Genomic DNA, 115,343 nt, shown 5'->3' with positions numbered 1-115,343 from the left:
GCCCCTTGCTGCTCTGGCTGGTGCCGCGCCTGAAGACGCGCGCGGCGCCGCCTGGCACGCAGGCGGCTGAATCTGCGCGCGCGGCGAGTGCGCTGCGTTCGCCGCAGGCCACGCGACGCCTGCTCGCGTGCGGCGCGCTGGCGCTGATCGCGGCGGTGATCGTCGCGGCAGCGTTCGGGCGCGGCCTGGACGGCTGGCACTGGGCGAGCGCCGACGAATGGCGCGGCTTGTGGCGATGGCGCGCGCCGCGCATCGAGAGCGCGCTCGCGGCGGGCATGCTGCTCGCGCTGGCGGGCACGCTGCTGCAACGACTCTCCGGCAATCCGATGGCGAGTCCCGAGGTACTCGGCATCAGCGGCGGCGGCATGCTCGGCATGATTCTGCTGCTGTTCGCCGTGCGAGCGCCGGGCGCGCCGCTGATGTTCGCCGCCTGCGGGGCGGGCGCGCTGACGACCTTGCTGGCGATGCTCGCGCTCGCGCGCCGCAGCGGCTTCGCGACCGGGCAACTGCTGCTCGCGGGCATTGCGGTGGGCGCGCTGTCGCAAGCGGTGTTCGGGCTCGTGATCGCGGGCAGCGGCCCGTATGCGCCGCTGCTGCGCAATCTGCTGATGGGCTCGACCTATCTGATCGACGCGTCGCTCGCGTCGGGCGCGCTCGTGCTCGCGGTGGCGCTGCTGGCGCTGACCTTGCTGTGCGCGCGCTGGCTGGACATCTTTCCGCTGGGCACGCCGGCGGCGGCGTCGCTGGGCGTGCCGGTGCGACGCGCGCGGCTCCTGATTCTGCTGCTGGCGGCGCTGCTGAGCGCGGCGGCCGCGATGATCGTCGGACCGCTCTCGTTCATCGGCTTGATGGCGCCGCACGTGGTACGGCGCATGGGCGTTCGGCGCGCGGTGGTCGAACTGCTGGCTTCCGGGCTGCTCGGCGCGCTGCTGATGGTGCTGTCCGACTGGCTGAGCCGCAACGTGCTGTTCCCGCAGCAAATGCCCGCCGGGTTGCTGGCGATGATTGCGGGTGGCGCGTATCTGATGGTGTCGTTGGCGCGCTGAAGCGGCGGCGCGCCAATCGACGCCGCGCTCAGGCGTGGCACATGCACAGTTCGAATTCGTGTCCGTCGGGGCCGCTCAGGACGACGCTTTTCATCGCCTCGATTTTCAGTCCGTCCATGACGACGGACGCGCCGTTCTCAATCGCACGCTTCATGAAGTCGAGCAGCATGGCTTCTTCGAACTCGAAAACGGGCACGGCGCTGCTGCCTTTCAATTCGTCGCCGAAGTCGTTCAGCAGCAAGCCCAAACGGTTCGCGCCGATCATGAATTCGGTCCACTTTGCGGATTGCTTGTGCGGTTCCTGATCGAGAAGCCGTTGCCAGAAAGCGGTCGATATCTGCATGTCGTTGACTTTCAGGTACACCGTACGAAGTTGCATGGCGGGTCTCCGGGTGGGATTGGGGGGATTCTGGCAGAGGCAAAAATACGGCACGACGCTTTCGAAAACCTGACCGCCTGCACGAAACATGGCAACGACTATTCTGGCTTGATAAGCTCGACGACGCGTCGATCGATTCGAACGAATCCGCGCGATGGATCTTCTCCTTGAAACTTCAATTGAAAGGATCGCAAGCACTCTATGACTGCGTCGACGCACAATCCGCTCTTGTCGGACTGGAAAGCGGCGGGTGAATTTCCGCCATTCGCGGCAATCCGCCCAGAGCATTTCGCCCCGGCGATTGTCCGGCTCGCCAAAGAGCGGATCGATCGCGTCGATGCCATCGCTGCGAATCCCGAACCGCCCACATTTACCAACACGGTCGCGGCGTATGAAGCGACGGGCGGACACATCGAAAGAATCGACGCGCTATTCGAAATCCTGCGCCTCACACTGGGGACGCGCGAGGTGTGGGAGGTGGCAGGCGAAGTGGGTGCCTTGCTCGCGAATCACCATGCGGCCTTGCTCAGCCACCAGCCGTTTTTCATTCGTCTCGACGCGGTTTTTCATACGCGGCATACGCTCGAACTCGAAGCGGACGAACTGCGTCTGCTCGAATTGATTCACGCCGATTACGTGCGAAACGGCGTTCACCTCGCGCCGGACGCGTCGATGCGTCTTCACGCAATCAAGGAGCGTCTGGCGCAATGCTACGTCGCGTTCAACAAGAACCTCGTTGCTTCGACCGACGCATTCAAACTGATCCTGACTGACGAAGCCGAACTCGCGGGTCTGCCGGATTTCATTCGACGCGCGGCGCTCACTGAAGATCAGCCGGATCGCGCAAATGAGTATGTGTTCACGCTCGCGTATTCGAGCGTGGTTCCGTTTCTCACCTGGTCGGCGCGGCGCGACTTGCGCGAACGCATCTGGCGCGCCTGGACCAGCCGTTGCACCGAGCCCGATGTGGACAACCGGCCCATCGTTCGTGAAGTGGTTCAATTGCGCGCCGAGCAGGCGAAACTGCTCGGATTCGAGAATTTCGCGCAGTACGCGTTGACGGACCGGATGGCCGGCACGCCGCAAGCCGTGCGCGAATTGCTCGAAAGCATCTGGACGCCCGCCAGAATGTTGTGCGAAGCCGAACTCGCGGCGCTGCGGTCATTCGCATCGGAAACCGGCGAGCCGGCCGAGATCGAACCGTGGGACTGGCGCTATCTGACCGAGCGTCTGCGAACTCGCGAGTTCAATATCGACGCCGAACAGGTCGGTCAATATTTCGAACTGGAATCGTCGATCCGCGCGGCGTTCGATTGCGCGCATCGACTTTTCGGCTTGCAGTTTCGCGAACGTCATGACGTAGCGCTTTACCATCCGGATGTACGGCTATGGGATGTCGAGCAACACGGGCGACTCATTGGGTATTTCGCGGCCGATTACTATGCGCGCGTCGGTAAGGCATCGGGCGCGTGGGAATCGGAATTCCGCATGCGCTGCGACGGGATCGATGCGACCTTGCCATTCGTGATCAATAGCACGTCGTTCCAGGGTGTTCGAGGCAAGCCAACACAACTCGCCTTGCGAGACGTGCAAACGCTTTTCCATGAAATGGGACATGCGTTGCACAGTCTTCTTTCCCGCGTGCGCTTTCGCCGGTTGTCGGGCACGCGCGTGCAACGCGATTTCGTCGAGTTTCCGTCGCATCTGATGGAGAATTGGGTGCTCGATCCCACGCTGCTGGCAACGCATGCGCGACACGTCGAAACAGGAGAAGCCATGCCGGATGCACTCGTTCGCAGTCTGCGCGCGGCGAGCTGCTTTAACGAAGGCTACGAACTCGTTCGCTACATTGCGTCCGCGCTGGCCGATATCGAATTGCATTCGCTCGCGGAATGCGCGGACCTCGATATCGAAACGTTCCAGTCGCGCTATTTCGAGCGGCTCGGCGTGATGCGCGAGGTCGACGTCAATCATCGGCTGCCCTGTTTCCGGCACGCGTTCGGCGGCAGCGAATATGCTGCGGGCTACTACAGTTATTTGTGGGCGCAGGTACTCGAAGCCGACGCGTTCGAGGCATTTGAAGAATCCGGCAACGCCTTCGATGCGCCGCTCGCCGCGCGATTGCACGATTGCCTGTTCGGCATCGGCAACTCGATGGACCCGGCCGCGGCCTATCAGGCATTCAGGCGTCGCGCGCCCGATCCGCTGGCGCTGGCGCGCAAACGGGGATTCGGCGCCGTAGGCGGCAGCGTGCCGGTTCCGGCCTGACGCCGCCGAAGCAGCGCTAACCCGCCACCTACGCTATACTCTCCCCCCATGGAAACCAAACCGCTTTCGCTCATGTTGCACGGTTGGTGGCGCGCCTGAATCCGGCGGCCCGTTTCCCCACGCATATCGCAAACGTGATGCCGCCAGTCCTGGCGGCATTGTTGTTTTAGCGCGCCGAAGACTGGTGGCTCGATTAATGTGAGACTCCAGTCCATGACACAAGCAAGCCGCCCCACCATCCTGACCGGCGACCGGACCACCGGCCAGCTGCATCTCGGCCACTACATCGGCTCCTTGCGCGCGCGCGTTCAGCTCCAGAACGAAGCGGACCAGTTCCTTCTGCTCGCCGACGTCCAGGCGCTCACCGACAACGTCGGCCGCCACCAGAAAGTCACCGAAAACGTCATCGAAGTCGCGCTCGACTATCTCGCCGCCGGCATCGATCCCGCGAAATCGACCATCCTGATTCAATCGCAGGTGCCCGAACTCGCGGAACTGTCCCAGTATCTGCTCAATCTCGTGACGGTCGCGCGCCTCGAACGCAATCCGACCATCAAGGAAGAAATTCGTCTGCGCGGATTCGAGCGCGATATTCCGGCGGGTTTCCTGACCTATCCGGTCAGTCAGGCGGCGGACATCACGGCGTTCAAGGCCACGCACGTGCCGGTCGGCGACGATCAGTTGCCGATGATCGAGCAGACCAACGAACTGGTGCGCCGTTTCAACAACACCGTCGATCGCGCCGTGCTGGTCGAATGCGAAGCGGTGCTGTCGAAAGTCACGCGCCTGCCCGGTATCGACGGCAAAGCCAAAATGAGCAAGTCGCTCGGCAATGCGATCACGCTGGGCGCGACGCCCGATGAAATCACGAAGGCGGTGAACAATATGTACACCGACCCGAACCATCTGCGCGTGAGCGATCCGGGCCGCGTGGAAGGCAACGTGGTGTTCTCGTTCCTCGATGCATTCGAACCCGATGTGGCGAAAGTGGATGAGCTCAAGGCGCATTATCAGCGCGGCGGCCTGGGCGACAGCGTCGTGAAGCGCGTGCTCAACGAGCGCCTGCAAACGCTGATCGAACCGATTCGCACGCGTCGTCGCGAGCTGGAAGAAGATCGCGGCGAAGTCCTCGAAATTCTGCGTCGCGGCACGATGCGCGCGCGCGAAGTGGCGGCGCAGACGCTGTCCGAAGTGAAGGGCGCGCTGGGTCTGAGCTATTTCCAGAACTGAGCATGACGTGCAGCGAGCGCCGCATGAAAAGCGGCGCTCGCTTTATCGTTTCTGCTTGCTCGTTTCAGGGACCGAACGGCAATTCGCCCTGAATAGCGCCGTTAATCGGGCTGTCCGCCGAGTAGCGTTCGAGCGCGCTCACGCGCACGCCAATCAGGCGGATGCGCCGATCGAGATCGATCCGTTTCAGACACGCGCCAACCGCGCGGCGAATGGCGGCGGTATCGCGCACGGCCATCGGCAGCGAAATATCGCGGGTGACGATTTTAAAGTCCGCGAATTTGATTTTCACGCCCACGGTGCGGCCGCAATACCCTTTGCGCTCCAGATCCTGCGCAACGCGTTCGCATAGCTGCGTGAGCGCGGGCGTGAGCACGGCACGGTCGCGCCCGACGTGCATGTCGCGCTCGAACGTGGTTTCGCGGCTCATCGATTTCGGTTCCGACGACACCACCACTTCGCGATCGTCCTCGCCATGCGACACGCGCGCGAGCCACGCCGCGTAGGTGCGGCCGAAATGTTCCTGCAAAAGCCCGAGATCCGCTTTCGCCAGATCGCCGATCGTGGCGAAACCCAGCTCCGCGAGCCGCTTGCTCGCGCGCGGCCCGATGCCATTCACTTTCTTCGCTTCGAGCGGCCAGATGCGCGCTTCGAGGTCCGCCATCGTGAGCAGCGTGAGGCCGTCCGGCTTGTCGAGTTCGGAGCCGATCTTGGCGAGCAGCTTGTTGGGCGCGATCGCGATCGAGCAGGTCAGGCCGGTTGCGTCGCGCACCGCGGCTTTAAGACGCGCGCCGATGTCGCGCGGCTCGCCTTCGACGTCGGTGAGATCGATATAGATTTCGTCGATACCGCGGTCTTCGATCTGCTCGGTGAAGGTGCGCACCGCGCTTTTGAACAGCCGCGAATAGTGGCGATAGGACTCGAAGTCGGTGGGCAGCAGAATGGCGTCGGGCGCGAGTTGCGCGGCCTTCATCATGCCCATTGCGGAAAACACGCCGAATTTGCGCGCTTCGTAGGTGGATGTGGTGACGACGCCGCGCCCCACGTAGTCACGCAGGCGCGCGAAGCGGCGCGTGCCGTCGGGCAGCGTCTCGGGCACGGCATTGCGCCCGCCGCCGATGACGACGGCCTTGCCGCGCAGTTCCGGATAGCGCAGCAATTCCACGGAAGCGTAGAACGCGTCCATGTCGAGGTGCGCGATGCGCCTTTCGTCTGGCATGCCTGGTGTGTGAGAAATGGCGTTCGAACAGTGAGGCCGCGAACGCAACGTGTTTCGAGCCAACGCCGCGCCGCGTCGGGCCGTGCGTTGCCCGTAACTGTACATTCATACAGTGTTTTTGTCACCTTGTTGGCGACTCCGCCAATGCAGCGGCAGCGCAGACAAACCGCGCGCAATGAGGTGGAGACGTCGCGACGCAGCCTGCCCGATATTCCTTTTATTCACCGCGCGTTTAATCACGCTCGCCGCTTTGCATTTCTCGCGCACCGGGTAAGCATTCGCTAACTCGTTCGTTGTGCTGCACCCATGGGCCTCCTATAACTACGCGCTGTCATGGCCGTCATTCAAGGGGATTCCATTGAGCACGCTCGATATTGATTCAACTGTGTCGTCGCCGATTCGTTCGGCCAGCGACGTTTCGCGCCTCATCAACACCAGCACCGCGCGCGCAAGTCATGCACGCGTGATCGTGCTGCTCGCGCTCGGCGGCGTATTTCTCGACGCTTACGATCTCACCACGCTGTCGTACGGCATTCAGGATGTCGTGCGCGAATTCAACCTGACGCCTTCGCTGACCGGCATCGTCACGTCGTCGATCATGATCGGGACCATACTGGGCAGTCTCGTCGGCGGCTGGTTTACCGATCGTATCGGCCGCTATCAGGTCTTCATGGCCGACATGCTCTTCTTCGTCGTCGCGGCGATCGCCGCCGGGCTCGCGCCCAACGTCTGGGTGCTGATCGCCGCGCGTTTCGTGATGGGTCTTGGCGTGGGTATCGATTTGCCCGTAGCGATGGCGTTTCTTTCCGAGTTTTCGAAATTCCAGGGCAGCGGCAATAAAGCTTCGCGGCTCGCCGCGTGGTGCCCGATGTGGTACGCGGCTTCATCGGTGTGCTTTCTGATCGTGTTCGGGCTGTATTTCTTTTTACCGCAGGAGCACGCGGGCTGGCTGTGGCGCGCCTCGCTGATCTTCGGCGCGGTGCCCGCGCTCATCATCATTGCCGTGCGCAGCCGCTTCATGAACGAGTCGCCGCTGTGGGCCGCGAATCAGGGCAAGCTCGACGACGCCGTGCGCATTCTGCGCGAGTCGTACGGCATTCACGCGCATAAGGCCGACGAAGCGCCGCCCGCGAATCCTCAGCCGCCCGTGAGTTTTCGCGTGCTGTTCCAGCGCCCGTATCTGGCGCGCACGATTGTCGCGAGCGTGATGAATCTGTGCATTCCGTTCGAGTACACGGCCATTGCGTTTTTCCTGCCGTCGATTCTTTCGCAGTTTCTCGGCGCGGGCGTGTTCGAAACCATTTCGGCTTCGCTCGCGCTCAATGTCTTGTTTGCGCTCACGGGCGGCTTGCTCGGCATGCGGCTCGCGCACACGCGGCCCTCGCGGCATGTTGCGCTCGCGGGTTTCGCGTTGCAGTTCGTCGCGCTCGTGGCGCTCGCGTTGCTCGGGCATCCGCAGACGGCGCTGGGCATCGGCATTGCACTGGCCATGCTCGGCGCGTGGCTGTTCGCGGAAGGTTTCGGCCCGGGCGCACAGATGATGATTTATCCGGCGCTTTCGTATCCGACGTCGATTCGCGGCACGGGGCTCGGTTTTGGCCGTGCGCTCACGGGGATCGGCAGCGCGGTGGCGCTGTTCGTGTTGCCGATCCTCAACGCAAAGCTCGGCACGGATATGTTCTGGGTCGTGGCGCTCGCGGCGGTCATTCCCATCGGCTTTCTAGCGCTCGTGAAGTACGAACCGACCGAGCACGATATCGACGATGAGACGGTGCTCGCGCGCGATCACGCGGAGCATGCCGAGCACGCGTAAGCACGTGCCGGGGCTAATGGAGCGCTCTGATAGCGTTCAGGTGCTCACGCGCACCCGAGCCGCGATTGTCGTTGCCGAAGTTGATTGCGTCGTCATCACGCACAAGCGTATCGATCGCCGCCATAGCGCCTGGATTTGCCGCTATCGCAGCCACGCCGTCGCGGCGATCACATTAAAAACCGATCGATGATTCAACAACCATAACGTTATTCGAATTGCTTGGTTAAGCGCGGCGCGATGGGCGGGTAACCTCCTGAGCGTCGGCTGCACGAAAGCCGCAGGCGTATTGACGAATTGAATGACTCAGGTAAGCGAACGGAGTGGTGTATGTCGCAGGGAACAGCCGCAGCAGACCGCTGGTCGGGGCGGCCGAAACAATACGGCGCGAAGCAGCAAAGCCCGGCGCGCCGCTATGGCGGTATCGCAGCAGTCCTGCTGCTGCACGTCGTGCTGATCTGGGCGCTGCTCAACGGTCTCGCCACGAAGGTGGTGCAGATCGTCCAGAAGCCGGTGGAGACGCGCATCATCATGCCGGTCAAGCCGCCGACGCCCGCGCCCACGCCGCCCGCGCAACCGGTCGTCAAGCAGCCGCCGCCGAAGATCAAGCGTCCGCCGCCGTTCGTGCCGCCGCCCGAGGTGCACGTGGCCGCACCGCCCGCGCCGACCATCGAGCATCAGGCCGCGCCTGCGCCGACGGCGGTGATTCCGGCGCCCACGCCGCCCGCGCCGGTCGCGCCGCCCGCACCGCCCAAACCGGTGAGTCATGAAGCGGGCGTGGTGTGTCCGAACTCGGACAAGGTGCGCGCCAGCATGACGTATCCGGAGGAAGCGCAGGAGAACAACATCACGGGCGACGTGCTGATTTCGTTCGTGGTCGATCCGCAAGGTCACGTGACCGACGAGAAAGTCGAAAAGTCGGCGGACCCGTTGCTCGATCGCGCGGCGTTCAATGCGGTCAAGCGGTTCAACTGCATTTCGCAAGGTCAGCCGGTGCGCGTGCAGGTGCCGTTCTCGTTCAATCTGAACTGAATTTACGGTGGGCTGGCGAGAAAGATTCAGGCGCGTTCAAGACGATCGCGCCACGCCGGCCTCCGCTGTCTTTAATGTTGGAGTCCTGATGAACAAGCAATCGAAGTTTGCCGCGCGTGCGGCCCTGTCCGTCGTCGCCGTGGCGGCGGCGATTCCCGTCACCGCGTGGGCGCAGGCCGCCGGCGTGGAGACCGCGAACCCCTATGGCCTCGACGCGCTGTGGAAGAACGGCGACTTCGTCGCGCGTTTCGTGCTGCTCGTGCTGGTCGCCATGTCGATGGGTAGCTGGTACATCATGGTCACCAAGTTCGTCGAACAGGCGCGCGCCAATCGCCGCGCGAAGTCGGCGGATCAGCAGCTCTGGGAAGCGCCGTCGCTCGCGGCAGGCGCGGCGCAACTCGACGAACGCTCGCCGTTTCGCTTCATCGCCGAAACCGGCATCGACGCCGCCGAGCATCACGACGAAGTTCTGCTCGAAGAGGTGGATCGCAATACGTGGATTCAGGTGAGCATCGACCGCTCGATCAACAACGTCGGCAATCGCCTGCAGGACGGTCTCGCGTTTCTCGCGACGGTCGGTTCGACCGCGCCGTTCGTCGGCCTGTTCGGCACCGTGTGGGGCATTTATCACGCGCTCACGGCGATCGGCATCGCGGGTCAGGCCTCGATCGACAAAGTGGCGGGTCCGGTGGGCGAGGCGCTCATCATGACCGCCATCGGCCTCGCGGTCGCCGTGCCGGCCGTGCTCGGCTACAACTTCCTCGTGCGCCGCAACAAGTCGCTGATGGAGCGCGTGCGCACGTTCGGCGCGCAACTGCATACGGTGCTGCTGTCGGGCCGCAAGCGCAACGTGCGCGCCGTCGCCAACGCGGGCTGAGCGCGCGAAGAGAGTCATCATGGCCATGAACGTAGCTCAGGACGGCGGCGAAGACGAGGTGATCGCCACCATCAACACGACGCCGCTCGTCGACGTCATGCTGGTCCTGCTGATCATCTTTCTCATCACGATTCCGGTGGTCACGCATACGGTGCCCGTGCAATTGCCGAAGGAAACCGTGAGTCCGCTGCAGACTAAACCGGACGCGATTGAAATTGCCGTCGACAAGGACGGCAACGTGTTCTGGAACGAGCGGCGTATCGATTCGCCCACGCTGCTCGCGCAACTGAAGACGGTCTCGCAGCGCGATCCGCAGCCCGAAGTGCATGTGCGCGGCGATCAGTCCACGCGCTACGAGTTCATCGGCCGCGTGGTGACCGATTGCGAGCGCGCGGGTATCACGAAGGTGTCGTTCATCACGCAGCCGCCCGCGCGCGGCGGTTGAGCGCGAGCGAAGGAAACAGATATGGGAATGCAGGTGAACCAGGGTTCCGGCGACGAACCGGACGTGATGGTGGACATCAACACCACGCCGCTGATCGACGTGATGCTCGTGCTGTTGATCATGCTGATCATCACGATTCCGATCCAGATGCACTCGGTGAAAATGAATCTGCCCGTGGGCGATCCGCCGCCGCCCGCCGCGCCGCCGCCGGTCGTGCAGGTGGATATCGATGCAAGCGGCGCGCTCGCCTGGAATGGCGCGCATCTTCAGGATCACGCCGATCTCGAACGACATATGGCCGACGTGGCGGCGCAAGCCGATCAATCGGAGATTCATCTGCTGCCGGATAAAGCCGCGCCGTATCGCGCCGTGGCCGAAGTGCTGGCGGCCGCGCAGCGCGAAGGCGCGACAAAGATCGGCTTGATTGGAAACGAGCAATACATGCAGTAAAACTGGGGATGGCCCTCGTTCGATCCGAACGAGAGGACTTCGTTAAAGCGAACGGTGCGCCGTTCGCTTTTTTTCGCGCCTTCGATTCGTCTTCGATTCAACACACGCATCGCCATATCGATTGCAGGATTCGCGCGATATCGAATTGCCAATCCATTATTGGAGCGCGGCGAAAGCGTTTTCTATACTCGGTTCTCCATCAGCACTCGCATTGAACGAGTGCCAGCCCATCGCTGATAACGTTAAAGGACTACGCCCATGAGCCTGCGCCCATTGCACGATCGCGTGATCGTCAAGCGACTCGATCAGGAAACCAAAACCGCATCGGGCATCGTGATTCCCGATAGCGCCGCCGAAAAGCCGGACCAGGGCGAAGTGCTTGCCGTCGGTCCGGGCCGGCGCGACAACGACGGGCGCCGCATCGCGCCCGATCTCAACGTGGGCGACCGCGTGCTGTTCGGCAAATACGCCGGTCAGACCGTGAAAGTCGACGGCAACGAACTGCTCGTGCTGCGCGAAGAAGACATCGTCGCAGTCGTTCAATCCTGAGGGAAGCATCGATCATGGCAGCGAAAGACATCGTATTCGGCGACATCGCCCGTAGCAAACTCATCGAAGGCGTGAACATTCTCGCCGACGCCGTGAAGGTCACGCTCGGTCCCAAGGGACGCAACGTCGTGCTCGAACGCAGCTTCGGCTCGCCCGTCGTGACGAAGGACGGCGTGTCGGTGGCGAAGGAAGTGGAACTCGCGGACAAGGTGCAGAACATCGGCGCGCAGATCGTCAAGGAAGTCGCGTCGAAAACCAGCGACGCCGCCGGCGACGGCACCACGACGGCCACCGTGCTGGCGCAGGCGATCGTGCGCGAAGGGCAGAAATACGTGGCGGCCGGTCTCAATCCGCTCGATCTGAAACGCGGCATCGACAAGGCCGTGAGCGCCGCGATCGAGGAGCTGAAGAAGATCAGCAAGCCGACCACCACGAGCAAGGAAATCGCGCAGGTCGCGACCATCTCGGCCAACGGCGAAGAGTCGATCGGCCAGCGCATTGCGGAAGCGCTCGATCGCGTCGGCAAGGAAGGCGTGATCACGGTGGAAGACGGCAAGTCGCTCGACGACGAACTCGACGTGGTCGAAGGTCTGCAATTCGATCGCGGCTATCTTTCGCCGTACTTCATCAACAACGCCGACAAGCAGATTGCCGAACTCGACAATCCGTTCATTCTCCTGCATGACAAGAAGATTTCGAATATCCGCGATCTGCTGCCGGTGCTCGAACAGGTCGCGAAGGCCGGGCGTCCGCTGCTGCTGATCGCGGAAGATATCGAGGGCGAGGCGCTCGCGACGCTCGTCGTCAACAATATTCGCGGCGTGCTCAAGACGGTCGCGGTGAAGGCGCCGGGTTTCGGCGACCGCCGCAAGGCGCTGCTCGAAGATATCGCGATCCTCACGGGCGGTCAGGTGATCGCCGAGGAAACCGGCTTGGGTCTCGACAAGGCCACGCTTGCCGAACTCGGTCAGGCCAAGCGCGTGGAGATCGGCAAGGAAAATACGACGGTGATCGATGGCGCGGGCGAAGCGGCGGCGATCGAAGCCCGCGTGAAGCAGATTCGCGTGCAGATCGAAGAAGCGACTTCCGATTACGATCGCGAGAAGTTGCAGGAACGCGTGGCGAAACTCGCGGGCGGCGTGGCCGTGATCAAGGTGGGCGGCGCGACCGAAATCGAAGTGAAGGAAAAGAAGGATCGCGTGGACGACGCGCTGCACGCGACGCGCGCGGCGGTGGAAGAGGGCATTGTGCCGGGCGGCGGCGTGGCGCTGATTCGCGTGCGCCAGGCGATTCTCAATCTGCAGGGCAACAACCCCGATCAGACCGCCGGCGTGAAGATCGTGCTGCGCGCGCTCGAAGAACCGCTGCGCCAGATCGTGACCAATGCGGGCGAGGAGGCGAGCGTGGTGGCGGCGCGCGTGGCGGAGGGCTCGGGCAATTTCGGTTACGACGCGGCCACGGGCCAGTATGGCGATCTTGTCGAAAAGGGCGTGCTCGATCCGACCAAGGTCACGCGCACGGCGCTGCAAAACGCGGCGTCCGTGGCCGGGCTGCTGCTGACGACCGATGCGACCGTGCACGAAGCGCCCAAGGCGGCGTCCGCGCCTGCGCCGGGCGGCGTGCCTGGCGGCGGCGATCTGGGCTTCTGACCGGCAGCCACGCACGCGATATTCGCGCGTATAGCAATGAAAGAGCCACGGCATTTGTCGTGGCCTTTTCTATTGTGGCGCGATGCGGACACTCATAGGTTCGCGCCCTTGTATGCGTTAGCAGCGGCTTTATGACTCGACTGGATAAACGTATCGGATTTGCTTCGTTGTCAGGTGCAGCAGGCGCATTTAGATTGGCCTCTATCGGCAAGTTACATGCGCCTTTCAAACTCACTCAGACAACTATCACGGGGTACTCCTATGCCGTTCCTGTCTCGCGCCGCGCACGCCTTGCGCCGCGCGTTCGCGCCTTCTCTTTCCGTGGCGCTCGCCGCCGGCACGCTGGCCGCGACGCAACCGGCACGCGCCGAGGGCACGATTCGCGTCGCCGAGCAGTTCGGCGTGGTGTATCTGATGCTCAACGTCGCGCGCGATCAGCACTTCATCGAGCAGGAAGGGCACAAGGCCGGCGTCGACATCAAGGTCGACTGGGTGCGCCTCTCGGGCGGCGCGGCCGTCAACGATGCGCTGCTCTCGGGCGCGGTGGATATCGCGGGCGCGGGCGTCGGCCCGCTGCTGACCGTCTGGGACCGCACGCACGGCCGCCAGAACGTGAAGGGCGTGGCCTCGCTCGGCAACCTGCCGTACTACCTCGTGAGCACCGATCCGAACGTCAAGACCGTGGCCGACTTCACCGACAAGGATCGCATTGCGGTGCCCGCCGTGGGCGTTTCCGTGCAGTCGCGCGTGCTGCAATACGCGGCGGCGAAGCAGTGGGGCGACAAGCAGTTCGAGCGGCTCGACAAGCTCACGCAGGCCATTCCGCATCCGGATGCAGCCGCCGCGCTGATCGCGAACAGCAACGTCATCACGGCGCATTTCGGCAATCCGCCGTTCCAGCAGCAGGAGCTGGCCGGGAACCCGAAGGCGCATATCGTGCTGAATTCCTATGACGTGCTCGGCGGCCCGAGTTCGGCGACGGTGCTCTACACCACGCAGAAGTTTCGCGACGAGAATCCGAAGACCTATCACGCCTTCGTGGCGGCGCTCGCCGACGCGGCCCATCTGATTTCGACCGATCCCGAGAAAGCCGCCGATATCTACATCCGCGTGAACGGTTCGAAGATCGACCGCAATCTGCTGCTGAAGATCCTGCGCGATCCGCAGGTGCAGTTCAAGACGGCGCCGCAGAACACGCTGCCGCTCGCGCAATTCATGTATCGCACGGGCGCGATCCGCAACGAGCCGAAAAGCTGGCGCGATTATTTCTTCGACGATCCGGCGACGGCGGGTGGTAGTTGATTTGCGTGTTGATTCCGCATGCCGGTTTCGCCTGCTGAAGCGCCGTAACCGGCGTTTATGCGTCGCCGTGTTTTGGATATGGCGATTCCTTGGTTGGGATGTGCGGCGACTGCCCGTATGTTGACGTTTTCTCTGCTGGAGTTCCGATCGTGACAGTCACACCCTCCCGACTCGGGGCCCACGCGCCGCTGGCGCGCCGTGGCCTGGAAGGCGCCGCGCCGATCGCGGGCGACGCCGATGCGGCCTTCGGCCAGCGCACGCCGCGCGCCGTGCCGGGCTATGCGTCCAATGTCGCCGATGCTGGCGGTCCGCTGCTCGCCATCGACGGCGTCAGTCTCGAATACCGCAGTCGCGAGCGCATCGTGCGCGCCACGCACGATGTGAGCTTCGACGTCTACGGCAGCGACCGCTTCGTGCTGCTGGGGCCATCGGGCTGCGGCAAGTCCACCTTGCTCAAGGCAATCGCGGGCTTTATCGAACCCGTCGGCGGCACGATCGCGCTGGACGGTCAGCGCGTGCGCGGCCCCGGTCCGGATCGCGTGGTCGTGTTCCAGGAGTTCGATCAGTTGCCGCCGTGGAAGACCGTGGTGGAGAACGTCGCGTTTCCCTTGCGTGTGGCCCGCAAGTTGCCGCGCGCCGAGGCGAAGGCGCGTGCGCTGCATTATCTCGACAAGGTCGGTCTCGCGCCATTTGCCGATGCGTATCCGCACACGCTTTCGGGCGGCATGAAGCAGCGCGTGGCGATTGCACGCGCGCTCGCGATGCAGCCGCGCGTGCTGCTGATGGACGAACCGTTCGCCGCGCTCGACGCGCTCACGCGCCGCAAGATGCAGGAGGAATTGCTACGCCTCTGGGACGACGAACGCTTCACGCTGCTGTTCGTCACGCATTCGATCGAAGAAGCGTTGGTGGTGGGCAATCGCATTTTGCTGCTTTCGGCGCATCCCGGACGCGTGCGCGCGGAGCTGAACAGTCACGCGTGGTCGCACGCCAGCCTCGACGATGAGGGCTTTCGCGCGAACGTCGCGCGCATTCACGGCCTGTTGTTCGAGACGGAAATGAACGCAGAAGCGAACGCAGAAGCGAACGCAGAAGCGAACAGAGAAGAAAAGATAAACGCGGAGGCACACGCATGAGCACGCCGAATCGCGCGGCCCTGCCGCCGCTGCCGCCCGTGCGCGAGGAATACGAACGCACGCTGCAACCCGTGCCGCCCGGCGGCGATTCGGTGCCGCTGCCGCTCGCCAGGCGTCTTGCCGATGCAAGCTGGTTGAGGCGCACGCTGATCGCGCTGCTGTTGATCGCAGCGTGGGAGATCACCGCGCGCATCGTGAACAACGATCTGCTGGTGCCAACTTTCGGCGCGACATTCATGGCGTTCGTGCAAGGCATCCTGAGCGGCGAGTTGCTGGAGAAGACCGCGATTTCGCTGTCCGTGTTATTGCGCGGCTATGCCATCGGCGTGGTGCTCGCGTTCGCGCTCACGGCGCTGGCCGTGTCCACGCGCGCGGGCCGCGATCTGCTTTCCATGTTGACCGCGATGTTCAATCCTTTGCCTTCGATTGCGCTATTGCCCATCGCGCTGCTCTGGTTCGGACTCGGCACGGGCAGTCTGCTGTTCGTGCTCGTGCATGCGGTGCTGTGGCCGCTTGCGCTCAACATGTACACGGGGTTTCTCGGCGTGCCCGCCACCTTGCGCATGGCGGGACGCAATTACGGACTGAGCGGGCTGCGTCACGTCGCGCTCATTCTGGTGCCGGCGGCGTTGCCGTCGATTATCGCGGGCCTGCGTGTGGGCTGGGCGTTTGCCTGGCGCACGCTGATCGCGGCGGAACTCGTGTTCGGCGCGAGCGCGGGACAGGGCGGCCTGGGCTGGTACATCTTCCAGAATCGAAACGAGCTGTATACCGATCGCGTGTTCGCCGGGCTCGCGGCGGTGATCCTCATTGGCCTGCTCGTCGAGCATCTGGTTTTCGATACGCTCGAACGGCTGACCGTGCGGCGCTGGGGCGTGCAGCATTGAACGCAGAATTAACCGAAAGCGCCGGATGACGCGACAGGGCGCATCCGGCGTTTTGATTTAGCCGCATTAATTCCACTCCGCAGATCCTCAATTCCGCACGGTCGTTCAGCGCGCCGTGCGTCTTTGCGCGTTAACCATTCGCTCAAGCGAGCGGCAAGTTTTCTCAATCGACCGGCGCGGCCGCGCTGGCAAAATCCTCACACAAACGGAGACAACGCAATGCATCGGCGACACACGTCGCACGGATGCGTTGCGTGCACTATTACATGAGGATAAAGACGGCCATGAGGTACAGGTCCGCGATTTTTATCTGTGCGTCGCTTATTGGAGCATGCATTGGAACATGCATCGACTCATCGCCGGCATGGGCGACGGAATCACCGCCGTGGGTGTTGGGCGGCGAGAATACCGTGACGCTTTACGGCTCGGTCGACGAAGGCGTCGAATACATTACCGGGCAGGCGGTGGGCAAAGGCACGGCCAGCAGCCTGCGAACCGGCTGGGGAACGGACACTTCGTTCTTCGGCATTCGCGGCAACGAAGCGCTGGGCGGCAGCCTGCGCGCCATCTGGGATCTCGAAGGCGGGTTTCAGGCGAGCAACGGCACGGCGAGCCAGGGCGGGCGCCTGTTCGGGCGGCAATCGTATGTGGGCGTGGCGGGCGACTTCGGCAGCCTGACATTCGGCCGCCAATATACGATGCGCGCTTATGCGATCAAGCCGATCAATCCGTTCGGATTCGGCGCGCAAGGCCTGACGACACTCGATAACGGCATTGCGAATCCGCGCGCGGATAACTCGATCAGCTACCGCTACCATATCGACGGATTCGAAACCGGCGTGAATTACAGTTTCGGTCGCGATGCCGTGGACGGCGACAGCGTCGTCGCCACCAATTGCCCGGGCGAGACGTCGCCGTCGAACGAATGCCGCGAATGGTCGGCGCTGCTCAAATACGAAAGCCGCATCTGGGGCGTTGTCAGCGCATACGAGCGCAATTACGGCGGCACGTCGGCGACATGGGGCGGCCTCACATCGCCGAAACTCACGGACAGCCGCTTCATTCTGGGCGCGTATTTCAATGTTCGCAGCGCGCGTTTTGGCGCGGGATGGATCCGTCGCGACGACGAAGGTATTTCGACGCCGAAAAGCAATCTCGTGTGGGTAACCGGCACTGTGCCGGTGAGTCCGGCGCTCTCGTTCGACAGCGAAGTGGCGGAACTCAAATACGATCACACGCCCGATAAAGCCGTGATATTCGTATTGCGCGCGGTCTATACGCTGTCGAGAAACACGGCGCTTTATGTGACGGGCGAGCATATCAAGAATAGCGGCGCGCTCGCATTGTCGGCCAGTACGATCATTCCGGTCGTGGGGCCGCCCGAAGGCGGCTCTCAGACGTCGGTTATCGCGGGCATCCGGCATCGGTTTTAATTCAGGCCGGGCGCGACTCGCGCGCGTTCATTCTTCAATCAAGCGTACCTGGCGCACAGGCATGACTGTGCGCCGGGTGGTTTCCACTTTCCGTTTCCGCGACACGCGCGCCTTAACCATTTGCTCACATGACCGGCCGTTTTTCTCAATGGACCGGTGGCGCTGCACAGGCAAAATTTCAGGGCATTACAAACAAAGCGATTACATGAGTCACGGCGGCGCTCAGATGGGCGCCGATGAGCCGCAAAGGCCTGCGATGACTCGAATCCTGGAGACAGCGACGATCATGAAGTGTAGATCCGCACTATGCGCGGGCGCGGCGTTGATGAGCATGACGCCCGTTTGCGCTTTCGCCGACGGCAGTAACGCGGCCCAGTTTCAACCGTTCGGTACCAGCTCGGTCACGATGTACGGCCTGATCGATCAAGGTCTGGAATACGTCAACAACGTGGCCAAGGGCAAGAACGCCACCACCAGTGCGTTTCGTGAAGGCGACGGCACCGCCACTTCGTATTTCGGCATTCGCGGCAATGAAGATCTGGGCGGCGGTACGCGCGCCATATTCGATTTGCAGGGCGGTTTTCAGCCGAATAACGGCGCGTCGCGGCAGGGCGGACGCCTGTTCGGCCGCCAGTCCTATGTCGGCCTCGACGGCCCGTTCGGGCGCATCACGTTCGGTCGCCAATACACGATGCGCTTCTTCGCGACGTCGTTCATCAACCCGTTCGGCACGGGCGCGCAAGGCCTCACGACGCTCGATAACGGCATTGCCAACGCCCGCGCCGACAATTCCGTGAGTTACCGCTTTTTTGCCGGTGCGCTCGAAGGCGGTGTGAATTACAGCTTCGGCCGCGACGCGGAATCGGGTAACAGCTCGGTCGCCACTAATTGCCCCGGTGAAACGTCGCCGTCGAATCAATGCCGCGAATATTCGGCGATGATGAAATACGACGGCGGTTATTGGGGCGTCGCGAGTTCGTATGAACGCAATTACGGCGGCACGTCGGCCACGTGGGGCGGTTTGACGTCGCCGAAACTCACGGACAGTCGCTTTACTTTGGGCGGCTATTTCAAGTTCAGGGGCGCGAAATTCGGCGTGGGCTGGATTCGCCGCGACGACGAAGGCATTGCCACGCCCAAGAGCAATCTGTTTTGGGTGACCGGCACGGTGCCGATTACGCCGTTCCTGTACGTCGACGGCATGGTTGCGCATCTACAGTACGATCACTCCGAAAACAAGGCGCTGGTCTTCGTGCTGCGCGGCGAATATCTGCTTTCGAAAGCCACCTTCCTCTATGTGACCGCCGAGCATATTCACAATGACGGCAATCTCGCGCTCTCGGCCACGACCATTTCGCCCACGGCGACGCCGCCGGCCGGCGGCTCGCAACTCTCCGTGATTGCGGGTATCCGGCACACGTTCTAGGTGGGCTGCGTGGCGCAGCCCGGAGATTGCCGCGTCGCGTGATCTCCGGGCATTGAATCGCTCAAGTCAGCCGAGAAGTTTCGCCGCTTCACGCGCCGCCGACATATCGGCGACCTCCGCGAAAGCCTGTTTGCGATCGAGGCTGCCGAGACCGATATACATATCCTGCAGATAGCCGATATCGGCTTCGGTCAGCGCGAGATCTTTTGAATACGGACGCTGCGTTTCGTTGAAATGCCAGATCGCTTGCGCCGATGCCGCGTCGAAGCGTTTCTGCGCGTGTTTGCGCGCGGCGAAAAAGGCGTCGCGCGAATCCGGCGACATCAGGAATTCATAGAGCGCGCCATAGGCGCCCATGACGGCGACCATGTCGTCGTGCTTGTTGCGGATCGCGTCGTCCGAGGCGTAGGCGGTCTGGAAAATGCAGTGCGGCAGCGCCTGCCACATATTGCCGTCGTTAATCACCACGAGTCCATCCCGATCGTTCAAATGCGAAATGCTCGAACAACTCGCGTCGACTTCGCCTTTGACCACGGCCGCGTGACAATCGTCGTTGCTGCCTTTATCGACGAAACGAACCTGCGAATAGTCGATGCCGCGTGCCTTCAAAAGCTGCACCATCAGCGAATGGAGCAAGCCGCGCTCGGGCCCGACGGCGACCGTTTTGTGCTTCAGGTCCGCGAGCGTTGTTGCGCCGTCGGGCCGCGCGAACACCGTCAAGGCGCATCGCTTCATGCCCGCGCCGACGATCTTCACTCGCGCGCCGTGCGCAATGCGTGACAGCACGAGGTTGTAGCCCGACACCATGCAGACGTCGCCCGCGCCCGCCGCCATCGCGTCGAGTGGGCCATGAACGCCGGGAATGTCGACGATCTGCGCATTCACGCCGAAGCGTTTGAAATAACCGAGTTCGTCCATCAACGCATTGAGCGTTGCGTTCTCCAGCCCCGGATTGCTGACGATCCGGATCGGCGCGCTCGCGCCGCGTGCGAGGTAAGGCGCGGCCAGACCGCTCGCCGCCACGCTGGCGCCCAGCAGGCCCACACCGCGCAGAAAGCGGCGGCGGTTGAAGGTTGGTGTCATCGGGTGTCTCCGCATGCCGGTGGGCCGGCACATCGTGATTGAATCGGCGAGCCGAATTCGCCAGGGATAACCCTTGCGGGCCGCCTTGGCGTGTCGTGACGCGCCGAGGGCGCAAAGCCCCGCTGGGCGCGTGTTCAAGCGGCTTGAGAGCGGCAACGACGGGCAACGGGGACGGGGCCACGGCGCGCAGCGCGATCGTGCCAGCGAACTGTCCCCTGAGGCAATTGAGTAAAATGGCTCGAGACTTAACGAAGTTGTAAAACCGGCAGAGGTGGAGACTTGTCAGAGCTTGACTGGTACTTGCAGATCAACTTGAAGGCGCGGCACTTGCACCTTCTGGTGGCGATCGATACGTACCGAAACCTGACCCAGGTGGCCGACGTCACCCATGTCACGGTGCCCGCGGTGTCGAAGGCGCTGGCGGAACTCGAAAAGGGGATGGGACTGACGCTGTTTTCGCGCACCGCGCAAGGCCTCGTGCCCACGGCTTATGGCGAGTGCCTGATTCGCCACGCGCGCGACATGCTCACCATCCTGCATCAGGCGCGCGACGAATTGAAGGCCTTGAGTTCGGGCGCGGAAGGCAAGGTGCATATTGGCATGCTGCCGGCGTCGGCTTCGGTCTTGCTGCCGCAAGCGCTGAGCCTGCTGAAACAGCGCTCGCCGGGCACTAACGTGGTGGTGATCGAAGGCACGACCGGTTCGCTGCTGCCCGAGCTTTGGCAAGGCCGCCTCGATCTCGTGGTGGGCCGCCTGCCGCCGCCCGACACGCTCGGCAGTTTCGAAGAAAAAGAATTGCTCGAAGATCCGGTCACACTGGTGACGGGTCGGCATCATCCGCTCGCGCGTAAAAAGAATCTGAAATGGGCCGATCTGCATCCTTATCCGTGGATCTTGCCGCCGCCCGGTTCGATATTGCGCGACCCGCTCGAACGCGCGCTCGAAGTGAATGGCGTGCCGCTCTCGAATAATTACATCGAAACGCTCTCGATTCACGTCGTGCGCGCGCATTTACAGGTGTCCGATTTCATCGCCGTAATGGCCGACACGCCGGCCAACGATCCCACTCAACCGCTCCATACGCTTCCGTTAAGCCTGCCGCGACTGCTGCGTCCGGCGGGCGTGCTGTGGAACCGCAATCGCGGCCTGACGCCCAGCGCGCAATTGATGGTGGCGTGCCTGGAAGAAGCCGCGCAACGGCTCGCCGACAAAAGCCCGAATACGCGCGAAGCAGCGGCCTGACGCCCGTTTTTCGCGGGTTTTCCGCCTTTTTACCGCTTGTTTATCCTGCCGCCCGCCGTTCGAGCGGGCTCGCCTTTGCGCGTCCGCGCTCGTGTATCGATCCGCTTTGCGTGCCCTGTTGATTCCCGTTTTGCCTTAACCGTTTGCTCAAACCAGGGGCCGATTTTCTCAATTGACCCCTGTCCGGGGGCTGGCAGAATTTGAATGCGTTCACTAATTCGATGAACGCAGACAAAGCGATGCAGGCCGCTAACGGCGAATCGCGGACTATGAGCGGAGACAGGTACGAGCATGAAGTGGATGACCGCAATACGTGCGTGCGCGGCGCTTCTGGGCATTGCCGCGATGGCGATTACCGGACCCGCATTTGGCCAGTCGGTCGAAGACTTTTATCACGGCAAGATTCTGACGATCGTCGTCAGCGCCGACGCGGGCACGCCCACCGACATCATCGCCCGCCAGTTCGCGCGCTTCTTCGTCAATTACATTCCCGGCAAACCGCGCGCGGTGGTGATGAACGTCGTGGGCGCGGGCGGCATGGTGGCCGCCGCGTCGTTGCAAACCCGGCAGCCGGACGACGGCTCGGTGATCGGCTTCCTCCAGCGTAATAACCTCTATATTCCGCTGCTCGATCCGCGCCAGAACCGTTTCGATCCGCGCAAGGTGCGCTGGCTCGGCAGTTTGAACAAGGTCGAATACTGCATCGTCTCGATGTCGCGCTCGGGCGTGACGTCCATGAACGATCTCACGAAGAAGACGATGTATGTGGGCGCAACGGGTTTTGCGAACGAAGACCGCACGCTGCCCGCGCTGCTCGACGAATATCTCGGCGCGAAAATGCGCATCGTGCCGGGCTATACCGGACGTGGCGAAGTGTATCTCGCGATGCAACGCGGCGAAGTGGATGGCTGGGCCTCGACGCTCGATGGCTTGCAGCAGGGCGAACCGGTGCGCCTGCTCGCGAACGGCAAGATGAAAGTGCTGCTGCATCTGGGCTGGACCAGTCCCGCGCCGTTTGTCGACGCGCCCAATCTGAGCAGCTATATCACCGATCCCAATGTGAAGGCGCTGTTCAATCTGTTCCTGATGCCGTTCGATGCGGGGCGCCCGATTGCCGTGCCGGAAGGCGTGCCGCAAGACCGTTTGAATGCGCTGCGCACGGCATTTGCCAAAACGATCGTCGACCCCGATTTTATCGATGCCATGAAGAAATCGGGTTATCCGATCGATCCGATCAACGGCAATGCGGTCGAGCAAATCGTCAGCAAACTCTACGCCACACCCGGGCCGCAAATCGAGAGCGCCCGCAAGCTGATATTCAGCGCCCATTAATTACGGCACGGCCGCGCGCCTGTTACGCACCGCGCGTGGCCGTGACCCGAATTTGAATCGCGTACGTCATGAACCTCCTCGGGGTGAATGACCGTCAATCACCGAGAGGTTCATCGCATGAGACACGAAATCATCGACATTCATCCGCATATCATTTCGACCGATACGGTTCGTTATCCGATTGCGCCGCAAAGCGGTCATCGCTCGAAATGGTCGGCGACGCGTCCGGTCACGTTCGAGCAGATGATCGCCGAAATGGATGAAGCGGGCGTGGCCAAGGCCGCTATCGTGCATTCGTCGACCACGTACGGCCACAACAACGCCTATGTGGCCGACAGCGTGGCGCAAGACCCGAAGCGTTTTACCGGCGTGTATTCGTTCGATCTGCTCGCGCCGGATGCGCTCAAGACCTTCGATCATTGGCTCGCGAACGGCATGGGCGGCATTCGCCTGTTCACGGGCGGCGCGACGCATCAAAGCGACGGTAGCTGGCTCGTGAATCCGGCGACGTTTCCGATCTGGGAGCGCTGCGCGGAAATCGGCATGACGATGGTCGTGCAGACGACGCCCGAGGGTTTGTCGATGGTGGCGCAACTGGCGCAGCGCTTTCCGTCCGTGAAGATCGCGCTCGATCATTGCGGCCGTCCCGATCTTGAAGATGGTCCGCCGTATGCGCGTTGCGCCGATCTGTTCGCGCTCGCGAAATACGACAACGTGTATTTGAAAATCACGCCGCGCACGTTCGATATCGCGCAGAATTCGCCGGGCGGCGCCGACGCGTTTTTCCCGCATCTGGTGAAGGTGTTTGGCGCGGACCATCTGGCGTTCGGCTCGAATTACCCCGCTTCGGCGGGTCCGCTGAAGACGCTGATCGAGCAGGGCAATGCGTGTTTCGCGGCGCTGAGCGACGAGGAGCGCGCGTGGGTCTGGGGCCGCACGGCGAAGGTGCTGTATCCGCAGCTGGCTGGCTGAATTCGTCGTGAGGTCGACGGTCGAGGCGGCTATCCGCGCTTCGATTTGCTCGATCTTCACAGCGCGGCCTGGGCGTGAATCACGCGGGCCGTGCGGGCTCTTTCATCGGGATGACGCATGGAATTTTTCAACGACGCAACGTTAATGGCAGCAGGCCATGCGCTGTCGACGATACTGCAATTCAACCGACTGATCTTTCTCGTCTTTGGCGTGATGGTCGGCCTCGCGATTGGTTTGCTGCCCGGCATCGGCGGCTTGACGGGCTTTGCCTTGCTCGTGCCGTTCACGTACACGATGGACCCGTACGCCGCCTTCGCGATGCTGCTCGGTATGGCGTCGGTCATCACGACATCGGACGTAATCCCGGCCGTGCTGTTTGGCGTGCCGGGTCACGCGGCCTCGCAGGCAACGGTGCTCGACGGCCTGCCGATGACGAAACGCGGCGAAGCCTCGCGCGCGTTGAGTGCGTGCTATACGTCCTCGCTGCTTGGCGGTTTGATCGGAGCGCTCATGCTGGCGGTGTCGCTGCCGCTGGTGCGTCCGTTCGTGCTGTCGATCGGCACGCCGGAAATGTTGGGGCTGACGATCTTCGGCGTATCGATGGTCGCGGCGCTCTCGGGCAACGCGCCGTTGCGCGGCGTGGTGGCAGCATGCTTCGGCATTCTGGTCGGCATGATCGGCACGAATGTCGAAACGGGACAAATGCGCTGGACCGGCGGCATTCTGTATCTGCAAGATGGCATTCCGCTGGTGCCGATCATTCTCGGCATTTTCGCGCTGCCGGAATTGTGCGAACTCGCGATTCGACGCACGGCGATTGCGGAGAATGTGCAATTCAGCTCGCGCGAAGGCATGCGTCAGGGCGTGATCGACAGTCTGCGAAACTGGTTTCTGGTGCTGCGTTGCGGCGGTCTGGGCGCGCTGCTCGGCGTGGTGCCGGGCATTACCGGCGCGGTGACGGACTGGATTGCGTACGGCCATGCGCTGCAGACTTCGAAGAACGCGAAGCTGACCTTCACCACCGGCGACGTGCGTGGCGTGATCGCCCCCGAAGCGGCCAATAACGCGCGCGAAGGCGGCAGCCTCGTGCCGATGCTGTCGTTCGGCGTACCGGGCGGCGCGGCGCAGGCCATTCTGCTCGGCGCGATGATGGTGCACGGCTTCATTCCCGGCCCCGACATGCTGACCAAGCACCTCGAATTCACCTATTCGATGGTGTGGTCGATTGCGCTCGCGAATATCTTCGGCGCAGGACTGTGCTTTTTGCTTAGCGGCCAGTTCGCACGCATTTCGACGCTGCGCTACACGCTGATTCTGCCCGTCATCATGCCGATCATTTACGTCGGCGCGTTTCAGGGCTCGCGTAGCTGGGGCGATCTCTTCGTGCTGCTGATCGCGGGTGTGATCGGCTGGACGATGAAGCGCCTGAAGTGGGCGCGTCCGCCGGTGATTCTCGGCCTTGTGCTGGGCGTGCTGATGGAGCGCTATATGACCATCTCCTTCGTGCGCTACGGCACTGACTGGGTGACGCGACCAGTCGTGATGGTGCTGCTCGCGCTGGCCGCGCTGGTGTTCTTCCGGCCGCTATTCAACGCGCTGCGCAGCGGCGAACTCGCACGCATGCGCCCGAGCGGAAAGATCGCATTCAAGCTCGAGGATCTCGCTTACGTGTTCTTTATCGGCATTGGCGCGTACATGCTGGTGACGTCGCAAAGCTGGCTGCTGATGGCGCGTATCGGCCCGACGGTGATCGCGAGCATTCTCGTGATCGCGGGATCGACGAGCCTGCTTTACAAGGTCTTTTTCGTGCCGGCGAAGACGGGCGCGGCAGGCGCGGGCGGAGGCATTCACATGGATGTCTCGGGCGATCACGGCGAAAAATTGCCGAACAGTGTGACGCTGAGGCGCGCGGCGAAATTCTTCGGCTGGTTCGTGGCGTTTCTCGTGTGTATGTCGCTGATCGGCATGATTCCCACGGTGCCGATCGTGATCGTGGCGTATATGCGTCTCGAAGGACGCGAGTCGTGGAAGCTGAGTTTGATACTCGCAGCCTGCGTGACGGCGCTTATTTACGGCGTGTTCGATCAGATCATCCATATTCCCTGGCCGAGCAGCCTTTTCTGAATTCGCGCGCTCTTGGCAAGCGCGACGCATACTGCAAGGACATACCATGACGAAAAACCGACTCGAATGCATCGACCCGGAGCAGGCGTCGGACGAGCAGAGGAAAGTGATTGCGCGTCTGGGCGAAGGGCGCGGACGTATTCCCACGCCGTTCAACATCTGGCTGCATAACCCGAATCTCGCGGCGGGCATGGAGATTATCGGCACGCACGTCGACCGCTCGCCGGTGTTGAGCGAAGCGGAAAGCGAAGTGGCCATTCTCGCGACGGCGGTCTTCTGGAATTCGCCTTATGTGATTGCGAATCATCGGCGGCATGCGTTGAAATCGGGCGTGCCGGAAGCGGTGGTCAATGCGATCGTGGAGAAACGCCGTCCGAAAGTCGGTGAAGACCGCTTTGGACTCGTCTGCGACGCGGTGAGTGACATTCTTGCAGGCGCACAGATCGACGACGCGCGTTTTGCGCGCTACGACTCAGTGCTGGGCCGTGCCGTGATCGCAGAGCTGCTGGTGACGGTGGGCTATTTCACGTCGATTTCTCTGGGCATGACGCTGCACGCGCTCGAACCCAAGGAATGATTGATACGAAGGCCTGTGCAGCGGCGTGCAGAGATGACTGCGCCGCTGCCTGTGCATATTGCCCGCAAGCGATGGTGAAACCGCGGAGGACCGCTACGTGTCCGCACTCGACTGGTACCTGCAGATCAACCTGAAGGCGCGGCATCTGCGCCTGCTGGTGACGATCGACACTTACCGCAATCTGACTCAGGTGGCTGACGTTACGCACGTGACGGTGCCGGCTGTGTCGAAGTCTCTGGCCGAACTCGAACGCGGCATAGGATTGACGCTCTTCTCACGCACGGCGCAAGGGCTCGTGCCGACGCAATATGGCGATTGCCTGATTCGCCACGCGCGCGAAATGCTGACGATTCTGCATCAGGCGCGCGATGAATTGAAGGCGCTGAGTTCGGGAACCGAAGGGAAGATTCATATCGGCATGTTGCCGGCTTCGGCCTCGGTGTTATTGCCGCAGGCGCTCATTTTGTTGAAGCAGCGTTCGCCTGGCACGAATGTGATGGTGACGGAGGGCACGACGGCGTCGCTGCTGCCCGAGCTTTGGCAGGGACGACTCGATCTGGTGGTGGGGCGTTTGCCGCCGCCCGATACGCTTGGCAGTTTCGAAGAGAAGGAACTGATCGAGGAGCCGGTTACGTTGATGACCGGGCGGCATCATCCGCTTGCACGGCGCAAGACGGTGACGTGGGCCGATTTGCGGCCGTTTCCGTGGATATTGCCGCCGCTTGGGTCGATATTGCGGGATCCTTTGGAGCGGGCGCTCGAAGCGCATGATGTGCCGTTGACCAATAACTACATCGAGACGCTTTCAGTGCATGTGGCGCGGGCGCATTTGCAGATTTCCGACTTTATCGCGGTGATGGCCGGGACGCCGGCTGGGGATTCGGCGCAGCCTTTGCATACGTTGCCGTTGAGTTTGCCCAGGTTGTTGCGGCCCGCCGGGGTGTTGTGGAATCGGAATCGGGGGCTTACGCCTAGTGCGATGTTGATGGTGGATTGTTTGGGGGAGGTGGCTGAGAGGCTTAAGGGGGAGGGAATTCGGGTGCTTGCCAAGGCGCATGTGGGTGCCTGATTTTTTTTGGTTTTTGGTTGGTCTTTTGGTTGGTTGTTGAATCCTGTTTTCGTGGCGGTATGCACGCGTTGCCCCTGTGCGGGGCGGCACCTACTTTTCTTTGCAGCGGCAAAGAAAAGTAGGCAAAAGAAAGCCGCTCAAACCGCCAGTGTGACGCCGTTCACCCCGCACCTTCGCAGGTAGTGGTTCCGGAGCATCCGGCACCTCGCACCACTCAACTCAGTGACAAAGCCGTCATTCATCCGGAGGCGCTTCGCGCCCCGTCGGGCATAGAGCAAACCGAAGGTTTGCGAGTGCCCCGCGAAACTCCTTAGAACCTGTGGTTTCCCTCGTATACCCGGCCGTTGCGCGCTTGCGCGCAACGGGATGTGAGAGAGCCTTGTCACTTCGTGTGAGGGCGCGGGGTGACGGATGCTCCTGCACCACTCCGAGGGAGGGCGAGTGAAACACGGCGAAGCATTCGCGGTGTGAGCGGCTTTCTTTTGCCTACTTTTCTTTGCCGCTGCAAAGAAAAGTAGGTGCCGCCCCGCACAGGGGCAACGCCTGCATACCGCCACGAAAACAGGATTCAACGCAAAGCGCAAAAACCCCACCAAGAGCCAGCCCCAAAAAAAGCGCCCTATAACCAAACCCTCAACCCACCCCAAAAAAACCCAAAAAAGCCCCCCCAAAAACACCAGCCCAGCAGGGCCTTTACCAAACAGTTAACCCCCCCGCAGGTTAATTCAATAGACGTAACCGCCGCATAGCAAGATGATTCCACCAACGCAGGATCGCGCAAAAGGGGCAAGCGAACCAAACCAGCACGCGCAGCCCGACACCTAACTCCAACGGAGACTCAATTGACCAAGAAAGTCCACCTGACGCTCGCCATCGCCGACCACCCGCACACGGCTGCAATCCGCGACGGCTCGATCCCCATCGAAGGCGTCGACGCTGAGTTCATCACCGTCCAGCCGCAGATCGGCGCCTTCCGCCGCATGGTCCGCGACGTGGAATTCGATGTCTGCGAACTGGCACCCACCACCTACATCATCGCGCGCGCCTATGGCGCTCCCTTCGTCGCGCTGCCGATCTTCGTGGTGCGCCGCTTCCATCACGAGGGCCTGCTGGTGCGCCCTGACGCGGGCATCAAGACGCCGAAGGATCTCGAAGGCAAGAAGGTCGGCGTGCGCGCCTACTCGGTGACGACGGGCGTGTGGACGCGCCAGGTGCTGATCGACGAATTCGGCCTCGACACCTCGAAGGTCACCTGGGTCGTCGACGACGAAGAACACGTCACGCAACTGAAGCTGCCCTCGAACGTCATCCACACGCCGGCCGGCACCTCGCTCGCCGAGATGATGGCCAAGGGCGAACTCGTCGCAGGCTTCCACGGCAACGCAGGCATCGGCCGCACCGGCGACCCGACGGGCGGCTGGAAGGAAGTCGAAGCCGATTACCCGGATCTGCTGCCGAACGCCACCGAACTCGAAGCCGAATACTACGCACGCACGGGCGTCTATCCGATGCACGGCACGATCGTCGTGAAGGATTCGGTGCTCGCCGAACATCCGTGGGTCGCCAAGTCGATCTACGACGCTTTCGACAAGGCGAAGAAGGACTGGCTCGCGAAGCTCGACGCGGGTGAACTGAACGACAAGAAGAACAAGAAGTATCTGGAACTGCGCAAGATCGTCGGTCACGATCCGCTGCCGTACGGCATCGAGGAAAACCGCAAGACCATCGAGGCGCTCGAAGCCACGGCGTTCAAGCAGGGCCTCACGCCGCGCCGCATGGCCATGGACGAGCTGTTCGTCGATCCGCGCGTGTAAGCCTCGCGCCTGATGCTAGCTGAGTACGCGCTCCACGCGCGTACGCCCCAGATTTCCGGACGGAACCCAACATGATCATCGATTGCCACGGTCACTTCACGACCGTTCCCGCTTCGTTCCGCGACTGGCGCGCGAAGCAGATCGCCGCCGCCAACGACCCGGCCAACGCGCCGCCGCTTTCGGGCGCGCACGTGAGCGACGACGAAATCCGCGAAGGCGTCGGCAACGGCCAGTTGCGCCTGCAAAAAGAGCGCGGCGGCGACCTCACGCTGTTCTCGCCGATCGCCGGCCTGATGAGCCATCACCTCGGCAACGAGCGCACCAGCCTCGAATGGGCCGAAGTGTCGAACAACCTCGTGCGCCGCGTCTGCGATATCTATCCGGATAACTTCGTCCCGGTCTGCCAGCTGCCGCAATCGCCGCTCGCGCCGCCGAAGAACGCCGTCGCCGAACTGCGCCGCTGCGTCGAGGAAATGGGCTTTGTCGGCTGCAATCTGAATCCGGATCCGAGCGGCGGTTACTGGACCGGCAAGCCGATGACGGACCGCGAATGGTATCCGCTTTACGAAGCGCTCTGCGATCTCGACGTGCCCGCGATGATTCACGTGGCCGCGTCGTGCAACGCCTGCCATCACGGCACCGGCGCGCATTATCTGAACGCCGATACCTCGGTCTTCATGCAACTGCTGCAAGGCAACGTGTTCAAGGACTTCCCGACGCTGCGTCTCGTGATTCCGCACGGCGGCGGCGCGGTGCCGTATCACTGGGGCCGTTATCGCGGCATGTCGCTGGAAATGATGGATCGCCCGCTCGAAGGTCTGCTGAATAACATCTTCTTCGACACCTGCGTGTATCACCATCCGGGCGTTGAATTGCTCACCAAGGTCGTGCCGACGAGCAACGTGCTGTTCGGTTCGGAAATGATCGGCGCCGTGCGCGGCCGCGATCCGGATACCGGCGAGTATTTCGACGACACCAAGCGCTACGTCGACGCCTGCGACGCGCTGAGCGATGCCGACCGTCACGCGATTTTCGAAGGCAACGCGCGCCGTGTGTATCCGCGCCTCGATGCGCTTCTCAAGTCCCGCGGCCTGTAATCGCGCCCGCTGTTCGACGTCTAGCACGCACATCACGCACACCATGAACTACATCGATATTCATCCGCACATCATCTCCGACGATGAAAAGCGTTATCCGCCCGCGCCGCTGTTTGGCAAGCGCTCGGACTGGTCGCAGGAGCGTCCCAACACGGTCGAAGCGCTGATTCAGGCGATGGACGAAGCCGGCGTGGCGAAAGCCGCCGTCGTCCACTCGTCGACGACTTATGGCTTCGACAACAGCTATGTGGTCGACGGCTGCAACCAGTACAAGGACCGGCTCGTGGCCGTGGGTTCCGTCGACATGCTGGCCGACGACGTGCCCGCCGTCATCAAGGGTTGGGCCGATAAAGGCCTCGCCGGTCTGCGCATTTTCACGGGCGGCTCGACCAAGGATTTCGATCCGAGCGAACTCGATAATCCCAAGTCGTTCAAGGCGTGGGAAATGCTCGCGGAACTGAATCTGCCGATGTGCATCCAGACGGGCCCGATTGGCTTGCCCCAGGTGCGCATGCTGGCCGAAAAGTTTCCGACCGCGAAGATCATTCTCGACCATCTGGGCCGTCCCGACGTGCTCGACGGCGCACCGTACGCGAAAGCGGCGAGCCTCTTCGCCATCGCCGATCTGCCCAATATCTACATGAAGCTCACGCCGCGTATTTTCGGCGACGTGAAGAAGGAAAAGGCCAGCGCGGAGACGTTCTTCCCGCGCGTGGTCGAAGCGTTCGGCGCGCAGCGCATGGCGTGGGGTTCGAATTTCCCGACTTCGCCGGGCAAGCTCTCGGAGATTCTGGCGGATGCACAAGCCGGTCTCGCCTGCCTGAGCGACGACGATCGCGCCTGGATTTTCGGCAAGACGGCGCAAACGCTGTATCCGTCGCTCGCCTGAGCGCGGATTGCTCTGCACGCGGTACGCCGGACCAGTACAAAAGATCAGTATGCCAAACTAATTAGCAGGTGCGTGCGCCGTGACAGAAAGCGGCGCACGCGCAGCGAGACAGAGAGATTCCCATGTCCACGATTCGCCTGAACAGCATCATTCGCGCGCTCGAGTCGGGCAAGGCCGCGCACGCCGCCTTTTCCAAGCTCGACAAGCAGACCGCCATCGAGATGAGCGACGCGCCCTATGACGGCCTCGTCTTCGAAATGGAGCACAACCCGTACGACGTTAGCGCGCTGGGCGATGCATTCCAGTACCTGCTCAACCGCAAGCAGATTGCCGAGTCGGGCTCGGTGGCCACCAAGGTCACGCCGATCGCGCGCATTCCGGCGAATGGCGTCGAAATGAACCAGAGCTTCGCCAAGCAGGTGCTCGATCGCGGCGCCTATGGCGTGATCTGGCCGCACGTCGCGACCGTCGAGCAAGCTTATAACGCGGTGGCGTCGTGCCGCTATGCGCGTCCGAAGCATGCGCCGCTGTACGAGCCGAAGGGCGTGCGCGGCGACGGTCCGGCCAACGCGGCGCGCTACTGGGGTCTGTCGATGCAGGAATACTACGAGAAGGCCGACGTCTGGCCGCTCGCGCCGCACGGTGAAATTCTCGTCGGTCTGATGTGCGAAAGCACGCAGGCGATCGAGAATCTCGACGACATCCTCGCCAACGTGCCGGGCATCGGTTTCATTCTGATCGGCGAGGGCGATCTGTCCCAGGAGCTGGGCCTGCCGCGTCAGTATGAGCATCCTGAAGTGCTCGACGCGATGCGCCAGATCGTCGAGACCTGCAAGAAGCGCAACGTGATCGTTGGCCATCCGCACGTGACGGCGAAGAACCATCGCCGCCTCGCTGAAGAAGGTTATCGTTTCCTGATGTCCGCGCCGCAACGCACGTATGGCGTGGTCGGTCTCGCACGCGAGATGGCGGGCTACTGATGAACGGCGCCGAAAGTCTCGTCGCGACCCTGGTCGAGCAGGACGTCGACATCTGCTTCGCGAATCCCGGCACCTCGGAGATGCACTTTCTCGCGGCGCTGGGCGGCAACCCCGGCATGCGCAGCGTGCTGTGCCTGTTTGAAGGCGTCGCCACGGGCGCCGCCGACGGCTGGTATCGCATGAAGGACAAGCCGGCGTCGACGCTGCTGCATCTCGGACCGGGCCTCGCGAACGGCCTCGCGAACATTCACAACGCGAAGCGCGCGTCGTCGGGCATGGTCAACGTGGTGGGCGAGCATTCGGCGTCGCATCTGAAATACGATCCGCCGCTGACCTCCGATATCGAAGGTCTCGCGCGCCCGTTGAGCCATTGGGTTCGGCGCGCGGAGTCGGCGGACAGCATCGCGTGGGATACGGCTCAGGCGGTGGCGAAGGCCAGCGAGCATCCGGGCCAGATCGCCACGCTGATTCTGCCCGGCGATACGTCGTGGCAGCGCACCGAAGCCGAACGCGTGTTGCCGACGCCCGTCGTGAGCCGCCGCAAGACGCCGAACGCCGCGCGCGTCGAACACGTGGCGCGCGTGCTGCGCTCGGGCGAGCCGACGCTCATCATCCTCGCGAACAAGGCCACGCGCGGCGTGGCGCTCGAACGCGCGGGTCAGGTGGCCGCCGCGACCGGCGCGCTGCTCGGCTCGCAGTTCTTCACGGCGCGCATCGAGCGCGGCGCGGGCCGTGTGCCCATCGCGCGCATTCCGTATGCGGTGCCGCTGGCGCAGGCGTTCCTGAAGGACTTCAAGCACATCGTGACGGTGGAGACGAGCGAGCCGGTGGCGTTCTTTGCTTACCCGGACAAGCCGAGTCTCTTGAAAGCCGAAGGCACGCTGGTGCATCCGCTCGTCGAAGAAGACGAGGACAGCGAACTCGCTTTCGACATGCTGTTGCAGGCACTGGGCGCAACAGATACGGCGCCGCGTCTGCAGGCGCGTATCGAAACGCCGGTGCCGACCGGCGCGCTCAATCCGGTCAGCATTGCGCACGCGATGGCGGCAGCGCTGCCCGAGCATTGCATCGTCGTCGACGAGTCGCTCACGACGGGCCGCGAATCGATGAACCTGACGATGGGCGCGCGTCCGCACGACCTCATCAACAACATGGGCGGCTCGATCGGCTACTCGACACCGGTTGCCACGGGCGCGGCGCTCGCGTGCCCGGACCGGCGCGTGTTCTGCATGGTCGGCGACGGCAGCGCGATGTACACGATCCAGTCGCTGTGGACGCAGGCGCGCGAAGGGCTGAACGTCACGACCATCATCTTTGCCAATAACAGCTACGCGATCCTCAAGGCCGAGTACGCGAACATGGGCGCGGGCACGCCGGGCGAGCGCGCGCTGTCGATGATCGACATCGACAATCCGCGCATCGACTGGCTGGCGATGGCAAAGAGCATGGGCGTGCCGGGCGTCGCCGTGGAAACGGCGGAAGACTTCTACAAAGCGATGACCGATTCGACGCGCGAGCCGGGTCCGCGCCTCATCGAAGTCCGGCTGTAAATCGAATCCGGATATCAAGCGATACCAACACCAGGAGAGACATTCATGACAACGACGTTCACGGGCGTGCCGACGCTGCGCACCAATCTGTCCGAATACGCGGTGACGAAAGCGATGCGCGACGGACGCGTGCGCTCCGATCTCGTGACGCTGGATTTTTGCGGCCCCACGCCCGCGCACAACGGCTTCAAGGCGATGGTGCGTGAAAGCAAGTTCGACGCGGGCGAACTCGCCATCGTGACCTTCCTGCAGGCGAAGTCGTACGGCAAGCCGTACGTGCTGCTGCCCGCGCCAATCTCGGGCCGTTTCCAGCATCATTGCGCGGGCTATAACCTCGATTTCGGCCACCTCGATCCGAAAGATATCGAAGGCAAGAAGGTCGGCGTGCGCACCTACACGCAAACCACGGCGCTGTGGATTCGCGGTATTCTGCGTCACGAATATGGCGTCGATCTCGACAAGGTTACGTGGATGACGCTGGGCGACGGTCATCTCGCCGAGTACAGCGATCCGTCGAATTGCGAGCGCCTGCCTGCGGGTTCGTCGATTCCGGAAATGATGCTCAAGGGCGAACTGGCGGCCGCGCTGCTCGGCGAAGACATGCCGAAGGACGAGCGCGTGCGTACGCTGGTGCCGGACGCGCACGCGGCGGCGAAGGACTGGTTCGCACGCACGGGCGTGGTGCCGATCAATCACATGTTCGCGGTGCACACGGATCTGACGAAGGCGCGCCCCGATATCGTGCGCGAGATCTATCGCATGATTGCGGAAAGCCGTTCGCTCGCCGAAGGCGTACCGGCGATCTTCCCGCCGATCGGGCTGGAGGAAAACCGCAAGGGCCTGCAGCTCGCCATCGACTGGGCGCTCGATCAGAAGATCATTCCGCGCCGCCTCTCCGTCGACGAACTGTTCGACGACGTGACGGGCAGCCTGGGCTGAACGCACGCCGCCATGGCGTGACATGGCAAGCCAATAAAAAGCCGGAGACAGAAGGTGGAGATCACACAACGACAGCCATCGCGCGACGCGAACCGCTGGGGCATTCTCGTGCTGCTTGCAATCGGGCTGATGATCTCCTTCGTCGACCGCACGAGCATGTCCGCCGCGCTCGCCGACCGCCACTTCGTGCACGAGTTCGCGCTCACGCACATCGAGCGCGGTTGGCTCGGCTCGGCGATGTTCTGGTCCTATGGGCTCATGCAGATGCCGATGGGCTGGATTGTCGACCGCTATGGCGTGAAGTGGCCGTACAGCGTGTGCTTTCTGCTCTGGTGTCTCGCGGCGGCGGCGACCGGCGTCGTGGGTACGCTCTCGGGGCTGATTCTGGTGCGTTTGCTGATTGGCGTGGCCGAAGCGGTGGTGGTGCCCGCCACTTACCGCTATCTCGCCGATAATTTCGACGAAGCGCACAAAGGCACGGCGCTCGGCATTTATTCGATTGGCGGCAAGATGGGTCCGGCGCTCGGCGCGCCGATTGCGGCCTGGTTGATCGCCGCGAGTTCGTGGAAGACGATGTTCGTCGTGACCGGACTCGCGGGTTTGCTGTGGCTGGTGCCGTGGCAATGGCTGCTCAAGAACGACTTTCCTTCGCGTGCGGAACTCTCGGCCGCGCGCCAGCGTGCGGCTTCCGTGCCGTTGCGCAATCTGCTGGCGAGCCCGGTGGTGTGGGGCGGGCTCGTCACCAACTTCTGCTACAGCTATTTCGTGTTTTATTGCATGACGTGGATGCCCGCTTATCTCGTCGAGCAGCGCGGGCTTTCACTTCGGCAATCGGGCGTTTATACGTTTTTCAGCTTCGCGGGCATTGCCATCGTGGCCGCGTTGGCGGGCTGGGCCGCAGACCGTTTGATCGCGCGCGGTCACGACGCCGTGGTCGTGCGCAAGTCGTTTATCGTCGCAGGATTTATCAGCGGGACAACGGTGTTGATGGGCGCGTATGCACACACGGCGCAAGAAGCGTTGTTCTGGAATATCGCGTCGCTGTCGCTGCTGGGTCTCGTCACCGCGAATAATCTCGCGCTGGTGAAACTCACGCTCATTCCGAAACAGGCCGTGGGTTTGAATACCGGCTTGCAACAGGTGGCGACCAGTCTCGCGGGCGGCGTGTCGGCGAGTCTTTCCGGCTGGCTGCTGCACGTGGGGCGCAGCTATACGTTGCCGATGTCGGCGATCTTCGTGTTTCTGCTGCTCGGCGCGACCAGCACCGTGGTGTTGCTGCGCAGAAAGTGGGCGCCGAAAGTCAACGAGGGCGAACCTGTCGCCGCTGAACGCGATGCGCATTCGTATCGCGCGGGGTCGTAATTGCTGTAATCGCCGCAATTGCGCGGCGTGATTTGAATTTCATCCCAGCCAACATTTCCAACATTCGCATCGTTATTTTCACCACGCAAGGCTGGATGCCGTCATGAGTCGATTAAAAGAACCCGCCGTGGCGGCGCTCGAAACGCGCCCCGGTTTGGCGCCCTTGTTGCGCCACGCGCCGCTCACGCGTTTTCTGAGCGCGCGCGTCGGCTCCATTGCGGCACAGCAGATGCTCATGCTGGCGATCAGCTGGCATATGTACGAGCTGACGTCGAGCGCCTGGTATCTCGGTCTGGTTGGCCTGTTCCAGTTTATTCCCGGGCTCGCCACGACGCTGCCCGCGGGACATTGTGCGGACCGTCTGCATCGCGGCCGGATCGTCGCCGTGTGTCTCGGCGTTCAGGCCGCCATCGCGGCGCTGCTCGCGGCCGCCACCATGACGAACGCGGTTTCGCGGGAGCTGCTGCTGGGCCTTTCGCTGGTGCTCGGCGCGATTCGTCCGTTTCAGATGTCGGGTCAACAGGCGCTGCTGCCGATGCTGGTGCCGCAAGGTCTGCTGGCGCGCTCGATGGCGCTCAGCACGTCCGTTCAGCAGGTGTGCGTGATTGCGGGCCCGGCGCTCGGCGGCTTGCTGTTTGCGACCGGCATCAACGCGCTGTATCTCACGTGCACCGTGTTGTTCTGCGTGAGCGCTGTGTTGTATGCGCTGATTCGCTACGACCACGTGCCGCCGCCGCGCGAACCGGTGACGGCAGAAACGGTGCTGGCCGGTTTGCGCTTTGTCTGGAGCAATCCGCTGCTGCTCGGCGGGATTTCGCTCGATCTGTTCGGCGTGCTGTTTGGCGGCGCGACCGCGCTATTGCCTGTCTACGCAAAAGAGATTCTGCACGTTGGTCCCGAAGGGCTGGGGCTGCTGCGTTCCGCGCCCGCCGTGGGCGCGCTGTGCGTGGGATTGTGGTTGTCGCGGCACGCGATCCGCAGCGGCGTGGGCAAGAAGCTGCTGATCGCGGTGGCCGTGTATGGCGCGGCGATTGTCGCGTTCGGCGTTTCGCGATCGTTTTTGCTCTCGCTGATGCTACTGGCGATTTCGGGCGGCGCGGACACGATCAGCGTGATCGTGCGCCAGACGCTGGTGCAGATCGAAACGCCGGACCGCATGCGTGGTCGCGTCTCGGCGGTGAACACGTTGTTTATCGGCGCAAGCAATCAACTCGGCGAATTCGAATCGGGCGTGACGGCCGCCGCGATGGGCGCAGTGGGCGCGGTCGTGCTGGGCGGTTTCGCAACGATACTCGTGAGCGCTGCGTGGAGTCAGTTGTTCAAACCGCTGGCACGGCGCGAAACGCTGCATTGATCAGATTCAGGCTTAACGTTCCGGTTAAGGCTGCAGCGTTTAACTTCAATAGACAGCGCGCGCGCGTGGACCGAAGATAAGCGCACCGTTTGCAATTCCCAATCGGGAATCGCCGGATCGGGGCGTGGGTGTTGGCGCACGAAAGCATGGGCAGTAGAGCTTCATAAAGACGCCAACACGTTCGCGAAGCAGGGAGACGCTTATGAGCGGTGAACGAAAGTCACTTCGCGCGCTCGTCAACGACTGGCTCGGTCATAGCGGACATTTTCGCGTGACGCGGCCTGGCCGCACGAAAAAGATGCCGTGGCGCGTGGTTAAAGTGGAAGTGGCCCGCGCGTCGGGCACGTTCGAGATTGTCTTTTTTCGTCACGACGACGGCTCGTGGTGTGTGTATCCGCCGACTCCGCCGCTGTTCGCGCGCCCCGCAGTGAACTGGCTTTGCCATCAGCCATGAACAGGACGTTTCAGGAAACCAATATGACTCTCAGTGGCGACATGCTGATCGGTTTCGCATCGGTGCGCGGCACCGAAGGCGAGCAGCGCGCATTCAATCCCGCGAGCAATACGGAAATCGCGGAGCCGGTATTCGGCATGGGCGGCGGCGCCGAAGTGGATCGCGCGGCTTCGCTCGCATCCGAAGCCTTCGATGTGTATCGCAACGTATCGCTCGAAAAGCGCGCGGCGTTTCTCGAAGCCATCGCCGAGAATATTCTCGAACTCGGCGATGCATTGATCGAACGCGCGCACGCGGAAACCGGCTTGCCGATTGCGCGTCTGCAAGGCGAGCGCGGGCGCACGGTCGGGCAATTGCGTCTCTTTGCGAAAGTCGTGCGCGACGGTCATTTTCTCGGCGCGACGATCGACCGTGCGCAACCGGAGCGTCAGCCCTTGCCGCGTTCGGATCTGCGTCTCGCGAAAGTCCCCTTGGGACCGGTGGCGGTATTCGGCGCGAGCAATTTCCCGCTCGCCTTTTCGGTTGCCGGCGGCGATACGGCTTCCGCGCTGGCCGCCGGTGCGCCCGTTATCGTGAAGGCACATAGCGCGCATCTGGGCACGTCGGAGCTTGTCGGTCGCGCGATTCAGCAGGCCGTGAAAACGCAGGGCTTGCCCGAGGGCACGTTCTCGCTGCTGTTCGGCGCGGGCCGCAAGCTGGGCGAAGCGCTCGTCTCGCATCCGGCGATCAAGGCCGTGGGCTTCACGGGTTCGCGCCAGGGTGGTCTCGCGCTGGTGCGTCTCGCCAATGCGCGCCCCGAGCCGATTCCCGTCTACGCGGAAATGAGCAGCATTAATCCGGTGTTTCTGTTTCCGGCCGCACTGGCGAGTCGCGCTGAAACCATCGGCAAGGCTTTCGCCGATTCGCTGACGCTCGGCGCCGGTCAATTCTGCACGAATCCGGGGCTCGTGCTCGCTGTCGATGGGCCGGACCTCGAACGCTTCATCGCATCGGCGAGCGAAGCGTTGGCCAGCAAACCCGCGCAAACGATGCTCACGCCCGGCATCTTCGATGCGTATTGCTCGGGCACGCAAAGCGCGGGCGCGGTTCAGGGCGTGCAGAAGGTCGCCGAAGGCGAAGCGGCAGGCGAGCGCGCCAACGCCGCGCAGGCTGCGCTTTACGTGACGGATGCGGCGCGCCTGCTCGACTCGCCGGAACTGGAATCGGAAATGTTCGGTCCCGCTTCGGTGGTCGTGCGCGCGAGAGATTTTAACGAGCTGCTGGAAATCGCCGAGCATGTGGAAGGTCAATTGACCGTCACCTTGCAGATCGACGCCGCTGATTACCCCGCTGCGAAGCGTCTGCTGCCGGTGCTCGAACGCAAGGCGGGCCGCATTCTCGCGAATGGCTTCCCGACCGGTGTCGAGGTCTGTCACGCGATGGTGCACGGCGGTCCGCATCCTTCCACGTCGAACGCGATGTACACCTCGGTGGGCGCGACCGCCATCGATCGCTTCCTGCGTCCGGTTTGTTATCAGGATCTGCCGGAACTGTTGTTGCCGGAGGCGTTGCATGACGCCAATCCGCTGGGCGTGTGGCGTATTGTCGATGGGGAACCGGGCGCTTCGCTTTAAGCGCTGGTGCGAGCAGTTCAGTAAAACGAGGCGAAATTCCTGCGGGATTTTGCCTTGTTCGCATGCGTTGAAATGTCGAGTGTGTCGGTAAACTAAAATAATAATTTAGGTGTTTACCCTGATGTTTTGGTTTGCTAGACTGTGTTTGTTCGGAATGCTGATTAAACGGCAATACTCATAACACACGTAAGGCGGACCAAAATGAACATGCTCAATCGAGTCGTTGTCGCTGCATTGATTCTCGCTGCGCCGGTCGCGTCGTTCGCGCAGCAAAGCCAGCAACCGCTCACGCGCGCAGAAGTCCGCGCCAGTCTCATTCAGGCGGAGAAGGGCGGTTATGGTCCGCTCGACTGGACCGATTATCCGAACGGTGAAATGCAGGCGGCGCAAACGCCTGCGGTCGATACATCGGGTTACGGTACGGTGGCGCGTGGCTCGTCGCAATCGGGCGACGCAAGCCAATAAAATCGCGGCAAGCGTACCGGCTGCGTGATGCAGGCCGATACGCTTCACAGGTTTAGAACTTGTGCGTCAGCCCGATAATGATGCCTCTGGCTGTTGCACCCGGTGTCACTTCTATGCCCGAATATTCCGTGCCGTTGAGCGTATAGGCCGCCTGATTCCGGTTGTCGATCAAACCGGCCGCCATATAGATCAGCGAGGACTTCGAGAGGAAGTATTCATACGACAGGCCAACCTGCTGTGCGTTGTTGCCGTTGCCGGTGCGGTCGTGCAAATACCCGTACATCACGGCAATCTCGTTGGCGGGATTGAAGAGATAAGAAGCCGAGACCGAATAGGTTGCTTCATTCTGGCTGTGATCCGACTGCGTTTCCGTGTGGTAGACGAAGTAGAAACGCGCCGCGTCCACCTTGAGTGAAGTCGCCGCCGTAAAGACTTTCTGAACCGACGTGCCGGCCGCATTGTCCTGCTGGTCATAGCCGGCCGCAATATGCCACGGCCCGTGGATGTACTTCACTACGGCGTTATACGACTGCAGGCCATTCGAGGGCTTGGTGGTGGAGTCGCGCATCGACACGAGAATCTGCGCGGTTAATCCGTGCCAGTTTGGCGTGAAGTAAGAGATGGCGTTGCTGGCGCGCACGGACACATCGTCGAAATCGTTGAGCGGCGAGGCAATCGATTTCGCTGCCAGCGGATCGAGTTCGCCGTCGAGATAGAGATATTGCGGCTTCTTCTGGCGTCCAAATCTGAATTCGCCAAAGTCGCCCGACAAGCCGACCCACGCGAGACGATTAAAGGCATCGGCCGAATTCTGCGCCTCGCCATTGACGGCCGAGAAACCCTGCTCCAGCTGGAAATTGACGTGCATGCCGCCGCCAATATCTTCGTGTCCGTAGAGTCCGTAGACCGTGGCGAATAAACCGCCTGACGAAGCGCGAATCACATGATTCGCGCCACCGTTCTGATACTCGATGCCGTTATCGACTATGCCGTAGAGTGTGATGGAAGATTGCGCCTGAGCGGTTTGAACGGCGCACGACGAGATAAGCGCGGACGCTGCGAGAAGGGTCCTTTTCATTTGTCTCCAGATTTTCTGTTAATCGATCCGGGGAACGCGGTATGTAGGTTTTGGAATCGCGTTACCGAATGTTTTGACTGCTATCTGGATAGTAAAAAAATAAAAAGGACGCGTCCTTGTAGTAAATGCGCTTTCTCTGGCATTTTTCGATGCGATTGATGCATCGAGGAAAGGTGCAGAAAGTCAGCGTGCCGCGCTATTTCACAAAAGTAATGCTGGTAGGCGCGGGAATCGGGATCGATTGCTCGCTATCGGCCAGCGTGCCGGTTGTGCGATCGATGTGAAACAGGCTCACGTTGCCACTACGCTGATTCGCCACAAACAGCCATTTGCCCGATGGGTCGATGGCGAATCCCCACGGTTTGTCGCCGCCCGACGGCACGCGTTGCAGTTCGCTCAGCTGGCCGCTGGTGTTATCCACGCGATACACAACGAGGGCATTCTCGCCGCGGTCTTCGACATAAATAAAACGTCCGTCGCGGCTCATGGCCATTTCCGCGCCGCTCTTCACGCCATTGAATCCTGCCTGACTGATGGGCAGCGTTTGCACCGACGTGAGTTGCGCGGTGGCGGCGTCCCAGCGCAATACCAGCAACTCCGCGCTGAGTTCGGTGAGCACGTAGGCGTACTGTCCGGTCGCCCCGAACACGACGCGGCGCGGTCCGCTTCCCGGCGGCAAGGCGAAGGCGCGCGGCGTGGCGGCGTCGAGTTGTGTCAGCGTGTGCGTGGCTCGATCGAAGCCGTAGATGAAGACGCGGTCGGCGCCCAGATCGGGCACGAGCGCATAGTGCCCCGAAGGATCGATGGTCACGCCATGCGCGTGCGCATCGGTCTGGCGTGGGCTCGGGCCGGAACCTTTCTCCGCAATCGTCGATTCGAGCGTGCCCACGCTGCCGTCGCGATTCACCGCGAGGCTCGATACGGAGCCGCTGTTGTAGTTCGCGCCGAGCAGCGTGGACGACGGCGCGTCGAATTGCAGGAAGGTGGTGCCACGACCGCCGGTGAGTACGTCGTTGATGCGCGTGAGCGATCCGTTGTCCTGGTTCACTGCGTACGCCGTCACGCTGCCTTCCTTGTCGCGGTCGTCGTTCACCGCGTAGAGCACGGGCAATTGCGGATGAGACGCCACCCACGTCGACTTCAATCCTTGTGCGACGGTGCCGACGTCGTTGATGTTGCCGGTGGACGTGTTGAAGTGCAGAGCGTTGATCTGCTGATGCAGCGTGCCCACGTAGACGAATTCCGTATCGGACTCCGCCGCCGCGCTGGCTACGGCGCAGACAGAGAGTGCAGCGAATGCGGTTGCGACGAGTGCGGCCACGGCTGTGCGCCGCATCCGTGTGGCGGGCGTGACGAGTTGCGCCATATTCGGTTGACCTGGTTGAAAAGGGGAGAATTGTTGAAGCGTATTCGCTGAGCAAGGACGGGTCCCTGCACAAAATCCGGATTCGCCAGCACTTTTCAATCGAACCAGGGAAGATACCGGGACGAGCATCGAAACGCCGCGCACGCAGTCGGTAATGCTTGCGCGCGCACCGTTTCGATCGGTCAGTGCGGGAATCCGCGTGGGATTTTTGCGTGGCCTTATCGCCGCGCTTCGCTGCGGAACTGGCTCGGCGCCTGGCCGACTTCTCGGCGAAAGAAGCGCGTAAAGTATGCGGCGTCGGCGAAACCCAGCATGAAAGCAATCTGTTCCACTGACATATCGCCGAAGATGAGTTCGCGTTTCGCTTCGGTAATAATGCGCGCGTGAATCATTTTGGTGGGGCTTTTCTCGGCGGCGGATGCGCAGGCGGCTCGCAATTGCACGAGCGAGACGGCGAGCATCGACGCATATTGCTGCAACGGAAGATTGTCGCGATAGTGCTCGTCGATCAGTTTGCGAAAGCGCTCCACGAGACGCACGTCATTGCGCGGCACGGCTTCGCTGACGGCTTGATCGAGACGCGCTTCGCGCACCAATGTGAGGAGCAGCATCGTCAGCAGGGCTTCGGTGCCGGCGACCTGTCCCACTGAATCCGATTCCACCTCCTGTTTCAGGCGCTGAATCAGGCTGTAGATTTCGCCGGCGGCTTCGGCGTGATAGGCGAATGGCACCATGCGCGGCGCGGACCACAACGCCACGAATTCGCGCAGCCGCGCATTCACCTGCGTGAGGTAGGACACTTCGATCGTGACGACCCAGCGGTCCACATCGATTTCGTAGTCGAGACCGTGAATGCACTCGGTGGGCACCAGCAGCGCACACGGGCCTTCGAACGGCACGCTGCGTCCTTCGAGATTCATCACGCCGCGGCCGTTGCGCACGAAAATCAGTTGCCCGTAGGCCGGATGCGCGTGCGGCGCGGTGCGCCAGCGTCCGCGCTCGGTCACGTGGCCAACGTGCACGAACCAGTTTTCTTCCTCGGCGGGTTCGACGTAAAGCCGAACTTTGGGAACCGCGCTCAGGCGGTTTGTGCCGACGGGTCGGTTCGTGGGCTTGATGAGGGTTGCGCCGTGGGCCATGAAGTCTCCTGGACGACCGTTCGTGCGGCCGCCATTTCAATGGTGATGCGCCGGAACGCTGTACCGTCTGGGCGGGGTCCGCGTGCGACTTGCTCGATGTGCTCCCTGCAAAAAGGGACCGTGAAACTCGTCCTATTCTTTCACAGGCCGTCCTTGTCGGCCACTTGCGATATACCCCGAGACCGGCGCCAGGAACTTTCCGGCGCCGGCTCGATTCGTTCGTCAGAACGTGTGGACCATGCCGAGAATGACGCCGCGCGTATTCGAACCCGGCGCCACGGTCGGGCCGGCGTAAGCCGTGCCATTGAGCGTGAACGCCGCCTGATTGCGGTTATTGATAAACGCGGCCGATGCATAGAGCGTCGTGCGCTTCGACAGATAGTGCTCGTACGTCATGCCGATCTGCTGCGCATTATTGCCCTTGCCGGTGCGATCGTGCAGATAACCGTACATCAGCGCGAGTTGATCGGCGGGGCCGAAACTCCACGAACCCGACCCTTCATAGACGTCGCGCTTGATGCTGTTGTCGGTTTGTTTTTCGGTGTGATACGCGAGATAGAAGCGCGCCGGACCGACGCCCACCGATGCGCCCGCGTTGAACACTTTCAGCGCGGATGTGCCGGTGGCGTTGTCCGCCTGCTCGTAGCCCGCCGCCACGCGGAACGGCCCGTTCTCATAACGCGCGGCGGCGTTGTAGAACTGCAGGCCGTTGCTCGGCTTGGTGGTGGAATCACGCATCGCGACCATGAATTGCGCGCTCAGTCCATAGACCGTTGGCGTGAAGTAGGAGATCGCATTGTTGACGCGAATGGTCAGCGAATTGAAGTTGAGCATCGGCGAGCCCATGCTCATCACGGCGACCGGATCGAGTTCGCGATTCAGAAAAATGTATTGCGGCGTGTTTTGCAGGCCGAATCGCACTTCACCGAACGCGCCCGACAGACCGACCCACGCCTGACGATTGAAGGCTTCCGCAGCATTGGCCGCCGCGCCGGTCATGGCCGAGAAGCCTTGTTCGAGCTGGAAGTTGACGTGCAGACCGCCGCCGATATCCTCGCTGCCTTTCAGGCCGTAGCGGCTCGCGAACAGACCGCCCGAGGTGGCGCGCACCACCGAACCGTTGCCGCCATTCTGATACTCGATGCCATTGTCGATCACGCCATAAAGCGTGACGGACGATTGCGCATGGGCTGTCTGAAACAGGCACGCCGACGCCAGGCCGGATGCCACGACTAGCATTCGCTTCATTCTTGTCTCCACGTTGATTTTATTTATTGCGCTGCAGGGCCAGAATGGCCGCTGATGATCTTCTCGATGAATTCCTGTTTCAGTAATTTGGATGACTAATTAATGGCGTTATGAGGGTCGCGCTGAATAGTGCGGCCCTCGACGGAGAACGAGTGGGAAAGGTGCTTCAGTAGCTGGCCATTTCGCGCGCGGCGCCCACGACGCCGTAGGTGCGCGAGGGCGCCGACATCAGGAAGCGATATCCTTCCTGAATGAGTCGCTGATGATTCTTCGCCGTAACGTGCGGGTGCCCGACTACGACGTTGTGCTTTTTGCAGGTCTCGACGATCTTGCGCATTGCGTCGAGCACTTCCGGATGTTCGTATTGACGCGGAAAACCCAGTTCCTGGCTCAAGTCGCCTTCGCCAATCAGAATCAGGCCGATGCCGGGCACGTTCGAGAGGATGTCGTCGAGGTTCTCGATCGCCTGCGTGCTTTCGCACATCAGGCCAACGAGAATTTCACCGTGCGGCGCGAGCGGCCAGACGTCGGCCTTCTCATAGTATTGCGGCATCGACAGGCCCCAATAACGCGAAGCATTGGCCGGTCCGTCGCCGCGCACGCCCTTCGGTTCATAGATCGGCGCATGCTTCGGACGCGCATAGCGGCACGACGCCACCGCGTTATACGCCTGTTCGACCGTGGCCACGTGCGGCCAGATCACGCCGTACGCGCCGCGATCGAGCACCTGCTTGGCGAAGCTCTGGTTCATCTCCGCGCCGTTCGCCGGAATGCGCGCGATGGGCGTCACGCGCGGCGCGACCGAGCCGGATTCGGCAATCTGCTTGCGGCTCAGCATGTATTGCAGCGCGTCGCCGAATGCCGAAACGTCGTACGGGTTGTGCTCCATTTCGAACACGACGCCGTCGTAGGGCGCATCGCTCATCTCGATGGCGCTCTGCTTGTCGAGCTTCGAGAATGCGGCGAACGCGGCCTTGCCGGATTCGAGCGTGCGGATAATGCCGTTGATGCGGGTATCGCTCATCGTGTTGCCTCTTTGCTGGCGAATGATGCGTTATTCTTCGGCTTTCCAATACATGAAGCCCATGCCTTCGCCGGTGCCGGCGGGCGTGCGCCAGCACGGGACGTAATCGACGAGCGTCATTTCCGCGCCGGTTTCTTCGAGCGCTTTCATCACGCTCACATAGAGCTTGATTTCCGAGGTGCCGGACTGATACGAGCGATCATCCACGGCGGCGAGGCCTTCGTAGTCGTAATTCGCCAGCATCTTCATGATGCGATGATCGAACTCTTCATCGTTGACGAAATGCGAGAGGCCGCCCGAGGCGAAGATGCCCACGCGCACATCGGCGGGCCACGCCGCGATCGCTTCGCGCAACACGCGGCCGAATTCGATGCAACGCGACATCGAGGGCTGCGTCGGCGGATAGAAGCAGTTCATGATGATCGGCACATGCGGCGGCGGATTGTCGTCCATGATCTGGTGATAGACGAAGCTGTACGCGTGCGGCGCAACCGGGTACTCGGGCAACGGCTTCATCCAGACGTTGTCGGGCCACGCGAACAGGTCGGTGAGATCGAAGCCTTCCGCCTGGAAGCGGTTGATCAGATACGTGGCCAGTTCCGGATGGCACGCGTGCGTGACATGCCGGTCGGGCGCGTAGACGGAGCGCTGCGGCGGGCCGTTGTGAACTTCGGCACCGCTATAGATCGCGATGGAAGGGGAGAAGTCGGTGAAGATTTCCTTCTGGTCCTTGCCGAGAATAATCGCCACGTCGATCTTCGCTTCGCGATACGCAGCGGCCATCTTGTCGAGCGCCACGCGGCAGCGCGCCGCGCGCGCGGTGCGTTCTTCCAGCGTGAGGAACGGCGCGAATGCCGCTTCGCGATGGGCTTCCAGTTCGGGATAGGTCCACGTCCGGTTGCGGAACCACAGTTCCGGATTATTGCGGTCGCGCTCGCCGTTCTTGAGCCAGTCTTCCGGCGCCTGGCCAAGCATGCCGCTATGCGGTACGGCCATCCCGAATACGATTTTCGCCATATGAGTTGTTTCCAGTGTTCAATCAGTCGACACGGTCAGGGCCGTGGTCAAAACGTGGGAGGCAGCAAGTGCTGCGGTATTGATTCGGAGTCCGTTGCTTATGCTTCGCGTAATTCGGGTTGCGGCGCGTTCGCTTTCGGCGCCCAGTCGGGGCGATAGAGAATCGCAGTGGCGGCCGCGCCGACGAGCAGGAACACGAAGATCACCATCATCGGCAGGTCGTAGCTCTTGCTGATGTGCAGCAGCCAGCCGGACAGACTCGCGGCCACGCCGCCCGCGAAGCTCGTTGCGACCTGCTGCACGCCGGTCACGAGGCCGACCGTCTGCTTCGGAATCAACGTGAGGCGCGAGAGCACGAGGTTGTTGGCGGTCGTCAAACCGAGCAACGAAAGCGAGAGCACGTTCCAGAACAGCGCGGCTTCGAGCGAGTGGGCATAGGCGCCCAGCAGCACCGTGCAGCCGCCCACGAAGCCCGCGATGATGAACGCCTTGCGCACCGCGATGGCATTGGCGCCGCGTGCGATGATGCGGTCGGCCGCCCAGCCCGCGATCGCCGCGACAATGGCAATGCCCGCGAAGCTGAAGAAGGTGAAGATGCCCGAGCGTCCAATCGACAGACCGCGTTGCTCGACGAGATACGCGGGCATCCACGTCATGCAGAAAAACGTGAAATAGCCGTAGCAGAAGTTGGTGATCATGCCGCCCCAGACCACCGGGCTCGACAGAATGCTCGCGAGGCTCACCGTGCGCGCGCTGCGGTCGGCCTTGCGCAAGGTTTCGCGCGAGGGCAGGTCGTTGCGCACCATCAGCAGCCAGGGCACGAGCCAGAGCAGGCCGACGAGACCCGTGGCAACGAACATCGCCTTCCACGAGTAGTTGACGATGAACCACGCGGCCACCGGCGCGCCGATCGCGGGGCCGAATTTATTGCCCATTGCGAGAATGCCGACGGCGAGACCGCTCTGGCTTTCGTGGAAGTTATTGCGGATCCAGCGATAGCTTGCCGGGATCACAATCGCTTCGGCGATGCCGACGAGCAGGCGCATGACGACGAGGCCGGCCAGCGTGGTCACCGCGCCCATCAATGCGGTGGCGGCGCACCAGAGCGCGAAGCAGACCGCGTACGGCCATTTCACGCCGTAACGGTCGGCGACCCAGCCCATCGGCACCTGAAACAGGCCGTACGACCAGAAGAACGCGGAATTGATCCAGCCGCGGTCGACGTTGCTGAGCGCGAAGTGACGGATAAAGGTGCTATCCGCCAACACGCTGGAAATACTGGTGCGATCGATAAACGACGTCAATACGCCGATCGCGAGCAGGGCGAGTACGGCCCAGTTGCCCACGATGCCCGATCGTTCGGTTTTGCTCGTCTCCATGTGCTTTCTTCTTGCCTCGGTTATTGCCAGGTTGATGCTGATTTATTGCTCGACGACTGCTCGATTGATGCAACTACTGATGCGATTACGGATGATGCAATTACGCGGCTTTCGCACCGTGGCTGTGTAGCGCCGGATACAGCTTGAGCGCCGTCTTGCCGAAAATCCATGCGCGATCGGCGGCGTTCAGGCACTGCAGTCCGGATTGCGCGGTGGCGAGAATTTCTTGCAACGTGCCGCTCGAGGTCGGGAAATTCGATCCCCATGCCATGCGTTGCGCGCCAAATGCTTCCACCACGCGCGGGAAAAACGTTTCCGCGCTTGCTGCGTCTTTCCTGACGTCGCCGAAAATGCGTGGCGTGAGTTTCAGAAAGATGTTTTCGTATTCCGCGAGTTCAAACAGACTCTGCGATTTCGCGTAGGGCGGGCCGTCCGTGACGTCGGGGCGCGCGAGGTGATCGAGCACGATCGGCACACGCGGAAAACGTTGCGCCAGCGCGCGCACTTGCGGAATGCCGACCGGACCGGTCTGAATGCACATCGGCAGGCCGAGGTCCGCGCACAATTCCCACGCGGGAAACGCGCGTGGATCGTCGAGTTCGCTCGGGTCGAATTCTTTTGTGCTGCCGCCGGTGAAGAGGCGCAAACCTTCGAGACCCTGTTCCACCCATTCCTGAATGCGTTGCGGCGCATCCGGTTGCAGCACGTCGACGGAACCGACGGCGACGAGGCGGCCCGGATATCGCGCGCAACTCTCGGCCACATAGCGATTATCGAAGCCGTATGTCGTGGACGAATGCACCACGGCCGCTTTGCCGACACCTGCCGCATCCATTGCGGCGATCAGCGTTTCGACGGTCGTCGGGCGTTGCTTCGACCAGTCCGAGCGCTTGCCGAACAGCGGCGCGGGCGGATAACGACCTTCGTCATCGGAGATGATGTGCGGGTGAATGTCAACGATTGAGCCGGGCATGAGCGTCCTGGAATGTGTGCGCGTTATCGCTTCTTGTCGCTTCGTTCTTTGTCGCTTCGCTTCGCTTCGTTCAGTTTCGCGTTGCCTGCGGGTCCACGAAGAGATCGTCCAGTGCAAGCCGGCGCGGCGTGAGGCCTTGCCTGAATGCGGTGGCTTCGAGCGCCTCGATGGTCTTGCGATTCGCTTCGATGCCATAAGGCAGCGGATCGTGACCCACGATCTTTCGGAGTTCCAGGTATTTCTTGTCGCCCGCGCTGGTCGCTTCGCCCGCGTCGAGACGGGCGAGCCATTCGCGCTTGGCTTGCGCGAAGGCGTCGTCGAGCGAACGGGCGATCCACGGATGCTCGGCGAGAATCGCGTCCTTCACGACGATGGTGCCGTGCATCGGATAGACGCCGGTGCGTGCGTAATAGTCCTTTTCGAGCGCGGCGGCATCGGGCAGCAGATCGGGGTAATCGGCTTCGACTTCTTTCCAGCCGCCCGTGGGCGCGCCGGTGCGTCCAATACCGGCCGCCGCTGCGAAGCCGCCGGCGAGTTCGCCGCTTGCCATCATGTCCGCGAGCGAGCTGCCGGCGGGCGCGTGCACGACGTTCGACGGCAGTTTCAGTTGCGTCACGTGCTCTTCGTCGTCGACGACCCAGGTGACTTTGGACGCATCGAGACCGAATTCGTCGATCAATACCTGACGCGTCCACACGCCCGTGGTGACGGAATACGCGCGCACGCCGACCTTGCGGCCTTCGAGGTCTTTCGGATGGCGAATGCCCGCTTCGGGGCGTACGAGCAGGCCGCCGTGGTGGAAGCGGCGCGTGACGAAAATCGGCAGGCCGACGAACGGCGCGCCGTACGCGCGGGCGATGATATAGGTCGTGGGCGCGAGTTCGCAGACGTCGAATTCGACGTCGCGCACCATGCGCCGGAATGCGCCGATCTGGGGCTGGACCGTGACGAATTCGGCGTCCACGCCTTCGATGGGAATGTAGCCGTTGCGAATGGCCGACGTATGCGGGTGTTCGCCAATTGCAATTTTGAGCCGCACCTTATTAGCCAACATTCGTCTCCTTGAATGGGTGTGCTGTGCTTTGATGGAGAGAGAATATTTGAGCGGCCCGCGCGCGTCCCTATACAAAAGGGAGATTCGATGGCACTTTTTTCATGATGATCGGCTCAGGCGGCCCAATTTGTCGTGGCCATCGCGCGCCCGGCTTGTACGTTCTGCCTGGCGGGCTGTCGTGGCTCGCTGCCCGACTTGCGGTTGACGCGCCACCGCGCCGCAACTCACGTACCATCGCGTTCTTTGCAATGTGACCCTTTTCGATTCGCGCGGCCATGGACAATCTTGGAGATATTCGCCTCTTCGTCGAGGCGGCGGGGCAGGGCAGTCTGTCGGCGGCGGGCCGCAAGCTGGGGCTGTCGCCCGCGGCGGCGAGCGCGCGGCTGGTCAAGCTGGAGGGCGCGCTGCATACGCAGTTGTTCGAGCGCTCGACGCGCAAGCTGCGTCTGACCGACGAAGGCCGCCTGTATCTCGCGCACTGCCAGCACGCGCTGCAAACGCTCGACGATGCCCGCGCGGCGCTCCAGGCGGGCCGCGCTTCGGTGAGCGGCGCGCTGCGCGTGTCGGCGACATCGGATTTCGGCCGCACGGTGTTGCGCCGCTGGCTCGACGCGTTCAACGATCAGCATCCGAACGTGACGCTCACGCTGGTGCTCTCCGACTCGCTGTCGCATCTGCTGCAAGACGATATCGATCTCGCGATCCGCTTTGGCGTGCCCACGGACAGCTCGATGGTCGCCAAGCGGCTCGCCGACAACCGGCGCGTGCTCTGCGCGTCGCCCGCGTATCTGGAGGCGCATGGCGCGCCTTCGCATCCCGACGAACTCGGCGAACACGACTTTATTCTGCTGGCGTCGTCGGCGGGCGTGGCCAATAGCTGGCGCTTCTCGCGCGGCACGGAGACGGCGCTGTTTAGCGCGCCGCTCGACCGTTCGCGGCAGACGAACGACGGCTCGCTCGCGCGCGAGTGGGCTGTGGAAGGGCGCGGCGTGGTGATGAAATCGATCTGGGATATTGGCGCCGATCTGCAGGCGGGCCGCCTGCGCGTGCTGCTGCCCGAGTGGCGCTGTCCGGACGTGCCCGTGCACGCGCTCTTTCAGCGCACGCTCTATATGGCGCCGCGCGTGCGGACCTTGCTCGACTTCCTCGAAGCGGAGTTCGCGCAGGCGGCCGGAACGCTCGCGCCGTATCTGGCATAGCGTCCCGGCACGCGCATTACGCTGCGATCACCGCCTTCGGTTCGAGAAACGCTTCGAGTCCGGCCACGCCATATTCGCGTCCGATGCCCGATTGCTTGAAGCCGCCGAACGGCGCCGCCGGTTCGTGCGCGAGCGTGTTGACGAGCACACGGCCGGCCTCGATGCGCGCGGCCACCGCGTTTGCGCGCGCCGTATCGGCGGAACAGATATAGGCTTGCAGCCCGTACGGCGTGTCGTTGGCGATCTCGATGGCGTGCTCCGTATCGCGGTACGCGATGATCGCCAGCACCGGCCCGAAGATTTCCTCGCGCGCGATCGTCATGGCATTGGTCACGCCGCTGAATACGGTCGGGCGCACGAACCAGCCCGTGGCCGCGCCTTCGGGCCGCCCCTCGCCGCCCGCGAGCAGACGCGCGCCTTCGTCGATACCCACGCGGATATAACGTTGCACGCGCTCCCACTGCTTGCGGCTGACCATCGGGCCGATGCTCGTGCGCGGGTCGCGCGGATCGCCCGATTGAATCCCGGCGACGGCGTCGACGATCTTCGCCTCGAATTCCGCCAGACGCGCTTGCGGCACCAGAATGCGCGTGCCTGCGATGCAGGCCTGACCGCTGTTCATGAAGCCCGCCTGCAGCGCGAGCGGCACGGCGAGGTCGAAATCGGCGTCGTCGAGCACGATCATCGGAGACTTGCCGCCGAGTTCGAGCGTCACGCGCTTGAGCGTCTCGGCACCCGTGCGCAGGATCGATTTGCCGACCGCCGTCGAGCCCGTGAACGAGAGCTTGGCGACGTCGGGATGCGCGCTGATCGTCGCGCCCACGGTATCGCCGCGCCCGGTGACGATGTTGAACACGCCCGGCGGCAGACCGGCTTCGTGCAGCGCCTCGGTCACGATGCGCGTTTGCATCGCGCTCATTTCGCTCGGCTTGACGACGGCCGTGCAGCCCGCCGCGAGCGCGGCCGCGAGTTTGCCGCAGATGAAGCCCGCGTTGCTGTTCCAGGGCGTGATGAGCCCGGCTACGCCGAGCGGCTGCATCGTCACCTCGGCCGTGCCGGCGCGACGCGTGAACGCGTACTGTTCGAGCACGTCGGCGGCGTCGCGCAGCACGTTCGAGGCGTGCTGCGCCATCCAGCGTCCGCGCGAAACCGGCGCGCCGTATTCCTCGACGATCGCTTCGAACAGCGCGTCCTCGCGCGCCAGCACGGCCGCGTGCAGACGGCGCAGCATGGCGACGCGTTCGTGCTGCGGCGTGCGCGAAAAGGCCGCAAAGGCGCGCTTCGCGGCGGCGACGGCGGCGCGCGCGTCCTCGGCGTCGGCGAGGCGCACGTGGCCGATCACCTGCCCGGTGGCCGGGTTGAAGAGTTCGAACAGCTCGCTGCCGTGCGGCGTGACGAACGCGCCGTCGATATAGATGGTGTCGATGACCTGCATGGTGGCTCCGGAAAACGTGGCGACCAGCACACGATAGTGCGGCGCGATTGATCCGACTAGCCGTACAATCGAGGACGAGTCATTGAGCGATTTAGGATAATGAAGACATCGGGACTGGGCGAACTCGAAGCCGTGCTCGCGGTGGCGCGTCACCGTAGCTTCCGCGCGGCGGCCAACGAACTGGACGTGTCCACCTCGGCGCTGAGCCATGCCGTGGCGGCGCTGGAGGCGCGTATCGGCGTGCGGCTGTTCAATCGCACCACGCGCAGCGTGGCGCTGTCCGAGGCGGGCGCACAGTTCGTGGACAGCGTCACGCCCGCGCTGTCCACCATCCGCGAGGCGATCGAGCAGGCGGGCAGCTTTCGCGACACGCCGTCGGGCACGCTGCGCATCAATACGTCGCTGGGCGCGGCGAAGCAGGTGATGCCGGTGTTCGTCGAATTTTTGCGGCGCTATCCGGAGATGAAGCTCGACATCGTCACCGAAGGGCGGCTCGTCGACATCGTGGTGGACGGTTTCGACGCGGGCATTCGCCTCGCCGACACCGTGCCGCAGGATATGGTCGCGGTGCCGTTCGGCGATCGTCAGCGTTTTACGGTCGTCGGCAGCCAGGCGTATTTCGCGCGCAACCGCAAGCCGCGCGTGCCGATGGATTTGCGCGCGCATCGCTGCATTCGCGCGCGTATGCCGAGCGGCACGATTTATCAGTGGGAATTCGAGCGGCGCGGAGAAAGCGTGCGGATCGACAGCGAAGGCGCGATCACGCTCGACGACGCCGACCTGATTCTGCGCGCGGCGCGCGCCGGCTTGGGGCTCGCGTATCTGACCGAATGGAATGTGGCCGAGGATCTGGCGCAGGGCACGCTGGTGCGCGTGCTGGAGGGCTGGTTGCCGCCGCTCGACGGTCTGTGTCTGTACTATCCGAGCCGGCGGCATGCGCCCGCGGGATTGCGGGCGCTGGTGGAGACGATCCGCGAGTTTGCGGAGGTGGAGAGGAAAGCGTCGAAAGCAGGGAAAGCGGACGAACGCGCCCGCCAACCCCGCGCTTGATCCACTTTAATCGAGCACCTTGTTACCCGTCTCTTCGAACATCGACACGGCGATCAGCGAAATCGCCACGCAGCCGATCATGTACCACGCGGGCGCCATTTTGCTGCCCGTTTCGCGGATCAGCCAGCTCGCCACGAGTTGCGCCGTGCCGCCGAACGCCGACACCGCAATCGCGTACGCGCTCGACATATACCCGGCGCGCAGATGCTTCGGAAAATTCTCCGGCATCAGCGCATAGGCGGGCGCGCTGCCCATCGTGTAGCAGAGCATCAGCACGATCAGCGCGGCCAGCACCACGGGCAGCGACGGATAGTGCGTCATGATCCAGAACGCCGGATAGAGCAGCACGATCAGCGCCACGCGTCCGATGATCGTGAGCGGCTTGCGGCGGCCCATGCGATCGGACCACGCGCCGTAGATCGGGCACATCACGAGCGAGATCGTGCTCGACGCCACGCCCGCGAGCATCGACATCTTGCTCGGCAAGCCAAGGTACTGGATGCAGTAGGTCGGCATGTAATACATCATCACGTACGTCGCCACCGACATGCCCATGATCGAGAAGATCGTGAGGAACCAGTTGCGCACGTAGAGGCCGCGTTTCGGGTCGTCGCGACTCGCCAGCGCTTTGGGCGCGGGCGGTTCTTCGCGGATATGCCGGCGCAGATAGATGCCCACCGGCGCGATCAGCGTGCCGACGAGAAACGGAATGCGCCAGCCCCAGCTATGCATCGTGTCGGCGGAGAGCAGAAAGCCGAGGCTCGCCGCGAGACCCGAGCCGAGCAGCGCCGCCGCGCCCTGGCTCGCGAGCTGCCAGCTCGCGCGAAAGCCACGGCTGGCGTTGCCGCCCATTTCGAGCAGCGTCGCTGTGGCCGCGCCGAATTCGCCGCCTTGCGCGAAGCCCTGCAACAGACGCGCGGCCACGATCAGCACCGGCGCGGCCAGGCCGATCTGCGCGTACGTGGGCGCGAGACCGATCGACGCGGAACCGATCGCCATCAGCAAAATGGTGAGCGTGAGCGCCGGCTTGCGGCCCGCGCGGTCGGCGTAGCGGCCGAGCACGATGCCGCCGAGCGGACGCATCACGAAGCCCACCGCGAACACCGCGAACGCGAGCAGCGACGAGGTGATCGGATCGTCGGCGGGAAAGAACTGATGACCGATGGTGAGCGCGAAATAGCTGTAGACCGTGAAGTCGAAGAATTCGAGCAGATTGCCGATCACCGCCGCGAGCACGATCTTGCGTTGCTGGCCTGGCGTCATCGGCGGCGCGTCGGCCTCGTGCGGGGAAAGCGTGGAAGTGCTGGCGGTCATGCTGGGGCCTTGGCGAGGTAGCGTTCGACGAGTCGCGTCCAGAACGCGGCGCCGATCGTGAGGTTGTCGTCGTTGAAGTCGTAGCGCGGGTTGTGCAGCATCGGCTGGCCTTCGCCGTTGCCGAGCCGCACGAAACAGCCGGGGCGCTGTTGCAGGTAGTACGCGAAATCCTCGCTGCCCGCGATGGGCGGGAACGGCGCGATCACGCGTTCCGGACCGACCAGTTCCTCCGCGATTTCGCGCGCGAAAGCGGTTTCGGCTTCGCTGTTCACGAGCACCGGATAGCCGCGGATAAAGTCGATGTCGGCCGTCGCGCCATACGATTGCGCCTGCGCATTCACCACCGCGCGAATGCGCGCTTCGAGCGTTTCGCGCACGGTCGGCGAGAACGAACGCACGCTCATTTCGAGCACGGCGCTTTCGGGAATCACATTGGCCGCGTGGCCCGAATGGAACGAACCGACCGTGATGACGGCCGCTTCGTTCGGATCGACGTTGCGCGCGACCACCGATTGCAGCGCCATCACGATGCTGCTGCCGACCACCACGGGATCGACCGCGAGGTGCGGGCGCGCCGCGTGGCCGCCGCGTCCGTTCACGCGCACCTTGACCGTATCGCAGGCCGCCATCAGCGCGCCCGAGCGGAAGCCGAACGTGCCGACGGCCACGCCCGGATGATTGTGCAGACCGAAGATCGCATCGCAGGGAAAGCGCTCGAACAGGCCGTCGGCGAGCATGCGCACGGCGCCGCTGTCCGAACCGGCTTCCTCGGCGGGCTGGAAAATCAGGTGCACGGTACCGTCGAAATTGCGCGTCTTCGCGAGTTGCTGCGCCGCGCCGAGCAGGACCGTGGTGTGGCCGTCGTGGCCGCACGCGTGCATCTTGCCGTCGTGGATGCTGGCGTAGTCGAGGCCGGTCTGTTCGTGGATCGGCAGCGCGTCCATGTCGGCGCGCACGCCCACGGTGCGCGTGCTCGTGCCCGACTTGAGCGCGGCCACCACGCCGTGGCCGCCCACGTTGCGCGTCACCTCGTAGCCCCACGATTGCAGCTTGTCGGCGACAAAGCGCGCCGTATCGGCCTCCTCGTACGACAGCTCGGGATGCTGGTGAATGTGATGACGAATCTCGTCGAGTTGCGCGCGGGCATCGGCCAGGTCTTCGATCTGGCAGTAACGGCTGTCGCTCATGGTGCGGGGCTCCTCCTTGTTGTGCGGGATGCAGGCGGCGTCGATGCGGATGGCGCGTCGCGCTTCGCCTTGCGAAAGGCTTGCTGCAAAGGACAAGCCCGAGTATTGCATCGACGAAAAACTCGACCGATGACTGAAACGCGTCGAAAATGTTGCTTTCAAGTCAACGATTCGCGCGGCGGCGGGTGTTCGGTGTGTTCGATACGCATCGAGCCGAAGCGAAAGCAAGACGAAAGGAATGCAACATGAGTCCCACGGAGAACGGCGCGGAGCCGCTGGCGGAACGCTGGATCGACGAAATCGGTGAAATCGGCGAGCGCACGCTGCGGTATCTGGCCGAAATCGCCGCGAGCGGCGGCGTGCGCATGGCCGCCGAAACGCTCGGCGTAAACCCGTCGGTCATCAGCCGGCAGGTGGCGGCGCTGGAGCGGCGGCTGCGTTTTCCGCTGATCGAGCGGCGCGGCCGCAACGTGGTGGTGACGGAGATCGGTCAGGTGCTGATCGACCATTACCGCGACAGCCAGCGGCGTCAGCGCGATCTCGCGGCGCGTCTGGAGGAGTACCGGCAATTGCGGCGCGGACGCGTGGCGCTCGGCGTGGGCGAGGGGTTCGTCGGCAATCTGATTGCGCGCGCGTTGCAGCGTTTTTCGATGACGTATCCGGACATTCTCGTCGAGATCCGTTCGGGACCGACGCCGGTCGTGCTTTCGCTGGTGCGCGACGATGTGGTTGATATCGGGCTGTGCACGCGCACCGCGGACGATCCGGCGCTGCGCATTCACACCTTTGCGTCGAAGCCGCTGTGCGCCGTGGTCGCGCCCACGCACCGTTTTGCGAGCCTGGCGAAGGTGGCGCCCGAAGCGCTCGCCGAAGAGCGGCTGATTTTCATGCGCGAGGCGTTTGGCGTGCAGCAGATCGTGCAGTCGCTATTCGACGAGGTCCGGCTCAATGTGATTCCGGCCTATCGCGTGGATCTGTTCCATACGGCGCAGACGCTCGCGGCGGGCGGACTCGGCGTGGCGTTCATGTCGTCGATTACCGCGCGGCGCGGCATCGAACTGGGCGAACTGGTGGCGGTGCCGATCGATCATCCGATCGCGGCGGGCTTCGGCAGCCAGATGATGGCGCGCGTGGGGCGGCGATTGTCGCCCGCGGCCGATCATCTGTGGAAGCAACTGGCGCGCAGTTTCGTGCAGACGACGGGGAAATAGCGGGAAAGCGTTGCAGCTGGAAATGCTACTAACGGTCAGTCGCGCCTTCAGCCCTGGAACGGTATTTTCGCGCGCCGCACGATTTTCGACTCACGCGCTCGCTCGCTAATGACGAGCAAGTGAGCGGCGTGGAAGATAGCACGATTTTTTCGCTATCGGTGAAATTTGATTCGGCATCCGAATGAACGGAAATAGGCGGCGCGAGTCATGCGCCGCCTTTTCATTCGGTTATTCAAATATCGCTGCAATCAGGCAATCAATTCCGCGCAATCAATATCGCGAAAGCTGGCTGCCATTCATCTGCACATGATCGCCGGGGCGCAGATCGCCGGGCGTCGGCACATTGAACGAGCGCATCGAACCGTCGCTGACCTGCACGTCGATTTGATACGACGTGGGCTGTGCCCCCATCTGCTGACCGATCTGATTGCCCGCCACCGCACCGCCCAGTGCGCCGATGACGGTGGCCGCATCGCGGCCATGACCGCGCCCGAACTGATTGCCGATCACGCCGCCGAGCACCGCGCCCACCACGGTGCCTGCAACACCGGAAACCGGCGACGCGCTGCTGACCGGACGCACATTCGTGATCGTGCCGTATTGCGCGCCGTATTGGTTGCCGTACTGGCCGCCGTTCTGCGTGTCATAAGCCGGTGCGGGCGGCGGCGGTGCGTAAGCCGGCTGCTGCACGGTCGCCGGTTGCGCATAGACGGGTTGTGCGTACGCGGGTTGCTGCGCGTACTGCCCCGAATAAGTCGAGCCATAACCCGGACCATATCCGGGCGCCACGCAGGCGGTCAGGGAGAGCGTCGTGACGGCGGCAATCGTCGCAAGAAAGACGGATTTCGTAGTGAGCATCGGCATGGTGTGATTCCCGCATCGGCTTGCGAAATGCGCCGATGTCAATGTGGAGAGCGAATGCGCCGGAGTATAAGGAATGCGCGTTCGCCCGTCCGATGCCGCCCGGTAACAACGTGTAAAGTCTGTTGCCGAGTCAGCGGGGGGAAATCACAAAAGGGACGCCGTTTATTCGTCGTTGCCGCCTCGGCTCCTGTGTTGTGCCGCGAGTTTGTCCTGCTGCGCGGGCGGCACCGGATCGTAGTGACTCAATTGGATGCTGTAATTGCCGTTGCCGCCGGTCAGCGAATTCAGGCGCGACTGATAGTCGTTGAGTTCGGCGAGCGGCACTTTGCCCGCGATCACCATTGCATTGCCGCCCACGGTGCGCGTGCCGTGCAATTGCCCGCGACGCGACGAAAGATCGCCGATGATGTCGCCCATCGACGTCTCCGGCGTCATGACTTCGATATCGACAATGGGTTCGAGCACGATCGGCTGCGCTTTCAATATGGCGTCGATAAACGCTTTGCGTCCTGCCGTCACGAACGCCACTTCTTTTGAATCGACCGGATGGCTCTTGCCGTCGAAAACGGTCACGCGCAGGTCCTGCATCGGAAAGCCCGCGAGCGGGCCGCTCTCCATCACCTGCTGAATGCCTTTTTCCACGGCCGGAATGTATTGCGTGGGAATGGCGCCGCCTTTCACGGCATCGACGAATTCAAAACCCGCGCCGCGCGGCAGCGGCTCCACGCGCAGCATCACTTCGCCGAATTGCCCCGCGCCGCCCGTCTGCTTCTTGTGACGGCAATGGCCTTCCGCCTTGCCGCCGATGGTCTCGCGCCACGCAATCGTGGGCGGGCGCGTGATGACTTCGAGCTTGTGCTGTTCCGTGAGCCGTTCGAGCATGTAGCGCAGATGCAGTTCGCCGAGCCCGCGTACGACGGTTTCGTTCGTGCCGGCAGGGTGGCTGATCGACAGGCAGGGATCTTCGGCGGCGAGCTTTTGCAGCACTTCCCAAAGGCGCTGTTCGTTGCCGCGCCGCGCCGGTTCGATCGCGAGTCCGTAAATCGGATTCGGAAATTCGAGCGGCACGAGATGCACGTTGCCGTCTTCGGGCGCGTCGTGCAACACGGTGTCGAAGTCGATGCCGTCGGCCTTCGCCACCGCGCAAATATCGCCGGGACCGGCGCGCGGCACGTCGGTATGGTCCTTTCCTTGCAGCCGCCACAAATGCGCGACCTTGAACGGCTGGCGGCCATTACCGACATACAACTGGCTGTCACGCGCGACCGTGCCCTGATGAATGCGAAACACGGCCATTTTGCCGATATACGGATCCATCACGATCTTGAACACATGCGCGAGCACATGCCGCGTCGCGTCGGGTTCGGGCTGCACGATCTCGGTCTTGCCGTTATGGGTCTCACGATAATAGAGCGGCGGATTGCCTTCGGTCACATTCGGCAGCAGGCGCACGAATACGTCGAGCAATTGCTCGATGCCGGCGCCCGTGGCCGCCGACGCAAAACACACCGGCACGAGATGGCCTTCGCGCAGCGCGCGTTCGAAGGGTGCGTGCAATTGTTCGGGCGTGATGGCCTCGCCCTGTTCGAGATACAGCTCCATCAGTTCGGGATCGAGTTCGATCACCTGATCGACGAGTGCATTGTGCGCCGTCTCCACGGCATAAAAATCGGCCTCGCCGGCCGGATTGAAAAAGCAGTCCACCACTTCACTGCCGCCTTTTGCAGGCAGATTGATCGGCAAACAGTTTTTGCCGAAACGCTCCTGAATATCGGCGAGCAGACCGGGCAGATCGACTTTCTCGCCGTCGATGCCATTCACGACGATCATGCGGCAGAGCTTGCGCCGCTGCGCGTAATCCATCATGCGGGCCGTGGTCATTTCAATGCCGTTGCGCGCATTGATGACGATGGCCGCTGTTTCGACGGCGGGCAACGCGCCGATGGACAGTCCCGCGAAATCCGGATAACCCGGCGTATCGACGAGATAGACGCGCGTGTCCTGATGATGAAAATGCGCGACCGTGGAATTGAGCGAGTGATGATATTTGCGTTCGAGTGCGTCGTAATCGCAGAGCGCCGTGCCGCGACTCACGCTGCCTGGCGAGTGCAATGCGCCGCCGCGATGCAGGAGCGCTTCGGCAAGCGAAGTCTTGCCGCATCCGGCGTGGCCGACCAGTGCGATCGTGCGGATGGCTTCGGGACTGTAATCCATGATCGCCATCGTCCTGTAGAGGCGTGTTGGGGCATTATTGGCGAAATTTCTCGCGCTTGCCAGCGTTAGCGAAACGGCTGCGTGCGCTCGACCGGTTCGTTGCGGTGCAGTATTTCAGCACCTTTTTTCAGGGGTTTTTCGTGCAAAACGCTGGCGCGTGGGTTCGCCGGTTGCGCGTGTGCGATGCAATAAAATCGGCCACGCTCACTCTGTCTAACGTTCGCGCGTCGGCCCCAGCCGATCGAGCAACGCGGTCAGCAGATCGACCGGCAGCGGAAACACGATGGTCGAATTTTTGTCGGCGGCAATCGTGGTGAGCGTTTGCAGATAGCGCAACTGCATGGCTTGCGGCTGCTGCGCGAGCCGTTGCGCGGCCTGCAGCAATTTCTCCGAAGCCTGCAATTCGCCTTCGGCGTGAATGACTTTCGCGCGGCGCTCGCGTTCGGCTTCGGCCTGACGCGCAATCGCGCGAATCATCGTTTCGTTGAGGTCGACGTGCTTGATTTCGACTGTCGACACCTTGATGCCCCACGCGTCCGTTTGCGAGTCGAGCGTCTTCTGGATATCGGCGTTCAGTTGCTCGCGCTCGGCCAGCAGCGCGTCGAGATCATGCTTGCCGAGCACCGCGCGCAATGTGGTTTGCGCCAGTTGACTCGTCGCTTCGACATAGCGCGCGACCTGTATCACGGCCTTTTCCGGATCGACGACGCGGAAATACACCACGGCATTCACTTTTACCGAGACGTTGTCGTGCGTAATCACGTCCTGCGAGGGCACGTCGAAGACCACGGTCCGCAGGTCGATGCGCACGGCCTGCTGCACCACGGGAATGATCAGCACGAGACCCGGCCCTTTGACCTTCCAGAAGCGCCCGAGCATGAACACCACGCCGCGCTCGTACTCGCGAAAGATGCGGATCGACGAGACGGCCAGCAAGACGACGAGCACAGCGAGCAGGCTCGAAAATCCAAACGTGTAGCCGATCATGTCGATTCTCCTTGCGATGGCGGCGGCCCGTTCGCGTCGTGTAGCGGCACGACGCTCAGCGTCAGCCCGCTGCGCGCGGTCACGCGGACCGGCGTGCCCGCCGCAAGCGGAATGGTGCACGTCACGCGCCAGCGTTCGCCGTGCACGCGCGCCCAGCCGTCGGCCGTTGCGTGCGGGGTGGGGGATCGGTTGGCGGCGTTGACGTTCAGGCCGTCGTCGAGAATTTCACCGAGGCTGCCAACCAGCGCTTCCGCGCCCGTCACCACGGGCCGTTTGCGCGCGCGCAGCGCGACGCTCGACATGAGCGCGACCAGCGCCGCGCCGCCGAGTGCGAGACCGGCGATGAGCGGCAAGGGCACGCCGTAGCCGGGCACGTCGGTGTCGATCAGCATGAGCGCGCCGATCGCGAACGCCACGATGCCGCCGAAGCCGAGCACGCCGAAGGTCGGCAGGAACGCCTCGGCGACGAGGCACGCGAGGCCGAACAGGACGAGGCCCAGGCCGGCGTAGTTCACGGGCAGCATCTGCATGGCGAACAGCCCCACGAGCAGGCAGATGGCGCCCGCGACGCCGGGCAGCACGAAACCGGGATTCGCGAATTCGAAGAAGAGGCCGTAGACGCCGATTGTCAGCAGAATCAGCGCGACGTTGGGATCGGCAATGATCGAGAGGAAACGGTTGCGCCAGTCGGGCGCATAGTTGACGAGCGGTGCGTGCGCGGTCGCGATGCGCACCATGCCGGCGGCGGTCGCGACCACGCGTCCATCGGCTTCGCGCGCGAGATCGGCGGCGCTGGGCGCGATCAGGTCGATCACGTGTTGCGCGAGCGCTTCGCTGGCCGAGAGGCTCACGGCTTCGCGCACGGCGCGTTCGCCCCATTCGGCGTTGCGGCCGCGCAGTTGCGCGAGGCCGCGAATGTAGGCGGCGGCGTCCTGGGTGGCCTTGCGGGTTTCGGTGGAGGCCGTGTCGGTGGGCAGCGCGCCTGCGTTGCCCGATGCCGGGCTGGCCGCGCCGGGCAATGCGGGCGCGCCTGCCGGACCCGGCGCGCCGCCGCCGATCTGCACCGGCGACGCCGCGCCGAGATTGGTGCCCGGCGCCATCGCCGCGAGGTGGCTCGCGTAGACGATATAGGTGCCCGCGCTGGCCGCGCGTGCGCCGCCAGGCGCGACATACGCGGCGACCGGTACGGGCGAGGCGAGGATCGCCTTGATGATCTGGCGCATCGAGGTGTCGAGGCCGCCGGGCGTGTCGAGTTGCAGGATCGCGAGCGGGGCGCGCTGGCGCGCGGCGCGTTCGAGCGTGCGCACGACGAAATCGGCGCTCGCCGGCCCGATCGCGCCATTCACCACGATCACGACGACAGCCGCTTGTGGGCGCGCGGGCGTTTGCGCGATGGCGACGGCGCACAGCGTCATCAGCGCGAATAGCAGCGCGAGAAACGAGGGTACGAGTGGAAATAGCGGCGATGCGCGCCGCCCGCTCCGCCGCGCAGGCGGACGATGCTGGTGAAACGCGCGAGACCGCCACGCGATACGCGCGACGGACTGCGCTGGACGATGAACACGCATCGGCTCGGCCGGGCAGCGTGGATCGCGCGCTGCCGGCTCGCAGGAAGGGCTGGGCCCGATTCATCAAGCTTACGCCTTTGGCGCGCGGCGTGGGGGCGGATCGAATTGTTTCGATATCCTGATCGAATTGCGCGGCGACTTTCGTGCAGATTCGACGCGCCTTTTCGTCGGATGGATGGCGTGCGGCGAGCGTGTCATCCGTCCGGGTGCCAGCTTGAGATATCAGACTAGATGATGACTGAAATACGAAATCGGAATTGGATTTATTTCAGCGCAACGCCGATCATGACGTCCATGCAGCGCGAACGACTTCCCGTCCGCGCGTTGTCATCCCGCATCGAATGGAGCACACACCATGGCCGAACGTATGAACGCCATCATCTGGCCCGAAGGTTATCTGCCGGGCACCACCGAAAATTTCGCCTCGAATGAAATGATCGTCGCCGGCATTTCGGCGGCCGACGTCTGGCCGCTGCTCGCCGTTGCGCCGCGCTGGCCCGAGTATTACGCGAACTCGTCGGATATCCGCTTCTACGATGGCAAAGGTCCGGAACTCGAAACCGGCGTGCGCTTTTTCTTCCGCACGTTTGGCTTTCCGGTCGAGGGCGAGGTCACGGAATATGTGCCGCCCGCGCACGGCGAACCGGGCCGCGTGGCGTGGCACGGCTGGGCGGGCGAGGGCGATACGCGTCTCGACGTGCATCACGCGTGGCTCGTCGAGGATCTCTCGGGCGGCCGCGTGCGCATCCTCACGCAGGAGACGCAGAAGGGCAAGCCCGCCGTCGAGCTGGCGAACGCGCGTCCCAATCCGATGATCAACGGTCACCAGGAATGGCTCGACGGTCTCGTGAGCGCCGCGCGCAAGGCGAAGCAAGGTTGAGCATGCCCGCGCTGCCGCGCGCAAATTTCGCCTACTGTTGAACGCGAGTTGAACGCGATTTCCTTTTCCGGAGGCGTCGTATGTCTGCACTGTTCACCCCGTTCAAACTGAAGGACGTGACGCTACGCAACCGCATTTCGGTGCCGCCGATGTGCCAGTACAGCGCGATCGACGGCGTCACCAACGACTGGCACTGGACGCACTATCCGACGCTCGCGCGCGGCGGCGCGGGACTCGTGATCGTGGAGGCCACGGCGGTGTTGCCGGAAGGGCGCATCACGCCGGGCTGCACGGGCTTGTGGAACGACGCGCAGGCCGAAGGCATGGCGCGCATCGCCGCGTCGATCAAGGCGGCGGGCGCGGCGCCCGGCATCCAGATCGCGCATGCGGGCCGCAAGGCGAGCGCGAATCGTCCGTGGGAAGGCGACGACCACATTCCCGCCGACGACCCGCGCGCGTGGCAGCCCATCGCGCCCTCGGCGATTGCGTTCGGCGCGAATCTGCCGCGCGTGCCGCGCGCCATGACGCTCGACGACATCGCGCGCGTGAAGCAGGCCTTCGTCGATGCGGCGCGGCGCGCGCGTGCCGCCGGTTTCGAATGGCTCGAACTGCATTTCGCGCACGGTTATCTCGCGCAAAGTTTCTTTTCGATTCACTCGAACCAGCGCACCGACGCCTACGGCGGCAGTCTCGAAGGGCGCAGCCGATTTCTCGTCGAAACGCTCGCGGCGGTTCGCCAGGTCTGGCCCGAGAATCTGCCGCTGACCGCGCGTTTCGGCGTGATCGAATACGACGGACGCGACGAGGAAACGCTCGCCGAGTCGATCGAACTCACGCGCAAATTGCGCGGCGAAGGGCTCGATCTGCTTAACGTGAGCGTGGGTTTTTCGATTCCGGGCGCGAAGATTCCGTGGGGTCCGGCATTTCTCGCGCCGATCTCCGCGCGCGTGCGCCGCGAGGCGGGCGTGCCGGTGGCGTCGTCGTGGGGCGTGGATATTCCGCGCGTGGCGGAACGCGTGATCGCCGAGGAACAGATGGATCTCGCAATGATCGGCCGCGCGCATCTCGCCGATCCGCACTATCCGTACCGCGCAGCGCAGCACCTGAAGCTCGACCGGCCTTCGTGGGTGCTGCCCGCGCAATACGCGTACTGGCTCGAACGCTATCAGCCCGATCCGCAGGCGCGCGATTGCGGCGATTGAGCCGCGCCGCGCGAATCAGAGCAGGGGCGCGCGCATCGGCTTACTCCACCGCGACGAGCGCCTTGCCCGAGAACGCGCGATGACGCAGGGCGTCGAGATGCTCCGCGAGCGCGTCGAACGGCGCGATGTGCTGCGCTTCGGCCTGCAAGGCGCCGGTCGCGATGGCCGCGAGCATCGACTCGCCCGCTTGCGTGAGACGTTGCCAGGCGGCGTCGTCGCCATAGACGTGCAGCGCGCCGAGCGCGACTTCGTGCACGGACAGCGTGCGCCCGAACGGCGGACACGGCGCGGTGTCGAGCCGTCCCTGAATGCAGACCAGATGGCCGTTCGCTTCCAGCACCGGTGAGATGCGCGCGGCGTGCGGCGCGTCCACGCTGTCGATCGCCGCGTAGAAGCGGCCCGCGTTGTCGTCGGCCCAAGTGTTGCCGTCGGCAAGCGGCCCCGGCACGCAGGCGTGCGCGCCCAGGCCCGCGAGGCGTTCGGCGTGACGCGGATGACACATCGCCGTCACCTCGAAGCCACGCTGCGCCGCCAGCTGGACGAGATACTGGCCGACCGCTCCGCCCGCGCCGGAAATCAGCACGCGTGCGCCCGCGCGCAGCGTCAGCTTCTCGATCGCCAGCCACGCGGTGAGCGCCGGACACGGAAAGCTCGCTGCCGTGGCGAAGTCGAGCGCGTCGGGCACGCGCAGCAGCGCGCGCGCCGCGAGCGGCGTGTAGTGCGCGAAGCTGCCCGGCTTGTGCAGGCTCTGGTGATACGCCACGCGCCGCCCGAGCCATTCCGGCGCGACGCCTTCGCCCAGCGCCACGACCGTACCCGCGCCATCGACGCCCGGCACCTTGCCGCGCTGCCAGTTCACGAGGTCGCCGCCCAGCACTTTCCAGTCGACCGGATTCAGCCCGATCACCGCATTGCGCACCAGCACGTCGCCGGGCGCGAGCGCCTCGCGCGGCACGCTGCCCAGCGCGAGGCCGAGCGCATCGGGCGAGCCGCGCCACGTCCACGCGGGCCAGGTCGGCGGCACGGGCGTCGTCACGTCGCTCATGCCTTGTTGCCCGGCGTGTTGCCTTGATAAGCGCCCGCCGAGTAGGTCAGCTCATAGCTGTGGCTGTAGATTTCGAGGATGTTGCCGAACGGGTCCTCCATGTAGACCATGCGATACGGCTTTTCGCCGGGGAAATACTCGCGTACCGGCATGCGCTGCTTGCCGCCCGCCGCGACGATCTTCGCCGCGAGACCTTCGACGTCCGGATCCTGCACGCAGAAGTGGAACACGCCGGTCTTCCAGTATTCGAAATTGTTTTCGGGCTTCTGTGCGTTGCGGAATTCGAAAATCTCCACGCCGATGCGGTCGCCGGTCGACAGATGCGCGATGCGGAACGAGCCCCAGCCCGCGCCGAACACGTCCGTGCACATCACGCCGATGGCGCTCTCGTCCTCCTCGATGGTGGTGGGCGGCATGATCAGATACCAGCCCATGACCTCCGTGTAGAACTTCACGGCGGCGTCGAGATCGGTCACCGAAAGACCGATGTGGGAAAAACTGCGCGGATAAACGATGCTCATGCTGATTCCTCGAAAAACGCCCGGCTGGCGGGCACCCTTCGAATCTTAGGCAGCGTGGCTATAATCGCAACGACGCTATTCTTATCATTTCGATAAATCTTCCTTATGCTGAATCCGCAATGGCTGCGCACCTTCGAGATGCTGGCCGACGTCGGCAACTTCACGCGCGCCGCCGAACGGCTCGGCATCACGCAGGCGGCCGTGAGTCAGCATCTGCGCCACCTCGAAGACCGGCTCGGGCTGCTGGTGTTCCGCCGTCCGCGCGGCATCGAGATCACGCCCGCCGGGCGCGCGCTGCTCGACTATTGCGCCGAACTCGAAGTGTCCGACCGCAAGTTGCGCGACCGCCTGGCCGCGCCCGACGCCGATGCGGGCGAGATCGCGCTGATCAGTCCGGGCAGCATCGGTCTGGCGCTGTATCCGCTGCTGCTCGACTTGCAGGCGGCGCATCCGGGGCTGTCGATCCGGCACCGTTTCGCGCCCGATTCCGAGGTGCTGGCGGCCGTGCTCGCCAATCAGTACGAACTGGGCCTGCTCACGCTCAAGCCCGACGACGAGCGCCTGAAAGCCACGCGTTTCGCGGAGGAGCCGCTCGAAATGGTGATTCCGGCCGGAGAAACGGTGCGGACGTGGGAGGATCTGGAGCGCATCGGTTTTGTCGATCACCCCGACGGCCTCGCGATGGCCAACCGTCTGCTGAGCCGCCGCTTTCCGGGCAACACGGGCGCGCGCGCGTTGCCGCGCCGCGGCTTCAGCAATCAGATCGGCCTGATTCTCGAACCCGTCGCGCGCGGTTTCGGCTTCACGGTGCTGCCGCGCTATGCGCGCCGCGCGTTCGCGCGTCAGGAGGCGATCGAAGTCGTGGAATGCGATGTCGCCGTGGTCGATACGCTCTGGCTGATTCATCGCGCCGAATGGCCGCTGCCGCGCCGCGCGCAGCGCGTCGTCGAATTTCTTTGTGCGCAGATGGCGGCCGCGGGCGGCTGAGTTTTACCGCCTGCTTTAACGCCGCTTATTTCAATGCCGCATTGAGCGCCGCGCGGCCCGCGTTGGTGCGCAGCAGGCTGTTCGACGGCGCGTGAATGCGCGCGCACAGCACGTTGCGATGATGCCGCTCCAGCGGATTGCGCCGCGTGATGCCGTGATTGCCCGCGAGTTCGAGCGCGGTCTGCACGGCCTCGATCGCGTTGTCCACCACGTTGTGCTTGACGAGCGCCGAGAGCGTGGCAGGCGCGTTGTCCGCGTCGATGGCGTCGGCGTGCGAGCGCAGCAGCCAGTCGCTGGTGGCGAGCCGCATTTCGATGCGGCCCACGCTTTCCTGCACCGTCGCGAGACTCGCGAGCGGCGCGCCGCCGAGCGAGCCGGGCGTGCGCGTGTTGATGAAGTCGAGCAGCCAGTCGCGCGCGGCGCGCGCCGCCGCGTCGTAAATCGTGGCGACGAGGCTGAAGTACCACGCCGTCGCGTGCGGATCGCGCTGCACGCCTAGGCTCGCGGGTTTCAGGCCCACGGCGTCGTCGAGCGGGATCGCCACGTCCTTGAACAGCACGTCGTGACTCACGGTGGCGCGCATGCCGACCGGGTCCCAGTTTTCGTCGATACGCACGCCGGGCGCGTCGCGCGGCACCAGAAAATGGCCGAGGCGCGGCTCGGCTTCGTCGGTGCGCGCGAGCACGCTGATCCACGCGAGCAGCGGCGCGCCGGTCACGTAGCGCTTGTGCCCCGTGATGCGCCAGTGCGCGCCGTCGCGCCGCGCGATCGTATCGGGCAGGCCGCCGTGCGAGGGCGAGCCGAGCGCGGGCTCGACCTGCGCCGCGTTGATGAGCGCGCGGCCGTCGAGCGACGCGCGCGTGAGCCGCTGCGCAAGCGCGGGCGGCCAGTCGCGCACGCCGCCGCGCGCCGCCACGCGTGCGTCGTGCACGATCATCGCGTGATGGCTGTAGTGCATCGCAAGGATCAGCGCAACCGATGGATCGCCATAGGCGATTTCGCCGAGGATCGAGCGCGTGACGGCGAGGCCCGCGCCGTATCCGCCGTCCGCGCGCGCGATGTTCGCGCGCAGCAGGCCCGCTTCGCGCAGCGCCTGGAATTGCTCCTGGGGCGGCGCGCCGCTGCGGTCGTAGTCGTCGGCGAGATTGGCGAACACGCGGCCGAGCAGCGCCGCGCGCTCGATCAGCGCGGCGTGGGTGGCGCGTGCGGCGTCGTCGGCGGCGGAATCGAGCGCGGCGGCCGGAGTGGGGGCGTTCATATGCTTAGCCATCCTTGGTGATGCTGAAGCGAACGATTATCGGCAGCGGCCGCGCGCACGGTCAAAGAACGATTCGTGCGAACGGTGCGTGGCGCGCGCTGATTTGCTTTTTCAGTTTTTGCTTTTCTTATTACGCCGATGCCGCCGCAGCACGCAAATCGGCGCACAAAGCAGAGATGCGCATAACAAAAGTCCAATTACGTGGTTCGTCGCGCGCGCCGCGCTTCTTATACTGATTCGCCCGATACCGCGCATCACAAGGAAGGCCGATGTCCGCACTTCAGTCGATTTCCCCCGAGTTTCCGCCGGAATTCGTTTCCGGCCATCACGATGCGCTCACGCTCGATGCAGCGCTGGCCGCGTTGCCCGAGCTTGCCGAGGCGATTGGCGTCGACGCCGCCGCGCGCGAGGCGCGTCGCGAATTGCCGTTCGCGGGCTTCGAGCAGTTCCGGCGTTCGGCGCTCGGACGGCTGCGCCTGCCGGTCGAATGGGGCGGCCTGGGCGGCACGCTGGTCGACGAATTCGACGTGATTGCCACGCTCGCCGCCGCGGACAGCCATCTCGCGCACGCGCTGCGTCTGCATTACGACCAGACCGAGGTGCTGCTGCTGTCGCCACGCACGCCGTTCAACGACGTGCAGATTCGCCGCGTGATCGACGGCGCGATTTTCGGCGGTGCATCGACGGAAGCCACGACCTCGCGTCCCGGCGAAATTCAGACCGCGCTGCGCCGCGAAGGCGAGCATTACCGGCTCGACGGCCGCAAATATTATTCGACGGGCACGGCTTTCGCGGATTACGCGCGCCTGAATGTGCAGGACGACGAGGGCCGCGCCGTGATCGCCGTCGTGCCCGTGAAGCGCGACGGCTTCAGCGTGCTCGACGACTGGGACGGCATGGGCCAGCGCATGACCGCGAGCGGCAGCCTCGTATTCGACGACCTGATCGTCTACGCCGACGAAGTGGCCGCGCGCGATCTCACCACGCTGGTCGGCCGTCACACGGGCGCGCTGCGCCAACTGCATCTGGTCGCGGTGGCCGCCGGCATCGTGCGCAACGTGGTGAGCGATGCGCGCCGCTATGTGCGCGATCACGGCCGCCCCGCGCTGCACAGCCCCGCGCCGAGTGCGCGCGAGGACGCGTTTATCCAGCAGATCGTCGGCACCTTGTCGGCGCACAGCCATGCGATCGACGCGCTTGTGCGCGAAAACGCGCGCGTGCTGGAGCGCTCGTCTCAAGCAATCCGGAATGGCGATGCCGACGCCGAATCGCTCGTGCTCGAAGGCGCGCTCGCGACCGCGCGCACGCAACTGGTGGTGAGCAAGCTCGCGCTCGAAGCGGGCGAGCGGATGTTCGAGGCGGGCGGTGCGTCGGCGACGTCGCGCGCGCACAACTTCGACCGCCACTGGCGCAATCTGCGCACGATCTTCAGCCACAATCCGCTGCTGCACAAGGCGCGCGTGCTCGGCGACTACGTGCTCAACGACGTCACCACGCATCTCACCGAAGGCCGCGTGTTCTGAATCCGCACGCATATCTGCGCGAGCGGCGCCTTAATGACTCGAACGGATATGCGTATGGGAATTGCTTGGTTGCCGCGCGGCGCGTGCGCACGTAGATTGGTCTTCTCGATTCCAGACAGGCTTTACGCGTGACCATGACCGCTGCTTCGACTACCGCTTCGACTTCTGCTTCGTTCGCCGCCCAGCCGCCCGTCGCGGCGCAACGCTTCGAGATTCGCGCCTTCGATGCGCCGCTGGGCGCGGAAATCATCGGCCTCGATCTCGGCGCGCCGCTCGCCGACGACGACTTCGCGCGCATTCACCGCGCGCATCTCGATCATCATGTGCTGGTGTTTCGCGATCAGCGCATCACGCCCGCGCAACATGTGGAGTTCAGCCGCCGCTTCGGGCCGCTTCAGCAACACGTGCTGCATCAGTTCGCGCTGGCTGAACATCCGGACGTGCTGATCGTGTCGAATGTCGTCGAAAACGGCAAGCCGATCGGGCTCGGCGACGCCGGCCATTTCTGGCATTCCGATCTCTCGTACAAGGAGAAGCCGAGTCTCGGCTCGCTGTTGCATGCGCAGGAATTGCCGTCCGAAGGCGGCGACACGCTGTTCGCCAACATGCATCTCGCGTGGGACAGCTTGCCCGCGCATTTGCGTACGGCCGTCGAAGGTCTGCGCGCGGAGCATACCTATCTCGCGCGCTATGCCGAGCTGCAGGCGCGCAGCCCGTGGCGGCCGAATCTTTCGGCGGAGCAGATCGCGCAGGTGAAGCCGGTCGTGCATCCGGTCGTGCGCACGCATCCGGAAACGGGCCGCAAGGCGCTGTTCGTGAGCGAGCACTTCACCACCCGCATCGTCGATCTCCCCGACGACGAAAGCCGCGCGCTGCTCGACGAATTGTTCGAGCATAGCGTGCGCGCCGAGCATGTGTATCGCCATGTGTGGCGCGAGCACGATCTGGTGTTCTGGGACAACCGCTCGCTCATGCATCTCGCGGCCGGCACGCCCGATCATCTGCGCCGCAAGCTTTATCGGACCACCATCGAGGGCGATGCGCCGTTCTGAGCAGGCGTTTTCACATTCGTTTCCGCATTACGCGTTTTCGCGCGTTTCCAGATAGCGCCCCGGCGTGGTGCCGGTGGCGCGCTGAAACATTTCGATGAACGCGCTCACATTGCCATAGCCCAGTTCCAGCGCCGTGGCCGTCACGCTGCGGCCTTCCGCGATGCGTTCGAGCGCGCGCAGCAGTCGCGCCTGGCGACGCCATTGCGCGAACGTCCAGCCGGTTTCGGCGACAAAACGTCGGCTCAGCGTGCGCGGCGCGAGCGCGCCCCAGGCGGCCCATTCTTCGAGGCTGCGTTCGTTTCCGGGATCGGCGGCGAGCGCATCGGTAATGCGCGCGAGCCGTGCATCGACGGGACGCGGCAAGCCGAGCGGCTCGGCGGGCGCGGCGGCGATTTCATCGAGAATCATCTCGGCGATCCGCGTGCGCGCGGCGTCGAACGCAGCGTCGTCCCACGTCGCGGCGCGGCGCACGGCTTCGCGCAGCAGCGGCGTGGCGCGGATCGCGCGCGGCGCGTCGGGCAATCCGGCGCAGCGCGCCTCCGCCACGAACACGCTCCAGCCCGAAAACGGCCCGTGCGAACGCACCGAATGCAGATGATGCGGCGGAATCCAGATCGCATGCACGGCGGGCACGACCCATTGCGCCCCATCGATACCCACTGACACGAGCCCGTTCAGCGCGCCCATCAACTGGCCGCGCGCGTGATGATGGGGCGCACGCGTGCGCGCCGTGCGCTGCGTGAGTTCGCCCGCAGCAAGAAAGGGACCGTGCGTCGCCAGCACGCGGTCGGGCCGGACGATGGGCTCGTGGTTCAGTTGCTGTATGAGTCGCCGTTCGGCGGGTTGGCGCATGCTGTTTCTCCGCGGCGATGGCCGGAATTCCGTATCGATTGGCTGTTATACCGGAGACGGGCCGAATCCGCACGACTAGACTGCCTGTAAGCGATCGACAACGCGCGTGATGACGCAAGCGCCGATCCCTTTTCTCCAGCTATGTTCAAGGAATTCAGATGAAAGCAGCCGTCATTCGCGGTGCGGGCACGCTGCCTGATTACGCCGATTTCGACGCGCCCGCCGCGCTGGCGGGCCATCGCGTGATCGACGTGCGCGCCTGCGCGTTGAGCCGCGTCGCCTATGCGAAGGCTTCGGGCCAGCATTATTCTTCGACGCAGCGCTTTCCGTTCGTGGCGGGCCTCGACGGAGCGGGCCGTCTCGACGATGGCCAGCGCGTCTACTTCTGCATGCCGCGCGCGCCGTACGGCGCGTTGGCGCAGCAATGCCTCGTGGCGGAATCGCTCTACACGCCGATCCCCGATACGCTCGACGACGTCGCCGCCGCCGCGCTCGCCATTCCCGGCATGTCGTCGTGGGCCGCGCTGGTCGAACGCGCGCGTTTCGTCGCCGGCGAGACGGTGCTCGTGAATGGCGCGACCGGCGTGTCCGGGCGGCTCGCGGTGCGTATCGCGAAGCATCTGGGCGCGGGCAAGATCATCGTGACGGGCCGCAATCCAGCGATGCTCGACGCGCTCTGCGAAGCGGGCGCCGATGTCGCGATTGCGTTGAATGGCGAGCCGGATGCACTCGCCGCGCAGATCGCGCCGCATTTCGCAGCGGGCGTGGATGTAGTGCTCGATTATCTGTGGGGAGCGAGCGCGCAGGCGCTGCTGGTGACGGCTGCGCGAACCGCGCCGGAAGGGCGCGCGTTGCGCTTCGTGCAGATCGGGTCGGCGAGCGGCGGGGAGATTGCGTTGCCCGGCGCGGCGTTGCGCGCGGCGCCGATCACGTTGCTCGGCAGCGGCATCGGCAGTGTGACGATGCCGCGTTTGCTGGAGTGCGTGCGCGCCGTGTTCGGCGCGGCGCAAGCGGCGGCACTGGCGGTCGAAACGCAGGCCGTGCCGCTCGCGCAGATTGCCCAACATTGGCGCGAGCCTGGCAGCGGCCCGCGCACGGTGTTCACGATCGAGGCCTGAAAAACAGGCTTATTTGCGATCCGCGAACAGCTGGTCGAAGGTGCCGCCATCGGCGAAATGCGTGGCCTGCGCCTTCTGCCAGCTACCGAACACCTGCTCGACCGTGAAGGTCTTGATCGGCTTGAACTCGTCGGCGTGTTTGGCGAGCACGGCCTTGTCGCGCGGACGCAGATGATGTTGCGCGATGATTTCCTGCGCGGCGGGCGAGTACAGATACTCCAGATACGCTGTCGCTTCCTTGCGCGTGCCGCGCTTGTCCACGACCTTGTCGACCACCGTCACGGGCGGCTCGGCCAGCAGACTCACCGACGGATAGACCGCCTCGAAATCCTTCGCGCCCACGCCCGTATCGATCAGCGAAACTTCATTTTCGAAGGTCACGAGCACGTCGCCGATACCGCGCTGCGTGAACGTGGTCGTCGCGCCGCGACCGCCTGTGTCGAGCACCGGCACGTTCTTGAGCAGCGCGCGTTCGAAGTCGAGCGCCTGCGCGTCGCTCGCGCCTTGCAGCTTGCGATAACCCCACGCGGCCAGATACGCATAGCGGCCATTGCCCGAGGTCTTCGGATTCGCGATCACGACCTGCACGCCGGGCTTCACGAGATCGTCCCAATCCTTGATGTGCTTCGGATTGCCCTTGCGCACGAGAAACACCATCGTCGTGGTGTACGGCGCGCTGGCATCGGGCAGACGCGTGCGCCAGTTCTTCGGCACGATCTGGCCGCGTTCGGCGAGCAGGTCGATGTCGTTGGGCTGATTCATCGTCACGACGTCGGCCTGCAGGCCTTGCAGCACGGAAAGCGCCTGCGCGCTCGATGCGCCGTGCGACTGCTTGATCGTGATGGTTTCGCCGGTCTTCTGCTTGTAGTCGGCGATAAAGCTCGCGTTGATGTCCTTGTAGAGTTCGCGCGTGACGTCGTACGAGACGTTGAGCAGCGACGTGTCTGCGTAGGCGAGCGTGGCGGCGAATGCCGAACTGGCGACGATGCCCGCGCCGAGCCAGCGCGCGGCGCGTTGGAGTGATGCCATGCGAATCCCCGAATGATTGTGATTGGGCGCGGCGCCGGAAGCGATGCGTGTGCGAATGCCGCGTGAGCGCCGGGTGGCCAGCGTTCCATTCTATCGGCAGCTTGTAAGGTGCTTATATCGATCCATGCTTTGCTTTGCAGTGAAACTGCTAAAGCGCTTTTCAGTACGATGCGCGCGTTTAAACGAGTTCGGCGTAACCGTTTGCGCGTGCTTCGTCGGCGAACTGCTCGATGACGGCGTAATCGGCGGGCGCGAGACGAGAAAAGCCCTGCAAACGCAGGGTTTTTGCACGCAGCGCATCGAGCGTGCAGGCGTGGTCGAGCGCATCGCGCAGCAAGGCGGCATGCGCGACAGGCAGCGTGCGCGAGGCGATGAACGGCAGGCCAGGCGCCGCCGCCGTCATACCGATCTCGCGTAATGACTCGAGCATCTCGGGCCGTGCATCGCGCACGTAAGCGAGCGTGACGCAGTCGATGGACGCGACGTCCGCTTCGTCGGCGGCGAGCGCCCGCAGCGCATTCCAATGCGAGCCGACGAACGACACCGAGGCAAAGAAACGTTCGCTGCGCACGGACTTTGGAATGGTGGTCGCCACTGCATGACGGAACGCGTTCATGCCGCTATGCGAGTCGGCGCTATTACAGGCCGCGCGCAAACCGCGGCACGCGGCGAGCGACGTCGCGCCATTCGCATACGCTTGCGCCGACACGAGCAGCACACTGCGATACCACGCGCCTTCGCAACCGGGCGCGTTGAACACCGGCGTCGCGAGCAAATGCACCTGCCGATCGAGCCCGAGCAGGCGATACGGAAAGCCGCAGGTTTGCGACATCAGCAGGTCGGGGCTGCGCCATAGCGCGAACAGGTCGCCGAGCGGTTCATCGAGCAAGGCGATGCGCTCGCGCACGCCGGCGCGGCGCGCGAATTCGCCGAGCGCGTCGCGCAGGAAGGCGCGCCATAGCATGCCGTGCTGCGGCGTGACGTTGTACATCGGCAGGGCGGCGATCCCGTGCGTCATCGTGTCAATCCTGCGTCAATTCTGCAAATGCCACGAGCATATAACGATTCGCGAATCCGTTATTGGAACGCGGCGCGCGCGCTTTTTATACTCGCCTTTCATTCTGTATTCGCACCACACCACACGGGAAAAAACAATGAAGAAGAAATGGCTCGCCGCTGGACTCGTCGCATTCACGGCTCTGACTTCCGGTCTCGCACACGCAGATCGTCTCGACGACATCAAGAAGGCCGGCGTCCTGCGCGTGGCCACCTTCGACAGCAATCCGCCGTTCGGTTTCGTCGATCCGGCCACGAATCATATTGTGGGTCTCGACGTGGATTATGCGCGCGCCATCGCCGACAAACTGGGCGTCAAACTCGAATTGCAGCCGACCAATCCCGCCAATCGCGTGCCGTTCCTCGTTTCGCACAAGGTCGATCTCGTGCTCGCGAACTTCACGATTACCGACGAGCGCGCGAAACAGGTCGATTTCAGCATTCCGTATTTCTCGTCGGGCCAGCAGTTTCTTGCGAAGAAGGGCGTGCTGAAATCGCCGGATCAGATTTCGAGCCTGCGCATTGGCGTGGACAAGGGCACGACGAATGAAATCACGGTGCGCGAGAAGTATCCGCAAGCCACGCTCGTCGCGTATGACGACACGCCGTTCGCGTTTGCCGCGCTGCGTACCGGCAACGTGCAGGCGATCACGCAGGATGGCCCGAAGCTCGTCGGTCTGCTCGCCAACGTGCCCGATAAACAGAATTACGAAATCCCGCCGTTCACGATCTCGAACGACTATATGGGCGTGGGCATTCCGAAGGGCGAGCCGCGTCTGACGTCGTTCGTGAACGACACGCTGCGCGGTCTCGAAGCCAACGGCACGGCGCTGACGATTTATAACCGCTGGTTCGGCCCGACGACGAAAACGCCGCTCGCGCGCACCTTCAAGATCGGCGACAAGGTCTGATGGATTCGTATCTGGCGGCATTGCAGGCCGATCTCCCGCTCGCGCCGAAGTATCTGCTGTGGCTCTGGCAGGGCTTTGGCGTGACGCTGGGCGTGACGTTGTGCGCCGCGTTCGCATCGACCGCGCTCGGTGTGCTGATCGCGCTCGCGCGGCAGGCACGGCTCGCGGTGTTGCGTCGCGCGGGTCATGTTTATGTGACGGCCTTCCGCAATTCGCCGCTGCTCGTGCAATTGCTGTTCTGGTATTTCGGCGCGGCCACGTTGCTGCCGGATGCGTGGATGCAATGGCTCAATACGCCGCACGTATTGGCCTCGCCGCTGGTCGCGCTGCGCTGGCCGTCGTTCGAGTTCGTGGCGGCGTGGCTCGGGCTCACATGTTATACAGCCGCGTTTATCGCGGGCGAAGTGGAGGCGGGCATTGCGGGCGTGGCGCTCGCGCAGCGTCAGGCTGCAGCGGCGCTCGGCTTGACGCCGTGGCAATCGTTTCGTTATGTCGTGCTGCCCCAGGCGATTCGCATCGCGTTGCCGCCGCTTTTCGGGCAATACATGAATCTGGTGAAGAATTCCTCGCTGGCGATGGCGATTGGTCTCGCTGAATTGTCGTACGCGTCGCGCCAGGTGGAAACGGAAACGTTTCAAACCTTCGCGGCATTCGGCATTGCGACGCTGCTTTATATTGGCGCGATCGCGCTGCTCGAAGCGGTGCTGCATTGGCGGCAATATGCGCGCCCGGCCACGCGGGGAGCACGCTGATGATGCCGTGGCACGTTTTTACGGCGAATCTGCCGTACTTGCTCGTTGGCGCCTTTCCCGACGGGCCGCTCGGCGGCGCGGCGCTCACGCTCGTGCTGGCGATTACGTCCGCGCTGGCCTCGGCGTTGCTCGGCCTCGCGCTCGGCATTGCGCTGGCGCTCGCATCCGGCCCGCTGCGCGCGCTGCTGCTGCTCGTGATCGGCTTCTTCCGCGCGATTCCCGTGCTGATGCTGATTTTCTGGACGTTTTTCCTGCTGCCGGTGATTTTTCACGTCGACGTGCCGGGTCTCGCGGCCGTGGTCTGCGCGCTCTCGCTGATCGGCGGCGCGTATCTCGCGCATTCGGTGCATGCGGGCATCGTCGCGGTGGGCGACGCGCAATGGCAGGCGGGTCTGTCGCTCGGATTTTCGCGTTTCGCGGCGCTGCGTTACGTGGTGCTGCCCCAGGCTTTGCGCATCATGGCGCCTTCGTTCGTGAATCAATGGGTGTCGCTCGTAAAAGACACGTCGCTTGCCTATATCGTGGGCGTGGGCGAATTGTCGTTCGTCGCCACCCAGATAAATAATCGACTGATGATTTATCCGATTCCGATTTTCCTGTTTGTCGCCGCGTTGTATCTCGTGATGTGCACGGCGCTCGACCGCGCGGCGATGTCCTTGCTCGTCCGCACGCGGCGTGTGAAAGCACGTGCGTTCGAAACGGCGGCCGCCGCGCCCTGAGCGGCGTGGTTTGAAAATCTCTCTCGCCGATTTTTAAAATCCCGACATATCGCGCTACTATCCTTCAACCGTGTTTATTTTGGAGGATCGGTAAAAGTGAAGTACGAAAACGCCTTGCAGAGTGCGATTAAAGGGCGGCTCGAGCGCGCGATGGAACTGGCCGAGCTGTTCGGCCTGTTCATTATCGGCATTGGCACCGTGGCCGCCATGGTGCATTTGATCTGGCGGATGGTGAATTCCGATGGCGTCACCCTCACCGATCTGCTGCTGATGTTCCTGTACCTCGAGGTATTCGCGATGGTCGGGCAATATCTGAAGGCGGGGCAATTGCCGGTGCGTTTCCCGCTGTATATCGCCATGGTGTCGATTGCGCGAGACCTGATTCTGCGTGCGGGCGCGAATTCGGAAATCCATTTGCTGGCTTCCTCGGGCGCGATCGTGCTGATCGCCGTGGGGGTCTTGCTGATTCGCTTTGGTCAGGCGAAATACCCGAGCAGCACCGACGACAACAGCAAGAAGCACGAGTCGAAGAAAATCGAAAGCGCTTGATGCACTTTTATCGGTAGTGATGCGCCGGGCCGCAATCGCCCGGTGCGGCAATTTGGCGCGGCTCGGCGCCCGCGTAAAAACAGTTTCCGACCGAATTTCGGGTTGCGGAGCACGCCTTCGAGCGAAGCTTTTTCAAGTCATTCACTCACTCCAGATGAGTCGTGCGAGCAATTCTCTGCTCCAGCTTTCCGGGTCGGATAGTACCTGAAAGCCAGATTCTCACCGCGCTACTATCTCGTTTCCATCCGTTGTTCGCTTGGCTCCCGGCTTGGTGAGTCGCCAGGACCGTGCCACCGCGCACGCGTTTCGCATATCGCCGGCGACGCTTTCCTTCGCGCAATCCGTTCGTAGACCACGCCTGGGTGCGGTCCTATGATCTTCGCGGATGTCGTTCCGCCGCACCTCACGAGGCTCCATGGTCAATCCGATCCGCAGTGAAATCGATTTCGATGCTGAGGGACGCCACGTCGGCTACCTGCGTCTGCCGCATTCGGTGCATCGCTCCGCATATGGCTGGATTCCCATTCCCGCCGGATCGATCCGCCATGGTGACGGTCCGACCGTCGTGCTGATGGCGGGCAATCACGGCGACGAATACGAAGGCCAGATTCTGGTTTCGCAATTGCTGCGCGAAATCGAACCGCAATGGGTGAGCGGTCAATTGATCTTTCTGCCGATGGCGAATTTCCCCGCTGCGCAGGCCGGCACGCGCACGTCGCCGCTCGATGGCGGTAATCTGAATCGCAGCTTCCCGGGCGATCCGCAAGGTTCACCGACGGCCATCATTGCCGACTATATCGAGCACACGCTGTTGGCGCGTGCGCAATATCTGATCGACTTTCACTCAGGTGGCAGTTCGCTGCTCTACGACGGCGCGAACATGCTCGCCATACAGCCCGACGACGCCGGGCAGACAACACGTTTGCGCGCATTACTCGGTGCATTCGGCTTGCCGCGTGCGTTCTTGCATGCGCCCAATCCGCTGCATTCGGCCACCGCAGCGTGGCGGCAAGGCGCGATCTCGATCGTGACAGAACTGGGTGGCGCGGGCACGGTGCAAAGCCGCTTGTTGCGCGAGGCGCGTCAGGGCGTGCTGCATCTGCTGGGGCACATTGGCGCGCTTGCCGGACCGCTGGTGCCGAAGGCCGCGCCCCACGAGACACGCTTCTATCGCGTGTCCGGCGCGTCTCACTATGTCTATGCCTATGAACACGGCGTTTTCGAGCCGCTCGTCGAACTCGGGCAGCGCGTGGAAGCGGGGCAGCCCGCCGCGCGAATTCATTTTCCTGAAACACCGTTGCGCGAGCCGGTAACGGTCGCGTTCGACGCCGCGGGCGAAGTCGTGTGTCAACGCGCGATGGCGGCGGTGCAGCGAGGCGATTGTCTGTTCCACCTGGCCGAGCCGGCGTGATGCGTTTGCGGGCTGTTTGCTGCGATGGCGGCAGCGGCCGCCGTTATTGCAGCGAATCGCTCATCTCGATCGGTTTCAAGTTTCAATTCGATCAATAGTTATCCATAACGTTATTCGAATTGCTTGGTTAATGGCTGCGCAGTCAACGGATAACCTTGTCTGCGTCAGACCGAACTTGAAAAGAACAGCGGCGTCATTCCCCGGACGATTCTTTATGAGCTACCGAATCATCGACACTACACCGCTCGACGCGCTGGCCAAGCCGTTGCTCGACGGTTTGCAACACGAGTACGCGACGCGATACCGCGAATTTCGCAGCGACAGCGAGGCATCGGCGGCGCAGGAACTGGCGCGCTATCCGGCCGCGTTGTTCGCGCCGCCGGATGGCGCGTTCATTCTCGTCGAACACGAGGGAGAAATTGTCGGCGGCGGCGCGTTCAAGCGCTATGACGCGCATACGGCCGAACTCAAACGCATCTGGACGCACGAAAGCCAGCGGCGAAAAGGCATTGCGCGCCGGGTCGTCGAAGAACTGGAAGCGCGCGCGGTACATCTCGGTTATCGCCGCATTTATTTGACGACGGGTTTCAGACAACCCGAAGCCTGGGGACTCTACTTCGACACACACTACGTGCCGCTTTTCGATCGCGCGATCGCGCCGGAGATTCATGTGCGGTTGCCGTTCGGCAAGGATTTGCGCAGACCGGGCGATGTCGATTCGCTCGACGATCTGCGCGCTCGCGAACCGCTTGGCGCACGCCAGTAAGCGGTCCATCGTCCACTTCATTCTTCCTTCGAACATGACATTCAAAAAGAAGCTTGCGCTGCTGGGCGGCGCGCTCACGCTCGGTCTCGGTGCGGTACTCGCGACCAGTACGTGGGCTGCCGAACAATTCGATCTGAGCCCCGAGCAGCACGGACGTCCTCGCGCCAGCGCCGACGCCGCAGCCATCAAGGCGGTGCCGCCGGGTTTTGCGTTCGCGGAGAAGGACACGCTCACGATCGGCATCGTACCCGCGCTGCCGCCGATCAGCGCCTATGCCACCGACGCACGCACCGTGGTCGGCTTCGATCCGGATCTCTCGCAGGTGGTCGCCGACGGTCTTGGACGCAAACTGCGGCTCGTGACGCTTGCGTGGCCCGATTGGCCGCTTGCGTTGCAGTCTGGAAAAGTCGATGCGGTGGTGTCGAACGTGACCGTGACGGAGGAGCGCAAGGAGAAGTTCGACTTCTCGACGTATCGCCGCGACGAACTGGGCTTTTATGTGCGCACCGGCAGCCCGATCAAGACGATTCGCGAGCCGAAGGATGTGGCGGGGTTGCGTGTGATTACCGATGCGGGCACGAATCAGGAAAAGGTCCTGCTCGAATGGAACAAGGAAAATATTGCACATGGTTTGAAGCCGCTCACCGTGCAGTATTACGACGACGATGCGGTGCGCACTGTCGCGCTGCAAGCCGGGCGCGCCGATGCGATATTCAGTGTGAACGCCGTGCTGGCGTGGCAGTCCGCGGTACAGGGGAAAACGCGGCTGGTGGGCACGGTTAGCGGCGGCTGGCCGCGCACGGCCGAGGTGGCCATCACCACACGCAAAGGAAGTGGTCTCGCTGTACCGCTCACGCAGGTGCTGAACGACCTGATCCAGAGTGGCAAGTATGGGCAGGTGCTCACGCGCTGGAATTTGCAGTCGGAAGGGATTGCTCATTCGGCGACAAATCCGCCAGGATTGCCGAAAACGTGAGTGAGCGTTTGCGCGCATGGCACAGGTGATTTAAGCAGCGCGCATCCTGAAGACTTCGCAGTAACGAACGGCGTGCCGTCATAGGCGCGCCGTTTGCTTTTTCAACGCCTTGATTCGCGCCCGAGCGGCGAACCGCGCATCGCACTTGAATTAACGATTATGAATAGCGCTTACGCGGAATAACCATGCGCAAAATGATTGTTTAATTGATGTGCAGCATGACTGTTATCTTTTTCACGCACTGAAACAAACCAGCACGGACACATAGAATGCTGGCGTAATCTTAACGTAAGATTGATGAGTCATGCAGATCAAAATGAAAATAATGCGTCTTTTCAGGGAAGTCACGGTGTCGCGCACACTGCACGTCAATACGCATCTCCATTTCGTTTCAAGCACATAAGCCGATCGCCGTCACGGTATTCGCGCGCTTCAATCAATTTGATTAGTCATCCTTTTCTAATCGGACTCGTCCGGTCGAAGGCGAGGGTGCGCGCATGCCCGCCGGACTCCCGTAACCGTAACCCAACGCTCTTTGCCAACTGGATTACCGATGCATGCACTGACAAAAAGACAGGCCGCCCGATTCGGGACGGCTGCGCCCGGCTTGCGCATGAAGACCCTGGCTCTTGCCGCTCTTGCGCTGGCGTGCCACGGCGCGGCATGGGCGCAAACCACGCCGGCCACGCCCGAGGGTGATACCGGCATCACGCAACCGGCGCAATCCACGCAGTCGGCTTCGCCTGCGCAGACGACGACCGCACGCGGCGGCGATACCGTGCAGCAAGACACCGTTGTCGTGACGGGCACGCGTACGGACACCAAGGCGAGCAAGAGCCTGACGCCCGTGGACGTGATTAGTGGCGCGCGTCTTCAGCAGACCGGTCAGAGCAATCTGCGCGACGCGCTGGTTCAACTCTCGCCCGCCATCGTGCGCGAGACCTACGCGGGCGACGCCGCCGTGCTCACCGACGCGCTGTCGCTGCACGGCCTGAGCCCCGATCACGTGCTGGTGCTCATGAACGGAAAACGTCGGCACAGCACTGCGAATATCGCGCTGGACGGTGGCTTGAACGAAGGCTCGACCGGCGTCGATATCGACATGATTCCGGTAGCGCTGATCGATCACATCGAGATTCTGCGCGACGGGGCCGCCGCTCAATATGGTTCCGACGCTATCGCGGGCGTCATCAATATCATTCTTAAACGCAAGTCGCAGGGCGGCGAGGTGCAGAGCACGACCGGTCAGACCTATGCGGGCGATGGGTTGAAAAACACCGAGTCGGCGAATCTCGGCTTCAATCTCGGCGATCGAGGTTTCCTGGATCTCGCCGCCGAATACGCGCGCCAGAATCACACGGTGCGGACCGGTCCCGACGACTATTTCGGCACCTTCGCACCGGGGCACGGTTACTACAATCCCATCGAAGGCGATCCGTCGAGTACGCGTCAGTCGGTGGGTTTCAACGCGGGCTATTCGCTCAGCGACGATGTCGAACTCTATGGATTCGGTACCTATGCGCATCGCAACGCCAGCGCCTACCAGAACTATCGCCCGCCTTCGGTGCTGCCCGAAATTTATCCGAACGGCTTCACGCCGCAAGAGACAATCAGCGAGAACGATTTTTCGGTCACGGCAGGCGTGAAGGGCGAGAATCTGTTCGGCTGGTCGTGGGATCTGAGCACGACTTACGGCGGCGATCACGCGAACATCGGTATGGTCGATTCGGCCAATACCGGGCTCTACGACGCGATTGGCTACACGCCCACGAATTTCCATCTGTCGACGGTGAGCAATACGCAGCTCACCAACAACATCGACTTTTCGCGGGCATTCCAGTTGCCGCTGCTGCCCGCGCCGGTGCAGGTGTCGTTCGGCTTCGAGCAGCGCCGCGAGACGTATTCGGTCGGGGCAGGCGATCCGTATTCCTACGCGTACGGTGGCTCACAGGCTCTGCCGGGTCTTTCGCCGGTCAGCGCGGCCGACGTGTCGCGCAACGTGATCGGCACGTATATCGACTTGTCGACGCATATCACGCCGAAGTGGCAGATCGATCTCGCGGGCCGCTACGAGCACTATAACGACGTGGGTGACACCACCAACGGCAAGATCTCCACGCGCTACGACTTCACGCCGCGCTTCGCGATTCGCGGCAGCGTCAGCTCGGGTTTCCGCGCGCCGTCGCTCGCCGAGGAGTATTACACCAATATCAATGAGTCGCCGGCGTCGGCGAGCGGTTTGCTCGCGGCGAATTCGGCGGCGGCGAAGCTTATCGGCGCGCAGCAGCTCAAGTCCGAACAGTCGACGAACTACAACGTCGGCTTCGTGCTCACGCCCGTGGACAATCTGCATCTGACGCTCGATGCGTATCAGGTGGATATCCGCAATCGCATCGTGTTGGGTGGAACGGCGTCGGGCGCCGACGCAATTGCGGCGATGGAAGCGGCCGGATTGTCGGTGCCTTCTTCGGTGCCGGTGTCGGCGGTATCGGCGAGCTATTTCACCAATGGCGCGAGCACGCGTACGCGCGGTATCGACCTCATGGGCGCGTGGCACACGGCATTCGGCCGCTGGGGGCAGGTGGACTGGGATCTCGGCGTCAATCTGAATACGACGTCGATCACGCACATGGCGACCAACGCGAACGGCGGCCCGGTGCTCAATGCGCAGCAGGTCGGCTGGCTCACGACGTCGACGCCGAAGAACAAGATCATTATCGGCGGCACATGGCATCGCGACAAATGGGCTGTGGCGATTCACGAAACGCGTTTTGGCACGACCTCGGGTGAAGAGACTTATATCGTCGGACCGAATGCATTTTCCACCACGCAGTTCATTCACTTCGAAAACGCGGCGCGTTACGTGACCGACGTGGAAGTGCGCTACGACGTGACGAAGAAATTCCAGATCGCGGTGGGCGCGAACAATCTCTTCGATGTCTATCCGTCGAAGCTGCCCTATGAAGCGCAACTAGAAGGCGCGCAGTACGACGCGTTCGCCTCCACGATCGGCGTGAATGGCGGTTTTTATTATCTGCGAGCGCGCTACCAGTTTTAAGCAATACGAAAATTATGCGCAATCCACGCACAGGCCGTTTCTGCAATGCATAGCAGAAATCAGTCGTACGCCTGATGACTTGCGGTGGACATAATGTCCGGCGGGGTGTGAGTGCGTTTCCGCAATCTTTCATCCGCGTGCATGAGCGCGCGGGAAGGGAGTGACATGTCCTGGTCCCTTTCGATACTCGACAAGAGTCCGATCGCCGAAGGCGCGAATGCGCACGAGGCGCTGCAGTTCACGATTCGTCTTGCGCAACGCGCCGAAGCGCTGGGTTATCGGCGCTACTGGATCGCCGAACATCACGGCGCGCCGGGGCTTGCGAGTTCCGCGCCGGAAATCGTGGTCTCGCATCTGCTTGCGCATACTTCGCGGCTGCGTGTGGGCTCGGGCGGCGTGATGTTGCAGCATTACAGTCCTTTCAAAGTCGCTGAAACGTTTCGCGTGCTGGCCGCGCTCGCGCCGGGCCGCGTCGATCTCGGCGTGGGCAAGGCGCCGGGCGGTCTGCCGCTTACCACGCGCGCCTTGCAGTGGTTTCACGACAAGACGAAAAAGCCCGACTTCCCGCATCAACTCGCCGAACTCGACGCGTTCCTGAAATGGGGCGTGGCCGAGGATCATCCGCTCGCGGGCGCGGTGGCCTTGCCCGTGCCGCCCGAGCCGCCGCAGCGCATTTTGCTGGGTGGCAGCGTCGAAAGCGCGCGTCTGGCCGCCGAGCACGATTGGGCCTTCTGCTACGCGGGTCATTTCAACGGCGACGAAGCCAACATCGAACGTTCCATCGACGCTTACCGCGAAGCCACCGGCCGCGCGCCGCTGCTTGCGCTCTACGCGTTTGCTGCTGAAACAGCGAAACAGGCGCGCGAACAGGTGGGGGCGTTGCGCATCTTCAAGCTGCAACTCGCAACCGGCCAGAGCGTGAATTTGCCGAGTCCCGAGGCCGCCGCCGAATTCGCGCGGCAAACCGGCGTGTCCGATTATCGGCTCGACGAATTGCATCCGCATGTGGTTGCCGGAACCGCCGAGGACGTGCGAGACGATCTCGACGCATTGCATGCGCGCTTCGGTATCGAGGAATTCGTGATCGACACGCCCGTTGCGGACTATGCGTTGCGGCTCGCGTCATATGAACTGCTGGGCCACGCCGCGCTCGCCGCGCGCGTTTGAATTTGAGCGCGCAACAGGCGTCGATCGGATCTTCACTTCACATACTGTCGCTGGACGGAACTGAACATGACACAACGAAACCTCACATTCGGCATCATGCTGCACGGCGCGGGCGGTCACATGAACGCGTGGAAACACCCCGGCGGCCCGGCGGACGCCAGCGTCAATCTCGACTTCGTCACGGGCATCGCGCAAAAGGCCGAAGCCAATGGCGTGGCCTTCGCTTTCGTCGCGGACGGGCTGTATATCAACGAAAAATCAATCCCGCATTTTCTCAACCGTTTCGAGCCGATTTCGGTTCTCTCGGCGCTCGCGACGGCGACCACGAAAATCGGCCTGGCGGGCACGTTGTCGACGTCGTACAGCCATCCGTTCACGGTCGCGCGCCAGTTCGCTTCGCTCGATCTGATCAGCGGCGGCCGCGCGGGATGGAATGTGGTGACGTCGCCACTCGAAGGATCGGCGAAGAACTATGGCGGCGAACATCCCGATCACGAACTGCGCTACGAGATCGCCGATGAATATCTCGACGTCGTGCAAGGTCTGTGGGATAGCTGGGACGACGACGCGTTCGTGCGCAATCGCGCGAGCGGGCAATTCTTCGATCGCGACAAACTGCACACGCTCAATCACAAAGGCCGTTTCTTCGAAGTGGCCGGGCCGCTCAATATCCAGCGCTCGCCTCAAGGGCAGCCGGTGATCTTTCAGGCGGGCTCGTCGGAGTCGGGCATTGCGCTGGCCGGCAAATACGCCGATGCCGTATTCACGCATTCGCCCTCGCTCGAAGAGACGCGCGAGTTCGCCGAGCGCGTGCGCGCAAGCGCGGTCGAGCATGGGCGCGATGCCGCTGACGTGAAGATTTTCCCGGGCATCGGTCCGATTGTGGGCACGACGCTCGAAGAAGCCGAAGCGAAGTACGCCGCGATTCGCGATCTGCTCGATATCGACGACGCGCTCGCCTATCTGGGCCGCTTCTTCGAGCACCACGACTTTTCGCAGTATCCGCTCGATGCGCCGTTCCCCGAACTGGGCGAGCTCGGCACCAACAGTTTCCGTTCGACCACCGATCGCATCAAGGCCGACGCGCGCCGCAGCGGCGCGACGCTGCGCGAAGTGGCGCTCGAAGTGGCCACGCCGAAAACGCAGTTTCTCGGCACGGGCGAGCAGATTGCCGACGAGTTGATCCGCTGGCTCGACGCGGGCGCTGCCGATGGTTTCATCCTCGGCTTTCCTGTGCAGGCCGAAGGGCTCGACGACTTCGTCAAGCACGTGATCCCCGTGCTGGAAGCGCGTGGCCGCTACGACCGCCGTCTCAAGGGTGAGACGCTGCGCGATCACCTGGGCTTGCCGCGTCGCGAAAGCCGCTACGCCGCCGCCGCGGTGTGATGACCGACTCCACGAGCAGGAACCGCAAACCATGAGCGATACCACTCATCTGGACGCCTCCGCGAACGCGGCCGGCACGCCCGACTATGCGCGCTATCGCGTCGTGCCTGCGCGCCATCGCGCGCGCACGGCGGGGACGGTGCTGGCCGTCGTGCTGATCGGCGTCGTGTTGCAATCGGTGCTCGGCAATCCGCGCTGGGAATGGTCGGTATTCGCGCAGTGGTTCTTCGCCGGACCGGTGCTCGAAGGACTTGGCCGCACGCTCGTGCTCACGGCGTTGGGCGCGGCGTTCGGCTTTGCGCTCGCGGTGCCGATCGCGCTCGCGCGGCTCTCCCGCTCGCCGTTGCTAGCGGCGCTCGCGTGGGCGTTCGTCTGGCTGTTCCGCTCGATTCCGCCGATCGTGCTGCTGCTTTTGCTCAACAACCTCGGCTATCTGTACGAGACCGTGTGGATCGGCGTGCCGTTCACGCATCTCACGCTGCTGCAAGCGCCCACGGCGGATCTGATCGGCCCGTTCTTCGCGGCCGTGCTCGGGCTCACGCTCAATCACGCTGCGTTCGCCGCCGAAGCGATTCGCGGCGGCATTCTCTCGGTCGATCAGGGGCAGCGCGAAGCGGCGGCCGCGCTCGGTCTGCCGCATGCGCGCCAGGCATGGCGTATCGTGCTGCCGCAAGCGATGCGCGCCGTGTTGCCGACCGCCTTCAACGACGTGATCGGACTTGCGAAAGGCACCTCGGTTGTCTATATCCTCGCGATGCCGGATCTGTTCTACACGGTGCAGATCATCTATCACCGCAATCTCGAAGTGATCCCGCTGCTGATGGTCGCGACGATCTGGTATCTCGTGATACTCACCGTGCTCTCGGCGATTCAGGTGCATATCGAGCGTCACTATGCGCGAGGCGCGACGCGCGAGCAGCCCGCGCGGTCGCGATTCAACCGTTGGCTCGCCGTTGGCGTGGCATCTGTGGCGCGTACCGTTGGTGCAGCGCTTGGCAAACTTCGTGGCGACACGCAGGAAGCGGCGCATGCGCTTGCGGCAGCGGGCGCGGAGTCCGGCTGGGCTCAGCAACGCGTGGGCGGGCGGGTCGGCATTCATAACGTGTCGCGGAGTTTTGGCGCGCTGAAAGTGCTCGACAACATCTCGCTCACGGTGCCGTCCGGCAGCGTGACGGTGATTCTCGGTCAGTCGGGCTCGGGCAAGTCGACGCTGCTGCGCACGATCAACCACCTCGAAAGCGTGGACGACGGCTTCATCGACATCGATGGCGAACTCGTCGGTTATCGACGCGAAGGCCGCACGCTTTACGAATTGAAGGAAGCGGAAATCCTCAAGCGCCGCGCCGAAGTCGGCATGGTGTTCCAGAGCTTCAATCTGTTTCCGCATCTGAGCGTGCTCGACAACGTGATCGAAGCGCCGCTCGCGGCGGGCGTGCCGCGCGAGATCGCGACCGCACAGGCGCGTGCGCTGCTCGCGCGGGTTGGCCTCGCGGACAAGGCCGATGCGTGGCCGCGCCAGCTTTCCGGCGGCCAGCAGCAACGCGTGGCGATTGCGCGCGCGCTCGCGCTCAAGCCGAAGGTGCTGTTGTTCGACGAACCGACGTCCGCGCTCGATCCCGAACTCGTGAACGAAGTGCTCGACGTGATTCGTCAGTTGGCGCGCTCGGGAACGACGCTCGTGATCGTCACGCACGAGATCGGCTTCGCGCGCGAAGTGGCGGACACGGTCGTGTTCATGGATGGCGGTCGCGTGGTGGAATCGGGGCCGCCCGCGCAGGTGCTGAGTAATCCGTCGCATACGCGCACGCGCGAATTTCTCTCGAAGGTGCTGTGATGACGGATGGACGCACGTGCGTCGCGATGCGGCCGGGGCGACGCCGTTTCGTCACGGCATTGGCTGCGCTGGGCGCGTCGCCGTTCGCGGCGGCGGCGTCGTCCGGGGGCGATGCCTCAAGCGCCACGCGCTTCGACTTCAGTCCGCAACAGCGCGGCCGCCCGCGCGCCGCGAAAGACGCGCAGGCCGTCCAGGCGCTCGGCGGATATGCGCTCGCGAAGGCGGGCACGCTGACCGTGGCGGTCGCGCCATTCGCGCCGCCGATCGCCACTTACGCGACCGACGCGCGCACGATCGTGGGCGCGGACCCGGACTACGCGCAATTGCTCGCCGACGCGCTCGGCCTGTCGCTCGCGCTCGTCACGGTGGCGTGGCCGGACTGGCCGCTCGGCCTTGCGTCCGGCAAGTACGACGCGGTGATCTCGAACGTCGGCGTCACGGAAGCGCGCAAGCGCAAGTTCGACTTCACGAGTTACCGCCAGGGACTGCACGCGTTCTACGTGCGCCAGGACAGCGCCATTCGTGCGATCGGCGCGCCGGCCGACATCGCGGGCCTGCGCATCGTCACGGATTCGGGGACGATCCAGGAGCGCATCCTGATCGAATGGAACCGGCAGAACGCGGCGCGCGGCGTCAAGACGGCGTCGCTGCTGTATTTCGACGACCGCGCTTCCGCGCGGCTTGCGTTGCTGTCCGGACGCGCCGACGCGATCTTCGACCCCGATGCGCCGCTCGCTTTCGAAGCGGCCACGCAAGGCGGCATTCGCAAGGTCGGCGAGATCAACGCGGGCTGGCCCGCGCGCGCGGACGTGGGCGTTGCGACGCGCAAGGACAGCGGCCTGGCGCCGGTTCTCACGCTCGCCACCAATGGCGTGATCCGCGCGGGGCAGTACCGCAGCTCGCTTGCGCGCTGGGGGCTGCTGCCCGAGGCGCTGACGCAATCGCAAACCAATCCGCCCGGACTGCGCGATGCCTGAGCGCGCCGTTCGCGGCTTTCATGGAGACGGTATGGCCGCCATTCGCATCGACCATCTGGCTTTTCTCACGCCGGGCAACTATCGCGACGAATCGCCGTTCGAAGGCATCGAGCAATCGCTCGATCTGTTCGCCGTGGGCGAGACGCTTGGTTACGACAGCGCCTGGGTGCGCCAGCGGCATCTCGAACGCGCGGTGTCGTCGGCGGCGACGTTTCTCGCGGCGGCAAGCCAGCGCACCGCGCGCATCGGGCTTGGCGCGGCGGTGATCCAGATGGGCTACGAGAATCCGTTCAGGCTCGCCGAAGATCTCGCGAGCGTCGATGTGCTGTCGCGCGGGCGATTGAATGTGGGCTTGAGCGCCGGTGCGCCTGGACATGGCGCGTTGCTCGGCGAGCGTTTGTTCGATGCCGATCCGCAGCAGATCGACTTCTCGTATGCGCGCATCGCGCGGCTGCGCCAGAACCTCGCGGGCGATTGGCTCGGCGATGCCGACACCTTCGTCGAGTCGGCGGCGGGCCGGGTGCGTCCGCGCGTGACGCCGTATGCGGCCGGGCTCACCGAGCGTCTCTGGTACGGCGGCGGCTCGCTGCGCTCGGTGGAGTGGGCGGCGCGCAACGGCTTCAATCTGCTGATCGGCAACATCACGGCGGGCGAGGGCACCGACCATTTTCGCGAGGCGCAATTGCGGCAGATCGCGGCGTACCGCGCGAACTGGCACGAGGCGCGGCCGCCGCGCATCGCGCTGGGGCGCGTCATCGTGCCGCTCGACAGCGCGAGCACCGCGACGCGCGAGTTCTATCGCGCGTATGCAGCGGGCCGTCATGCGCGCACGCTGATGCCGCACGGCGAACGCCGCACGCTGTTCGCGCCCGATCTGGTCGGCAGCGCGGAGGAGATCGTCGCTGCGCTTCAGGCCGATCCCGTGTTAGCCGAGGTGAGCGAGCTGCGCCTCGAATTGCCGTACGACCTGCCATTCGAGCACTATCGGCAAATTCTGGAGGACGTGGCTACGCGCGTTGCGCCACGGCTTGGATGGCGGGCGCGGGATGCACTAGCGGCGGCGAATGTTGCTATGCCGGATGTGGCGCGTGATCGGCGCGAAGTCGCTTGATCGCTCGCTCAATCGCTTAGTCACGGCGGGCATATCGTTCTCGCGAATGGCTGGTTGCGATACCCGTGCGCAAACATCAAAATCATTCATTATCCTGATCAATATAACGAGGAATTCAATTCAGTATGAGCCGTGACCTTCTGATTCTGCTCCAGCCCGGTTTCTCCGATCCGGCTCATCCCGGCGAACGATTCATCTGCCCGCACGGTGCGCCAATCGAAGGGCTGCTCGCGAGCGATCCTGCGCGCGTGGCGCGACTCGACGTGAAGCGCGTGCCGTTCGCGCGACCGCGTGCCGCCGTCGTTGCGGTGCTCGACGAAGCACATCAAGGTCTGCCCGTGCTGGTGTTCGGCGACGAACAGCCGCCGCCCGCCGACGCCCAAACGCTCGGCGAGCGGCGCTTCGTCAACGACCCGCAGCGCATTCTCGCGCTGCTTGCCGAGCGCCACGGCTTTCCCAAAGTGCATTGAGTCTGCGCACGCATTCGCCCGCAGTCCGTCATCAGGAAATCGCGATGTCCAATTTCGTATCGTCCGGCGAGGCACTCGCTGCCGCGCCGAATGAACCTTCGCCCGCGGCGCTCGACTGGGTGCGTCGCCTCGTTTCAATCGACACCACGAGTCATCTGCCGAATCTCGGCCTGATCGAGATCGTGCGGGACGAACTCGCGCGCCACGGCATCGAAGCGACGCTGGTGCACGACCGGCGCGAGGGTTGGGCCAATCTCTTCGCGACGGTGCCCGCGCATGACGGCGCGCGCGATGGCGGCATCGTGCTCTCGGGACACACCGATGTTGTTCCGGTGGCGGGGCAGCAATGGGACAGCGATCCCTTCGCGCCCGAAGTGCGTGACGGGCGTCTGTTCGGTCGCGGCACCTGCGATATGAAGGGGTTTATCGGCACGGCGCTTGCGTTGCTGCCGCACATTCGCGAGACGCGCCTCGCGCAGCCGCTGCACTTCGCGCTCTCGTACGATGAAGAAATCGGATGCGTGGGCGCGCCGCATCTGATCGCCGATCTCAAGCGGCGCGGCGTGCGGCCCGCCGGTTGCATCGTCGGCGAGCCGACTGGCATGCGCACGGTGATCGCGCACAAGGGCATTCACACGTATCGCTGTTGCGTACGTGGCCACGCGGCGCATTCCTCGCTCACGCCGAAGGGGCTGAACGCGATCGAATATGCGGCGCGCCTGATTTGCCATATCCGCGATATTGCTGATCAGTTTCGCGAACAGGGACCCTTCGACGACCTCTTCGACGTGCCGTTTACGACCGCGCAAACGAGCCTGATCGAAGGCGGCAATGCGATCAACACGGTGCCCGCCGAATGTCGCTTCTCGTTCGAGTTCCGCAATCTGCCGAATGTGGCGCCGGAGACAGTGATCGGGCGCATCGAAGCGTGGGCGCGCGAAACGCTGTTGCCGCGGATGCGCGCCGAGCATCCGGCGGCGGCCATCGAGTTCGAGCGGCTTTCGTCGTCGCCGGGACTCGATGCCGCCGAGGAAGCGGCGATCACGCAACTCGTGCGCGCGTTGACCGGCGAGCGCGAGCGGCGCAAGGTCGCCTACGGCACTGAAGCGGGACTGTTTGCGCAGGCCGGTATCCCGACCGTGGTGTGCGGACCCGGCCATATCGAACAGGCGCATCGTGCCAACGAATACGTGTCGCTCGATCAGCTGGCGAGCGGCGAGCGTTTCCTGCGCCGCGTGATTCGCAGCCTCGAAGCGGACGATGGACTGGCCGCCGAGGCGGAACGCGCGGCGCTAGTCGTTTGAATGCGAGTGTCAGTGTGACGAGCATCCCAACAACATCCGGAGACGACGCCATCATGGGCAATCGCGAACGCATCGAGACATTCGCAGACATCGCTATTTCATCCGCGCTGGATGAGCGTTTCGAGCGCGTGTCGGTGCGCGATCCGCGCGCACGGCCGCTATTCGAAGAACTGGAGTACGAATATCGCAGCCGCTACGAGGATGTGATTTCGACGCAGGAACTGCGCAACGAAATGACGCGCTACGCCGATGATCTGTTTGCACCGCCCAAGGGCGCTTTCGTGCTGCTGCTTCGCGGCGAGACGGCGGTGGCGGGCGGCGCGTTCATGCCGCACGCCGATGCGGGCACGGCCGAGTTCAAACGCATCTGGGCGAGCCGCGCGCTGCGCCGCCAGGGGCTTGCGCGGCGCGTGCTCGGCGAGCTGGAAAACGAAGCCGCGCGCCTCGGCTATACGCGCGTGTTTCTCGGCACGGGACCGCGTCAGCCGGAAGCCATTTCGCTCTATACGCATAGCGGTTATACGCTGCTCTCCGCGCACGATTTCGGTGAGGATGCGCCGCCTGGATATCACTTCGAAAAGCTGCTCGCGCGTGGCGCACGTACGTGAATCATTGCGCCGAATTTACGGAGCGCGAACGCGTGGCGCAAGTGCATCGCTTCGATGGCGGCCCGGATTACTGGCGGCCCGAAGACGTCAAGCTTGTTTACCTCGTTTTTTCGATCACAACGGATCGCGCCGTCCCGTCATGCGTCCGAGAATATCGATGTGCTGGACCAGCTGATGATAGATCACGGCTAGCACATGGCCTGCTATCAGCAGATAGGACAGGTAGGCCAGCCAGTAATGGATCGTCGCCCCCAGATGCACCAGCAGCTTGTCCTGCGGAATGACGGAGGGAAGCGTGAAGAGCCAGAACCAGTTGACCAGATGACCGCCGCCATACGAAGTGAGATAGCCGCTGACCGGCATGGCGAAGAGGATCAGATACAGCAGCCCGTGACCGAGGCTCGCGAGCCGTTGCTCGAACGCGGGAATACGCTCGGGCAGCGGCGGCGCGGATCCTGACAAACGCGCAACGACGCGAATGAGCGTGAGCAGCAAGATGGTCAGGCCAATCGATTTGTGCAGATTGACCCAACCGCCATGTGAGGGATCGTGACGGTCCATCGTCGTCATATACCAGGCAATGGGAATGACCACGAACATGCAGAGTGCCGTCAGCCAGTGAAGGACGCGCAGCGCGGTGCTGTAGACGAGGACGGTCGTGGGGCGCGTCGAGGGCGAAGTGCGGGACATGGCGGGAATTTTTCTAATGAGTGTGACGCAAGCCTGCCACAAAACATCGTGCGCGGACGCATCGCGGTCGACGGGGTTTTATTATCCGGCGTTACACGGCACGCGGCTGATAGCCAATCGTCAGGTTGGCGGGTGACGCTTCGATGATGATCGCGAGCGCGCGCGCAGCCCGGCTTCCCCGGCCACTGACGCGCCACCTGCGATGTGACCGTCCGTTCGCGACGATCGTGCGCGATATATGCAAAGACGAATAAGTCACTTCAATTGCAATGTGTCGGATTCCATACTGACTCTCGCGTATGCGCGGCGGGTGGCGAGATGCCGGATTCGCCGCCGCGTATTTGAATAGCAGCTTTTCTTGGTTGGACGCGATGCAGTTTCCTCGCATAGTGGAATCCAGACGTCTATAGACGGCAGCGGCCGGGATGGCCGGCACGTTGCCGCTGTTCTCATGGAGGCACACATGACGGTGGAATTGCACGAAAAGCCGCTGCACGCGGATCTCGAAGCGGCGCGCGAAGCCGCGCAAACGGCGGGTTTGAGCTACGCGGGCAGCGTGACGCCGCAACAGGCGTGGGCGCTGCATCAAGCGGGTGACGCGGTGCTCGTCGACGTGCGCACGGCGGAAGAGCGCGCATTCGTCGGACAAGTGCCCGACACGCTGCATGTGCCCTGGGCGACGGGCACGAGCCTCACGCGCAATCCGCGCTTCGTGCGCGAGCTTGAGGCGAAAACGGGCAAATCCGCCGCGATCGTGCTGTTGTGCCGCAGCGGCAATCGCTCGGCACAGGCGGCCGAGGCGGCGGCGAAAGCGGGCTTTGCACAGGTGTTCAATGTAAGCGAGGGCTTCGAGGGCGATCTCGACGAGACGCGCCGCCGAGGTCGGCAAAATGGCTGGCGTTTCCACGGCTTGCCGTGGGTGCAGGACTGACTCGATCCCGCACGCCGCATCCAGAACCACCACAACGAGGGACCCGGCGTGACCGCTTTTCATGTGACTGAAATCGTTGACGCACTGCAGGCCGTCCGGCAGCAGTGGCGCGAGCGCCAGCGGCGCGCGCTCGAACCGGGCGGGCGCGATCTGCCTGCACGCGAGGCGCTCGCGCAGGTCGTCGAAACGCTCAAGGGCGTGCTGTTCCCGATGCGGCTCGGGCCGCCCGATCTGCGTCAGGAAAGCGAAAACTTCTACGTGGGCCATGCACTCGACGCGGCGCTGCACGGCTTGCTCGCGCAGGCGCGTCTCGAGTTGCGCTACAAGGCGCGGCGCGCCGATGCGGATTCCGGTTCGGACATCGATGCGCGCGCGGCGGCGGCAGTGCAGGCATTCGCGCGTCGGCTGCCGGAGATCCGCGCGCTGCTCGACAGCGACGTGCTCGCGGCCTACACGGGCGATCCGGCGGCGGGCAGCGTGGACGAGGTGCTGCTCTGCTATCCGGGCGTGCTCGCGATCATTCATCACCGCTTCGCGCACGAGTTGTACCGGCTCGGGCTGCCGCTGCTCGCGCGCATCATTTCGGAACTCGCGCACGCGGCGACCGGCATCGATATTCATCCTGGTGCTCAGATCGGCAGCGCGTTCTTCATCGACCACGGCACCGGCGTGGTGATCGGCGAAACGGCCGTGATCGGCGAGCGCGTGCGCGTGTATCAGGCGGTCACGCTCGGCGCGAAGCGCTTTCCGCGCGACGCGGCGGGCAACCTCGAAAAGGGCCTCGCGCGTCATCCGATCGTCGAGGACGACGTCGTGATCTACGCGGGCGCGACCATCCTCGGCCGCGTCACGCTTGGGCGCGGCGCGGTGATCGGCGGCAACGTCTGGCTCACCGAAAGCGTGCCGCCGTTCTCGCACATCACGCAGGCGATCACGCGTCACGAAACGCGCGCATCGGCGGCGCTCAGCGCGGGCGTGCCGTCATGAACGGCATCGTCCACGACTTCGGCGCGACGGTGCGGCGTTTGCGCGAGGCGCATGCGTGGTCGCAGGAGCGCCTCGCCGAACATGCGGGCCTGAACCGCACCTACATCGGCGAAATCGAGCGCGGGACCGCGATTGCGTCGATCGTCACTGTCGAGAAGCTCGCGCTCGCGTTCGGCGTGGGCGTGGCCGAACTGCTGGCCGGTTCGGCGCTGATCGTGTCGGGCGAACGCGCGCGCGCAGCAGGCGGCCTGCGCCCCTGAGCCGCTTCTTTTCTTCCACCTGCTTTTGATGCAACGCGTGCACCGCCGCGTGCGCGCTGCGTGTTGACGCCTATAGCCGGTTGAAGTGCGCACAGTGGCTTTTCATAATCGCCACTCGTCATAAGCAATGTGTTTTTTGTTCTAAGCAACCGGAGCCCCTTGTCCATGTCCACGACTTTGAGCAGTCAGACGGCGCTTGGCGATAATGCCGCGCGTCAGTTGGCGAACGCCACCAAGACCGTCCCGCAGCTTTCCACGATCACGCCGCGCTGGCTGACGCACCTGCTGCAATGGGTGCCGGTCGAAGCGGGTATTTATCGCCTGAATCGCGTCAAGGATCCCGAAGCCGTGCGCGCGGCCTGCACCGCGCGCGAAGACGAAGGCACCTTGCCGCGCACGTTCGTGCCGTACGAAGAGCAGCCGCGCGAATATTTCCTGAACGCGGTAAGCACGGTGCTCGACGTGCATACGCGTATTTCCGATCTCTATAGCAGCCCGCACGATCAGATCAAGGAGCAACTGCGCCTCACGATCGAGACCATCAAGGAGCTGCAGGAGAGCCAGCTGATCAACAATCCCGATTACGGTCTGCTGGCCAACGTCGAGGAAGATCAGCGCATTTTTCCGCTCACGGGCGCGCCCACGCCCGACGATCTCGACGAACTGCTCACCAAAGTGTGGAAGGAGCCTGCGTTCTTTCTCACGCATCCGCTCGCGATCGCCGCGTTCGGACGCGAATGCACGCGCCGTGGCGTACCGCCGCCGACGGTCAGCCTGTTCGGCTCGCAGTTCCTCACGTGGCGCGGCATTCCGCTGATTCCCTCGGACAAGGTGCCGGTCGCCGACGGCAAGACCAAGATCCTGCTGCTGCGCGTGGGCGACAAGCGTCAGGGCGTGGTCGGTCTCTATCAGCCGGGTGTGGCGGGCGAGCAGGGGCCGGGGCTGTCGGTCCGCTTCATGGGCATCAACAACCAGGCGATCGCTTCGTATCTGATCTCGTTGTACTGCTCGCTCGCGGTGCATTCTCCGGATGCGCTGGCCGTCCTCGATGAAGTGGAGATCGCCAAGTACCATGACTATCCCGACACCTACCGTTAATCCCGCGGCCGTCGAGCATCCGCCGTTGCCGGGCGGCTTGCCGGACCCCGCGACGCTGGCGAGTCTCGCGAACGCGTTCTTCAGCGCGCTGCCGGGCGGTACGAGCGGTGTGTCGGCGCCCGTTGTCGCGAGTCCCGATGTTTCCGCGGGCAGCGGCGCGACGGGTGGCTTGCCGTCGGCGCTGCCGGCTGCGGCGCCGATCCTCGCGTCGGTCAGCAATCCCGCGCCGGCCGGTTCGCCGCTGGCGGGACCGGGCGGCACGGGCACGGGCGTGCCCGGCTTCGCGCCGCCGCAAGGCAAGGCGCCGGGGCTGAATCTCGCGCCGTCCGCGCCCACGCACGTGCTCTCGCTCGGCAATCGCGCACCCGCGCTCGCGCCGCATGCGGCCGCTGCAAACGGGCTGCCGGATTCCGCCGTGTCGATTGCGCCGGCGCTCGAACCGCGTGCGGGCGGAGCGCTGCTCGGCGTGCCGCCGGTTCAGGAGGCGGCGAGCCCGACGCACGCACCGCCCGCTACGCCTGCCGCCACGGGACCGTCGCCGTTCTATTTTCTGCACGGCGCGCAGAACGGCTGGCACGGGCGGGCGCAGGACATCGACGTGCCCGTTCATGGTCACGGCCAAGGACAGGCTTCGCCGCAAGCGTTCGGTCTGCCCGGCGGCGACGTGTTGCGCGATCTCGTCGTGTTCGAACCGCGCAGTGTGGGCGTACCCAATGTGAGCGGAGTAAGCGGCGAAAGCGCGCGCTATTTCGTCGACGAGCGCGAGGCGGCCGTGCCGCACGGTCTGAAGTCGTCCGCGCATCCGCCGTTCGATGTGAACGCCGTGCGCCGCGATTTCCCGATCTTGCAGGAGCGCGTGAACGGCAAGCCGCTGATCTGGTTCGACAACGCGGCGACGACGCACAAGCCGCAAGCCGTGATCGACCGGCTCGCCTATTTCTACGCGCACGAGAACTCGAACATCCATCGCGCCGCGCATGCCCTCGCGGCACGCGCAACCGATGCCTACGAGCATGCGCGCAAGACCGTGCAGCGCTTCATCAACGCGTCGTCGCCGGATGAGATCGTGTTCGTGCGCGGCACCACCGAGGCGATCAACCTCGTGGCGAAAAGCTGGGGCGCGCAGAACGTGGGCGAGGGCGACGAGATCATCGTCTCGCATCTGGAGCATCACGCGAACATCGTGCCGTGGCAGCAACTGGCCGCGCAGAAGGGCGCGCGTCTGCGCGTGATTCCCGTCGACGATTCCGGCCAGGTGCTGCTCGACGACTACCGCAAGCTGCTCAGCGATCGTACGAAAATCGTGTCGGTCACGCAGGTGTCGAATGCGTTGGGGACGGTGGTGCCGGTGCGCGAGATCGTCGAGCTGGCGCATCGCGCGGGCGCGAAGGCGCTCGTGGACGGCGCCCAGTCGATCTCGCACATGCGCGTGGACGTGCAGGCGCTTGATGCCGACTTCTTCGTGTTCTCGGGCCACAAGATCTACGGCCCGACCGGCATCGGCGTGGTGTACGGCAAGCGCGAGGTGCTCGAAGCGATGCCGCCGTGGCAGGGCGGCGGCAACATGATCGAGGACGTGACCTTCGAGCGCACGGTGTTTCATGGGCCGCCCGCGCGCTTCGAGGCGGGCACCGGCAATATCGCCGATGCGGTGGGGCTGGGCGCGGCGCTCGACTACGTGAGCCGTATCGGCATCGAGAATATCGCGCGCTACGAGCACGATCTGCTCGGCTACGCGACGAGCGTGCTCGCGCCCGTTGCCGGCGTGCGACTCATAGGCACCGCGCGCGACAAGGCCAGTGTGCTGTCGTTCGTGCTGAAGGGCTACACGACGGCGGAAGTGGGGCAGGCGCTCAGCGAAGAAGGTATCGCGGTGCGCGCGGGCCATCATTGCGCGCAGCCGATCCTGCGGCGCTTCGGTCTCGAAGCGAGCGTGCGTCCGTCGCTCGCGTTCTACAACACCTGCGATGAAGTTGATGCGCTGGTGGCGGTCGTGAGGCGGCTCGCGTCGCGCCGTTAGAGATCGGGGGGCCGGTGTTGATTCGGCGCCGGCCCGCTGTTTTTCTGATCCCGCGAATGGTGACGCCACGTGTGCGGCCGCGTTTTCGCCGATAACGATCAAACCCGCTTCGGGCTCGGCCGGCAATCAATATTTGCAGCGCTGTTAGCTACCAAAGGCATTGTCAGAATATCGGATGAGGTTTCAATTTCGAGCCATCCGTGATCCGGCTATAACGGAATGGACTCAAATCGATAGGAGGAGGATTGCCGAGTACCAGCGCAGCTATCGCACTTCCCGCGCCTGGACCGACGCCAAACCCGTGACCACTGAATCCGGATGCGACGACCAGCCCCGGCACGGAGTCAGCGATCTCGCGAGAGGCGGTTTTGATAGCTCGCGAGGATCAGTCGGCAAAGCGCTTGCAACGATTGCGAACCCTGCGTCGGTCCTGTCTCGCACCCTGAAAACGGAGGGTCGTACGGACATTCGCGACGTCGTGTCGATCAGTGAACGACTCGCGACAGCGGAGTGTCGCGCAATGCCGGTGCACTGGAAAAGTGATTTGCTTGATGGCAACGCAACGAGCCGGATTGCGACGCGCGTCGGAGGTCAAAGTCGGTTCGCGATGCGGGTAACGTCGCCATAAAAAACCGCTGCCATACCATGACTTCTTCGGATAGCCGCCGCAACCGCGGCGCTATCCGATGTCTGAAGGGTTCGCTATGCCGCTGAGTCTTGCTCGGCCGGCTTTCGTACCACCTGAAAATTCCCTGACGCCTGCGATGTCGGCATCATCTCGATCGCATTGATATTGACGTTGGGCGGCAATGAAAGCAACCAGGAGATCGTGCTGGCGATATCGTCCGCGGTAAGCGGCGAGGTGTCGTCATAGAGCGCTTTTGCGCGGTCGCGGTCGCCTTGAAAGCGGGTGATCGAGAATTCGGTGCCGCCGCACAGCCCCGGCTCGATTGTCGTGACGCGCACGTTCTTGCCCGCCAGATCGGCTCTCAGGTTCAGGCTGAACTGATGGACGAACGCCTTCGTCGCGCCGTACACGTTGCTGCCCGGATACGGGTAGGTGCCGGCAATCGACCCGAGGTTGAAGATCCAGCCGCGATCGCGTTCGACCATGCCGGGGAGGGCCGCGTGGGTGCAATACATGAGACCCTTCACGTTCGTATCGACCATGGCTTCCCAGTTTTCCAGCGACGCGCAATACGCCGGTTCAATGCCGAGCGCCAGGCCGGCATTGTTGACGAGTACGTCGATGCCACCATATTGACGCTCGATATCGGCGAAGAACTGCTTGACTGCTGTGGCGTCGCGCACGTCGAGTGTGCTGGCGACGAGCCGTTCGCCGCAGCGCCGGGCGAGGGCCTCAAGCCGGTCTGCGCGCCGCGCGGTTGCGAAGACACGATGACCTTCGTTGCACAGGCGGGCACTGATCGCCTCGCCAAAACCGGCGCTCGCGCCCGTTACGACAATATTCATAGTGGAGACAATTCTCGATGACGATGAGGGAAACTGGACGCCCGCCGTCAGCTGACGAGCGCAAGGCATCCCGAGAGCAGCAACAAGCCGCTGACGATTCGATCGAACGCGACGCGCGACATGCGCGCTCCGCTGCGCTCGCCCAGCAGCACGCCGAGGGCGAACGCCGGCGCGAGGCCGACGCCGGTGATTGCGTGAGACACGGTGATGCGATGGCTGATCGCGAACAGCAGCGCCGTGCCGCAGAACAGCGCTGCAAAATAGCCGAGCAGGTTGGCGCGCAGCGCCGGTCCCTGATCGATGCCCGCGAAGTAGTAGACCGCGGGCGGGCCACCGAGCCCGGCGAGCGCGGTGAGCATGCCGCTCACGACGCCGGCGGCGACGAGCGGTATGCCGCTGCCGTGGTGCCGCCAGCGCCAGCCGCGCATATGGAGCACGGTGATCGCGAGTACGGCGATCGCGGTCGCGTGCCTCAACCTGCGCGCATCGGCGCCCGCCATCCAGTGCGACGCGAGCGCCGCGCTGACGAGCGCGACGGCCGCGAGCGGGAGTATCGAGCGCCAGCGTGCGACGCGGCCCCATTGCCGGATGCCCTGCAACGACGTCACGCAGTGGACGAACACGATCATGGCGGCCGTGTCCGCCGGGCCGAGCAGCAGGCCGAACAGCGGCGCCATCACGAGCGCGCCGCCGAACCCCGTCAAGCCTTTTGCGACACCGGCGAGCAGGCTGATCGACGCGAGCCAGGCGAGCGTGGCCGGTGTGCCGGCCAGCGTCACGCGCCGAACGACAGCAGGGTGTTGCGCAGGACGTCGACAGTCTGGTCGATGTGTTCGCGATCGAAAACGAACTGGGGCGCGACGATCGCGCAGTCGCCGGTCGTCTTCAGGTGCAGGCCCGCGTCGTAGAGCTTGCGTTGCAGCAGATGGCCGCGTCGTCCGGGCTTGCCGTCCGACTGCACGTCGATTCCCGCGAGCATCCCGTAGCCGCGTATATCGGTGACGATGGGCAGTTCGGCCAGCGTTGCGATCTGTTCGAGGAAATAGCCGGAAAGCGATTGCGCGCGTTCGAACAGGCGCTCGTCGCGATAAATGTCGAGCGCGGCGAGTGCGGCGGCGCTCGCGACCGGATGCGCGGACCAGGTATAGCCGTGGAAGAACTCGATCGCGCCGTCCGGGGCGCTGTTCACAATCGCGTCGTGGACGTGATCCGCCACAGCGACGGCCGCCATCGGCACGGCGCCGTTGGTGATCGCCTTGGCCATGGTGATGAGATCGGGCGTCACGCCGAAACTTTGCGACGCGAACGCTTCGCCGGTGCGCCCGAAGCCGCAGATCACCTCGTCGAATACCAGCAGAATGCCGTGCGCCGTGCAGATTTCGCGCAGCCGTTCGAGATAGCCTTTGGGCGGAACCAGCACGCCGGTCGATCCCGCAATCGGTTCGACGACACAGGCTGCGATGTTTTCCGCGCCGTGGAGAAGGATGAGGCGCAGCAGGTCGTCCGCGAGTTCGCGGCCGTGTTCGGGCTGGCCCGTGACGTAACGGTTTTCCTCCAGCCAGGTATCGCGCATGTGCACGACGCCATGCACGATGTTGCTGAATGCCCGCCGGTTGTTGACCATGCCGGACAGCGCGACGCCGCCGAAATTCACGCCGTGATACGCGCGCTCGCGCGACACGAACATCGTACGGCCAGGCGCGCCGACCGCGCGCTGATAAGCGAGGCAGATTTTCATCGCGGTATCGACCGCCTCGGAACCCGAGCTGACGAAGAACAGCTTCCCGATGCCCTGCGGCAGCAGTTGCGCAATGCGAGTCGAGAGTTCGAACGACTTTGGATGGGCGCGCAGGAAGCTCGGCGAAAAGTCGAGCGACAGCAATTGCGCATGCACGGCTTCGGCGATTTCGGCGCGGCAATGTCCGGCGGGCGTCGTGAACAGGCCCGACCCGGCGTCGAGAACCGGCCGCCCGTCCAGGTCGTAGAAGTATTGATCCTTGGCGCTCCCGAACATCTGCGGGGCGGATTTGAATTCGCGGTTCGGCGTGAACGGCAGCCATTGGTGCTGCAAGGAGGCCGATCCGGCGGTGAGCGGGGAAAGTGGGGCGTGCGGGGCGTTCATGATGACGGCTCCTGATGAGATGGTGCCATGATCAATTCTTTTTTGTCGTCCGCATAATGCCAGCGATGGGTTTCGATGGTGCCAGCCGGGAGGGCGGATGCAGTGCGACGAACATGAACTGATGTGGCGGCAACTGCTGTCGAGCCCGGCGCAGGGCGGCACGCTGCTTCAGGCGCGGCTGCGCACCGCGCTCGTCGGTGCGATCCTCGACGGGCGCCTTCCGCCTGGCTTGAAGCTGCCGTCGGGGCGCGATCTGGCCGTTCTTGCCGGCGTGTCGCGCAACACGGTCGTGCTCGTCTACGAGCGCCTCGTGTCGGATGGCTATCTCGAAGCGCGTGCGCGCGATGGGTTCTATGTGTGTAGCGCGATCGATCGCGCGGACGTCGCGCACGTCGGTGGTGCCCAGGCCAGCGGCCGACCGGACTGGCAGGCGCGTACCGCCCGCCTGCAGGAGTCGTTCCGCTGGCTCGACCGTCCGTCGGGTTGGGAGAAGTTCCGCTATCCGTTCGTCTATGGCCAGTTCGACCCGAGCCTTTTCCCGCTCGCGCACTGGCGCGAATGCAGCCGGCGCGCGCTTGAAGTCGCCGCGGTCGAACACTGGGCGCAGGACAGCACGGGCGGCGACGCGGCGGCACTCGTCGACCAGTTGATCCGCCGCGTACTGCCCCGGCGCGGCATTGCCGCAACGCCGGACCAGATCCTGCTCACGCTCGGCACGCAGCATGGGCTGTATCTGCTGGCCGATCTGTTCGCGCGAGAGGGCACGAGGATCGGCGTCGAGGACCCCGGCTACATGGACGCGCGCAATATCTTCGCGCATCGGCGGGCGCAGATCGTGCCGCTGCCCGTGGACGCGCAGGGCGTGGCATGCACGCCGGCGCTCGCCGAATGCGATTACGTCTACTGCACGCCGAGTCATCAATGCCCGACCGGCGTGACGATGAGCACCGAGCGGCGGCTCGCGCTGCTCGATCACGCGACGCGTCACGACCAGATCATCATCGAGGACGACTACGATCCCGAGACGCAGTACCTCGGCCAGCCGCTGCCGGCGCTGAAGGCCATCGACAAGAGCGATCGCGTGATCTATCTGAGCAGCCTGTCGAAGCTGCTGTCGCCGGGATTGCGGATCGGTTACATCGTTGCTCCCGCATCCGTCATTGAGCGTCTGCGCGTGATTCGCCGGCTCATGGTGCGTCAGGTGCCGGGCAACAACCAGATCGCCGCGGCGCTCTTTATCGAGCACGGGCATTACGACCGACTGCTGACGCAGACGCGCCAGACGCTCGGCGTGCGCGCCGGGGCGGTAGGCGACGCGTTGCGCCGCCATCTTCCCGATGCGTGCTTCGAACCGCCGCGCGGCGGCTCCGCACTGTGGCTGCGCCTGCCGGGACACCCCGACCTGGCCGCGCTGCGCGCCGCCGCCATCGCGGAAAAGCTGATCTACGATCCCGGCGAGCCGTTCTTTCATGGCGCGATGACGCAGCCGCATCTGCGACTCGGATTTTCGTCGATCCCGCTTGAGCGCATCGAGCCCGGTGTTCAGACGCTGGCGCGGCTTGTCCGCCAGTGCATGCGTCGCGCCGGTGCGCGCGCCACGATGCAGACGTGAGCGTCGACCCGGCATCGTGCCACGCGCACAACGAACGCACGGCCGCTGCACCAGAACGGTACTTGCACGAGACGGCGCGCGCGCTACCTTGCCGATGATGCGGCGCTCACGCCGCGCGCCGCACGAGCGATAACACGGCTGGCCCTGTTGAAAGTCGTCGCTGGCACCATCCATTGGCCTGGATTCTGCGTCGCTGGATGGGGCGCGATATGCACGTGAAGCATGTCGCCGATCGACATCCCATCAATCAAAGGACGACTGCATGAAGACGCTTGCCCGACGTTTTGGTTCGACCCGCACGCAGGTTTCCCGCATCGCGCGTACGCTCCTCGTGCTCTGCGCGGCAGGGGCGGCCTGCACGGCAACCCGCGCGTTCGCCGCCGACAAGGAAGTCACGATCGCCTATCAGGACATGATGGTGCCGTGGCGCTACGCGCAACAACTCGACGAAGCCGGGAAGGCGACCGGATACAAGGTCAGCTATCGCAAGTTCGGCGGCGGCGGCGATGTGATTCGTGCCATGGCGTCGGGCAACGTGCAGCTCGGCGAGGCGGGATCGAGCCCGGTTGCCGCCGGCCTGAGTCAGGGATTGCCGATCCAGCTCTTCTGGATTCTCGACAATATCAACAACGCGGAAGCGCTCGTCGCGCGCAAAGGCAGCGGCGTGACCACGATCGCGCAACTCAAGGGCAAACGTCTGGGCGTGCCGTTCGTCTCGACGAGCCATTTCCATGCGCTGCTTGCGCTCAAGCGAGCCGGGCTCCAGTCGGGCGACGTGAAGGTGCTGAACATGAGGCCGGCGGAAATCGCGGCCGCCTGGGAGCGCGGCGACATCGACGCGGCCTACGTCTGGAACCCGGTGCTCGGCAAGATCGAACAGAACGGAACGGTCGTCACGACGTCGGGGAAGATCGCGGCGGAAACGGGCCTCGCGACCTTCGACGGCTTCGTGGTGAACCGCGACTGGGCGAAAGCCAATCAGCCCTTCATGGCCGCGTTCGTGCAGATTCTCGCGAAGGGCGATGCGGACTATCGCGCGCATCCCGACCAGTGGACCGGCGCGACGCCGAAGGGCCAGGCGGTGGCGGCGGTGTCGGGCGGCGCGCCTGACGAAGTGCAGGCGGCGCTCGCGCTCTACGCGTTCCCCACGCCGCAGGAGCAGGCATCGGACAAGTGGCTCGGCGGCGGCAGTGCGTCCGGCGCGGCGAAATCGCTGGCGGCGACGGCGGCCTTCCTCAAGGAGCAGAAGACCTTGCAGAGCACGCTGCCGGACTATTCCGTGGGCGTCACCGACGAATACGTGAAAGCGGCCGCTGGCATCAAGTGACGCGCACGTAGCGCAAGGAGAGCGATATGCTCGAAATCAGGGATCTTTCGATCGAATATCCGGTTCCCAAAGGGCAGCCGAATCTCGCGCTCGACAACGTGTCGATGTCGATCGAGGCGGGGGAATTCGTGGTCGCGCTCGGCGCGTCCGGATGCGGCAAGACCACGCTGCTCAACGCGATCGCCGGTTTCATCGCGCCGACGCGCGGCGATATTCTGCTCGACGGGGCGTCGGTCGACGGACCGGGCTCGGAACGCGGCGTCGTCTTCCAGAAACATGCGCTGATGCCGTGGATGAACGTCGTCGAAAATGTCGAGTTCGGTCTTCGCCTGCGCCGCATGCCGCTGCACGAGCGACGCCGTATCGGCATGGAATGCTTGCGCCGCGTCGGGCTGTCCGAGGTCGCGCACCGGCCGGTTTACGAGCTGTCGGGCGGCATGCAGCAACGCGTGGGCGTCGCGCGGGCCATTGCGTCGTCGCCGCAGGTGATGTTGCTGGACGAGCCGCTCGGCGCACTCGACGCGTTCACCCGCGAATCGATCCAGACGTTGCTGCTCGACCTCTGGCACGACGCGAACGGCGTGTTCTTTTTCATCACGCACGATGTCGAGGAAGCGCTCTTTCTCGCCACGCGCCTCATCATCATGGCGCCGAAGCCGGGGCGCATCGTGCGCGAGATGAAGCTGCCGTTCGCACGGCAATACCTCGAAACGGGCGACGCCCGCGCAGTGAAGTCGAGCGCGGCGTTCATCGAGATGCGCGAACAGGTGCTCTCGCTCGTTCATGCCGCCACCTCAGGAGGGCTCAACTGATGACGGGTACGACGCCGATCAAACTGGCCGAGCACGCGAACCCGGCCGTCCCGCCTGCCGTGCCACGACAGGCGCGCCGCCGTCGTGCGAGCCGCTATGGCGCGCCGGGGCAAGGCAATACGGGGATGATCAGCGCGGCGACGACCGTCGCGTTGATCGTCCTGTGGTGGGCCGCGACGCATTTTGGCTGGATCAAACCCCTGTTCCTGCCGTCGCCGGGTGCGACGTTCGACGCCTTCATCGGGGCGATCAAGGGCGATACGCAAGGCGGCACGCCGCTCGTCGAGCACGTCTCGATCAGTGTCGTGCGCGTGATCAGCGCGTTCGCGCTCGCGGTCGTCACGGCGGTTCCCGTGGGCATCGCGATGGGCACGTCGCGGATCGCTCGCGGGATCTTCGATCCGGTGATCGAGTTCTATCGTCCGTTGCCGCCGCTGGCCTATCTGCCGTTGATCGTGATCTGGCTCGGCATCGACGAAACCGCCAAGATCACGCTGATCTACCTCGCCTGTTTCGCGCCGCTCGCGATGGCATCGAAAGCGGGCGTGCGCTCGGTCGCGATCGAGCAGATCAATGCGGCGCGCTCCCTCGGCGCGACGCGGTGGCAGGTGATCCGGCTCGTCGTGCTGCCCGCCGCCATGCCGGAGATTCTGACCGGCATGCGTATCGCCATCGGCTTTGGCTGGACGACGCTGGTCGCGGCGGAGATGGTGGCGGCCACCGCGGGCCTGGGCCAGATGGTGCTCAATGCGTCGAACTTTCTGCGCACCGACGTCGTCATCATGGGGATCGTGCTGATCGGCGTACTGGCCTATTGCTTCGATCTGCTGATGCGTCAGGTCGAACGGGCGCTGACGCCGTGGAAGGGCCGCATGTGAGGGGCGCCTGACGGCGCGAGCGGGCATCATGTCCCGCTTGCGCTGGCCGCGTTGACGGCCGCCAGCGGCAGGCTGCGGTCGAGCCACGGTTTCAGGAATTGTTGCAGGCGCGGCGTGCGCGTATTGCCGAACAATTGCGCCGGCGGTCCGGCCTCGATAATTCGCCCCGCTTCCATGAATACCACCTTGTCGGAGATCTTGGCCGCGAAGCTCATTTCGTGCGTCACCATCACCATCGTGATGCCGTCCTGCGCGAGTGAACGGATCACGCTCAGCACTTCCTCGACGAGTTCCGGGTCGAGCGCGGAAGTCGGTTCGTCGAGCAGCATCACTTCGGGCTCGATGGCCAGCGCCCGCGCGATGCCCACGCGTTGCTGCTGGCCGCCGCTCAAGCTGGCGGGGTGAGCGTCGGCCTTGTGCGCGAGGCCGACCCGGTCGAGCGCGGCGAGCGCCTGGCGCCGCGCCTGCTGCTTGTCGATCTTCTTGGCGAGGACGAGCGGCGCGGCGACGTTGGCGAGCACGGACAGATGCGGCCACAGATTGAATTGCTGGAACACCATGGCGAGCGGGCGGCGCACTTCGGCGATGCTCGACTCGCTGTCACGATCGCGCGGCGTGCGGCCGGTCGACTGGTAGCCGAGCAGTTGTCCCTTGATCCACACTTCGCCCTCGTCGTAAGCCTCGAGGAAATTCATGCAGCGCAGCGCCGTGGTCTTGCCCGAACCGGACGGCCCGATCAGCGTGACGATTTCGCCGCGCATCACGTCGAGATCGATGCCCTTGAGCACGCGGTTGGCGCCATAGGACTTGCCGACGGCGCGTAGCTGGACGATGGGCAAGGCAGTCATGAGGTCTTCCTGGAAAGGGCAAACAGCCGGGCCGCGCGTTGCGCGAGCGCGGCGACGGACTGGGTCAGCAGCCAGTAGCACAGAATCAGGAGCGCATACGGGCCGATGTAGGTGTAGGTCGATGCAACGATGTCGCTGGTGGTCATGGTCAATTCGGGCACGGTGATGATCGACGCCACCGCGCTTTCCTTGATGACGAGAATCACCTGATTGGTGAGCAGCGGAAGGGCGAAGGCCATGGCCTGCGGCAACTCGATCGTGCGGAACGCGGCCCAGCGCCCGATGCCGAACGCGCGTACGGCTTCGAGCTGGCCGCGCGCGATGCTCGCCCAGCCCGCGCGGAAAATCTCCGCAAAATAGGCGGCCGAATAGAGCGCCAGCGAGACGACCGTCGCCTGCACGGCGGTCATCGTGACGCCGAGCGCGGGCAGGCCGAAATAGAGGATGAGCAGTTGCGACAGATACGGCGTGCCGCGCACGAGCCAGACATAGAGGCGATACGGCCAGGCCAGCGTGCGCGCAAAGCGCAGCCGCAGCGCATTGAGCAGAAAGCCGCCGGCCATGCCGAATAGCGCACCCGTCAAGCTGACTTCGAGCGTGACGAGCATCGCGGCTGCAAAGCGCGGGATGAGCGGGATAAATGTGTTCATGTGTCGAGCGCCATGACCTGTTACGCAGGCCGTTGCCGATGCCGTTCATGGCAACGGGCGGCGACAGCGAGCAGCGAGGTCATCGCCAGATAGAAACACGCTGCGAACGTATAGACTTCGAGCGGCCGGTAACTGGACGACGAAAGCTGTTGCGCCGCACGCATCAGATCGGTGACGGCGATCACCGACACGACCGCCGACGCCTTGACGATGTCGATCATCTCCGAGACCAGCGCGGGCAGCGTCATGGCGACTACCTGAGGCACTTCGATATGCCACAGGGTCTGCCGGCGCGAGAGATTGAAGGTGCTGGCGGCCTCGATTTGTCCGCGAGGAATCGCCCGGAATCCGGTGCCGAGGATCTGCGATTGATACGCGGCCGTGTTCAGCGCCAGACCGGCTGCCGCCGCGGCGGTCCCCGGGATATCGAGGCCGAGCGCGGAGGGCAGGTAGTAGAGCACCAGCAGTTGCGTGAGCACCGGCGTGCCGCGGATTGCGCTCACGTACACGCGGGCCGTGCGGCGCAGCAACGCGCTCCGGTCAATGGACATCATATGGAGGGCGACGCCTCCGACGAATCCGCCGAGCGTCGCCACCACGGACAAGCCAAGCGTGGTGAGCGCGCCATCCATCAATTGCGGCAGGTAGGTCGAGAGGCGGCCGAACAGGGCGGGGACGGACATGTTTTCGCGGTGAAGGCGCTTACATCGACGGAACGGGCAGCGCGTCGGCCGGAACGTCCATGGTCGTGCCGAACCATTTCAATTGCAGCTTCTTCATGGTGCCGTCGCGGTTCGCCTCGGCGATGCCGTCGCTGATCACACGCAGTAGCGCGCCGCTGTCGCTGTCCTTGCGCATGACCCACGCAAAGTAGCTCTTGGGCCCGATGGTCTGCGGCATCACGGCAAACACGCCCGGACGCGATTTCATCAACGGTCCGATGTTTGCCAGCGATTGCGCAACCACATCGATCCGTCCGGCGGCCAGATCGCCATAGGCTTCGTCGTAGGACACGTATTGCTTGATCTGCTTGAGCCCTTCGCCGCCCGAGGATTTCAGCGTTTTATCGAGGGCGGTCAGCGCCTGGGTTTGTACCGACCCGATCTGCGCGCCGGCGATTTTCCCGTTGAGATCGCCGGTCGATTTAACCGAACCGGCTTCGTTCGCACGGAGCAGCACGCCAATCGTGGCGTCGGCAACCGGCAGCGTGAATGCGAAGTGGTCGGCGCGATCCTTGTTGACCGTCACCGCCGCGAGAATCATGTCGAACCGGCGGGCGTCGAGTCCCGGCAGCAGGCCCTGGAAGGGCAGATCGCTCACCTTGAGTTTCACGCCCGGCAGCGCCTTGCCGAGAACGTGGTTCATGAGGTCGATGTCGTAGCCGACGATCTTGCCGGCGTCGACATATTCGAAAGGCGCATAGCGGGCTTCAGTCGCGACCGTCAGCTGTTTTGCGTCCTTGATTCGAGCGAGGAGATCGCCTTGCTGGGCCCACGAGCAGGCTGGGGCCAGCAGCGCGACGGAGGCGACGATGGGAATGATCGACCGCGAAAGGAAGGTGTGCATAGAGGTTCCGTCGAATGCGTGGTGGTGATGGGAAAGGCGGAGCGAAGCGCAGCCGGCCCCCGACGAATCGGGCGCCGGTATCAAGCCGACACGAGGGCGCGTGTCGCGTCGCGCTTGCGTTTGGCGATGCTCTGCGCGAGGACGCAAAGGATTTCGTACAGCAGGGTTGCGCCGACGAACGCGGTATTGCCGGTTTGGTCGAACGGCGGCGAGACCTCGACGAGATCGCCGCCGACGAGATTCAGGCCGCACAATCCGCGAACGAGCTGTTGTGCTTCGTAAGTCGTCAGGCCGCCGATCTCCGGCGTGCCGGTCCCGGGCGCATAGACGGGATCGAGTGCGTCCACATCGAACGACACATACGTGGGCAGGTCGCCGACCACCCGGCGCGCTTCGGCCAGCACACCCGGCACGCCCAGCGCGTGGAACTCGTCGATATCGATCACGCGGATACCTTGGCGCTCGCCCCAATCGTTCTCGCTGTCGTTGTATTGCGCCCCGCGAATGCCGATCTGTACGATGCGTTTGGGATCGAGCAGGTTCTCCTCGATCGCACGCCGGAAAGGGGTGCCGTGCGTATAGAGACTGTCGCCGAAATAGCGGTCCCAGGTGTCCGTATGCGCGTCGAAATGCACCATGCCGATCGGACCGTTTTTCGCGAGCGCGCGCAGGACAGGCAACGAGACGAGGTGGTCGCCGCCGACCGACAAGGGCGCAATGCCGGCGTCATGAAGCGTCGTGTAGAAGTCCGTGATCAGCGCGAGTGTCGCCGTCAGGTCGACCGGATTGACCGGCGTATCGCCGAGATCGGCACAGTTGCACAGTGCAAACGGATTGATGCCCGACGCGCGGTTCACGTTGCGCGTCATGGTCGAGGCGTCGCGCACGTGTCGGGGACCGTGCCGCGCACCGGCACGGTTCGTGGTCCCGCCGTCCCAGGGAATGCCGACCAGCCCGATATCGACCTCGGCATGAAGCGGGTCTTGCGGCGTGACGTAGGGTAGACGCATGAACGTGGCAATGCCTGCAAAACGCGGAAGCACGGTCGCGGTGACCGGGCTGAAACGATTTTTTTCCATCTGTTCTCCTGCTTACAATCGATGAGGTGGTTCGCACCGGTGAAGCGGATCTTTTCATGACAAATTGAAACGATGAACAGCAATGTCCAAAACCTTACTTTCGAAAATCAGGAGGTATGACGCGTGCGCCGCTGGGGCTAAGACGGGTGACGCGCGGTGCGTGCGGGCGCGCTGCGGGGGCGGATTTTCGTTTCGGGTGTTTGACTGCGCATGTGCTGCGCCATGCTGAAAATCTCGGATTTTGATCTTCGCCAACTGCGCGTGTTCAAGGCCGTCGCCGATTGCGGAGGGTTCTCCGCAGCGGAAGCGTCGTTAAACATGACGCTCTCGGCGATCAGCCTTCAGATGGCCGAATTAGAGGGCCGGGTTGGCCTGAGGTTGTGCGAGCGTGGCCGAGGCGGATTCCGGCTGACTGACGCTGGCCGCAGACTCTATGATTCCGTCGAGAAGCTCATCGCTTCGGTGGAGGATTTCCATGTGGATATCGGCGCCATTCACGGCCGGATTAGCGGCCGGCTGTCGATCGGCACAGTCGATAACACGATCAGCAATCCTGGTGGCCGGCTGGCTGCGGCACTTCGCGCAGTCAGAGAGCGTGACAGCGACCTCAGTATTACGCTGGAGATCGGGTCGGCAAGTCAGATCGAGGATGCCGTGCAAAGCGGGCGGCTGGATGTCGGGATCGGACCGTTTAGAGGCGCTGTGGCGAGCTTGTCGTATGAGCACCTCTACACGGAATCGCTCCAGTTGTATTGCGGCCGGGGCCATGCGTTCTTCGATGGCCCACCGTCCACGTTCGATCCCTCCGCAGTGACGGGAATCGACTATGTCACGCGCGGCTACTTTCGCGAACTGAAGGAGCTGCCCGAGCTGGAGAACTTTCGGCTAGCTGCTGTCGCCAACAACATGGAGGGCGTCGCGATGCTGGTGCTCTCCGGCAAGCTGGTTGGCTTTCTGCCGCGGCACTACGCGGCTTACTGGATCGAGCGTGATTTGATGCGGGTGTTGTTCGAGCAGTCACTGGAACACCGCGTTGAATTCAACGTGATCAGCCGACGCGACCAGAAAGTGACTGAGCGCCTGCGGCTGTTTCTGCGTGCTTTGCGTGAACCTGGCGCGCGGAACTGACACTCGTACTGTTGGCAAAGGGTAGCGCCCTTGCGGGACGAGGGCGAGATTCGTGCGCTCACGGCAACCCTGACGCCCACGCTATTCACCGCGTCGCCCATCAAGCCGTGGCAGGATAGTACGGATGTAGCGGGCGTGGATCCGGAGAATGGACTCACGCTCGCTGCGCATATCGACCGTTGGCTCGGCCGGCACCGCTCATGCTCCCGGCAGAATCGAGCCGATTTTGTAATCAACGGTAATAGTCAGTGGGAGACGAAGCCTCTCGCGAGAACTCAGTTCCTTGACGCTCGGGGCACGCTTCACGTAGGGTGAATGACGAATTTCACTTCGCGCATCGGTCGAAGTTACCGTTCAAAGTTTCAGCTTCGAAACGCCGATAACCCGGTAAACGCCCGGAACTCGCCGATGGCCCCTTCGCAATCAATCAGCATGCGCGCCGATCAAGCATCTTTGTAAGGTGAAATCTTGTCTGACCGTTTCAAAGAACAGCACCCAGCCATGGACACCCATGCCCCATGCGTCGCCCTGATCGGACTCGACGACAGCAGGCATCTCGTCGTCACCGCGTGCAATGACCGGTTCTTCGAGCTGTTGGGCGAAACGGCAGTCGATACGCAAATTTTTCCGATCCGTTTTGACGCACTGGTTGCGGATTCCACACAGCGCGAGTTGCGCGAGAAATTGCTCGCATGTTTCTCAGCCGGCTCGCCTGCTCGGCCCGAGCACACCCACGACGTTCGCAACGGCGGCTCGTGGTGGCGCCTTTCACTCAAACCGATCAAACGTCAAAACGGCGACGCATGCGCAGATGAGGTGCTCGTGACCGGGTTCGACATGGTCGCGCAAAGCCAGCCGGCTCAAGCGCCGGAAGCCGATGCATCGCGTTATCGCGCGCTGGTCGACCTCGCCTATGACGCGATCGTGACCATGGACGAGCAGCACAACATCACATTGTTCAATCGCGCAGCGGAGAATCTCTTTGGTTATTCGTCGGCCGAGATACTCGGCCAGCCCATCGTGACCCTGTTGCCCGAGCGATTCCGCGCCGGCCATCCGCACAAGGTGAAGCAGTTCGCGGACGCCTATCAGCCGACGCTTCGGCAGGCAACTCCGCCGCGTATGGACGAAACCAACAGTGTGTACGGACAGCATCGCGACGGCTCGATCGTGCCGGTTGAAATTGCGGTCTCCAAGATCAGCTTTAATGGCGGCGTCGAATTCATGGCGGTCGTTCGCGACATTACCGATCGCGCGAGACTAATGGAACTGCTCAAGAAGCAGGCCGTCACCGATGCGCTCACAGGTTTGCCGAATCGCCGGGCGTTTCTGGAGTTCGTACAAAAATTGTTCGGGACCACCGATCTGTTTTCGGTGTTCATCCTCGACATTGACTTCTTCAAGAAGATCAATGACCAGTATGGCCACGACGTTGGCGATGAAGTGTTGCGCGCGCTCGCGAAGATCGGCGAATCGATCACGACACGGCCGTGCCTGTTTGCTCGCTGGGGCGGTGAGGAGTTCGTCGCTGCGCTGCCGGGCGCCGATGTCGGTCTTGCGCAGAGCATCGCGAACACACTGCGGCAGCGCATCGAACGGCGGGACTTCGAGCACGTGTGGCGCGTAAAGCCGGTGGCATTCACCGTGAGTATCGGTGTGGTCACGCGTGAAGCCGACGAGATCGATGTCGACACGTTGATGAGGCGCGCAGACCAGGCGCTTTATCGGGCCAAGAAGTCTGGCCGCAATCGTGTCGAGACTGGATAGGTTTTCCGTTTGACGAGACAGCAGCGCGTGTCTATCCGATATCGTGCGCTGCCGCGTGATGTGCAACGGATCGATCAGAAACGGTGCCGCAATCCCAGCGCGGTGACGAGCTGGTTTGCGCCGGATGCGCGCGAGAAGTTTGAAATCTGCGCACCCTGAATACCCGTTCCTGCCAATTGATTGGCGCGCTGATAAATGGCTTCCGCGTAAAC

General features: G+C 63.6%; 105 protein-coding genes (2 of these 105 running past the window's edge). 70 read left to right on the top strand and 35 right to left on the bottom strand.

The genetic code is table 11. The features are described from left to right. Positions 1-1,046, top strand: the 3' portion of a protein-coding gene (gene fhuB, locus SB764_RS09330; RefSeq protein WP_410863333.1) for a Fe(3+)-hydroxamate ABC transporter permease FhuB. It extends 979 nt beyond the left edge of the window; only the last 1,046 of its 2,025 coding nucleotides appear in the window; its start codon lies off the left edge, out of view; the stop codon is at positions 1,044-1,046. Between the two features lie 28 nt (positions 1,047-1,074). Here fhuB and SB764_RS09325 read toward each other — a convergent pair whose 3' ends face one another. Then, complete coding sequence (locus tag SB764_RS09325) at positions 1,075-1,425, bottom strand: VOC family protein (protein ID WP_065058830.1); 351 nt, start codon at positions 1,423-1,425, stop codon at positions 1,075-1,077. 201 nt (positions 1,426-1,626) lie between these two features. On the opposite strand from SB764_RS09325, the gene SB764_RS09320 reads away from it, so the two are divergent. Together SB764_RS09320 and trpS are read left to right on the top strand one after the other, a co-directional pair. Further along, positions 1,627-3,693: a M3 family metallopeptidase gene (locus SB764_RS09320; RefSeq protein ID WP_176081811.1), complete on the top strand. Its 2,067-nt coding sequence runs from the start codon at positions 1,627-1,629 to the stop codon at positions 3,691-3,693. Between the two features lie 213 nt (positions 3,694-3,906). Beyond that, complete coding sequence (trpS, locus tag SB764_RS09315; RefSeq protein ID WP_065058832.1) at positions 3,907-4,923, top strand: tryptophan--tRNA ligase; 1,017 nt, start codon at positions 3,907-3,909, stop codon at positions 4,921-4,923. A 64-nt stretch (positions 4,924-4,987) separates the two neighbouring features. Here trpS and dinB read toward each other — a convergent pair whose 3' ends face one another. Then, positions 4,988-6,142 (bottom strand): DNA polymerase IV, encoded by a 1,155-nt coding sequence (gene dinB, locus SB764_RS09310; RefSeq protein ID WP_065058833.1) that lies wholly within the window; start codon positions 6,140-6,142, stop codon positions 4,988-4,990. A 358-nt stretch (positions 6,143-6,500) separates the two neighbouring features. Between dinB and SB764_RS09305 the strand changes: the two genes are divergently transcribed. The 13 genes from SB764_RS09305 (at position 6,501) to SB764_RS09245 (ending at position 19,138) form a co-directional block, all read left to right on the top strand. Beyond that, entirely contained in the window at positions 6,501-7,955 is a 1,455-nt protein-coding gene (locus tag SB764_RS09305) for an MFS transporter (RefSeq protein WP_065058834.1), read from the top strand. A gap of 16 nt (positions 7,956-7,971) precedes the next feature. Further along, on the top strand, positions 7,972-8,145 hold the full coding sequence (locus tag SB764_RS09300; protein ID WP_410863330.1) for a hypothetical protein: 174 nt from the start codon (positions 7,972-7,974) through the stop codon (positions 8,143-8,145). Between the two features lie 137 nt (positions 8,146-8,282). Further along, positions 8,283-8,984, top strand: a complete 702-nt coding sequence (locus SB764_RS09295; protein ID WP_065058835.1) for an energy transducer TonB — start codon at positions 8,283-8,285, stop codon at positions 8,982-8,984. 88 nt (positions 8,985-9,072) lie between these two features. Then, the gene (locus tag SB764_RS09290) at positions 9,073-9,861 is read left to right on the top strand and encodes a MotA/TolQ/ExbB proton channel family protein (protein ID WP_065058836.1); all 789 of its coding nucleotides are present in this window, start codon (positions 9,073-9,075) and stop codon (positions 9,859-9,861) included. Positions 9,862-9,880: 19 nt separating this feature from the next. Then, positions 9,881-10,306, top strand: coding sequence for an ExbD/TolR family protein (locus SB764_RS09285; RefSeq protein ID WP_065058837.1), 426 nt, complete (start codon positions 9,881-9,883; stop codon positions 10,304-10,306). A gap of 21 nt (positions 10,307-10,327) precedes the next feature. Further along, positions 10,328-10,756, top strand: a complete 429-nt coding sequence (locus tag SB764_RS09280; RefSeq protein WP_074986894.1) for an ExbD/TolR family protein — start codon at positions 10,328-10,330, stop codon at positions 10,754-10,756. 258 nt (positions 10,757-11,014) lie between these two features. Continuing rightward, positions 11,015-11,305, top strand: a complete 291-nt coding sequence (gene groES, locus SB764_RS09275) for a co-chaperone GroES (RefSeq protein WP_065058839.1) — start codon at positions 11,015-11,017, stop codon at positions 11,303-11,305. A gap of 14 nt (positions 11,306-11,319) precedes the next feature. Continuing rightward, positions 11,320-12,954, top strand: coding sequence for a chaperonin GroEL (gene groL, locus SB764_RS09270; RefSeq protein ID WP_065058840.1), 1,635 nt, complete (start codon positions 11,320-11,322; stop codon positions 12,952-12,954). A gap of 261 nt (positions 12,955-13,215) precedes the next feature. Continuing rightward, a complete protein-coding gene (locus SB764_RS09265) occupies positions 13,216-14,256 on the top strand; it encodes an ABC transporter substrate-binding protein (protein WP_110328726.1) in 1,041 nt (346 codons plus the stop codon). A gap of 89 nt (positions 14,257-14,345) precedes the next feature. Beyond that, positions 14,346-15,392, top strand: a complete 1,047-nt coding sequence (locus SB764_RS09260; protein ID WP_410863326.1) for an ABC transporter ATP-binding protein — start codon at positions 14,346-14,348, stop codon at positions 15,390-15,392. Beyond that, positions 15,389-16,279: an ABC transporter permease gene (locus SB764_RS09255; protein WP_074986892.1), complete on the top strand. Its 891-nt coding sequence runs from the start codon at positions 15,389-15,391 to the stop codon at positions 16,277-16,279. The genes SB764_RS09260 and SB764_RS09255 overlap by 4 nt, the downstream gene beginning before the upstream one ends. A gap of 245 nt (positions 16,280-16,524) precedes the next feature. Continuing rightward, positions 16,525-17,712 carry a porin gene (locus SB764_RS09250; protein WP_321869720.1) on the top strand — a complete coding sequence of 396 codons (1,188 nt, stop codon included), beginning with the start codon at positions 16,525-16,527 and terminating at the stop codon, positions 17,710-17,712. A gap of 286 nt (positions 17,713-17,998) precedes the next feature. Beyond that, positions 17,999-19,138, top strand: a complete 1,140-nt coding sequence (locus SB764_RS09245; RefSeq protein ID WP_410863323.1) for a porin — start codon at positions 17,999-18,001, stop codon at positions 19,136-19,138. A gap of 66 nt (positions 19,139-19,204) precedes the next feature. On the opposite strand, the gene SB764_RS09240 is transcribed toward SB764_RS09245, so the two are convergent. Then, positions 19,205-20,221 (bottom strand): ABC transporter substrate-binding protein, encoded by a 1,017-nt coding sequence (locus tag SB764_RS09240; RefSeq protein WP_410863321.1) that lies wholly within the window; start codon positions 20,219-20,221, stop codon positions 19,205-19,207. Between the two features lie 327 nt (positions 20,222-20,548). On the opposite strand from SB764_RS09240, the gene SB764_RS09235 reads away from it, so the two are divergent. The 17 genes from SB764_RS09235 to SB764_RS09155 all read left to right on the top strand — a co-directional run bounded on the left by SB764_RS09235 (position 20,549) and on the right by SB764_RS09155 (position 40,054). Further along, positions 20,549-21,463 (top strand): LysR substrate-binding domain-containing protein, encoded by a 915-nt coding sequence (locus SB764_RS09235; RefSeq protein ID WP_231957476.1) that lies wholly within the window; start codon positions 20,549-20,551, stop codon positions 21,461-21,463. 300 nt (positions 21,464-21,763) lie between these two features. Further along, entirely contained in the window at positions 21,764-22,795 is a 1,032-nt protein-coding gene (locus tag SB764_RS09230) for a Bug family tripartite tricarboxylate transporter substrate binding protein (protein WP_258365533.1), read from the top strand. Positions 22,796-22,912: 117 nt separating this feature from the next. Beyond that, positions 22,913-23,767, top strand: coding sequence for an amidohydrolase family protein (locus SB764_RS09225; RefSeq protein WP_410863319.1), 855 nt, complete (start codon positions 22,913-22,915; stop codon positions 23,765-23,767). 144 nt (positions 23,768-23,911) lie between these two features. Further along, entirely contained in the window at positions 23,912-25,891 is a 1,980-nt protein-coding gene (locus SB764_RS09220; RefSeq protein WP_410863317.1) for a tripartite tricarboxylate transporter permease, read from the top strand. Between the two features lie 46 nt (positions 25,892-25,937). Further along, a complete protein-coding gene (locus tag SB764_RS09215) occupies positions 25,938-26,468 on the top strand; it encodes a carboxymuconolactone decarboxylase (RefSeq protein ID WP_110328720.1) in 531 nt (176 codons plus the stop codon). Between the two features lie 97 nt (positions 26,469-26,565). After that, positions 26,566-27,537 (top strand): LysR substrate-binding domain-containing protein, encoded by a 972-nt coding sequence (locus tag SB764_RS09210; protein WP_065058880.1) that lies wholly within the window; start codon positions 26,566-26,568, stop codon positions 27,535-27,537. An 842-nt stretch (positions 27,538-28,379) separates the two neighbouring features. Continuing rightward, positions 28,380-29,351, top strand: a complete 972-nt coding sequence (locus SB764_RS09205; protein ID WP_065058852.1) for an ABC transporter substrate-binding protein — start codon at positions 28,380-28,382, stop codon at positions 29,349-29,351. A gap of 71 nt (positions 29,352-29,422) precedes the next feature. Further along, positions 29,423-30,448, top strand: coding sequence for an amidohydrolase family protein (locus SB764_RS09200; RefSeq protein ID WP_410863314.1), 1,026 nt, complete (start codon positions 29,423-29,425; stop codon positions 30,446-30,448). 43 nt (positions 30,449-30,491) lie between these two features. Further along, positions 30,492-31,337: an amidohydrolase family protein gene (locus tag SB764_RS09195; protein ID WP_065060445.1), complete on the top strand. Its 846-nt coding sequence runs from the start codon at positions 30,492-30,494 to the stop codon at positions 31,335-31,337. A 122-nt stretch (positions 31,338-31,459) separates the two neighbouring features. Then, entirely contained in the window at positions 31,460-32,317 is an 858-nt protein-coding gene (locus tag SB764_RS09190) for an HpcH/HpaI aldolase family protein (RefSeq protein WP_065060446.1), read from the top strand. Next, a complete protein-coding gene (locus SB764_RS09185; RefSeq protein ID WP_065060447.1) occupies positions 32,317-33,867 on the top strand; it encodes an acetolactate synthase large subunit in 1,551 nt (516 codons plus the stop codon). The genes SB764_RS09190 and SB764_RS09185 overlap by 1 nt, the downstream gene beginning before the upstream one ends. Before the next feature lie 45 nt (positions 33,868-33,912). Beyond that, a complete protein-coding gene (locus SB764_RS09180; RefSeq protein ID WP_065060448.1) occupies positions 33,913-34,806 on the top strand; it encodes a phosphate ABC transporter substrate-binding protein in 894 nt (297 codons plus the stop codon). A 54-nt stretch (positions 34,807-34,860) separates the two neighbouring features. Beyond that, positions 34,861-36,168, top strand: coding sequence for an MFS transporter (locus tag SB764_RS09175; RefSeq protein ID WP_410863312.1), 1,308 nt, complete (start codon positions 34,861-34,863; stop codon positions 36,166-36,168). A 103-nt stretch (positions 36,169-36,271) separates the two neighbouring features. Beyond that, the gene (locus tag SB764_RS09170) at positions 36,272-37,522 is read left to right on the top strand and encodes an MFS transporter (protein WP_410863310.1); all 1,251 of its coding nucleotides are present in this window, start codon (positions 36,272-36,274) and stop codon (positions 37,520-37,522) included. Positions 37,523-37,724: 202 nt separating this feature from the next. After that, entirely contained in the window at positions 37,725-37,976 is a 252-nt protein-coding gene (locus SB764_RS09165) for a hypothetical protein (RefSeq protein ID WP_065060450.1), read from the top strand. Positions 37,977-37,999: 23 nt separating this feature from the next. Then, a complete protein-coding gene (locus SB764_RS09160) occupies positions 38,000-39,589 on the top strand; it encodes an aldehyde dehydrogenase (NADP(+)) (RefSeq protein ID WP_183716746.1) in 1,590 nt (529 codons plus the stop codon). 201 nt (positions 39,590-39,790) lie between these two features. Next, positions 39,791-40,054 carry a DUF4148 domain-containing protein gene (locus SB764_RS09155; protein ID WP_074986052.1) on the top strand — a complete coding sequence of 88 codons (264 nt, stop codon included), beginning with the start codon at positions 39,791-39,793 and terminating at the stop codon, positions 40,052-40,054. A 52-nt stretch (positions 40,055-40,106) separates the two neighbouring features. Here the strand turns inward: SB764_RS09155 and SB764_RS09150 are convergent, their stop codons facing one another. The 9 genes from SB764_RS09150 to SB764_RS09110 all read right to left on the bottom strand — a co-directional run bounded on the left by SB764_RS09150 (position 40,107) and on the right by SB764_RS09110 (position 50,332). Further along, positions 40,107-41,132, bottom strand: coding sequence for a porin (locus SB764_RS09150; RefSeq protein ID WP_343666874.1), 1,026 nt, complete (start codon positions 41,130-41,132; stop codon positions 40,107-40,109). 196 nt (positions 41,133-41,328) lie between these two features. Continuing rightward, positions 41,329-42,453 (bottom strand): lactonase family protein, encoded by a 1,125-nt coding sequence (locus SB764_RS09145; RefSeq protein WP_410863307.1) that lies wholly within the window; start codon positions 42,451-42,453, stop codon positions 41,329-41,331. A gap of 263 nt (positions 42,454-42,716) precedes the next feature. Beyond that, on the bottom strand, positions 42,717-43,637 hold the full coding sequence (locus tag SB764_RS09140; RefSeq protein WP_065060454.1) for a helix-turn-helix domain-containing protein: 921 nt from the start codon (positions 43,635-43,637) through the stop codon (positions 42,717-42,719). A 222-nt stretch (positions 43,638-43,859) separates the two neighbouring features. Continuing rightward, on the bottom strand, positions 43,860-44,885 hold the full coding sequence (locus tag SB764_RS09135; protein WP_110328703.1) for a porin: 1,026 nt from the start codon (positions 44,883-44,885) through the stop codon (positions 43,860-43,862). Between the two features lie 166 nt (positions 44,886-45,051). Continuing rightward, positions 45,052-45,909, bottom strand: coding sequence for an HpcH/HpaI aldolase family protein (locus tag SB764_RS09130; RefSeq protein WP_321870677.1), 858 nt, complete (start codon positions 45,907-45,909; stop codon positions 45,052-45,054). A gap of 30 nt (positions 45,910-45,939) precedes the next feature. Then, entirely contained in the window at positions 45,940-46,926 is a 987-nt protein-coding gene (locus SB764_RS09125; RefSeq protein WP_065060457.1) for a protocatechuate 3,4-dioxygenase, read from the bottom strand. A gap of 98 nt (positions 46,927-47,024) precedes the next feature. Beyond that, positions 47,025-48,305, bottom strand: a complete 1,281-nt coding sequence (locus SB764_RS09120; protein WP_321892887.1) for an MFS transporter — start codon at positions 48,303-48,305, stop codon at positions 47,025-47,027. A 100-nt stretch (positions 48,306-48,405) separates the two neighbouring features. Then, positions 48,406-49,278, bottom strand: coding sequence for an amidohydrolase family protein (locus tag SB764_RS09115; RefSeq protein WP_074986056.1), 873 nt, complete (start codon positions 49,276-49,278; stop codon positions 48,406-48,408). 70 nt (positions 49,279-49,348) lie between these two features. Continuing rightward, positions 49,349-50,332, bottom strand: a complete 984-nt coding sequence (locus tag SB764_RS09110) for an ABC transporter substrate-binding protein (protein WP_410863303.1) — start codon at positions 50,330-50,332, stop codon at positions 49,349-49,351. Positions 50,333-50,607: 275 nt separating this feature from the next. Between SB764_RS09110 and SB764_RS09105 the strand changes: the two genes are divergently transcribed. Next, positions 50,608-51,531 (top strand): LysR family transcriptional regulator, encoded by a 924-nt coding sequence (locus tag SB764_RS09105; protein ID WP_110328701.1) that lies wholly within the window; start codon positions 50,608-50,610, stop codon positions 51,529-51,531. A 16-nt stretch (positions 51,532-51,547) separates the two neighbouring features. Here SB764_RS09105 and SB764_RS09100 read toward each other — a convergent pair whose 3' ends face one another. After that, on the bottom strand, positions 51,548-52,966 hold the full coding sequence (locus tag SB764_RS09100) for an aldehyde dehydrogenase family protein (RefSeq protein WP_074986059.1): 1,419 nt from the start codon (positions 52,964-52,966) through the stop codon (positions 51,548-51,550). Positions 52,967-53,065: 99 nt separating this feature from the next. On the opposite strand from SB764_RS09100, the gene SB764_RS09095 reads away from it, so the two are divergent. Further along, positions 53,066-54,016: a LysR family transcriptional regulator gene (locus SB764_RS09095; RefSeq protein WP_410863300.1), complete on the top strand. Its 951-nt coding sequence runs from the start codon at positions 53,066-53,068 to the stop codon at positions 54,014-54,016. A 6-nt stretch (positions 54,017-54,022) separates the two neighbouring features. On the opposite strand, the gene SB764_RS09090 is transcribed toward SB764_RS09095, so the two are convergent. Further along, the gene (locus SB764_RS09090) at positions 54,023-55,330 is read right to left on the bottom strand and encodes an MFS transporter (RefSeq protein WP_080180375.1); all 1,308 of its coding nucleotides are present in this window, start codon (positions 55,328-55,330) and stop codon (positions 54,023-54,025) included. Next, positions 55,327-56,517 (bottom strand): M20 aminoacylase family protein, encoded by a 1,191-nt coding sequence (locus SB764_RS09085; protein ID WP_065060591.1) that lies wholly within the window; start codon positions 56,515-56,517, stop codon positions 55,327-55,329. The genes SB764_RS09090 and SB764_RS09085 overlap by 4 nt, the downstream gene beginning before the upstream one ends. A gap of 245 nt (positions 56,518-56,762) precedes the next feature. Between SB764_RS09085 and SB764_RS09080 the strand changes: the two genes are divergently transcribed. After that, complete coding sequence (locus SB764_RS09080; RefSeq protein ID WP_321857141.1) at positions 56,763-57,728, top strand: LysR family transcriptional regulator; 966 nt, start codon at positions 56,763-56,765, stop codon at positions 57,726-57,728. Between the two features lie 270 nt (positions 57,729-57,998). On the opposite strand, the gene SB764_RS09075 is transcribed toward SB764_RS09080, so the two are convergent. The 4 genes from SB764_RS09075 to SB764_RS09060 all read right to left on the bottom strand — a co-directional run bounded on the left by SB764_RS09075 (position 57,999) and on the right by SB764_RS09060 (position 63,361). After that, a complete protein-coding gene (locus SB764_RS09075; protein WP_074986061.1) occupies positions 57,999-58,592 on the bottom strand; it encodes a glycine zipper 2TM domain-containing protein in 594 nt (197 codons plus the stop codon). 162 nt (positions 58,593-58,754) lie between these two features. Then, positions 58,755-60,806: an elongation factor G gene (gene fusA / locus SB764_RS09070; RefSeq protein WP_065060592.1), complete on the bottom strand. Its 2,052-nt coding sequence runs from the start codon at positions 60,804-60,806 to the stop codon at positions 58,755-58,757. A gap of 213 nt (positions 60,807-61,019) precedes the next feature. Then, on the bottom strand, positions 61,020-61,793 hold the full coding sequence (locus SB764_RS09065) for a slipin family protein (protein ID WP_410863297.1): 774 nt from the start codon (positions 61,791-61,793) through the stop codon (positions 61,020-61,022). Continuing rightward, positions 61,790-63,361, bottom strand: a complete 1,572-nt coding sequence (locus SB764_RS09060; RefSeq protein WP_410863295.1) for an NfeD family protein — start codon at positions 63,359-63,361, stop codon at positions 61,790-61,792. The genes SB764_RS09065 and SB764_RS09060 overlap by 4 nt, the downstream gene beginning before the upstream one ends. 355 nt (positions 63,362-63,716) lie before the next feature. On the opposite strand from SB764_RS09060, the gene SB764_RS09055 reads away from it, so the two are divergent. After that, positions 63,717-64,241 (top strand): SRPBCC domain-containing protein, encoded by a 525-nt coding sequence (locus tag SB764_RS09055; RefSeq protein ID WP_197520333.1) that lies wholly within the window; start codon positions 63,717-63,719, stop codon positions 64,239-64,241. 80 nt (positions 64,242-64,321) lie between these two features. Next, positions 64,322-65,443 (top strand): NADH:flavin oxidoreductase/NADH oxidase, encoded by a 1,122-nt coding sequence (locus tag SB764_RS09050; protein WP_183039564.1) that lies wholly within the window; start codon positions 64,322-64,324, stop codon positions 65,441-65,443. Between the two features lie 40 nt (positions 65,444-65,483). Here the strand turns inward: SB764_RS09050 and SB764_RS09045 are convergent, their stop codons facing one another. Together SB764_RS09045 and SB764_RS09040 are read right to left on the bottom strand one after the other, a co-directional pair. Next, complete coding sequence (locus SB764_RS09045) at positions 65,484-66,488, bottom strand: zinc-binding dehydrogenase (RefSeq protein ID WP_410863293.1); 1,005 nt, start codon at positions 66,486-66,488, stop codon at positions 65,484-65,486. Then, entirely contained in the window at positions 66,485-67,009 is a 525-nt protein-coding gene (locus tag SB764_RS09040) for a lactoylglutathione lyase family protein (RefSeq protein ID WP_065060470.1), read from the bottom strand. Before SB764_RS09040 ends, SB764_RS09045 begins: the two co-directional genes overlap by 4 nt. Before the next feature lie 105 nt (positions 67,010-67,114). On the opposite strand from SB764_RS09040, the gene SB764_RS09035 reads away from it, so the two are divergent. Further along, the gene (locus SB764_RS09035; protein WP_065060471.1) at positions 67,115-67,996 is read left to right on the top strand and encodes a LysR family transcriptional regulator; all 882 of its coding nucleotides are present in this window, start codon (positions 67,115-67,117) and stop codon (positions 67,994-67,996) included. Between the two features lie 25 nt (positions 67,997-68,021). Here SB764_RS09035 and SB764_RS09030 read toward each other — a convergent pair whose 3' ends face one another. After that, complete coding sequence (locus tag SB764_RS09030; protein WP_410863291.1) at positions 68,022-69,254, bottom strand: acyl-CoA dehydrogenase family protein; 1,233 nt, start codon at positions 69,252-69,254, stop codon at positions 68,022-68,024. Positions 69,255-69,268: 14 nt separating this feature from the next. On the opposite strand from SB764_RS09030, the gene SB764_RS09025 reads away from it, so the two are divergent. From SB764_RS09025 to SB764_RS09015, 3 genes are all read left to right on the top strand, one after another. Next, a complete protein-coding gene (locus tag SB764_RS09025) occupies positions 69,269-69,490 on the top strand; it encodes a hypothetical protein (RefSeq protein ID WP_110328697.1) in 222 nt (73 codons plus the stop codon). A 33-nt stretch (positions 69,491-69,523) separates the two neighbouring features. Then, a complete protein-coding gene (locus SB764_RS09020; protein WP_080180377.1) occupies positions 69,524-70,777 on the top strand; it encodes an acyl-CoA dehydrogenase family protein in 1,254 nt (417 codons plus the stop codon). Between the two features lie 134 nt (positions 70,778-70,911). Next, positions 70,912-71,829: a TauD/TfdA dioxygenase family protein gene (locus SB764_RS09015; protein ID WP_110328696.1), complete on the top strand. Its 918-nt coding sequence runs from the start codon at positions 70,912-70,914 to the stop codon at positions 71,827-71,829. Positions 71,830-71,856: 27 nt separating this feature from the next. Here SB764_RS09015 and SB764_RS09010 read toward each other — a convergent pair whose 3' ends face one another. Then, positions 71,857-72,681, bottom strand: a complete 825-nt coding sequence (locus SB764_RS09010; protein ID WP_065060474.1) for an AraC family transcriptional regulator — start codon at positions 72,679-72,681, stop codon at positions 71,857-71,859. 158 nt (positions 72,682-72,839) lie between these two features. On the opposite strand from SB764_RS09010, the gene SB764_RS09005 reads away from it, so the two are divergent. After that, entirely contained in the window at positions 72,840-73,799 is a 960-nt protein-coding gene (locus SB764_RS09005) for a zinc-binding alcohol dehydrogenase family protein (protein WP_321866997.1), read from the top strand. Positions 73,800-73,808: 9 nt separating this feature from the next. Here SB764_RS09005 and SB764_RS09000 read toward each other — a convergent pair whose 3' ends face one another. Together SB764_RS09000 and SB764_RS08995 are read right to left on the bottom strand one after the other, a co-directional pair. After that, complete coding sequence (locus SB764_RS09000; protein WP_410863287.1) at positions 73,809-74,828, bottom strand: sulfate ABC transporter substrate-binding protein; 1,020 nt, start codon at positions 74,826-74,828, stop codon at positions 73,809-73,811. 178 nt (positions 74,829-75,006) lie between these two features. Next, positions 75,007-75,846, bottom strand: a complete 840-nt coding sequence (locus tag SB764_RS08995) for a phosphate/phosphite/phosphonate ABC transporter substrate-binding protein (RefSeq protein ID WP_410863285.1) — start codon at positions 75,844-75,846, stop codon at positions 75,007-75,009. A gap of 136 nt (positions 75,847-75,982) precedes the next feature. Between SB764_RS08995 and SB764_RS08990 the strand changes: the two genes are divergently transcribed. From SB764_RS08990 to SB764_RS08915, 16 genes are all read left to right on the top strand, one after another. Then, positions 75,983-76,795 carry an ABC transporter substrate-binding protein gene (locus SB764_RS08990; protein ID WP_110328691.1) on the top strand — a complete coding sequence of 271 codons (813 nt, stop codon included), beginning with the start codon at positions 75,983-75,985 and terminating at the stop codon, positions 76,793-76,795. Then, positions 76,795-77,547: an amino acid ABC transporter permease gene (locus SB764_RS08985; protein ID WP_410863283.1), complete on the top strand. Its 753-nt coding sequence runs from the start codon at positions 76,795-76,797 to the stop codon at positions 77,545-77,547. Before SB764_RS08990 ends, SB764_RS08985 begins: the two co-directional genes overlap by 1 nt. A gap of 2 nt (positions 77,548-77,549) precedes the next feature. Next, positions 77,550-78,266, top strand: a complete 717-nt coding sequence (locus tag SB764_RS08980) for an amino acid ABC transporter permease (protein WP_065060596.1) — start codon at positions 77,550-77,552, stop codon at positions 78,264-78,266. A gap of 96 nt (positions 78,267-78,362) precedes the next feature. Further along, positions 78,363-78,815, top strand: coding sequence for a phosphate-starvation-inducible protein PsiE (locus tag SB764_RS08975; protein WP_080180378.1), 453 nt, complete (start codon positions 78,363-78,365; stop codon positions 78,813-78,815). Positions 78,816-79,230: 415 nt separating this feature from the next. Beyond that, the gene (locus SB764_RS08970) at positions 79,231-80,226 is read left to right on the top strand and encodes a succinylglutamate desuccinylase/aspartoacylase family protein (RefSeq protein ID WP_410863281.1); all 996 of its coding nucleotides are present in this window, start codon (positions 79,231-79,233) and stop codon (positions 80,224-80,226) included. A 214-nt stretch (positions 80,227-80,440) separates the two neighbouring features. Beyond that, positions 80,441-80,992 carry a GNAT family N-acetyltransferase gene (locus SB764_RS08965; protein WP_110328689.1) on the top strand — a complete coding sequence of 184 codons (552 nt, stop codon included), beginning with the start codon at positions 80,441-80,443 and terminating at the stop codon, positions 80,990-80,992. A 34-nt stretch (positions 80,993-81,026) separates the two neighbouring features. Continuing rightward, positions 81,027-81,968, top strand: coding sequence for an ABC transporter substrate-binding protein (locus tag SB764_RS08960; protein WP_080180391.1), 942 nt, complete (start codon positions 81,027-81,029; stop codon positions 81,966-81,968). Positions 81,969-82,581: 613 nt separating this feature from the next. Then, positions 82,582-85,026: a TonB-dependent receptor plug domain-containing protein gene (locus SB764_RS08955; RefSeq protein WP_410863279.1), complete on the top strand. Its 2,445-nt coding sequence runs from the start codon at positions 82,582-82,584 to the stop codon at positions 85,024-85,026. Positions 85,027-85,191: 165 nt separating this feature from the next. Next, on the top strand, positions 85,192-86,193 hold the full coding sequence (locus SB764_RS08950; RefSeq protein WP_176081545.1) for an LLM class flavin-dependent oxidoreductase: 1,002 nt from the start codon (positions 85,192-85,194) through the stop codon (positions 86,191-86,193). A 66-nt stretch (positions 86,194-86,259) separates the two neighbouring features. Continuing rightward, positions 86,260-87,579 (top strand): LLM class flavin-dependent oxidoreductase, encoded by a 1,320-nt coding sequence (locus tag SB764_RS08945; protein WP_410863277.1) that lies wholly within the window; start codon positions 86,260-86,262, stop codon positions 87,577-87,579. A 31-nt stretch (positions 87,580-87,610) separates the two neighbouring features. Next, positions 87,611-89,413 carry an amino acid ABC transporter permease/ATP-binding protein gene (locus tag SB764_RS08940; protein ID WP_343666856.1) on the top strand — a complete coding sequence of 601 codons (1,803 nt, stop codon included), beginning with the start codon at positions 87,611-87,613 and terminating at the stop codon, positions 89,411-89,413. Then, complete coding sequence (locus SB764_RS08935) at positions 89,413-90,390, top strand: ABC transporter substrate-binding protein (protein WP_410863275.1); 978 nt, start codon at positions 89,413-89,415, stop codon at positions 90,388-90,390. The genes SB764_RS08940 and SB764_RS08935 overlap by 1 nt, the downstream gene beginning before the upstream one ends. Before the next feature lie 31 nt (positions 90,391-90,421). Beyond that, positions 90,422-91,501: an LLM class flavin-dependent oxidoreductase gene (locus tag SB764_RS08930; RefSeq protein ID WP_065060484.1), complete on the top strand. Its 1,080-nt coding sequence runs from the start codon at positions 90,422-90,424 to the stop codon at positions 91,499-91,501. Positions 91,502-91,626: 125 nt separating this feature from the next. Next, positions 91,627-91,971, top strand: coding sequence for a DUF3088 domain-containing protein (locus tag SB764_RS08925; RefSeq protein WP_065060485.1), 345 nt, complete (start codon positions 91,627-91,629; stop codon positions 91,969-91,971). 44 nt (positions 91,972-92,015) lie between these two features. After that, complete coding sequence (gene argE / locus SB764_RS08920; RefSeq protein WP_074986278.1) at positions 92,016-93,275, top strand: acetylornithine deacetylase; 1,260 nt, start codon at positions 92,016-92,018, stop codon at positions 93,273-93,275. 53 nt (positions 93,276-93,328) lie between these two features. Beyond that, entirely contained in the window at positions 93,329-93,883 is a 555-nt protein-coding gene (locus SB764_RS08915) for a GNAT family N-acetyltransferase (protein WP_321902497.1), read from the top strand. Between the two features lie 114 nt (positions 93,884-93,997). Here the strand turns inward: SB764_RS08915 and SB764_RS08910 are convergent, their stop codons facing one another. Beyond that, the gene (locus SB764_RS08910) at positions 93,998-94,573 is read right to left on the bottom strand and encodes a cytochrome b (RefSeq protein WP_410863272.1); all 576 of its coding nucleotides are present in this window, start codon (positions 94,571-94,573) and stop codon (positions 93,998-94,000) included. Positions 94,574-95,036: 463 nt separating this feature from the next. On the opposite strand from SB764_RS08910, the gene SB764_RS08905 reads away from it, so the two are divergent. From SB764_RS08905 to SB764_RS08885, 5 genes are all read left to right on the top strand, one after another. Continuing rightward, positions 95,037-95,504, top strand: a complete 468-nt coding sequence (locus SB764_RS08905; RefSeq protein ID WP_065060488.1) for a rhodanese-like domain-containing protein — start codon at positions 95,037-95,039, stop codon at positions 95,502-95,504. 48 nt (positions 95,505-95,552) lie between these two features. Next, entirely contained in the window at positions 95,553-96,491 is a 939-nt protein-coding gene (epsC, locus tag SB764_RS08900) for a serine O-acetyltransferase EpsC (RefSeq protein ID WP_065060489.1), read from the top strand. Further along, positions 96,488-96,751 (top strand): helix-turn-helix domain-containing protein, encoded by a 264-nt coding sequence (locus SB764_RS08895; protein ID WP_074986095.1) that lies wholly within the window; start codon positions 96,488-96,490, stop codon positions 96,749-96,751. The genes epsC and SB764_RS08895 overlap by 4 nt, the downstream gene beginning before the upstream one ends. A gap of 165 nt (positions 96,752-96,916) precedes the next feature. Next, positions 96,917-97,849, top strand: coding sequence for a family 2A encapsulin nanocompartment shell protein (locus SB764_RS08890; protein WP_065060491.1), 933 nt, complete (start codon positions 96,917-96,919; stop codon positions 97,847-97,849). Then, on the top strand, positions 97,824-99,869 hold the full coding sequence (locus SB764_RS08885; RefSeq protein ID WP_410863269.1) for a family 2A encapsulin nanocompartment cargo protein cysteine desulfurase: 2,046 nt from the start codon (positions 97,824-97,826) through the stop codon (positions 99,867-99,869). Before SB764_RS08890 ends, SB764_RS08885 begins: the two co-directional genes overlap by 26 nt. Positions 99,870-100,571: 702 nt before the next feature. Here SB764_RS08885 and SB764_RS08880 read toward each other — a convergent pair. The 3 genes from SB764_RS08880 to SB764_RS08870 are packed head-to-tail and all read right to left on the bottom strand — an operon-like array spanning position 100,572 to position 103,464. Continuing rightward, on the bottom strand, positions 100,572-101,342 hold the full coding sequence (locus SB764_RS08880; RefSeq protein WP_183039579.1) for an SDR family NAD(P)-dependent oxidoreductase: 771 nt from the start codon (positions 101,340-101,342) through the stop codon (positions 100,572-100,574). Positions 101,343-101,389: 47 nt separating this feature from the next. Next, the gene (locus SB764_RS08875) at positions 101,390-102,121 is read right to left on the bottom strand and encodes a sulfite exporter TauE/SafE family protein (RefSeq protein WP_410863267.1); all 732 of its coding nucleotides are present in this window, start codon (positions 102,119-102,121) and stop codon (positions 101,390-101,392) included. Continuing rightward, complete coding sequence (locus SB764_RS08870; protein WP_183716761.1) at positions 102,118-103,464, bottom strand: aminotransferase class III-fold pyridoxal phosphate-dependent enzyme; 1,347 nt, start codon at positions 103,462-103,464, stop codon at positions 102,118-102,120. Before SB764_RS08870 ends, SB764_RS08875 begins: the two co-directional genes overlap by 4 nt. Before the next feature lie 97 nt (positions 103,465-103,561). On the opposite strand from SB764_RS08870, the gene SB764_RS08865 reads away from it, so the two are divergent. The 4 genes from SB764_RS08865 to SB764_RS08850 all read left to right on the top strand — a co-directional run bounded on the left by SB764_RS08865 (position 103,562) and on the right by SB764_RS08850 (position 108,093). Then, entirely contained in the window at positions 103,562-105,076 is a 1,515-nt protein-coding gene (locus SB764_RS08865) for a PLP-dependent aminotransferase family protein (protein WP_110328682.1), read from the top strand. Between the two features lie 262 nt (positions 105,077-105,338). After that, positions 105,339-106,403, top strand: a complete 1,065-nt coding sequence (tauA, locus tag SB764_RS08860) for a taurine ABC transporter substrate-binding protein (RefSeq protein ID WP_410863265.1) — start codon at positions 105,339-105,341, stop codon at positions 106,401-106,403. A gap of 26 nt (positions 106,404-106,429) precedes the next feature. Beyond that, positions 106,430-107,215 (top strand): taurine ABC transporter ATP-binding protein, encoded by a 786-nt coding sequence (locus SB764_RS08855; protein WP_410863263.1) that lies wholly within the window; start codon positions 106,430-106,432, stop codon positions 107,213-107,215. Beyond that, positions 107,215-108,093, top strand: coding sequence for an ABC transporter permease subunit (locus SB764_RS08850; protein ID WP_065060512.1), 879 nt, complete (start codon positions 107,215-107,217; stop codon positions 108,091-108,093). The genes SB764_RS08855 and SB764_RS08850 overlap by 1 nt, the downstream gene beginning before the upstream one ends. 26 nt (positions 108,094-108,119) lie before the next feature. On the opposite strand, the gene SB764_RS08845 is transcribed toward SB764_RS08850, so the two are convergent. From SB764_RS08845 to speB, 5 genes are read right to left on the bottom strand one after another with little or no spacing between them, the layout of a single operon-like run. Continuing rightward, positions 108,120-108,941 (bottom strand): amino acid ABC transporter ATP-binding protein, encoded by an 822-nt coding sequence (locus tag SB764_RS08845; RefSeq protein WP_074986140.1) that lies wholly within the window; start codon positions 108,939-108,941, stop codon positions 108,120-108,122. Next, the gene (locus SB764_RS08840) at positions 108,938-109,591 is read right to left on the bottom strand and encodes an amino acid ABC transporter permease (protein ID WP_183039581.1); all 654 of its coding nucleotides are present in this window, start codon (positions 109,589-109,591) and stop codon (positions 108,938-108,940) included. The genes SB764_RS08845 and SB764_RS08840 overlap by 4 nt, the downstream gene beginning before the upstream one ends. 20 nt (positions 109,592-109,611) lie before the next feature. Then, positions 109,612-110,274: an amino acid ABC transporter permease gene (locus tag SB764_RS08835; RefSeq protein ID WP_110328681.1), complete on the bottom strand. Its 663-nt coding sequence runs from the start codon at positions 110,272-110,274 to the stop codon at positions 109,612-109,614. Between the two features lie 19 nt (positions 110,275-110,293). Next, the gene (locus tag SB764_RS08830; protein WP_321968919.1) at positions 110,294-111,241 is read right to left on the bottom strand and encodes a transporter substrate-binding domain-containing protein; all 948 of its coding nucleotides are present in this window, start codon (positions 111,239-111,241) and stop codon (positions 110,294-110,296) included. After that, positions 111,238-112,236, bottom strand: a complete 999-nt coding sequence (gene speB / locus SB764_RS08825) for an agmatinase (protein WP_321866979.1) — start codon at positions 112,234-112,236, stop codon at positions 111,238-111,240. The genes SB764_RS08830 and speB overlap by 4 nt, the downstream gene beginning before the upstream one ends. A 222-nt stretch (positions 112,237-112,458) precedes the next feature. Here speB and SB764_RS08820 point away from each other — a divergent pair, with 222 nt between their 5' ends. Both SB764_RS08820 and SB764_RS08815 read left to right on the top strand, forming a co-directional pair. Next, positions 112,459-113,364 carry a LysR family transcriptional regulator gene (locus tag SB764_RS08820; protein WP_065060518.1) on the top strand — a complete coding sequence of 302 codons (906 nt, stop codon included), beginning with the start codon at positions 112,459-112,461 and terminating at the stop codon, positions 113,362-113,364. A gap of 501 nt (positions 113,365-113,865) precedes the next feature. After that, complete coding sequence (locus SB764_RS08815; RefSeq protein ID WP_183716766.1) at positions 113,866-115,131, top strand: sensor domain-containing diguanylate cyclase; 1,266 nt, start codon at positions 113,866-113,868, stop codon at positions 115,129-115,131. A 74-nt stretch (positions 115,132-115,205) separates the two neighbouring features. Here the strand turns inward: SB764_RS08815 and SB764_RS08810 are convergent, their stop codons facing one another. Beyond that, positions 115,206-115,343: the 3' end of a porin gene (locus tag SB764_RS08810; RefSeq protein WP_410863259.1), read on the bottom strand. It continues 1,023 nt past the right edge of the window; the window shows 138 of its 1,161 coding nt (coding positions 1,024-1,161); its start codon lies beyond the right edge, outside the window; its stop codon occupies positions 115,206-115,208.

Origin of the sequence: Paraburkholderia sp. SIMBA_027, from assembly GCF_046535315.1 — a bacterium.
Taxonomy (GTDB): Bacteria; Pseudomonadota; Gammaproteobacteria; order Burkholderiales; family Burkholderiaceae; genus Paraburkholderia; species Paraburkholderia tropica.
The sequence above is the reverse complement of the archived record's forward strand: the minus strand, read 5'-3'. Positions and strand labels throughout refer to the sequence as shown.

What these genes read in the sequence shown, in the direction of transcription:
- SB764_RS09325 (WP_065058830.1), bottom strand. Translation starts at nt 1,425, where the DNA reads ATGCAACTTCGTACGGTGTACCTGAAAGTCAACGACATGCAGATATCG.
- SB764_RS09320 (WP_176081811.1), top strand. Translation starts at nt 1,627, where the DNA reads ATGACTGCGTCGACGCACAATCCGCTCTTGTCGGACTGGAAAGCGGCG.
- trpS (WP_065058832.1), top strand. Translation starts at nt 3,907, where the DNA reads ATGACACAAGCAAGCCGCCCCACCATCCTGACCGGCGACCGGACCACC.
- dinB (WP_065058833.1), bottom strand. Translation starts at nt 6,142, where the DNA reads ATGCCAGACGAAAGGCGCATCGCGCACCTCGACATGGACGCGTTCTAC.
- SB764_RS09300 (WP_410863330.1), top strand. Translation starts at nt 7,972, where the DNA reads ATGGAGCGCTCTGATAGCGTTCAGGTGCTCACGCGCACCCGAGCCGCG.
- SB764_RS09295 (WP_065058835.1), top strand. Translation starts at nt 8,283, where the DNA reads ATGTCGCAGGGAACAGCCGCAGCAGACCGCTGGTCGGGGCGGCCGAAA.
- SB764_RS09290 (WP_065058836.1), top strand. Translation starts at nt 9,073, where the DNA reads ATGAACAAGCAATCGAAGTTTGCCGCGCGTGCGGCCCTGTCCGTCGTC.
- SB764_RS09285 (WP_065058837.1), top strand. Translation starts at nt 9,881, where the DNA reads ATGGCCATGAACGTAGCTCAGGACGGCGGCGAAGACGAGGTGATCGCC.
- SB764_RS09280 (WP_074986894.1), top strand. Translation starts at nt 10,328, where the DNA reads ATGGGAATGCAGGTGAACCAGGGTTCCGGCGACGAACCGGACGTGATG.
- groES (WP_065058839.1), top strand. Translation starts at nt 11,015, where the DNA reads ATGAGCCTGCGCCCATTGCACGATCGCGTGATCGTCAAGCGACTCGAT.
- groL (WP_065058840.1), top strand. Translation starts at nt 11,320, where the DNA reads ATGGCAGCGAAAGACATCGTATTCGGCGACATCGCCCGTAGCAAACTC.
- SB764_RS09265 (WP_110328726.1), top strand. Translation starts at nt 13,216, where the DNA reads ATGCCGTTCCTGTCTCGCGCCGCGCACGCCTTGCGCCGCGCGTTCGCG.
- SB764_RS09255 (WP_074986892.1), top strand. Translation starts at nt 15,389, where the DNA reads ATGAGCACGCCGAATCGCGCGGCCCTGCCGCCGCTGCCGCCCGTGCGC.
- SB764_RS09250 (WP_321869720.1), top strand. Translation starts at nt 16,525, where the DNA reads ATGCGTTGCGTGCACTATTACATGAGGATAAAGACGGCCATGAGGTAC.
- SB764_RS09245 (WP_410863323.1), top strand. Translation starts at nt 17,999, where the DNA reads ATGAAGTGTAGATCCGCACTATGCGCGGGCGCGGCGTTGATGAGCATG.
- SB764_RS09240 (WP_410863321.1), bottom strand. Translation starts at nt 20,221, where the DNA reads ATGACACCAACCTTCAACCGCCGCCGCTTTCTGCGCGGTGTGGGCCTG.
- SB764_RS09230 (WP_258365533.1), top strand. Translation starts at nt 21,764, where the DNA reads ATGACCGCAATACGTGCGTGCGCGGCGCTTCTGGGCATTGCCGCGATG.
- SB764_RS09225 (WP_410863319.1), top strand. Translation starts at nt 22,913, where the DNA reads ATGAGACACGAAATCATCGACATTCATCCGCATATCATTTCGACCGAT.
- SB764_RS09220 (WP_410863317.1), top strand. Translation starts at nt 23,912, where the DNA reads ATGGCAGCAGGCCATGCGCTGTCGACGATACTGCAATTCAACCGACTG.
- SB764_RS09215 (WP_110328720.1), top strand. Translation starts at nt 25,938, where the DNA reads ATGACGAAAAACCGACTCGAATGCATCGACCCGGAGCAGGCGTCGGAC.
- SB764_RS09200 (WP_410863314.1), top strand. Translation starts at nt 29,423, where the DNA reads ATGATCATCGATTGCCACGGTCACTTCACGACCGTTCCCGCTTCGTTC.
- SB764_RS09195 (WP_065060445.1), top strand. Translation starts at nt 30,492, where the DNA reads ATGAACTACATCGATATTCATCCGCACATCATCTCCGACGATGAAAAG.
- SB764_RS09190 (WP_065060446.1), top strand. Translation starts at nt 31,460, where the DNA reads ATGTCCACGATTCGCCTGAACAGCATCATTCGCGCGCTCGAGTCGGGC.
- SB764_RS09185 (WP_065060447.1), top strand. Translation starts at nt 32,317, where the DNA reads ATGAACGGCGCCGAAAGTCTCGTCGCGACCCTGGTCGAGCAGGACGTC.
- SB764_RS09180 (WP_065060448.1), top strand. Translation starts at nt 33,913, where the DNA reads ATGACAACGACGTTCACGGGCGTGCCGACGCTGCGCACCAATCTGTCC.
- SB764_RS09170 (WP_410863310.1), top strand. Translation starts at nt 36,272, where the DNA reads ATGAGTCGATTAAAAGAACCCGCCGTGGCGGCGCTCGAAACGCGCCCC.
- SB764_RS09165 (WP_065060450.1), top strand. Translation starts at nt 37,725, where the DNA reads ATGAGCGGTGAACGAAAGTCACTTCGCGCGCTCGTCAACGACTGGCTC.
- SB764_RS09160 (WP_183716746.1), top strand. Translation starts at nt 38,000, where the DNA reads ATGACTCTCAGTGGCGACATGCTGATCGGTTTCGCATCGGTGCGCGGC.
- SB764_RS09155 (WP_074986052.1), top strand. Translation starts at nt 39,791, where the DNA reads ATGAACATGCTCAATCGAGTCGTTGTCGCTGCATTGATTCTCGCTGCG.
- SB764_RS09150 (WP_343666874.1), bottom strand. Translation starts at nt 41,132, where the DNA reads ATGAAAAGGACCCTTCTCGCAGCGTCCGCGCTTATCTCGTCGTGCGCC.
- SB764_RS09140 (WP_065060454.1), bottom strand. Translation starts at nt 43,637, where the DNA reads ATGGCCCACGGCGCAACCCTCATCAAGCCCACGAACCGACCCGTCGGC.
- SB764_RS09135 (WP_110328703.1), bottom strand. Translation starts at nt 44,885, where the DNA reads ATGAAGCGAATGCTAGTCGTGGCATCCGGCCTGGCGTCGGCGTGCCTG.
- SB764_RS09130 (WP_321870677.1), bottom strand. Translation starts at nt 45,909, where the DNA reads ATGAGCGATACCCGCATCAACGGCATTATCCGCACGCTCGAATCCGGC.
- SB764_RS09125 (WP_065060457.1), bottom strand. Translation starts at nt 46,926, where the DNA reads ATGGCGAAAATCGTATTCGGGATGGCCGTACCGCATAGCGGCATGCTT.
- SB764_RS09120 (WP_321892887.1), bottom strand. Translation starts at nt 48,305, where the DNA reads ATGGAGACGAGCAAAACCGAACGATCGGGCATCGTGGGCAACTGGGCC.
- SB764_RS09115 (WP_074986056.1), bottom strand. Translation starts at nt 49,278, where the DNA reads ATGCCCGGCTCAATCGTTGACATTCACCCGCACATCATCTCCGATGAC.
- SB764_RS09110 (WP_410863303.1), bottom strand. Translation starts at nt 50,332, where the DNA reads ATGTTGGCTAATAAGGTGCGGCTCAAAATTGCAATTGGCGAACACCCG.
- SB764_RS09105 (WP_110328701.1), top strand. Translation starts at nt 50,608, where the DNA reads ATGGACAATCTTGGAGATATTCGCCTCTTCGTCGAGGCGGCGGGGCAG.
- SB764_RS09100 (WP_074986059.1), bottom strand. Translation starts at nt 52,966, where the DNA reads ATGCAGGTCATCGACACCATCTATATCGACGGCGCGTTCGTCACGCCG.
- SB764_RS09095 (WP_410863300.1), top strand. Translation starts at nt 53,066, where the DNA reads ATGAAGACATCGGGACTGGGCGAACTCGAAGCCGTGCTCGCGGTGGCG.
- SB764_RS09090 (WP_080180375.1), bottom strand. Translation starts at nt 55,330, where the DNA reads ATGACCGCCAGCACTTCCACGCTTTCCCCGCACGAGGCCGACGCGCCG.
- SB764_RS09085 (WP_065060591.1), bottom strand. Translation starts at nt 56,517, where the DNA reads ATGAGCGACAGCCGTTACTGCCAGATCGAAGACCTGGCCGATGCCCGC.
- SB764_RS09080 (WP_321857141.1), top strand. Translation starts at nt 56,763, where the DNA reads ATGAGTCCCACGGAGAACGGCGCGGAGCCGCTGGCGGAACGCTGGATC.
- SB764_RS09075 (WP_074986061.1), bottom strand. Translation starts at nt 58,592, where the DNA reads ATGCCGATGCTCACTACGAAATCCGTCTTTCTTGCGACGATTGCCGCC.
- fusA (WP_065060592.1), bottom strand. Translation starts at nt 60,806, where the DNA reads ATGGATTACAGTCCCGAAGCCATCCGCACGATCGCACTGGTCGGCCAC.
- SB764_RS09065 (WP_410863297.1), bottom strand. Translation starts at nt 61,793, where the DNA reads ATGATCGGCTACACGTTTGGATTTTCGAGCCTGCTCGCTGTGCTCGTC.
- SB764_RS09060 (WP_410863295.1), bottom strand. Translation starts at nt 63,361, where the DNA reads ATGCGTGTTCATCGTCCAGCGCAGTCCGTCGCGCGTATCGCGTGGCGG.
- SB764_RS09055 (WP_197520333.1), top strand. Translation starts at nt 63,717, where the DNA reads ATGGCCGAACGTATGAACGCCATCATCTGGCCCGAAGGTTATCTGCCG.
- SB764_RS09050 (WP_183039564.1), top strand. Translation starts at nt 64,322, where the DNA reads ATGTCTGCACTGTTCACCCCGTTCAAACTGAAGGACGTGACGCTACGC.
- SB764_RS09045 (WP_410863293.1), bottom strand. Translation starts at nt 66,488, where the DNA reads ATGAGCGACGTGACGACGCCCGTGCCGCCGACCTGGCCCGCGTGGACG.
- SB764_RS09040 (WP_065060470.1), bottom strand. Translation starts at nt 67,009, where the DNA reads ATGAGCATCGTTTATCCGCGCAGTTTTTCCCACATCGGTCTTTCGGTG.
- SB764_RS09035 (WP_065060471.1), top strand. Translation starts at nt 67,115, where the DNA reads ATGCTGAATCCGCAATGGCTGCGCACCTTCGAGATGCTGGCCGACGTC.
- SB764_RS09030 (WP_410863291.1), bottom strand. Translation starts at nt 69,254, where the DNA reads ATGAACGCCCCCACTCCGGCCGCCGCGCTCGATTCCGCCGCCGACGAC.
- SB764_RS09020 (WP_080180377.1), top strand. Translation starts at nt 69,524, where the DNA reads ATGTCCGCACTTCAGTCGATTTCCCCCGAGTTTCCGCCGGAATTCGTT.
- SB764_RS09015 (WP_110328696.1), top strand. Translation starts at nt 70,912, where the DNA reads ATGACCGCTGCTTCGACTACCGCTTCGACTTCTGCTTCGTTCGCCGCC.
- SB764_RS09010 (WP_065060474.1), bottom strand. Translation starts at nt 72,681, where the DNA reads ATGCGCCAACCCGCCGAACGGCGACTCATACAGCAACTGAACCACGAG.
- SB764_RS09005 (WP_321866997.1), top strand. Translation starts at nt 72,840, where the DNA reads ATGAAAGCAGCCGTCATTCGCGGTGCGGGCACGCTGCCTGATTACGCC.
- SB764_RS09000 (WP_410863287.1), bottom strand. Translation starts at nt 74,828, where the DNA reads ATGGCATCACTCCAACGCGCCGCGCGCTGGCTCGGCGCGGGCATCGTC.
- SB764_RS08995 (WP_410863285.1), bottom strand. Translation starts at nt 75,846, where the DNA reads ATGACGCACGGGATCGCCGCCCTGCCGATGTACAACGTCACGCCGCAG.
- SB764_RS08990 (WP_110328691.1), top strand. Translation starts at nt 75,983, where the DNA reads ATGAAGAAGAAATGGCTCGCCGCTGGACTCGTCGCATTCACGGCTCTG.
- SB764_RS08985 (WP_410863283.1), top strand. Translation starts at nt 76,795, where the DNA reads ATGGATTCGTATCTGGCGGCATTGCAGGCCGATCTCCCGCTCGCGCCG.
- SB764_RS08980 (WP_065060596.1), top strand. Translation starts at nt 77,550, where the DNA reads ATGCCGTGGCACGTTTTTACGGCGAATCTGCCGTACTTGCTCGTTGGC.
- SB764_RS08970 (WP_410863281.1), top strand. Translation starts at nt 79,231, where the DNA reads ATGGTCAATCCGATCCGCAGTGAAATCGATTTCGATGCTGAGGGACGC.
- SB764_RS08965 (WP_110328689.1), top strand. Translation starts at nt 80,441, where the DNA reads ATGAGCTACCGAATCATCGACACTACACCGCTCGACGCGCTGGCCAAG.
- SB764_RS08960 (WP_080180391.1), top strand. Translation starts at nt 81,027, where the DNA reads ATGACATTCAAAAAGAAGCTTGCGCTGCTGGGCGGCGCGCTCACGCTC.
- SB764_RS08955 (WP_410863279.1), top strand. Translation starts at nt 82,582, where the DNA reads ATGAAGACCCTGGCTCTTGCCGCTCTTGCGCTGGCGTGCCACGGCGCG.
- SB764_RS08950 (WP_176081545.1), top strand. Translation starts at nt 85,192, where the DNA reads ATGTCCTGGTCCCTTTCGATACTCGACAAGAGTCCGATCGCCGAAGGC.
- SB764_RS08945 (WP_410863277.1), top strand. Translation starts at nt 86,260, where the DNA reads ATGACACAACGAAACCTCACATTCGGCATCATGCTGCACGGCGCGGGC.
- SB764_RS08940 (WP_343666856.1), top strand. Translation starts at nt 87,611, where the DNA reads ATGAGCGATACCACTCATCTGGACGCCTCCGCGAACGCGGCCGGCACG.
- SB764_RS08935 (WP_410863275.1), top strand. Translation starts at nt 89,413, where the DNA reads ATGACGGATGGACGCACGTGCGTCGCGATGCGGCCGGGGCGACGCCGT.
- SB764_RS08930 (WP_065060484.1), top strand. Translation starts at nt 90,422, where the DNA reads ATGGCCGCCATTCGCATCGACCATCTGGCTTTTCTCACGCCGGGCAAC.
- SB764_RS08925 (WP_065060485.1), top strand. Translation starts at nt 91,627, where the DNA reads ATGAGCCGTGACCTTCTGATTCTGCTCCAGCCCGGTTTCTCCGATCCG.
- argE (WP_074986278.1), top strand. Translation starts at nt 92,016, where the DNA reads ATGTCCAATTTCGTATCGTCCGGCGAGGCACTCGCTGCCGCGCCGAAT.
- SB764_RS08915 (WP_321902497.1), top strand. Translation starts at nt 93,329, where the DNA reads ATGGGCAATCGCGAACGCATCGAGACATTCGCAGACATCGCTATTTCA.
- SB764_RS08910 (WP_410863272.1), bottom strand. Translation starts at nt 94,573, where the DNA reads ATGTCCCGCACTTCGCCCTCGACGCGCCCCACGACCGTCCTCGTCTAC.
- SB764_RS08905 (WP_065060488.1), top strand. Translation starts at nt 95,037, where the DNA reads ATGACGGTGGAATTGCACGAAAAGCCGCTGCACGCGGATCTCGAAGCG.
- SB764_RS08895 (WP_074986095.1), top strand. Translation starts at nt 96,488, where the DNA reads ATGAACGGCATCGTCCACGACTTCGGCGCGACGGTGCGGCGTTTGCGC.
- SB764_RS08890 (WP_065060491.1), top strand. Translation starts at nt 96,917, where the DNA reads ATGTCCACGACTTTGAGCAGTCAGACGGCGCTTGGCGATAATGCCGCG.
- SB764_RS08885 (WP_410863269.1), top strand. Translation starts at nt 97,824, where the DNA reads ATGACTATCCCGACACCTACCGTTAATCCCGCGGCCGTCGAGCATCCG.
- SB764_RS08880 (WP_183039579.1), bottom strand. Translation starts at nt 101,342, where the DNA reads ATGAATATTGTCGTAACGGGCGCGAGCGCCGGTTTTGGCGAGGCGATC.
- SB764_RS08870 (WP_183716761.1), bottom strand. Translation starts at nt 103,464, where the DNA reads ATGAACGCCCCGCACGCCCCACTTTCCCCGCTCACCGCCGGATCGGCC.
- SB764_RS08865 (WP_110328682.1), top strand. Translation starts at nt 103,562, where the DNA reads ATGCAGTGCGACGAACATGAACTGATGTGGCGGCAACTGCTGTCGAGC.
- tauA (WP_410863265.1), top strand. Translation starts at nt 105,339, where the DNA reads ATGAAGACGCTTGCCCGACGTTTTGGTTCGACCCGCACGCAGGTTTCC.
- SB764_RS08855 (WP_410863263.1), top strand. Translation starts at nt 106,430, where the DNA reads ATGCTCGAAATCAGGGATCTTTCGATCGAATATCCGGTTCCCAAAGGG.
- SB764_RS08850 (WP_065060512.1), top strand. Translation starts at nt 107,215, where the DNA reads ATGACGGGTACGACGCCGATCAAACTGGCCGAGCACGCGAACCCGGCC.
- SB764_RS08845 (WP_074986140.1), bottom strand. Translation starts at nt 108,941, where the DNA reads ATGACTGCCTTGCCCATCGTCCAGCTACGCGCCGTCGGCAAGTCCTAT.
- SB764_RS08840 (WP_183039581.1), bottom strand. Translation starts at nt 109,591, where the DNA reads ATGAACACATTTATCCCGCTCATCCCGCGCTTTGCAGCCGCGATGCTC.
- SB764_RS08835 (WP_110328681.1), bottom strand. Translation starts at nt 110,274, where the DNA reads ATGTCCGTCCCCGCCCTGTTCGGCCGCCTCTCGACCTACCTGCCGCAA.
- speB (WP_321866979.1), bottom strand. Translation starts at nt 112,236, where the DNA reads ATGGAAAAAAATCGTTTCAGCCCGGTCACCGCGACCGTGCTTCCGCGT.
- SB764_RS08820 (WP_065060518.1), top strand. Translation starts at nt 112,459, where the DNA reads ATGCTGAAAATCTCGGATTTTGATCTTCGCCAACTGCGCGTGTTCAAG.
- SB764_RS08815 (WP_183716766.1), top strand. Translation starts at nt 113,866, where the DNA reads ATGGACACCCATGCCCCATGCGTCGCCCTGATCGGACTCGACGACAGC.